This is a genomic window from Glutamicibacter sp. 2E12 (assembly GCF_050030965.1).
Taxonomy (GTDB): Bacteria; Actinomycetota; Actinomycetes; order Actinomycetales; family Micrococcaceae; genus Glutamicibacter.
This window is the reverse complement of sequence record NZ_CP188297.1, coordinates 1,311,620-1,421,378: the sequence shown is the minus strand read 5'-3', so window position 1 is coordinate 1,421,378 and position 109,759 is coordinate 1,311,620. Positions and strand designations below refer to the sequence as shown.

General features: G+C 61.8%; 114 protein-coding genes, 5 tRNA genes and 3 rRNA genes (2 of these 122 cut by a window edge). 66 read left to right on the top strand and 56 right to left on the bottom strand.

Going from position 1 to position 109,759, the window contains the following annotated elements:
- Positions 1-11: the end of a hypothetical protein gene (locus tag ACP3TE_RS06645; RefSeq protein ID WP_426735819.1), read on the top strand. The gene continues 607 nt to the left of window position 1, outside the view; only the last 11 of its 618 coding nucleotides appear in the window; its start codon lies beyond the left edge, outside the window; it ends in the stop codon at positions 9-11.
- Positions 12-17: 6 nt separating this feature from the next.
- Here the strand turns inward: ACP3TE_RS06645 and disA are convergent, their stop codons facing one another.
- From disA to ACP3TE_RS06630, 3 genes are read right to left on the bottom strand one after another with little or no spacing between them, the layout of a single operon-like run.
- On the bottom strand, positions 18-1,091 hold the full coding sequence (gene disA / locus ACP3TE_RS06640; RefSeq protein WP_426735818.1) for a DNA integrity scanning diadenylate cyclase DisA: 1,074 nt from the start codon (positions 1,089-1,091) through the stop codon (positions 18-20).
- Positions 1,092-1,125: 34 nt separating this feature from the next.
- Positions 1,126-2,520: a DNA repair protein RadA gene (radA, locus tag ACP3TE_RS06635; protein ID WP_105659005.1), complete on the bottom strand. Its 1,395-nt coding sequence runs from the start codon at positions 2,518-2,520 to the stop codon at positions 1,126-1,128.
- Between the two features lie 35 nt (positions 2,521-2,555).
- Positions 2,556-3,584 carry an FUSC family protein gene (locus ACP3TE_RS06630; protein WP_286134711.1) on the bottom strand — a complete coding sequence of 343 codons (1,029 nt, stop codon included), beginning with the start codon at positions 3,582-3,584 and terminating at the stop codon, positions 2,556-2,558.
- 326 nt (positions 3,585-3,910) lie between these two features.
- Between ACP3TE_RS06630 and pstS the strand changes: the two genes are divergently transcribed.
- The 6 genes from pstS to ACP3TE_RS06600 all read left to right on the top strand — a co-directional run bounded on the left by pstS (position 3,911) and on the right by ACP3TE_RS06600 (position 8,912).
- Positions 3,911-5,026, top strand: coding sequence for a phosphate ABC transporter substrate-binding protein PstS (gene pstS, locus ACP3TE_RS06625; protein WP_105659003.1), 1,116 nt, complete (start codon positions 3,911-3,913; stop codon positions 5,024-5,026).
- A 119-nt stretch (positions 5,027-5,145) separates the two neighbouring features.
- Entirely contained in the window at positions 5,146-6,081 is a 936-nt protein-coding gene (gene pstC, locus ACP3TE_RS06620; RefSeq protein ID WP_105659002.1) for a phosphate ABC transporter permease subunit PstC, read from the top strand.
- Positions 6,081-7,220 carry a phosphate ABC transporter permease PstA gene (gene pstA / locus ACP3TE_RS06615; RefSeq protein WP_105659001.1) on the top strand — a complete coding sequence of 380 codons (1,140 nt, stop codon included), beginning with the start codon at positions 6,081-6,083 and terminating at the stop codon, positions 7,218-7,220. Before pstC ends, pstA begins: the two co-directional genes overlap by 1 nt.
- A gap of 47 nt (positions 7,221-7,267) precedes the next feature.
- Positions 7,268-8,047: a phosphate ABC transporter ATP-binding protein PstB gene (pstB, locus tag ACP3TE_RS06610; protein WP_105659000.1), complete on the top strand. Its 780-nt coding sequence runs from the start codon at positions 7,268-7,270 to the stop codon at positions 8,045-8,047.
- Between the two features lie 203 nt (positions 8,048-8,250).
- Entirely contained in the window at positions 8,251-8,715 is a 465-nt protein-coding gene (locus ACP3TE_RS06605; protein ID WP_105658999.1) for a hypothetical protein, read from the top strand.
- Positions 8,715-8,912 carry a helix-turn-helix transcriptional regulator gene (locus ACP3TE_RS06600; RefSeq protein WP_105658998.1) on the top strand — a complete coding sequence of 66 codons (198 nt, stop codon included), beginning with the start codon at positions 8,715-8,717 and terminating at the stop codon, positions 8,910-8,912. Before ACP3TE_RS06605 ends, ACP3TE_RS06600 begins: the two co-directional genes overlap by 1 nt.
- Here ACP3TE_RS06600 and ACP3TE_RS06595 read toward each other — a convergent pair.
- Positions 8,909-9,937: an inorganic phosphate transporter gene (locus ACP3TE_RS06595; protein WP_105658997.1), complete on the bottom strand. Its 1,029-nt coding sequence runs from the start codon at positions 9,935-9,937 to the stop codon at positions 8,909-8,911. The genes ACP3TE_RS06600 and ACP3TE_RS06595 overlap by 4 nt on opposite strands.
- A gap of 5 nt (positions 9,938-9,942) precedes the next feature.
- Positions 9,943-10,503 (bottom strand): hypothetical protein, encoded by a 561-nt coding sequence (locus ACP3TE_RS06590; protein ID WP_286134712.1) that lies wholly within the window; start codon positions 10,501-10,503, stop codon positions 9,943-9,945.
- Between ACP3TE_RS06590 and ACP3TE_RS06585 the strand changes: the two genes are divergently transcribed.
- Positions 10,490-10,735: a hypothetical protein gene (locus tag ACP3TE_RS06585; RefSeq protein WP_181148953.1), complete on the top strand. Its 246-nt coding sequence runs from the start codon at positions 10,490-10,492 to the stop codon at positions 10,733-10,735. The genes ACP3TE_RS06590 and ACP3TE_RS06585 overlap by 14 nt on opposite strands.
- A 59-nt stretch (positions 10,736-10,794) precedes the next feature.
- On the opposite strand, the gene ACP3TE_RS06580 is transcribed toward ACP3TE_RS06585, so the two are convergent.
- Complete coding sequence (locus ACP3TE_RS06580) at positions 10,795-12,006, bottom strand: MFS transporter (protein ID WP_400344123.1); 1,212 nt, start codon at positions 12,004-12,006, stop codon at positions 10,795-10,797.
- Between the two features lie 63 nt (positions 12,007-12,069).
- Positions 12,070-12,735 (bottom strand): hypothetical protein, encoded by a 666-nt coding sequence (locus tag ACP3TE_RS06575; RefSeq protein WP_105658994.1) that lies wholly within the window; start codon positions 12,733-12,735, stop codon positions 12,070-12,072.
- Positions 12,736-12,895: 160 nt separating this feature from the next.
- Between ACP3TE_RS06575 and ACP3TE_RS06570 the strand changes: the two genes are divergently transcribed.
- Positions 12,896-12,968, top strand: a tRNA-Lys gene (locus tag ACP3TE_RS06570).
- Between the two features lie 90 nt (positions 12,969-13,058).
- Here ACP3TE_RS06570 and ACP3TE_RS06565 read toward each other — a convergent pair.
- The 7 genes from ACP3TE_RS06565 to ACP3TE_RS06535 form a co-directional block, all read right to left on the bottom strand.
- Complete coding sequence (locus ACP3TE_RS06565; RefSeq protein ID WP_426735812.1) at positions 13,059-13,649, bottom strand: dienelactone hydrolase family protein; 591 nt, start codon at positions 13,647-13,649, stop codon at positions 13,059-13,061.
- A gap of 18 nt (positions 13,650-13,667) precedes the next feature.
- Positions 13,668-13,919, bottom strand: coding sequence for a hypothetical protein (locus ACP3TE_RS06560; protein ID WP_105658992.1), 252 nt, complete (start codon positions 13,917-13,919; stop codon positions 13,668-13,670).
- 72 nt (positions 13,920-13,991) lie between these two features.
- Entirely contained in the window at positions 13,992-15,599 is a 1,608-nt protein-coding gene (locus ACP3TE_RS06555; protein WP_426735810.1) for an ABC-F family ATP-binding cassette domain-containing protein, read from the bottom strand.
- A gap of 212 nt (positions 15,600-15,811) precedes the next feature.
- On the bottom strand, positions 15,812-16,594 hold the full coding sequence (locus ACP3TE_RS06550) for a CPBP family intramembrane glutamic endopeptidase (RefSeq protein ID WP_426736204.1): 783 nt from the start codon (positions 16,592-16,594) through the stop codon (positions 15,812-15,814).
- A 162-nt stretch (positions 16,595-16,756) separates the two neighbouring features.
- The gene (locus tag ACP3TE_RS06545; RefSeq protein ID WP_105658990.1) at positions 16,757-17,458 is read right to left on the bottom strand and encodes a demethylmenaquinone methyltransferase; all 702 of its coding nucleotides are present in this window, start codon (positions 17,456-17,458) and stop codon (positions 16,757-16,759) included.
- A gap of 59 nt (positions 17,459-17,517) precedes the next feature.
- On the bottom strand, positions 17,518-18,489 hold the full coding sequence (locus ACP3TE_RS06540; RefSeq protein ID WP_105662710.1) for an SRPBCC family protein: 972 nt from the start codon (positions 18,487-18,489) through the stop codon (positions 17,518-17,520).
- Positions 18,490-18,500: 11 nt separating this feature from the next.
- Positions 18,501-18,839 (bottom strand): ArsR/SmtB family transcription factor, encoded by a 339-nt coding sequence (locus ACP3TE_RS06535; RefSeq protein ID WP_105658988.1) that lies wholly within the window; start codon positions 18,837-18,839, stop codon positions 18,501-18,503.
- Positions 18,840-19,342: 503 nt separating this feature from the next.
- On the opposite strand from ACP3TE_RS06535, the gene ACP3TE_RS06530 reads away from it, so the two are divergent.
- The 7 genes from ACP3TE_RS06530 (at position 19,343) to ACP3TE_RS06500 (ending at position 26,958) form a co-directional block, all read left to right on the top strand.
- Positions 19,343-19,942: a TetR/AcrR family transcriptional regulator gene (locus ACP3TE_RS06530; protein ID WP_105658987.1), complete on the top strand. Its 600-nt coding sequence runs from the start codon at positions 19,343-19,345 to the stop codon at positions 19,940-19,942.
- Positions 19,942-21,720 (top strand): alpha/beta fold hydrolase, encoded by a 1,779-nt coding sequence (locus tag ACP3TE_RS06525; protein WP_402697713.1) that lies wholly within the window; start codon positions 19,942-19,944, stop codon positions 21,718-21,720. Before ACP3TE_RS06530 ends, ACP3TE_RS06525 begins: the two co-directional genes overlap by 1 nt.
- A gap of 93 nt (positions 21,721-21,813) precedes the next feature.
- On the top strand, positions 21,814-23,034 hold the full coding sequence (locus tag ACP3TE_RS06520) for a GAF domain-containing protein (RefSeq protein ID WP_332488511.1): 1,221 nt from the start codon (positions 21,814-21,816) through the stop codon (positions 23,032-23,034).
- 163 nt (positions 23,035-23,197) lie between these two features.
- Positions 23,198-24,721, top strand: a complete 1,524-nt coding sequence (gene adh, locus ACP3TE_RS06515; protein ID WP_426735806.1) for an aldehyde dehydrogenase — start codon at positions 23,198-23,200, stop codon at positions 24,719-24,721.
- A gap of 149 nt (positions 24,722-24,870) precedes the next feature.
- The gene (adhP, locus tag ACP3TE_RS06510) at positions 24,871-25,902 is read left to right on the top strand and encodes an alcohol dehydrogenase AdhP (protein ID WP_332488507.1); all 1,032 of its coding nucleotides are present in this window, start codon (positions 24,871-24,873) and stop codon (positions 25,900-25,902) included.
- A gap of 168 nt (positions 25,903-26,070) precedes the next feature.
- Positions 26,071-26,496 carry a DUF779 domain-containing protein gene (locus tag ACP3TE_RS06505; protein ID WP_013347532.1) on the top strand — a complete coding sequence of 142 codons (426 nt, stop codon included), beginning with the start codon at positions 26,071-26,073 and terminating at the stop codon, positions 26,494-26,496.
- Positions 26,497-26,505: 9 nt separating this feature from the next.
- Complete coding sequence (locus ACP3TE_RS06500; protein WP_105658982.1) at positions 26,506-26,958, top strand: pyrimidine dimer DNA glycosylase/endonuclease V; 453 nt, start codon at positions 26,506-26,508, stop codon at positions 26,956-26,958.
- 20 nt (positions 26,959-26,978) lie between these two features.
- On the opposite strand, the gene ACP3TE_RS06495 is transcribed toward ACP3TE_RS06500, so the two are convergent.
- From ACP3TE_RS06495 to ACP3TE_RS06455, 9 genes are all read right to left on the bottom strand, one after another.
- Entirely contained in the window at positions 26,979-27,962 is a 984-nt protein-coding gene (locus tag ACP3TE_RS06495; protein ID WP_332728308.1) for a diaminopimelate dehydrogenase, read from the bottom strand.
- Between the two features lie 114 nt (positions 27,963-28,076).
- Positions 28,077-28,235, bottom strand: coding sequence for a hypothetical protein (locus ACP3TE_RS06490; RefSeq protein ID WP_166650877.1), 159 nt, complete (start codon positions 28,233-28,235; stop codon positions 28,077-28,079).
- A 23-nt stretch (positions 28,236-28,258) separates the two neighbouring features.
- Positions 28,259-28,537: a metal-sensitive transcriptional regulator gene (locus ACP3TE_RS06485; protein WP_105658980.1), complete on the bottom strand. Its 279-nt coding sequence runs from the start codon at positions 28,535-28,537 to the stop codon at positions 28,259-28,261.
- 27 nt (positions 28,538-28,564) lie between these two features.
- Entirely contained in the window at positions 28,565-28,909 is a 345-nt protein-coding gene (gene trxA / locus ACP3TE_RS06480; protein ID WP_105658979.1) for a thioredoxin, read from the bottom strand.
- Positions 28,906-29,775, bottom strand: coding sequence for a sulfite exporter TauE/SafE family protein (locus ACP3TE_RS06475; RefSeq protein ID WP_332488496.1), 870 nt, complete (start codon positions 29,773-29,775; stop codon positions 28,906-28,908). Before ACP3TE_RS06475 ends, trxA begins: the two co-directional genes overlap by 4 nt.
- Before the next feature lie 3 nt (positions 29,776-29,778).
- Entirely contained in the window at positions 29,779-30,318 is a 540-nt protein-coding gene (locus ACP3TE_RS06470) for a rhodanese-like domain-containing protein (RefSeq protein ID WP_105658977.1), read from the bottom strand.
- A gap of 32 nt (positions 30,319-30,350) precedes the next feature.
- Complete coding sequence (locus tag ACP3TE_RS06465) at positions 30,351-31,736, bottom strand: MBL fold metallo-hydrolase (RefSeq protein ID WP_402697709.1); 1,386 nt, start codon at positions 31,734-31,736, stop codon at positions 30,351-30,353.
- Positions 31,737-31,855: 119 nt separating this feature from the next.
- Positions 31,856-32,308: a hypothetical protein gene (locus ACP3TE_RS06460; RefSeq protein ID WP_332728309.1), complete on the bottom strand. Its 453-nt coding sequence runs from the start codon at positions 32,306-32,308 to the stop codon at positions 31,856-31,858.
- A 4-nt stretch (positions 32,309-32,312) separates the two neighbouring features.
- On the bottom strand, positions 32,313-32,981 hold the full coding sequence (locus ACP3TE_RS06455) for a GntR family transcriptional regulator (protein WP_105662720.1): 669 nt from the start codon (positions 32,979-32,981) through the stop codon (positions 32,313-32,315).
- Positions 32,982-33,111: 130 nt separating this feature from the next.
- On the opposite strand from ACP3TE_RS06455, the gene ACP3TE_RS06450 reads away from it, so the two are divergent.
- Positions 33,112-35,943, top strand: coding sequence for an FAD-binding and (Fe-S)-binding domain-containing protein (locus ACP3TE_RS06450; RefSeq protein ID WP_402697707.1), 2,832 nt, complete (start codon positions 33,112-33,114; stop codon positions 35,941-35,943).
- 122 nt (positions 35,944-36,065) lie between these two features.
- Here ACP3TE_RS06450 and ACP3TE_RS06445 read toward each other — a convergent pair whose 3' ends face one another.
- Positions 36,066-37,526, bottom strand: coding sequence for an HNH endonuclease (locus ACP3TE_RS06445; RefSeq protein ID WP_388063525.1), 1,461 nt, complete (start codon positions 37,524-37,526; stop codon positions 36,066-36,068).
- A gap of 334 nt (positions 37,527-37,860) precedes the next feature.
- Between ACP3TE_RS06445 and ACP3TE_RS06440 the strand changes: the two genes are divergently transcribed.
- Complete coding sequence (locus ACP3TE_RS06440; RefSeq protein WP_105662734.1) at positions 37,861-39,342, top strand: amino acid permease; 1,482 nt, start codon at positions 37,861-37,863, stop codon at positions 39,340-39,342.
- A 68-nt stretch (positions 39,343-39,410) separates the two neighbouring features.
- Here the strand turns inward: ACP3TE_RS06440 and ACP3TE_RS06435 are convergent, their stop codons facing one another.
- The 3 genes from ACP3TE_RS06435 to ACP3TE_RS06425 all read right to left on the bottom strand — a co-directional run bounded on the left by ACP3TE_RS06435 (position 39,411) and on the right by ACP3TE_RS06425 (position 40,993).
- Positions 39,411-39,596, bottom strand: coding sequence for a hypothetical protein (locus ACP3TE_RS06435; protein WP_388026044.1), 186 nt, complete (start codon positions 39,594-39,596; stop codon positions 39,411-39,413).
- 265 nt (positions 39,597-39,861) lie between these two features.
- Complete coding sequence (locus ACP3TE_RS06430; protein WP_332489301.1) at positions 39,862-40,170, bottom strand: hypothetical protein; 309 nt, start codon at positions 40,168-40,170, stop codon at positions 39,862-39,864.
- Between the two features lie 541 nt (positions 40,171-40,711).
- Positions 40,712-40,993: a hypothetical protein gene (locus tag ACP3TE_RS06425; RefSeq protein WP_388026047.1), complete on the bottom strand. Its 282-nt coding sequence runs from the start codon at positions 40,991-40,993 to the stop codon at positions 40,712-40,714.
- Between the two features lie 461 nt (positions 40,994-41,454).
- Here ACP3TE_RS06425 and ACP3TE_RS06420 point away from each other — a divergent pair, with 461 nt between their 5' ends.
- The 3 genes from ACP3TE_RS06420 to ACP3TE_RS06410 all read left to right on the top strand — a co-directional run bounded on the left by ACP3TE_RS06420 (position 41,455) and on the right by ACP3TE_RS06410 (position 44,235).
- Positions 41,455-42,630 carry a thiamine pyrophosphate-binding protein gene (locus ACP3TE_RS06420; protein ID WP_426735800.1) on the top strand — a complete coding sequence of 392 codons (1,176 nt, stop codon included), beginning with the start codon at positions 41,455-41,457 and terminating at the stop codon, positions 42,628-42,630.
- Positions 42,597-43,124 carry a thiamine pyrophosphate-dependent enzyme gene (locus ACP3TE_RS06415; protein WP_426735798.1) on the top strand — a complete coding sequence of 176 codons (528 nt, stop codon included), beginning with the start codon at positions 42,597-42,599 and terminating at the stop codon, positions 43,122-43,124. Before ACP3TE_RS06420 ends, ACP3TE_RS06415 begins: the two co-directional genes overlap by 34 nt.
- A gap of 73 nt (positions 43,125-43,197) precedes the next feature.
- A complete protein-coding gene (locus ACP3TE_RS06410) occupies positions 43,198-44,235 on the top strand; it encodes an endonuclease/exonuclease/phosphatase family protein (RefSeq protein ID WP_105658970.1) in 1,038 nt (345 codons plus the stop codon).
- On the opposite strand, the gene ACP3TE_RS06405 is transcribed toward ACP3TE_RS06410, so the two are convergent.
- Both ACP3TE_RS06405 and ACP3TE_RS06400 read right to left on the bottom strand, forming a co-directional pair.
- Positions 44,232-45,533 (bottom strand): D-arabinono-1,4-lactone oxidase, encoded by a 1,302-nt coding sequence (locus ACP3TE_RS06405; protein WP_402697704.1) that lies wholly within the window; start codon positions 45,531-45,533, stop codon positions 44,232-44,234. The genes ACP3TE_RS06410 and ACP3TE_RS06405 overlap by 4 nt on opposite strands.
- Positions 45,530-46,720 carry an alanine racemase gene (locus tag ACP3TE_RS06400; protein WP_402697702.1) on the bottom strand — a complete coding sequence of 397 codons (1,191 nt, stop codon included), beginning with the start codon at positions 46,718-46,720 and terminating at the stop codon, positions 45,530-45,532. The genes ACP3TE_RS06405 and ACP3TE_RS06400 overlap by 4 nt, the downstream gene beginning before the upstream one ends.
- A 113-nt stretch (positions 46,721-46,833) precedes the next feature.
- On the opposite strand from ACP3TE_RS06400, the gene ACP3TE_RS06395 reads away from it, so the two are divergent.
- From ACP3TE_RS06395 to rrf, 4 genes are all read left to right on the top strand, one after another.
- Positions 46,834-47,598 (top strand): hypothetical protein, encoded by a 765-nt coding sequence (locus ACP3TE_RS06395; RefSeq protein ID WP_105658967.1) that lies wholly within the window; start codon positions 46,834-46,836, stop codon positions 47,596-47,598.
- 619 nt (positions 47,599-48,217) lie between these two features.
- Positions 48,218-49,743: ribosomal RNA gene (locus ACP3TE_RS06390) — 16S ribosomal RNA — on the top strand.
- 597 nt (positions 49,744-50,340) lie between these two features.
- A 23S ribosomal RNA gene (locus tag ACP3TE_RS06385) occupies positions 50,341-53,473 on the top strand.
- Positions 53,474-53,636: 163 nt separating this feature from the next.
- Positions 53,637-53,753, top strand: a 5S ribosomal RNA gene (gene rrf, locus ACP3TE_RS06380).
- The 16S, 23S and 5S rRNA genes sit together here, the layout of an rRNA operon.
- Before the next feature lie 211 nt (positions 53,754-53,964).
- On the opposite strand, the gene ACP3TE_RS06375 is transcribed toward rrf, so the two are convergent.
- Positions 53,965-54,435, bottom strand: a complete 471-nt coding sequence (locus ACP3TE_RS06375) for a hypothetical protein (protein ID WP_402697441.1) — start codon at positions 54,433-54,435, stop codon at positions 53,965-53,967.
- Between the two features lie 291 nt (positions 54,436-54,726).
- Here ACP3TE_RS06375 and ACP3TE_RS06370 point away from each other — a divergent pair, with 291 nt between their 5' ends.
- The 7 genes from ACP3TE_RS06370 to ACP3TE_RS06340 all read left to right on the top strand — a co-directional run bounded on the left by ACP3TE_RS06370 (position 54,727) and on the right by ACP3TE_RS06340 (position 59,142).
- Entirely contained in the window at positions 54,727-55,284 is a 558-nt protein-coding gene (locus tag ACP3TE_RS06370; protein WP_402697443.1) for a dihydrofolate reductase family protein, read from the top strand.
- 210 nt (positions 55,285-55,494) lie between these two features.
- A complete protein-coding gene (locus ACP3TE_RS06365; RefSeq protein WP_400343223.1) occupies positions 55,495-56,364 on the top strand; it encodes a glycerophosphodiester phosphodiesterase in 870 nt (289 codons plus the stop codon).
- Positions 56,365-56,369: 5 nt separating this feature from the next.
- Positions 56,370-57,056, top strand: coding sequence for a hypothetical protein (locus tag ACP3TE_RS06360; RefSeq protein WP_402697445.1), 687 nt, complete (start codon positions 56,370-56,372; stop codon positions 57,054-57,056).
- Positions 57,037-57,768, top strand: coding sequence for an AzlC family ABC transporter permease (locus ACP3TE_RS06355; protein WP_286134236.1), 732 nt, complete (start codon positions 57,037-57,039; stop codon positions 57,766-57,768). Before ACP3TE_RS06360 ends, ACP3TE_RS06355 begins: the two co-directional genes overlap by 20 nt.
- Positions 57,765-58,082 (top strand): AzlD domain-containing protein, encoded by a 318-nt coding sequence (locus tag ACP3TE_RS06350; protein ID WP_105657874.1) that lies wholly within the window; start codon positions 57,765-57,767, stop codon positions 58,080-58,082. The genes ACP3TE_RS06355 and ACP3TE_RS06350 overlap by 4 nt, the downstream gene beginning before the upstream one ends.
- A gap of 53 nt (positions 58,083-58,135) precedes the next feature.
- On the top strand, positions 58,136-58,456 hold the full coding sequence (locus ACP3TE_RS06345) for a thiamine-binding protein (protein ID WP_400291005.1): 321 nt from the start codon (positions 58,136-58,138) through the stop codon (positions 58,454-58,456).
- Entirely contained in the window at positions 58,453-59,142 is a 690-nt protein-coding gene (locus ACP3TE_RS06340) for an O-methyltransferase (RefSeq protein ID WP_133834982.1), read from the top strand. Before ACP3TE_RS06345 ends, ACP3TE_RS06340 begins: the two co-directional genes overlap by 4 nt.
- Here ACP3TE_RS06340 and ACP3TE_RS06335 read toward each other — a convergent pair.
- The gene (locus ACP3TE_RS06335; RefSeq protein WP_402697447.1) at positions 59,139-59,519 is read right to left on the bottom strand and encodes a hypothetical protein; all 381 of its coding nucleotides are present in this window, start codon (positions 59,517-59,519) and stop codon (positions 59,139-59,141) included. The two genes, ACP3TE_RS06340 and ACP3TE_RS06335, sit on opposite strands and share 4 nt — an antisense overlap.
- 152 nt (positions 59,520-59,671) lie before the next feature.
- Between ACP3TE_RS06335 and ACP3TE_RS06330 the strand changes: the two genes are divergently transcribed.
- A complete protein-coding gene (locus ACP3TE_RS06330) occupies positions 59,672-60,178 on the top strand; it encodes a GNAT family N-acetyltransferase (protein ID WP_286134237.1) in 507 nt (168 codons plus the stop codon).
- Entirely contained in the window at positions 60,171-60,998 is an 828-nt protein-coding gene (locus tag ACP3TE_RS06325; RefSeq protein ID WP_402697449.1) for a spermidine synthase, read from the top strand. Before ACP3TE_RS06330 ends, ACP3TE_RS06325 begins: the two co-directional genes overlap by 8 nt.
- Here the strand turns inward: ACP3TE_RS06325 and ACP3TE_RS06320 are convergent.
- Positions 60,995-61,504 (bottom strand): DUF2087 domain-containing protein, encoded by a 510-nt coding sequence (locus tag ACP3TE_RS06320; RefSeq protein ID WP_181148870.1) that lies wholly within the window; start codon positions 61,502-61,504, stop codon positions 60,995-60,997. The genes ACP3TE_RS06325 and ACP3TE_RS06320 overlap by 4 nt on opposite strands.
- 92 nt (positions 61,505-61,596) lie before the next feature.
- Positions 61,597-63,048 (bottom strand): NCS2 family permease, encoded by a 1,452-nt coding sequence (locus tag ACP3TE_RS06315; RefSeq protein WP_181148871.1) that lies wholly within the window; start codon positions 63,046-63,048, stop codon positions 61,597-61,599.
- A gap of 169 nt (positions 63,049-63,217) precedes the next feature.
- Here ACP3TE_RS06315 and ACP3TE_RS06310 point away from each other — a divergent pair, with 169 nt between their 5' ends.
- Positions 63,218-64,195, top strand: coding sequence for a universal stress protein (locus ACP3TE_RS06310; protein WP_105657882.1), 978 nt, complete (start codon positions 63,218-63,220; stop codon positions 64,193-64,195).
- 78 nt (positions 64,196-64,273) lie between these two features.
- On the opposite strand, the gene ACP3TE_RS06305 is transcribed toward ACP3TE_RS06310, so the two are convergent.
- Together ACP3TE_RS06305 and ACP3TE_RS06300 are read right to left on the bottom strand one after the other, a co-directional pair.
- Entirely contained in the window at positions 64,274-66,004 is a 1,731-nt protein-coding gene (locus ACP3TE_RS06305) for an NlpC/P60 family protein (RefSeq protein WP_426735792.1), read from the bottom strand.
- 778 nt (positions 66,005-66,782) lie between these two features.
- Entirely contained in the window at positions 66,783-67,142 is a 360-nt protein-coding gene (locus tag ACP3TE_RS06300) for a metallopeptidase family protein (protein WP_388024640.1), read from the bottom strand.
- A 150-nt stretch (positions 67,143-67,292) separates the two neighbouring features.
- Here ACP3TE_RS06300 and ACP3TE_RS06295 point away from each other — a divergent pair.
- The 4 genes from ACP3TE_RS06295 to ACP3TE_RS06280 all read left to right on the top strand — a co-directional run bounded on the left by ACP3TE_RS06295 (position 67,293) and on the right by ACP3TE_RS06280 (position 67,751).
- Positions 67,293-67,365: transfer RNA gene (locus ACP3TE_RS06295), tRNA-Glu, on the top strand.
- A gap of 55 nt (positions 67,366-67,420) precedes the next feature.
- A tRNA-Asp gene (locus ACP3TE_RS06290) sits at positions 67,421-67,494 on the top strand.
- A gap of 49 nt (positions 67,495-67,543) precedes the next feature.
- Positions 67,544-67,616, top strand: a tRNA-Phe gene (locus tag ACP3TE_RS06285).
- 61 nt (positions 67,617-67,677) lie between these two features.
- Positions 67,678-67,751 (top strand) — tRNA-Asp (locus ACP3TE_RS06280).
- A 52-nt stretch (positions 67,752-67,803) separates the two neighbouring features.
- Here the strand turns inward: ACP3TE_RS06280 and ACP3TE_RS06275 are convergent.
- Positions 67,804-68,646 carry a hypothetical protein gene (locus ACP3TE_RS06275; RefSeq protein WP_105662680.1) on the bottom strand — a complete coding sequence of 281 codons (843 nt, stop codon included), beginning with the start codon at positions 68,644-68,646 and terminating at the stop codon, positions 67,804-67,806.
- 14 nt (positions 68,647-68,660) lie between these two features.
- Positions 68,661-69,461 (bottom strand): exodeoxyribonuclease III, encoded by an 801-nt coding sequence (locus tag ACP3TE_RS06270; RefSeq protein WP_105657885.1) that lies wholly within the window; start codon positions 69,459-69,461, stop codon positions 68,661-68,663.
- A gap of 105 nt (positions 69,462-69,566) precedes the next feature.
- Here ACP3TE_RS06270 and ACP3TE_RS06265 point away from each other — a divergent pair, with 105 nt between their 5' ends.
- The gene (locus ACP3TE_RS06265) at positions 69,567-70,619 is read left to right on the top strand and encodes a 3-hydroxyisobutyryl-CoA hydrolase (protein ID WP_105657886.1); all 1,053 of its coding nucleotides are present in this window, start codon (positions 69,567-69,569) and stop codon (positions 70,617-70,619) included.
- Positions 70,616-71,512 (top strand): 3-hydroxyisobutyrate dehydrogenase, encoded by an 897-nt coding sequence (mmsB, locus tag ACP3TE_RS06260; protein WP_105662664.1) that lies wholly within the window; start codon positions 70,616-70,618, stop codon positions 71,510-71,512. Before ACP3TE_RS06265 ends, mmsB begins: the two co-directional genes overlap by 4 nt.
- On the opposite strand, the gene ACP3TE_RS06255 is transcribed toward mmsB, so the two are convergent.
- Positions 71,507-72,010, bottom strand: coding sequence for a MarR family winged helix-turn-helix transcriptional regulator (locus ACP3TE_RS06255; protein ID WP_105658003.1), 504 nt, complete (start codon positions 72,008-72,010; stop codon positions 71,507-71,509). The genes mmsB and ACP3TE_RS06255 overlap by 6 nt on opposite strands.
- A 72-nt stretch (positions 72,011-72,082) precedes the next feature.
- On the opposite strand from ACP3TE_RS06255, the gene ACP3TE_RS06250 reads away from it, so the two are divergent.
- The 4 genes from ACP3TE_RS06250 to ACP3TE_RS06235 all read left to right on the top strand — a co-directional run bounded on the left by ACP3TE_RS06250 (position 72,083) and on the right by ACP3TE_RS06235 (position 74,278).
- A complete protein-coding gene (locus ACP3TE_RS06250) occupies positions 72,083-73,225 on the top strand; it encodes an acyl-CoA dehydrogenase family protein (protein ID WP_133834976.1) in 1,143 nt (380 codons plus the stop codon).
- 116 nt (positions 73,226-73,341) lie between these two features.
- Positions 73,342-73,545 (top strand): hypothetical protein, encoded by a 204-nt coding sequence (locus ACP3TE_RS06245; RefSeq protein ID WP_105657889.1) that lies wholly within the window; start codon positions 73,342-73,344, stop codon positions 73,543-73,545.
- Complete coding sequence (locus ACP3TE_RS06240) at positions 73,542-73,982, top strand: hypothetical protein (protein WP_105662662.1); 441 nt, start codon at positions 73,542-73,544, stop codon at positions 73,980-73,982. The genes ACP3TE_RS06245 and ACP3TE_RS06240 overlap by 4 nt, the downstream gene beginning before the upstream one ends.
- Positions 73,979-74,278, top strand: a complete 300-nt coding sequence (locus ACP3TE_RS06235; protein WP_105657891.1) for a winged helix-turn-helix domain-containing protein — start codon at positions 73,979-73,981, stop codon at positions 74,276-74,278. Before ACP3TE_RS06240 ends, ACP3TE_RS06235 begins: the two co-directional genes overlap by 4 nt.
- Before the next feature lie 3 nt (positions 74,279-74,281).
- Here ACP3TE_RS06235 and nadE read toward each other — a convergent pair whose 3' ends face one another.
- Together nadE and ACP3TE_RS06225 are read right to left on the bottom strand one after the other, a co-directional pair.
- Positions 74,282-75,106, bottom strand: a complete 825-nt coding sequence (nadE, locus tag ACP3TE_RS06230; RefSeq protein WP_133834975.1) for an ammonia-dependent NAD(+) synthetase — start codon at positions 75,104-75,106, stop codon at positions 74,282-74,284.
- A gap of 93 nt (positions 75,107-75,199) precedes the next feature.
- Positions 75,200-75,637: a MarR family winged helix-turn-helix transcriptional regulator gene (locus ACP3TE_RS06225; RefSeq protein ID WP_105657893.1), complete on the bottom strand. Its 438-nt coding sequence runs from the start codon at positions 75,635-75,637 to the stop codon at positions 75,200-75,202.
- 39 nt (positions 75,638-75,676) lie between these two features.
- Here ACP3TE_RS06225 and pyrE point away from each other — a divergent pair, with 39 nt between their 5' ends.
- On the top strand, positions 75,677-76,234 hold the full coding sequence (gene pyrE / locus ACP3TE_RS06220; RefSeq protein ID WP_181148872.1) for an orotate phosphoribosyltransferase: 558 nt from the start codon (positions 75,677-75,679) through the stop codon (positions 76,232-76,234).
- 81 nt (positions 76,235-76,315) lie between these two features.
- Here pyrE and ACP3TE_RS06215 read toward each other — a convergent pair whose 3' ends face one another.
- Positions 76,316-77,386 carry a LacI family DNA-binding transcriptional regulator gene (locus ACP3TE_RS06215; protein ID WP_105657895.1) on the bottom strand — a complete coding sequence of 357 codons (1,071 nt, stop codon included), beginning with the start codon at positions 77,384-77,386 and terminating at the stop codon, positions 76,316-76,318.
- Positions 77,387-77,602: 216 nt separating this feature from the next.
- On the opposite strand from ACP3TE_RS06215, the gene ACP3TE_RS06210 reads away from it, so the two are divergent.
- From ACP3TE_RS06210 to ACP3TE_RS06195, 4 genes are read left to right on the top strand one after another with little or no spacing between them, the layout of a single operon-like run.
- A complete protein-coding gene (locus ACP3TE_RS06210) occupies positions 77,603-78,901 on the top strand; it encodes an ABC transporter substrate-binding protein (RefSeq protein ID WP_105657896.1) in 1,299 nt (432 codons plus the stop codon).
- Between the two features lie 8 nt (positions 78,902-78,909).
- A complete protein-coding gene (locus tag ACP3TE_RS06205) occupies positions 78,910-79,947 on the top strand; it encodes a carbohydrate ABC transporter permease (protein WP_402697458.1) in 1,038 nt (345 codons plus the stop codon).
- The gene (locus ACP3TE_RS06200; RefSeq protein ID WP_105657897.1) at positions 79,944-80,831 is read left to right on the top strand and encodes a carbohydrate ABC transporter permease; all 888 of its coding nucleotides are present in this window, start codon (positions 79,944-79,946) and stop codon (positions 80,829-80,831) included. Before ACP3TE_RS06205 ends, ACP3TE_RS06200 begins: the two co-directional genes overlap by 4 nt.
- Before the next feature lie 45 nt (positions 80,832-80,876).
- On the top strand, positions 80,877-83,207 hold the full coding sequence (locus ACP3TE_RS06195; RefSeq protein WP_426735783.1) for a glycoside hydrolase family 3 N-terminal domain-containing protein: 2,331 nt from the start codon (positions 80,877-80,879) through the stop codon (positions 83,205-83,207).
- Positions 83,208-83,210: 3 nt separating this feature from the next.
- Here the strand turns inward: ACP3TE_RS06195 and ACP3TE_RS06190 are convergent, their stop codons facing one another.
- The 4 genes from ACP3TE_RS06190 to ACP3TE_RS06175 form a co-directional block, all read right to left on the bottom strand.
- Positions 83,211-83,936, bottom strand: a complete 726-nt coding sequence (locus ACP3TE_RS06190) for an ABC transporter permease (RefSeq protein ID WP_426735781.1) — start codon at positions 83,934-83,936, stop codon at positions 83,211-83,213.
- Positions 83,933-84,658: an ABC transporter ATP-binding protein gene (locus ACP3TE_RS06185; protein WP_426735780.1), complete on the bottom strand. Its 726-nt coding sequence runs from the start codon at positions 84,656-84,658 to the stop codon at positions 83,933-83,935. The genes ACP3TE_RS06190 and ACP3TE_RS06185 overlap by 4 nt, the downstream gene beginning before the upstream one ends.
- Before the next feature lie 35 nt (positions 84,659-84,693).
- Positions 84,694-85,332 carry a TetR family transcriptional regulator gene (locus ACP3TE_RS06180; RefSeq protein ID WP_402697460.1) on the bottom strand — a complete coding sequence of 213 codons (639 nt, stop codon included), beginning with the start codon at positions 85,330-85,332 and terminating at the stop codon, positions 84,694-84,696.
- 79 nt (positions 85,333-85,411) lie between these two features.
- Positions 85,412-86,254 (bottom strand): HAD-IIA family hydrolase, encoded by an 843-nt coding sequence (locus ACP3TE_RS06175; protein ID WP_105657902.1) that lies wholly within the window; start codon positions 86,252-86,254, stop codon positions 85,412-85,414.
- A 139-nt stretch (positions 86,255-86,393) separates the two neighbouring features.
- Between ACP3TE_RS06175 and ACP3TE_RS06170 the strand changes: the two genes are divergently transcribed.
- The 6 genes from ACP3TE_RS06170 to ACP3TE_RS06145 all read left to right on the top strand — a co-directional run bounded on the left by ACP3TE_RS06170 (position 86,394) and on the right by ACP3TE_RS06145 (position 91,952).
- Positions 86,394-87,050: a TrmH family RNA methyltransferase gene (locus ACP3TE_RS06170; protein WP_105657903.1), complete on the top strand. Its 657-nt coding sequence runs from the start codon at positions 86,394-86,396 to the stop codon at positions 87,048-87,050.
- Between the two features lie 222 nt (positions 87,051-87,272).
- Entirely contained in the window at positions 87,273-88,541 is a 1,269-nt protein-coding gene (locus ACP3TE_RS06165) for a M23 family metallopeptidase (RefSeq protein WP_133834968.1), read from the top strand.
- A gap of 196 nt (positions 88,542-88,737) precedes the next feature.
- Positions 88,738-89,760 carry a class II fructose-bisphosphate aldolase gene (gene fbaA, locus ACP3TE_RS06160; protein ID WP_133834967.1) on the top strand — a complete coding sequence of 341 codons (1,023 nt, stop codon included), beginning with the start codon at positions 88,738-88,740 and terminating at the stop codon, positions 89,758-89,760.
- A gap of 2 nt (positions 89,761-89,762) precedes the next feature.
- On the top strand, positions 89,763-90,179 hold the full coding sequence (locus tag ACP3TE_RS06155; RefSeq protein WP_133834966.1) for a DUF3151 domain-containing protein: 417 nt from the start codon (positions 89,763-89,765) through the stop codon (positions 90,177-90,179).
- A gap of 286 nt (positions 90,180-90,465) precedes the next feature.
- Entirely contained in the window at positions 90,466-91,134 is a 669-nt protein-coding gene (locus ACP3TE_RS06150) for a DUF4956 domain-containing protein (protein ID WP_133834965.1), read from the top strand.
- Positions 91,134-91,952, top strand: a complete 819-nt coding sequence (locus tag ACP3TE_RS06145) for a polyphosphate polymerase domain-containing protein (RefSeq protein WP_402697462.1) — start codon at positions 91,134-91,136, stop codon at positions 91,950-91,952. Before ACP3TE_RS06150 ends, ACP3TE_RS06145 begins: the two co-directional genes overlap by 1 nt.
- Before the next feature lie 18 nt (positions 91,953-91,970).
- Here ACP3TE_RS06145 and ACP3TE_RS06140 read toward each other — a convergent pair whose 3' ends face one another.
- From ACP3TE_RS06140 to ACP3TE_RS06125, 4 genes are all read right to left on the bottom strand, one after another.
- The gene (locus tag ACP3TE_RS06140; protein ID WP_133834963.1) at positions 91,971-92,639 is read right to left on the bottom strand and encodes a response regulator transcription factor; all 669 of its coding nucleotides are present in this window, start codon (positions 92,637-92,639) and stop codon (positions 91,971-91,973) included.
- On the bottom strand, positions 92,636-94,087 hold the full coding sequence (locus ACP3TE_RS06135; RefSeq protein ID WP_286172332.1) for a sensor histidine kinase: 1,452 nt from the start codon (positions 94,085-94,087) through the stop codon (positions 92,636-92,638). Before ACP3TE_RS06135 ends, ACP3TE_RS06140 begins: the two co-directional genes overlap by 4 nt.
- Positions 94,077-94,514, bottom strand: a complete 438-nt coding sequence (locus ACP3TE_RS06130) for a hypothetical protein (protein ID WP_133834962.1) — start codon at positions 94,512-94,514, stop codon at positions 94,077-94,079. The genes ACP3TE_RS06135 and ACP3TE_RS06130 overlap by 11 nt, the downstream gene beginning before the upstream one ends.
- A 72-nt stretch (positions 94,515-94,586) precedes the next feature.
- Positions 94,587-95,036 carry an Lrp/AsnC family transcriptional regulator gene (locus ACP3TE_RS06125; RefSeq protein WP_133834961.1) on the bottom strand — a complete coding sequence of 150 codons (450 nt, stop codon included), beginning with the start codon at positions 95,034-95,036 and terminating at the stop codon, positions 94,587-94,589.
- Positions 95,037-95,199: 163 nt separating this feature from the next.
- Between ACP3TE_RS06125 and kynU the strand changes: the two genes are divergently transcribed.
- The 3 genes from kynU (at position 95,200) to ACP3TE_RS06110 (ending at position 98,716) form a co-directional block, all read left to right on the top strand.
- Complete coding sequence (gene kynU, locus ACP3TE_RS06120) at positions 95,200-96,480, top strand: kynureninase (RefSeq protein ID WP_426735775.1); 1,281 nt, start codon at positions 95,200-95,202, stop codon at positions 96,478-96,480.
- A 123-nt stretch (positions 96,481-96,603) separates the two neighbouring features.
- Positions 96,604-97,986 carry an amino acid permease gene (locus tag ACP3TE_RS06115; protein ID WP_402697466.1) on the top strand — a complete coding sequence of 461 codons (1,383 nt, stop codon included), beginning with the start codon at positions 96,604-96,606 and terminating at the stop codon, positions 97,984-97,986.
- Between the two features lie 106 nt (positions 97,987-98,092).
- Complete coding sequence (locus ACP3TE_RS06110) at positions 98,093-98,716, top strand: thymidine kinase (RefSeq protein WP_133834958.1); 624 nt, start codon at positions 98,093-98,095, stop codon at positions 98,714-98,716.
- Positions 98,717-98,837: 121 nt separating this feature from the next.
- On the opposite strand, the gene ACP3TE_RS06105 is transcribed toward ACP3TE_RS06110, so the two are convergent.
- Positions 98,838-99,242, bottom strand: a complete 405-nt coding sequence (locus ACP3TE_RS06105; RefSeq protein WP_133834957.1) for a RidA family protein — start codon at positions 99,240-99,242, stop codon at positions 98,838-98,840.
- 87 nt (positions 99,243-99,329) lie between these two features.
- Between ACP3TE_RS06105 and ACP3TE_RS06100 the strand changes: the two genes are divergently transcribed.
- Both ACP3TE_RS06100 and ACP3TE_RS06095 read left to right on the top strand, forming a co-directional pair.
- A complete protein-coding gene (locus ACP3TE_RS06100) occupies positions 99,330-99,737 on the top strand; it encodes a winged helix-turn-helix transcriptional regulator (RefSeq protein WP_128470770.1) in 408 nt (135 codons plus the stop codon).
- 185 nt (positions 99,738-99,922) lie between these two features.
- Complete coding sequence (locus ACP3TE_RS06095) at positions 99,923-100,162, top strand: hypothetical protein (RefSeq protein WP_133834956.1); 240 nt, start codon at positions 99,923-99,925, stop codon at positions 100,160-100,162.
- 118 nt (positions 100,163-100,280) lie between these two features.
- On the opposite strand, the gene ACP3TE_RS06090 is transcribed toward ACP3TE_RS06095, so the two are convergent.
- From ACP3TE_RS06090 to xylA, 4 genes are read right to left on the bottom strand one after another with little or no spacing between them, the layout of a single operon-like run.
- Positions 100,281-100,814: a TetR/AcrR family transcriptional regulator gene (locus tag ACP3TE_RS06090; protein ID WP_426735772.1), complete on the bottom strand. Its 534-nt coding sequence runs from the start codon at positions 100,812-100,814 to the stop codon at positions 100,281-100,283.
- A gap of 33 nt (positions 100,815-100,847) precedes the next feature.
- Positions 100,848-102,116, bottom strand: a complete 1,269-nt coding sequence (locus ACP3TE_RS06085; RefSeq protein ID WP_133834954.1) for an FAD-binding protein — start codon at positions 102,114-102,116, stop codon at positions 100,848-100,850.
- Positions 102,117-102,125: 9 nt separating this feature from the next.
- Positions 102,126-103,553 (bottom strand): xylulokinase, encoded by a 1,428-nt coding sequence (xylB, locus tag ACP3TE_RS06080; RefSeq protein WP_133834953.1) that lies wholly within the window; start codon positions 103,551-103,553, stop codon positions 102,126-102,128.
- 41 nt (positions 103,554-103,594) lie between these two features.
- The gene (gene xylA / locus ACP3TE_RS06075; RefSeq protein WP_105662643.1) at positions 103,595-104,782 is read right to left on the bottom strand and encodes a xylose isomerase; all 1,188 of its coding nucleotides are present in this window, start codon (positions 104,780-104,782) and stop codon (positions 103,595-103,597) included.
- Positions 104,783-104,912: 130 nt separating this feature from the next.
- On the opposite strand from xylA, the gene ACP3TE_RS06070 reads away from it, so the two are divergent.
- Positions 104,913-106,148 carry an ROK family transcriptional regulator gene (locus ACP3TE_RS06070; protein ID WP_332488375.1) on the top strand — a complete coding sequence of 412 codons (1,236 nt, stop codon included), beginning with the start codon at positions 104,913-104,915 and terminating at the stop codon, positions 106,146-106,148.
- Here ACP3TE_RS06070 and ACP3TE_RS06065 read toward each other — a convergent pair.
- Positions 106,133-106,942: a MerR family transcriptional regulator gene (locus ACP3TE_RS06065; protein ID WP_332503703.1), complete on the bottom strand. Its 810-nt coding sequence runs from the start codon at positions 106,940-106,942 to the stop codon at positions 106,133-106,135. The genes ACP3TE_RS06070 and ACP3TE_RS06065 overlap by 16 nt on opposite strands.
- 176 nt (positions 106,943-107,118) lie before the next feature.
- Here ACP3TE_RS06065 and ACP3TE_RS06060 point away from each other — a divergent pair, with 176 nt between their 5' ends.
- From ACP3TE_RS06060 to ACP3TE_RS06045, 4 genes are all read left to right on the top strand, one after another.
- Positions 107,119-107,772, top strand: a complete 654-nt coding sequence (locus ACP3TE_RS06060; RefSeq protein ID WP_105657920.1) for a Pr6Pr family membrane protein — start codon at positions 107,119-107,121, stop codon at positions 107,770-107,772.
- Positions 107,773-107,927: 155 nt separating this feature from the next.
- Positions 107,928-109,217, top strand: a complete 1,290-nt coding sequence (locus tag ACP3TE_RS06055) for an adenylosuccinate synthase (RefSeq protein WP_133834950.1) — start codon at positions 107,928-107,930, stop codon at positions 109,215-109,217.
- Positions 109,218-109,326: 109 nt separating this feature from the next.
- Positions 109,327-109,485, top strand: coding sequence for a hypothetical protein (locus ACP3TE_RS06050; RefSeq protein ID WP_402697469.1), 159 nt, complete (start codon positions 109,327-109,329; stop codon positions 109,483-109,485).
- A 15-nt stretch (positions 109,486-109,500) separates the two neighbouring features.
- A complete protein-coding gene (locus ACP3TE_RS06045; protein ID WP_286172329.1) occupies positions 109,501-109,614 on the top strand; it encodes an NUDIX domain-containing protein in 114 nt (37 codons plus the stop codon).
- Here ACP3TE_RS06045 and ACP3TE_RS06040 read toward each other — a convergent pair.
- Positions 109,595-109,759: the final stretch of a HipA domain-containing protein gene (locus ACP3TE_RS06040; protein WP_133834949.1), read on the bottom strand. The gene runs 1,122 nt beyond the window's last position; 165 of the gene's 1,287 nt are visible here — the last part of the coding sequence; its start codon lies beyond the right edge, outside the window; it ends in the stop codon at positions 109,595-109,597. The two genes, ACP3TE_RS06045 and ACP3TE_RS06040, sit on opposite strands and share 20 nt — an antisense overlap.

The window sequence follows — 109,759 nt, the reverse complement described above, 5'->3', positions numbered from 1 at the left end:
CCTTGGAGTGAAAACGCCTAGATGTAGCGATCCAGCAACGAGGATTCGGCCATGCGGGCCAGCCCTTCCCGGATGGAGCGTGCACGCTGCTCGCCGACGCCCTCGATTTCCATGAGCTGGCTGGTGGACGCTGCCATGAGCAGCTGCAAGTGATCGAAGGACGCCACCAGGCGGTCCCCGACCAGCTTGGGCACCGTGCGGATCTGCGAAAGCAGGCGGTAGCCCTTCGGGGTCAGCTGGTCGTCTTGGCCAATGGTGGAGTGCGGGAACAGGATCTTGGTCAGGCCATCAAGCTCAATGAGCTGGGCATCGGAAACTTCATGCAGCGTCTCCAGGGCACGCTCGATATCCAGCTCCTGGCCTTCAGCGTCGGAATAGTCCCGCAGGAGCAACTGGTTATCCGCCTGGATGCCGGAGAGCAATTCCGCATGCTGGGCCGCCAGCAGGCGCCCATCGATGCCCAGCTCCAGCACGTAGCGGGAGATTTCTTCGCTGGTACGGCGCAGCATCTCGGTGCGCTGCAAGACAGCGAGCACTTCCCGCGCGGTGGCGACATCTTCAATTTCCGCAGCTGACAGGGCGCTGGTGACCTGGTCCAGGCGGTGGCGGTACCGTTCCAAGGTAGCAATAGCCTGGTTGCCGCGGGCCAGCAGGCGCTCGGCTGGCTCGAGCACATGGCGCTCGCCGTCGGCATAGAGGGTGATGGTCTGCATGGACTGCGAAACCGAAATCGTCGGGAACCCGGTTTGCGCGGCTACGCGTTCTGCCGTGCGGTGGCGGGTGCCGGACTCCTGGGTTTCAATCTGCGCATCCGGCATCAGCTGCACGCCGGCCTGCTGGATCTGGCGTCCTGTGCCGTCCAGAATGATCGCGCCGTCCATCTTGGCCAGTTCGCGGATGCGTGTAGGCGTGTATTCGGTGTTGATCCTGAAGCCGCCGGAGCTGATCGACTCCACGAGCCTGTCATGGCCCAGCACTATGAGAGCGCCAGTACGGCCGCGCTGGATCCGTTCAAGACCCTGGGCGAGCTCGGTACCCGGGGCAATCTGGGCCAGAACGGCAAGGAATCCGGGGGTTGGGTGCGCTTTCAACTTGCGTCCTTTCGGCGGGCAGCAACAATCAAGTTTATCCTGCGGGCTTCTGTCGCTGGTTAAACGCAATATCCAGCGCCTGCGCGATGTTCTCCACCTGGAATACGCGGATGCCCTCGGGGATATTCTTCAACGGTTCCGGGGTGGCCGGAGCCATCGCGAAAGAGAAGCCCAGACGCTGCGCCTCGGTGATGCGCCGTGAGATTTCCGGTACTTGCCGAACTTCGCCGGCCAAGCCGACTTCGCCGAAGGCCACGAAGTCCTGCGGCAGCGGGAATTCATTCATCGAAGAAGCCAATGCCAGCGCGCAGGCCAGATCCGAGGCGGGTTCGGCAATTTTCACGCCACCCACGGTGGCGATATACGAGTCCATGGACGACAGATCCATATGCGCGCGGGCCTGCAGCACCGCCACAACCATTTGCGCCCGCGCGGCATCCAAGCCACTGGTGGCCCGGCGGGCAGCAGGGGCATTGCTGCGCGAGAGCAAGGTCTGCACCTCGGCAACCAGCGGCCGGCGGCCCTCCATCGTGACGGTGATGCAGGTGCCCGGCACCGGGGTGCGGGTTCGGGTGACGAAAAGCTTGGAAGGATCGGTCAGCGATTCAATGCCGTCTTCATTCAAATCGAAGCAGCCCACCTCGTCGGTGGCTCCGTAGCGGTTCTTCAGCGCGCGCAGGATGCGCAACCGCGAATGCTTCTCGCCATCGAACTGGCAGACCACGTCCACCAGGTGCTCGAGCAGCCGTGGGCCGGCGACCGAACCTTCCTTGGTCACGTGGCCGACCATGATGGTGGACATGGCTCGGGTCTTGGCCGCGTTGATGATCGAGGCAGCGACTTCGCGCACCTGGGAAACGCCGCCGGCAGCGCCGTCCACCTCTGCCGAGGAGAAGGTCTGCACCGAGTCCAGGATCAGCAGCTGCGGATCGATCTCCTGGATCTGGCCCAAGGCCAGAGCCAGGTCGGTTTCGGCGGCCAGGAACAGCGTATCGGCGATGGCGTTGATGCGTTCGGCGCGGGACTTTACCTGCGCGGCGGACTCTTCACCGGTTAGATAGAGCACGCGCAAGCCGGTTTGCGCGGCTTTCGCGGCAACGTCCAAGAGCAGCGTGGACTTGCCCACGCCAGGTTCGCCGGCCAGCAGGATCGCGGCTGCCGGAACCAGGCCGCCACCGAGCACGCGGTCAAGTTCGGAGACGCCACTGGGGCGGAAGGCCGCTTCGGAGCCGTCAATCTGCGCGATCGGCTTGGCTGGGTGGGCCACCTTGGCCGCGGCTACGGTACGGGCGGAGACGACACCCACTTCTTCGACAGTGCCCCAGGCCTGGCATTCGCCGCAGCGGCCCACCCACTTAATCGTGGTCCACCCGCATTCAGAGCATTTGAACGATGCGGAAGACTTGCTGCGAGTGGAGGTTTTGGCCATGGCTCAATGCTATCGAGCTATGCGGACATTTTCGTTCAGGACAGCTTGGGCAGCACTTCGATGGCTTCTTCGTGTTCGCGGCCTGCCGCTTCGAGCAGATCCACCACCATCGGGCGCAGCAGCAAGACCAGGCCTTCGCCCTGGAGCCCCTCAACTCCCAGGGCGCGCGGATCCAGTTGGGCGGCGACGCCTTCGAGCTGCAGCTGGGCGGCCTTCTCGTATTTGCGTTGGCCAGCCACCGTGGTTTCGCGCACCGAGTGCGCCAAGGTGTTGACCGCCTCGGATAGCTCGCGCATCAGGGGAGCCAAGGTTTGCGCGCCTTCCGGGGTCAGTGCGCTGTTGCTGAGCACGGAAGCAAGGCGCCGGGCGAAGACCCGCGAGTTGCGGGCGGCCCAGTCGTAGTGGTTGAAACGCTTGGATAGCCGGTTCAGTTCATGGCGGTGGCGACGCCCGGTGGGGGAAATCGTTGCGATTTCCTTCGAAGCGCGGAAGGCGGCTGGCAGCATATCCAGGTACTTCTGGGTTCCGCGAGCCTTGATCAGTGCGTGGAAGGCTGCGCGCCGGTCATCGTCGCGGATGGCCCAGGCGCATTCCAAAAGCGCTTCGGAGAGCTCCTTGAACAGATCCGATAACGCGGACACCGGGCTGCGCCGCGGGTCGGTAGGCCAGAAAATAATCACCAGCAGGGCAAGCAGGGACCCGGTCAGGGCATCGATGGAACGGGCAAATGGCCCATCCGCGCTGATGGGCAGCAGCACTACCAGTGCCGATTGCATGCCCAGCTGGGTGGAGAAGATGGCACCGGAATCCAAATAGCGGGCAATGACCAGACTCAGCGACATCACCAGTGCGGCCTGCCAGATCCCCTGCCCGAACCAGTGCATGAGGGTATCGCCCAGCGCCACCCCCAGGGTGCACCCCAGGGCGACTTCGGCGGTTTTGCGCACGGTGGTGGAGGCGCCGAAGCCCAGGGAAACCAGCGCGCTGGTGGCTGCGAAAATCGGTTGGGAATGTCCCCAGATGCTTTCGGCGATCCAAAAGGCTCCGATTGCGCCAAGCGTCATGCGCAGGATTCTAGGCAGGGAGTTGCGCGAGCGTATCAGCCCAGCGCGATTGCGCTGCGCTATGAATCCGAATAGATGCGCTGGCATGCGCTTCACTTTCCGCCCAGTTGCCATGGCTTCAGTCTTCCACGTGTTCGGCGGCAGGTGGCAGAAGCTGCCGGGATATTGCGCTGGTGAGCAGGATCACTTGGCTTCAGGTATGTTGTTAACCTTATGTTCACCTTTGCCGGGGGAGCTGGTTACTTTCGATCTTTAACGTCGTAGATGAAGCGGGAAGACGCCGCTGAAGGTTTTACATCGATCTACCAACATGGGGAGTAAATCTCGTGAAGCTCAATCGCTTTGGCAGCGCAGCTGCTGTTCTTTCCGTAGCGGCACTCGCGCTGACCGCTTGCGGCTCGGATAACCCAACCGCCGCAGCAGGTTCTGAAGGTGCCGAGGCGTCGGCAGCATCCGGTGTCACCGGAACCCTGACCGGCATCGGCGCATCCAGCCAGAACTCGGCCATGGAAGCATGGACCACCGGCTTCAAGACCGCCAACCCGGAAGCCAACGTGCAGTACTCGCCAGATGGCTCCGGCGCAGGCCGCGAAGCATTCCTGGCAGGTGGCGCGCAGTTCGCCGGCTCGGATGCATACCTGAAGGAAGACGAAGCCGAAAAGGCCAAGGAAGTTTGCGGCCCAGAAGGCGCATTCAACATCCCGGCCTACGTTTCGCCGATCGCGATCGCTTTCAACCTCGAAGGCGTTGAAGAGATCAACATGGACGCAGCCACCATCGCCAAGGTGTTCAAGAAGGAAATCACCAAGTGGAACGATGAGGCTATCGCCAAGCAGAACGAAGGCGTTGAACTCCCGGACACCGCAATCACCGTGGTGCACCGCAATGATGAGTCCGGTACCACCGAGAACTTCGTCGAGTACCTGAAGGCCGCAGCGGCTGACGTTTGGAGCTACGATGTTTCCGGCGACTGGCCAAGCGACATCCAGTCGGAGAATGCCAAGGGCACCTCTGGCGTGGTTTCGACCACCACCTCCACCAACGGCGCAATCACCTACGCCGACTTCTCCGCAGTGGGCGGCCTGTCCACCGTGAACGTGAAGGTCGGCGAGGAATACACCAAGATTTCTGCTGAAGCAGCTGCCAAGGCCCTGGAGACCGCAACCCCAGTTGAAGGCGCAGCCGAGAACGACCTGGCTCTGGACCTGGAGCGCGACACCACCGAAGCGGGCACCTACCCAATCGTCCTGGTTTCGTACCACATCTTCTGCAGCAGCTACAAGGACCAGGCAACAGCCGATCTGGTCAAGGCCTTCGGCAACTACGTCATCTCCGAAGATGGCCAGAAGACCGCGCAGGCTTCGGCAGGCAACGCCCCGATCTCGGCAGCCATTGCCGAGAAGGCAAAGAAGTCGATCGACGGCATCACCGTCGCCGAGTAGTACCCCGCCGGGCAACCGGCACCAGGTGCGGGTGGACGAACTCACCCACCCGCACCAGCAGTACCCCTCCACCCCCGCAGTGAAAACTGCACCACCCCCGTTTCGTAAAGGCTCTAGCCATGACTACCAATGCTTTGACAAGCAAGTCATCGACTTCCGGCCGCGCTGGTGACAAGATCTTCTCCGGTGCCGCCCTGGGCGCCGGTGTCCTGATCCTGATCACGCTCTTCGCGGTCGCGGTCTTCTTGCTGATCCAAGCCCTGCCGACGTTCTTCGCCGATCCGGCGGAGATTTCCGGCGGCGCAGGATTCTTCGCTTACATCTGGCCGATTGTTATCGGCACCGTGATCGCAGCGGCTATCGCGCTGCTGATCGCCACCCCGATCGGCATCGGCGTGGCGCTGTTCATCTCGCACTTCGCTCCACGCAAGGTCGCAGGCCCGCTGGGCTACCTGATCGATCTGCTCGCCGCGATCCCCTCGGTGATCTACGGCGCGTGGGGCTACATGGTGCTCGCTCCGGCTCTGGTTCCAGGCTACGAATGGCTGGCCAAGAATCTGGGCTTCATCCCCATCTTCGAAGGCCCCGCCAGCCAGACCGGCAAGACCATGCTCACCGCCGGCATCGTGCTGGCCGTGATGGTGCTGCCGATCATCACCTCGCTGAGCCGCGAGATCTTCTTGCAGACTCCCAAGCTGCACGAGGAAGCCGCGCTGGCACTGGGCGCAACCCGCTGGGAAATGATCACCACCGCGGTGATCCCGTTCGCCCGTCCGGGCATCATTTCCGCCGTCATGCTGGGTCTGGGCCGCGCCTTGGGCGAGACCATGGCCGTTGCGCTGGTGCTCTCCACCGGCAACCTGATCCCATCGCTGATCAAGACCGGCAACCAGACTATCGCCGCGGAAATCGCCTTGAACTTCCCTGAGGCCTTCGGCCTGCGCCTGGCAGAGCTGATCGCCGCCGGCCTGGTCCTGTTCCTGATCACCCTGGTCGTGAACATGATCGCTCGTGGAATCATCGCCCGCCACAAGGAATTCTCGGGAGCTAACTGATGAGCACCATGACTACTAACCAGAGCAACAGGCCCGGGGCCCCGACTCCACCGGTGCGCAAGCGCAACTCCTTGGCCAAGGGCAAGCTGCCGAAGTGGGCCATCTGGGCGATCGCCGCAGGCGCCATCATTGTCGGCGCGGCAGCGTCCACGCTGACCGGCTTCAACGTTGCCTCCTTCGCCATCTACTCGGCGCTCATCTTCCTGGTGGCCGCCTCCGTGATCACCACCGCAGCTGAAGGCAAGCGCCGCGGCAAGAACGCGATGTGGACCTACCTGATCTACGCGGCGTTCATCGTCGCCGTAATCCCGCTGGTATCCGTGCTCTATACGGTGCTGGAAAAGGGCATGCCGGGCCTGAATAGCCACTTCCTGTTCAGCTCCATGAACGGCGTGACCGGCGCGGTGGACAATGAATCCGTCGCCAATGGCACCCCGGTAGTCGGCGGCGCGTACCACGCGGTGATGGGCACCTTGCTGATCACCCTGTGGGCCACCTTGATCTCCGTTCCGGTGGGCATGCTGACCGCTGTCTACCTGGTGGAATACGGGCAGGGCAAGGCGCTGTCCAAGGCGATCACCTTCTTCGTCGACGTGATGACCGGCATCCCTTCGATCGTTGCCGGCCTGTTCGCAGCGGCCTTCTTCGGCATGATCCTGGGTCCGAACGCCCGCATGGGCATCGTCGCGGCGGTCGCGTTGAGCGTGCTGATGATCCCAACGGTGGTCCGCTCCACCGAGGAAATGCTCAAGATCGTTCCCAACGAACTGCGTGAAGCTTCCTTCGCGCTGGGCGTGCGCCGCTGGCGCACCATCTTGAAGGTCGTCATCCCGACCGCGATCTCCGGCATCGCCTCGGGCGTCACCCTGGCCATCGCCCGCGTGATCGGCGAGACCGCGCCAATCCTGGTCACCGCAGGCATCGCAAGCCAGATCAACATGAACGTCTTCGCAAACTGGATGTCCACGCTGCCGACGTTCATCTACTACCAGATCCTGACTCCGACCAGCCCGACGAACATCGACCCGTCGGTGCAGCGCGCCTGGGCTGCTGCCCTGCTGCTGATCTTCATGGTCATGGCTTTGAACCTCATCGCCCGCCTGGTCGCTTCGATCTTCGCCCCAAAGAAGGGCCGTTGAGCTAAGGCTCCGGTCCGGACAAACCCGAACTTTTCAAGGATTACATCATGGCAAAACGCATTGACGTCAACGACCTGAACGTCTACTACTCCAAGTTCCTCGCCGTTGAAGGCGTCTCGATCAACATCGAGCCGAAGTCCGTCACCGCTTTCATCGGCCCCTCGGGCTGCGGCAAGTCCACCTTCCTGCGCACCCTGAACCGCATGCACGAGGTCATCCCGGGCGGCCGCGTCGAGGGCCAGGTCCTGCTGGACGGCGATGACCTGTACGGCGCCGGCGTCGACCCGGTCACCGTGCGCAGCCAGATCGGCATGGTCTTCCAGCGTCCGAATCCGTTCCCGACCATGTCCATCAAGGACAACGTGCTCGCCGGAGTGAAGCTGAACGGCCAGCGGATTTCCAAGTCCGATGCCGATGCCCTGGTCGAGAAGTCGCTACGCGGCGCCAACTTGTGGAACGAAGTCAAGGATCGCCTGGACAAGCCGGGCTCGGGACTCTCCGGCGGCCAGCAGCAGCGCCTGTGCATCGCCCGCACCATTGCGGTCAAGCCGGACGTGATCCTGATGGATGAGCCTTGCTCGGCATTGGACCCGATCTCCACCCTGGCTATCGAGGACCTGATCAACGAGCTGAAGAACGACTACACCGTAGTGATCGTGACCCACAATATGCAGCAGGCTGCACGCGTGAGCGACAAGACCGCGTTCTTCAACATTGCGGGCACCGGCAAGCCGGGCAAGCTCATCGAGTACAACGACACTGCAGCCATCTTCTCCAACCCGGAGCAGAAGGCCACCGAGGATTACGTCTCCGGACGCTTCGGATAAAGATTTCGGATACCGCCGCTCCTTGAGCCGGCGGTAGACGGACCGGAAGGGGGGTCTTCCGGGGATCCTGGAGGGGATCACCGCCAGCGGCGCACCGATTACGGTGCGCCGCTGCACTTTAACTATTCATGTAAAGCACCCTTGACTGTAAAGCACGCTTGTCAGTAAAGTGTGGTTTACATCAATAGGGATAGGGGACAACGATGGATTCAAAAGCAGTTGGCCAGAGCAAATGGGGCCGTTCGCGCTTCGGTGGCGGGTCGGGCGCCCTGATTGCCGTCAGCCTCAGCGCAGGGGCAGTGCTTTCAGCCGGTGCAGGTGTGCTCTTCGCCCGGCTGAACGCCCCGGAGCATTTCGTCTTGGCAGCGTTGCTCATGGCCGCTGGCTTGCTGCCGGTGCTTTCTACAGCTTGCTGGGCGTTGCTGCTGGATCGCGACACCCTGCGCGGTGCCACAAGGAACCCCGAGATATCGGTGGAGAGCCAGTGGTATGACCGAGCTGCCATCGGAGTGTTCCAGGATTTGCTGTTAGTTTGCGGCCTCGGTGGTGCAGTGTTTTCGTTCATTCAGATCCAAGCATCACTTGGCCTCGTTCTGGCTGGTGTCGTGCTGCTGGCGTTGCTTGACTTCGGAATCCGCTATTTCATCATTAAGCGGGCAGAAAGCTAGTGGAGAACAATCTCAGTGCATACCGCAGGGAACGCGGGTTCTCCCAGCAAGCATTGGCCGACCTGCTGGGCGTCTCCCGGCAGACCGTCATCTCGCTTGAAAAAGGCCGCTACGACCCGTCCCTGCCGCTGGCATTCAAGCTCTCGGCGGTCTTCGGCTGCAAGATCGAAGACCTCTTCATTCCGGGCGAAGACTAGGCGTTGCCCAGCAGCGGGTGCACCGCCAGGGTGAGAATCGCGCCGCAGGCAACGCAGGCAATCGGGGTCAGCACCCAGTGCAGCAGCACCTTGGTGACATTGCGCCACACCACCGATTCGAAAGACTGGTTATTGCCGGCACCGACGATGCCGCTGGTTACCGCCTGCGTGGTGGACAGCGGCAGGTGCAAGACGAGCGAGCCGAGGAACAGCATTGCCGCGGCTACGCCCTGGGCGATCATGCCGCGCAGCGGATCGAAGTTCACCAGCCGGCGGCCGAGCGTATAGGTGATGCGCCATCCGCCCAGGAGCACGCCAAGCCCCAGTGCCGAGGCCGCGGCCAGCTGGATAGCCCATGTCACGGGCCCCGGGTCCATTGCATGACCGGTGATCAGCACCAGTGCGATCATCGCGCCGGTGCGCTGGCCATCTTGCAGCCCCAGTCCCAGAGCCACGGCGCAGGCGGTGATGGCCTGGCCTGCGCGCGAGCCGTTGTTGACCGAACGCGAGGAGTTGTGGCGCATCAGCCAGGTCGCCGGAATCACCAGCGCATAGGACAACAGGTAGGCGATGACCGGGGTGATCAGCATGGGCAGCAGCACCGAGCCGAGCAGCAGACCCCAGGCCCCGGACATCGACAGGTCGCCCATGAAAGCCGAGGCGCCGCTGGCGCCCACCAAGCCGGAGAACAGCGCATGGGTGGAACTGACCGGCAGGCCGCGCCACCAGCAATACAGGCCCCACGCGCCGGCGGTCAGCAGGCCGCAGATCAGCAGCTTCAATCCGACGACGCCATCGGGGAGATTGAAGTTCAGCTTGTCCACCAGCGCCACGCTCAGCCCCGAGGTCGCCAAGGTGCCGAGGAAGGCGAATACCGCCGCCACAGAGACCGCAATGGCCGGGCGCAGCGCCCTGGTGCGGACGGAGGCCGCAACGGCCGTAGAGGAATCCCTGAAGCCGTTGAGCACGCCATAGCCCAGGGTCAGGACGATCGCGAATCCGGTGAGGACCGAAAGGATGGTCATTTCCCCTAGGACTCCTTCACCAGCACGCGACCCAGGTGGTCGGCGAACTGGCGCAGGGTGTTGGCGGTAAGCATCAGGTGGTCGGCCACGCGCTGGTGGCGGTGGATGGTCCCTGGCTTGGCGAACTTCGCGATCTCATTGACCCACACCAGGTGGGTTCGGGCCGCGCGCTTGGAGAACTGCAGCATCTGCAGCCAGTTGTCTTCCAGGTCATCGAGGTTATGCAGGCGCTGGACCGAATCGGAGGCCAGCTCGGCCAGCTGCGAAATGAGTTCAAGCTGCTCCGAGGAACGCTCGGAAAGCGGGGTGGAGCCAACGGTCATGATCAGTTCGCCGGTGCCGCGCAGCTGTTCCATGGTTTCGTGCAGCAAGCGCGAAAGCGTGTACATGTCTTCGCGGGGAAGCGGGCTGATATAGCTGGTTCGCAGGTGGGTGAGCACCGCGTGCACCAGATCGGAGGCCTCGGCTTCCGCGGAGGCCAGATCCCGCAGCTGGTCCGCACGGGTATCGGGTGAGCCGATCATCTCGGCGACATTGGCAACGGAGGTGCGAATGGTCGTCGTCAACCCGCACAGCAACTCGATGCCGCGCGAGGCGGAGGGAAAGATCTGGAACTTCACTTTACGGCGCACCATTCGATTCGACGGCTATTGGTACCAACGCAGAACAGTTTACGACGTGGAAGTTAACACCGGGTATTTGAAGGTGCCGGACCGGGAACGCCTCTCGGCGGAAGGCCGCTCGAAGCGGCAGAATTTTGGAGCCCGGGGTTACCAGCGGCCCGGCACCGTTACCTAGTGTTCTCGCCCTACCGGTGTGCTGTCAACCGCAGGGCGGCGCTCGTGCGTTTTCTCACGCTAGCGGCGCACGCTCTTCTCCGCTCCGCTCAGGCAGAGCAGCGCGCAGCAGAACCAGATCGCTCCCGCCGGCCCCAAACCCGCGGCGACCGTACTCGAGATGATCGGCAAAGCTACTTGTCCGACCCGGTTTCCCATGAGCCGCACGGCCAATGCGGCACCGCGGTCCACCGCCGGTACCGAGGTGGAAATCATAGTCATGGTCATCGGCTGGCCCAGGCCCAGGAAGAAGCCGCCGACCAGCAACGCGGCCCCGGAGGCCCACAGCGAATCGATGAAGATCGGGGCCAGCGCGATGGCTATGCCCGAAATGTACAAACTGGTGACCAGCAAGTGGTTGCGTTCGAAGTGGGCCGAGAGCTTGGGGATGAACAGCCGGGAAACTACCGAAGCGAAACCTCGAATGGCCAAAAGCACACCAACATCTTCGGGTGTGACGCCATGTTTCTCCGCCACCAGCGGCAAGAAGGCCGTGAGGATGTCCAGCATGGCCAGCAAGGTCATCGAGGCGAACATGTGCGAAGCCATGCCCTTGATGCGCAAGACCGAGGGAATGGAGGCTTCGGACTTCGCCGGGCGGGTTTGCGGCGCCGTCTTGGAAATCCTCGGCTGCCAGCTCGGAAGCAAGAAGGGGACAGCTAGCAGTGAGCACCCGGCCGCAATCCACAGCGACAGGCTGATGCCGGCGATGCGCTCAGGGGAGGCGGCATCGGTACCGGAGCCGAGCACCACTCCGCCAATCAGCGGCCCGATGAATTGCCCAGCCGCGTAGGCGGCCGTGAACCAGCCAAAGCCCTTGTCCAGATCGCTGTCGGGGAAGAACCGGGCGATGGAAGATTGCCCGCCAATGGTAAACATCAGATGCCCGAGCCCGAGCACGGCACTGGCCAGCGCCACGGTCAAGGCATTCGGGGAGAAATTGATGCCGATGCCGCCCGCGGCCAGCAAGGCCACGCCGGCAACCATCAGGAACCGGATCCTGCGGATCCGCGAACTGGCCCGGCCCAGCATCATTGCGGTGAACAGCGGGAGGATGGCATAGGCGGCGGTCACCACGCCGACGGTGAACTCGCCGGAGCCAAAAGAGATGAGCTTATAGGTGGTCACCGGACGAATGAGGTTCAGCGCCGTTTGGGAAAGCAACGCCGTTGCGATCAGGATCAGCAACCAGCGTACGAGCCCTGAAGAGTTGGTCCTCGATGCGGCGCCCACACCCACCTGCCTAAAATTGAGGGGCAACTTCCTCAACCCATCCTAAGGGCGCGGGATCATGTTTCAGTCCAATGCGTCCTGGCGCCAAAGCCGGGCGCAGGCTTCCAGATCCACGGCGGTGCCCATCAGGGCCTTGGCCTGCTGGGTCAGCTTGGTTCCCCGATCGCTGCTGGAAAAATCCGCGGCATCGGCATGCTCGGTCATGCCCAGCGCCAGTACCCGGCAATAGGCGGCGGTGCGTTCCAAGGCGTGGGCGAAGTCGCCGTCGAAGGCGCCGGAGAGAATCGACCCGGTCATCTTCTTCATCTCCTCGGCGGTCGGCGGCTCGGCCACTCCGGCGACGATGCGTTCGACCTGGGCACGATGGGCTCCAGCCTGGAAGCGTGCAGAATGCACCTCGGGCTTGCTCATTGTTGCCGCGCGAACCGCATACAAGCGCCACAGGGCACCTGGCAGGGAGCGGGCCGGAGCCTCGCTCCACAGCTGCGCGAGCACCTCCAGCCCTTCTTCTTCGGCCACCGCAATCAGCCGGCGTGAAACTTCGGGGTCGTTGTTGGCAATGCCGCGCTGCACGAAAGCCTGGGCGGACAGATGGGCTGCCTCGGATACGCGCGCCGGATCAGCGCCTCCCTCGTAGGGCTCGAAATCTGCCGGGGCGAAGGGGCGTGGTTTGTGATGGCGGAATCCCGCATCCTGGGCAACTTTTGATCCTGCACGTGCACCTCTCATGCGCTCCAGAATACTCGCTGATCCTGAGTTCTGCGCCAACAAGTGATTTAGCTTGCAAACCCCAAGATCCAGCGGAAATTACGGGCTGCCGAATTGCGGAATACGCCGATTAATACTCATGCCGGTCCATCAGGTAGTATGGATTTTGGCCTTGTGCCGTGCGCCTTTAGCTCAGCTGGTAGAGCACTGGACTTTTAATCCATTGGTCGCGGGTTCGATCCCCGCAGGGCGCACAAAATGAAACCGGACCCGGCTTGCTAACGCAAGCCGGGTCCGGTTTTTCGATTTATTGTCCGGCATGGAACCAGCGGACTGCCCTCGTGCTAGACGTAGGGCTGAAGGAACTTGACCATGCGTTCCATCACCAACGCGCGAGCTTCTGGATCATGCGAGCAAAGCGAGCTGTCGGTGAACAGGTGCTGCTTGCCAGGGTAGGTGAAGAGCTGGGCGATATCGCCGCCCTCTGCTTCAACGAAGCGCTGAGCTGCCTCCAGGTCGCCTTCCTTCGCGAAGAACGGGTCCTGGTCCATGCCATGGATCTGCACCGGGACATTTTCCGGCCACGGCCCGAAGCTCCAGTCGGCGTCCAGATCCACGAAGGATTCGAGCAGGATCGCGGCGATGGCGCCGGGACGTTGCTGCGCGCACTGCTGGGCCAGGGCCGCGCCCCAGGAAGTGCCGATGTAGACCAGCTCTTCGGGCAGTTTGCCAAATAGCTTGTCGACGCGTTCCTGGATCTTGTCCGCGGTCAGCTTGCCTGCCATGCGCATCCCGGCATCGAAATCCTTGGGCAGCTTGCCGGCGTACAGATCCAGTGCGTGCACGGTGTGGCCAGCGGCGCGCAATTCTGCGGCCATCTCCTGCACCCCGGGGGTCAGGCCTTGGACGTGATGGAAAAGAACAATCGTAGCCATGGGTGCTCCTAGCGCTTTCTAGCGTTCGTCGACCAGGTTCTCGATGCGCTGCGGCAAGTGCTCAATGGCCATGTCCCAGCCGGGCATCTGGCTATTGATCTCCACGCTGTACCCTTCGACCAGCATGAATTCTGCGCAGGTAAGGATTTCCTGGCCGGAACCCGTTTCATAGATGAAGGCACGTTTGATGTCCTGCCAGAGCAGGGTTGCGGACTGGTCGATCACGAGGCCGCTTTTGACGACTTCGACGGTGCGCTGGGGGTAGGACATACTCAACTTGCTTTCGGGGTCCTTGGCGGTGTGCTTTGAACAAGTCTAAACCGGCAGCGCACCGCCATGGGGTTAGCAAACTGGATTCGGGTAGGACTTCGCCAAGGTTCCCTGCGCATCCAGCTCCAGCAAATAGTCCAGCTCCAGCTGCGACAGGAAATGCTGATCGTGGCTGACTACCAGCAACGCGCCCTTATAGGCGCCCAGTGCTTCGCTGAGCTGGCGCACGCTGTCCATATCCAGATTATTGGTGGGCTCATCGAGGATGAGCAACTGCGCGGCTGGTTCTGCCAGCAGCAACGTCGCCAGATGGACCCTGAAACGCTCGCCGCCGGAAAGCGCCGCCACTGGCCGGTCTGCGCTGGCCCCGCGCAGCAGCAACCGGGCAAGCATATTGCGCACGTCGTTCGCGGTTGCTGCTGGCGCCACCAGCGCCACGTTCTGGATCGCGCTTAGTTGGCCATCCAGGCCGTCCAGGCGCTGGGGCAGGTACCCGACCCGGTCCACGAAGACCGTTCCTCCAACTCCGGGGCCGGGAGCTTCGCCGGCGAGCATCTGCTGGATCAGCCGGGTCTTCCCGGAACCGTTGGGGCCGACAAGGCCCACGCGTTCGGCTCCCTGGATGATGAACTGGTGATCTTCTGCACCTAGCGCCGCGACCTGCTTGCCCGAGGGCAACTGGGGATCGGGCAGCTCGATGCTGATGTGCTCGGCCTGCCGAACCCGCCGATCGGCATCGTCGAGCCTGGCCTGGGCCGAATCGACCTTGCCATCCAGGTTTGAACGCATCTTCCCGGCGTTCGCCTCGGATTTCTGGCGAAGGTGGTTGGCAAGGATCTTCGGCATGCCTCCGGAAAGCTGGGTGGCCCGCCCCTTGCGCTTGGCCCGCGCCAACTTCGTTTCGGCTTCTGCCCGTTGGCGCTTTTCCACTTTCAGGGAGGCCTGGGCAGTTCTGGCTGCCTGCTCGGCCGCCTGCTGCTCGGTTTCAAGCTGCTCGCGGTATGAGCTGTAGGGCCCTCCGAAAACGCTGAGCTTCCCGTCGTAGAGCTCCACCGTATGCTCCATGAGCTCGAGCAGCTCGATATCGTGGCTCACCACAACCAGCGTGCCCTTCCAGGCACGTACAAGGTCGTAGAGCAATTCACGGGCAGGGCGATCGAGGTTATTCGTCGGCTCGTCGAGCAGCGTGATCGGCGAATCGGCCAGTCGCAGGCCCAGTACCGCCAGCAGCATGACCTCCCCACCCGATAAGGTGGTGATTTGGCGGCCCAGATCCAGCCCGTCGAAGCCCAGCGGCGCCAGTTCAGCTCGAACCCGGGCTTCGGCATCCCAGTTCGCGCCCACCGCATCGAAATCCGCTGGGTCGACACTGCCGGACTCGATAGCTTCCAAAGCCGCCAGGACCTGATGCACCCCCAGCAGCTGGGCGACGGTCGTGTCCTGTTCCAGAGCCAGCGTTTGCGGCAGGTAGCTCAGCGGTGCGTTCGTTTCTGCCGTTCCGCTCGTTGGGCGCAGCTGCCCGGCGATCAGCTTCAGCAACGTCGATTTGCCGCTGCCGTTGGCGCCGATCAACCCGGTCCGCCCGGATGGAAACGTGCCGTCCAGATTGGCCAGGGCGCTTTCTCCCGTGGGCCAGGAAAAGCTGAGGTTGTTCAGGGTAATTGGTGGTGTCAAAGACATGCAGGTCCTCCCGCGAATGCGAAGGGGCTGCCGGCTTGGGGGATCGCAGAATTAGCTCAACCCCGCAGGGGAGCCGGAAAGGAAAAGGATACCGAAGCCGGTAGCCGAAATGAACAAGATGCACCGTTGGGAATCGATGCGGGGTCATCGGCTGGCTCAGTAGGTATCCATGCCAACGAGTGTAGCAGGGGGGAATTGGGGTGTTAACCCCCTCAGTACAAGAAGATCGGGAGCCATTCCCGGTTGTGCGCGTGGACCAGCGCGAGGAACAGGACGAAGTCGAAGATCAGATGCACGCTAACTACATAGGACAAGGACTTGGTCAGCTTGAAGGTATACCCCTGCAGCAGGGCGAAGGGAAAGGTCAGCAACGGCCCCCAGGATTGGTAGCCGATCTCCCACAGGAAGGAGGAGAAGATCACCGCTTGCAGGAGGTTGGCCTGCCAGTCCGGGAAATGCTGGCGCAGCAATGCGAATGCCGTGCAGATGAAGAACAGCTCGTCCCAGATGCCCACCGAATTAACTCCGAGGAAGAGCCGCCAGAAGATGACTGGGTCCGAGGCATCCGGCCAGTTCTGGTAGACGCCGGTGCTGATCAGGTACACCGGGAGGATGAAGAAGCCCAGCGCCACCACCCCCAGCAAGTACAGCTTCGCTGCCAGCGGCCACTTGCGGCCGGTGTTCACCGGGAACTTGATGATCTGCTCGCGCAAGGCGAAGCGCGAGATCAGCCAGGGCAGCAGGACTGCCGCGGCCAGCGCGCCACCCATTAATGCCATATGCCCCAGGCTCAGGTCGGCATTCAATGGAACCAGGCTGATGACCACCAAACCGGTTGCGATGAGTCCCAGATGCCGTGCAAGCCTGCGGTCGATGAACCCCGCGCACAGCAGGCTCAGCGCCAGCAGGCCGTAGCCCAACAGGTCGATTTCGGCGCCGAAGAGGAACACTGCGGAACCCGAGAGCAGGGAGGCTGGCAGCAGCTTCCAGCTCATCGCGGGGCGGTGCGATTCGGTTGGTATCTGGCTCACGGACACAAGCATGCCAGCTGGGCCGGCAGAAAGACACAGCCCGCCGCCGCGGAACCAGTGCTTTAAAGCTTCTGGCCCGCATCCGTCATTTCGGCTGCGGGCCAGAAGGAAAATTCTGGGGAAGCGCTACTTCCAGGCGCGGTGGACGGCGACGATGCCACCGGTCAGGTTGCGGTATTCCACGTTCTTCCAGCCAACGTTGACGAACTTGGCACCCAGTTCGTCCTGGTCTGGCCAAGCTGCAATGGATTCAGCCAAGTAGGCGTAAGCGGTCGGGTTAGGGGAAACCAGATAGCCCAGCGCAGGAATGGCGCGCGGCAGGAACTGCTTGTAGGCCGTCTTGATCGGGGCGACGGTCGGAGTGGAGAACTCGGCGACGACGATCCGTCCGCCGGGCTTGGCCACGCGGCGCATTTCGGACAGGGCCTTCTCGGTATCCGCGATATTGCGCAGACCGTAGGAGATGGTCACTGCATCGAAGGTGTTGTCTTCGAACGGCAGGTCGGTTCCGTCTCCGTAGACGAAGTTCAGCTGCGGGTAGCGCTTGCGGCCCTCATCGAGCATGCCGTGGGACATGTCGCAAGCGGTGACGTCAGCGCCGGCTTCCGCGAGCGGGACCGAGGAGGTGCCGGTGCCTGCGGCGAGGTCGAGAATGCGCTCGCCGGGCTTTGGCGCGATCGCTTCGGTGGTGATCTTGCGCCAGTAGTTCACGATGCCGCCGGTCATCAAGGTATTGAGCAAGTCGTAGCGAGGAGCCAGCTTGTCAAACATTTCCTGAACCTGTTCGGCCTTCTTGTCCAGGCCTGCGCGCGCATTCTGAGAACTCATGGGTCTAAGTCTTCCATATTTGCGCGCGCCAAGGCGCCGGATGTGGGGCGAATCGCCCTTTAGAGAATCGATTCGAGCCGGGCGTAGCTGGCCTCCATCCCGTCGGTCATTCCGGTGGCGAGCACCATGTCGCGGGTTTGCGCATCTGGGTAGGTGATCAGGATCGTCAGCAGGGTGCCGCCCTGGTTGGATGTCAGCGTTAATTCATTCACCGTGGCCGGGTAATCGGTGCCGATCATTTGCTCCGTGGTCCGCTCGTAGGACTGGGGCAGCGTTTCAAGCACGGTTCCAGTGAAACCGAAACCGGAGCCGTCATCGGCAGATAGCGGTTCCCACCAGTACCGGTAGGTCTCGCCGGCCTCTTGCGCCGTCACGCATTCAGCCAACTGCCATCCGTCGGGGCCGAGCATCCAACGCTTCATGAGCCGCTGGTCATGGTGGGCCTGCCAGACTTGCTCCACTGACCCGCGAACCAAGCGGGTAATGCGCACCTGGGTGTCCGACAGGATCTGTGCGTCGGTGATGAAATTTTCGGCATAATTGCGCAGGTCGATGAGGACTTGCTCGATCTGGCTCATGGCCGAACGGGTGCCGTCGATCATGCCCATTGAGACGACTTGTTCCAGCTCCTCAACGGAATCGAAAACTGCTGTAATCGTCAGTTTTGATCCTTCAGGCGTCGGGTCGAAGGAGAAAACCATGCGGTTGAGGGGCAGGTCGGGGTTCGGAGTGCCGTCGGCGTGCGCAAAGCCGTCGCTGACCTCAAAGAATTTGTGCTCGACGACTTCATTCCAGATCCAGTAACCGTGGAATTCTTCGCCTTCGGGAGAAGTCATGTGGTAGTTCGAGCGGCCACCAGGGGTGGCATCGTGCCGGGTGAAAGTTGCCGGGTATTCCACCGGCCCCCAGAATTTTTCAAGTTGCCGGGCGTCCAGGTAAGCATCCCACAGGCGGGAAACCTTGACCGGAAATTCTGCGTGGACAGTCAGTGAGAGTGCTTCGGAATCTTTGACAACGGATGTGACAGGCATGGGAATGCTCCTTATTTGTCCCCATCGGCGAGGAAATCATCGAGCCGGCTGATGCGTTGGCGCCAGATGTCTTCGAGGGAAGAGAGTAGCTCTTGCGCGTGCCGGATGGTATCCGGCTGCCCGCGAACTATGCGTTCGCGACCACGTGCGATTTTTGTGACCAGACCAGCGGATTCCAATGCCGCGACGTGCTTCTGAACTGCCGCAAAAGACATGTCATAGCTTGCAGCAATTTCCGAAACGCTCACCTCGGCGTTTAGCGTCCGCCGCACGATGTCTCGTCGTGTGGCATCTGCCAAGGCGCGGAAGACCTTGTTTGCCTGTTCTTCGCTCAACTCATATACAACCATTTGGTTGTATGTTACGCCCGGAATGGGCTGGAAGTAAAGAGGTGGATCAAATCTTTTGGAGGGTAGTGTACTTATCCCCTATACAATCGACATTGTATAGGTGATATGTCACCTGCGAATTTTAGCCTTGGGATTGCGCGCCGCGGGGCCGCCCCCATGCCACTCGCGAGCAGCCGTTCCCATGTCGGGAACAGGGTGCTGATGCGCATCGTGCGCGGATTTCCGATTTGCCGAACCCGAGGCGGTGGCCGATGCGATCGCATCCCTTGCCTCGGCGAGGCGTCGGGCATGAGCGGAGCGAATTCCCCAGTGCGCCCTGAGGCGACTGCTTGCGCAAAGCCTGGACGGGGCAAGCATCATCCATGGCTCCGGTGATCATGATTCAGCGCTTCTGCAGCGTCGCGCCCAGGATTGCTTGGGCGCGCGTGGCAAGTGGATGCGCTGCCCGGGGCGTTCGCGAGGCCGGATTGTAAAAATATATAGACTGGTCTATTTTTAATTGTATGACTTCCAAAGGAGACCTCACCAAGGCACGGCTCGCAGAGTCCATGCTTGAACTCATCCAGACCAGCGGATACAGCGGCACCGGCCTCAATGCAGTGATCGAGCACGCTGCAGCACCAAAGGGGTCGGTCTATTTCCACTTCCCCGATGGGAAAGAGGGGCTGGGCGTGGCCGCAGTAGAACTGGCCGCCAAGCAATTCGAGACCATGATTATCCAGGTCGCCCAGAGCGCAGGAGGTGCTGCCGAAGCCGCCAAGCTTGCTATCCAAGCGTTGGCCGCCATCATCAGCGATAGCGGCTTCCGCTTAGGCTGCCCCGTGTCAGTGGTGACCTTGGAAATGGGAGACTCAAGTGAACGCCTGCGGCAAGCCTGCGCCACCGCATTCGAGTCATGGATCACTCCGACCACTGCCCTGCTCGAAGCCGATGGCGTGGGCAATGCCCAAGCGAAGTCCCTGGCAACTGTTATCGTCTCGACCATCGAAGGGGCCGCCATCGTTTCCCGGGCGATGAAAAGCACCCGGCCGCTTCTCGCCGCCGCCGACGCGGTAGCCGACCTCATTGGCCTGCGCCAACAGGGCGAAGGGGACCAGAATTGATGCACGGAGCCAACCTTCGCCATGCGCTGGTTTTCGGGGCATCGGGACTAATCGGCAGGCATCTGATCCTTGCTCTCCTCGACGCCCGAACGCAGGTAACCGCAGCTGTCCGGAATGCTGAATCCGCAGCGAAGGTCAAGAATTGGCTGAGCCAGCACGGACTGGAACAAGAGATCAATACCGCGATCGTCGACTTCGACGCCCCCGAAATCCTGGCTGGCGGACCTGCGGCCTTCACCAGCGTCACCGAAATTCACAATTGCGCCGGCACCTACCGATTCGGCATGAGCCCGCAGGAAGCCCGCAGCGCTAATGTTGGCATCGTCGAGAAGCTGGTGGATTTTGCTGCAGCGCTGCCAGAGCTGCAGCGCATTGTGCATATTTCCGGCTACCGAGTCGGCGGGCAGGATCCCTCGAAGGTTCCGTGGCCGCAGGACTACCGCGATCATCTCTACCGGAAACTAGGCGCATACGAAGCCTCGAAAGTGGAGTCCGACGCGGTCTTCCAAGCCCTCGGCAAAGAACACGGAATCCCTTGGACCATCGTCAATCCGGCCAGCGTCATCGGCCACAGCATTACCGGGGAATCCGACCAGCACATCGGGCTGGCCGGCACCATTGAGCAGCTCTGGGAAGGGAAAACCGCAGCTCTTCCCGCAGGTGACTCGACTTTCTTACCGGTGCTCACGGTCGACTATATGGCTGCGTTCATGGCGGCCGTGGCCATTGCGCCGGAGGCGATAGGCAAATCCTACTGGCTGCTGGATGACGCCACTGCGCCACTGGGGCGCTTGCTGGCCGAAACTGGCCGGCATCTTGGCGCGAAAGTCCCCAAGCTGCGCTTGCCCGTGGGACTAATCAAGGCTCTTCCTTCGTGGATCACCAAAGCCGATCCGGAAACGCTCCACTTCATGTCCGCGGACCGCTATCCGACCGGGCCCGCGATCGAATTCGCCAACCGGCACGGAATCCAGATGCCTGACGTTGGTTCCTCTCTGGAGCGCTGGGCCGACTATCTGGCCGCCCACCGATTCGGGGCCGCGGCATCTGGGGCACGCCGCTATGTAGATGTCGGGGGAGTGAGAACTTTTGAGCTGGGCGACCGCGAGGAACGCCGGTTGATCTTCCCTGGCCTTCCGGTAAATGCCGATACCTGGGCCACAGTAGCTCAGGGCATTGGCGGACGGGCCGTTGACCTGCCAGGGCTTGGGCTCAGCGGCGGACGGGGCGTCCCGGATTGGGACCGGTGGCTTCCCGCTCTCCTGGCAGGCGGCCCGGTGGATCTGATCGGGCACTCCATCGGGGCAGCCGCCGCCACGCTCGCCGCGGGTCGACTGCCGGGCAAGGTCCGCTCGCTGACCTTGGTTGCGCCGTTTTTCTTGCAAGGGCCCGCAGGGAAGGCGCCAAGGTTCCAGCCGCTGGTCCGCGGCTATTTGCGCCATGCGACCGCGGAGCAACTCTCACGTCAATTGACCGGCAACGAGGCGAGCTCAACTGCCTTGGTCTCCAGCGTCAGCGATCTGAAGCGAAGTACCGCCGCCGCGGTAGCTGGCCATCTCGCCCTGGCGAGTTCCAAGCAGTGGCGCCGGCAGTTGCGGGAGATGCTCGATCGCTATGACGGTCCGCTCCGAATTATCTGGGGAGCCGAAGACCCATTGGACCCCGCCGCAATCCGGCAGCTGGAGTCCCGGCCCGAGGCTGGACTGCACTCCATTCCCTCCGCGGGGCACCACCCGCAGCTGACCCACGAGGATGCCCTGATTGAACTGTTGAAGTAGGGGTTGGAGCACGCCTCTTCTCAAGCATCCCCTCTTCGCCTAGTCTGGTTGGAACTGCACAGAACCATCTTTCCGACGGGGTGAAGGGGGAGCGTGAGCACATCTGCCATCGACTGGTCCAACGCAACTCGCCGCGCACAAAAAGCCCGCGAGCTGCTCTCCTCGCAGGAAACCGGACTGGGCGACCTCCCATTGCGCAATGACGTGCGCGAATCCTGGAAACGGTCGCTGGCCCAAACAGGCTCGGTTCAAGAACCGCCGGTTCTGAGCAACGACCGGTTGCGCCTTGCCCGCGAGCGCAGCGAGCTCCAGCGGATTTGGCCTGTTTTCGAAAAGCTCCTTGTTCCCGCCGCAACCGACGCCAATCTCTTGGTCGCCCTTGCGGATGCCGGCGGAACCTTGTTGTGGGTTGCGGGAAGCACCAGTTCGATGAGCCAAGCCGAGCACGTGGGCTTCATGGCAGGTGCCGACTGGGCAGAAAAGAGTGTTGGCACATCCGCGCCGGGAATGGCGCTGGCAACCGGGGCCGGTTCGCAGGTCTCGGGGGCTGAGCATCTCTATGAGCAAGCCCAGCAGTACAGCTGCTCGGCGGTACCGATCCGCGATCCGCGCACTGGTCAGGTAATTGGCGCAATCGACCTGACCGGTGGCCCGGAAGCCGTTGCCACGCACTCCTTGCCGCTGCTGCAAGCGGCGGTCATGGCTGCGGAAACGCAGCTGCTCTTGCCGGGTGTCGGAGTCGTGGCCGATCCCGACTACCTGGACTTGGGGCGCTCTGATGGGGCCCATCTGGGATCAGTGCCGATTTCCCTTCGCCATGCAGAAATATTGACCCTTCTGGCGCACTACCGGGAAGGCCTGAGCACTGCCCAGCTGGTGGAAGAGCTGTTCGAGCGTCCCGATTCCGCGGCCGAGGGCACGGTCCGCGCCGAAATCGTCAGGCTGCGCAAGGTACTCGCGGGCCCAGGCGGGCGTGCCTTGACTTCACGCCCGTACCGCCTTCAGTGGGACCTGCATACGACCCTTGGCCGCCTATGGCGTGCACTGGAGCAGGGCGATCTCGATTCCGCCCTGCCGCTGTACTCCCCGGGCCTGCTGGCCCGCTCCCAGGCGCCAGGCATCGTCTCGCTGCTGTACCGGACCGAGGCCGCGCTGCGTGAAATGGTGCTGGATCGAGGAACTGCGCATCAGCTGCTGAACCTGGGCCGCCAGTTGGCTGACCCTGGCCTCTTGCGAGCTGCCTTGCGCGAATTGCCTGCGCAATCGCCAGCGCGCTCACTTGTCGTCGCCGAGGTCCAGGCCCTCGAGAACTAGGTTCCTTGCCATTGCCGTTCCTCCCGCCAGGCACGAACATGCCATTGCGGTCATCTGGGACCCGTTGCAACCTGCCTGCAACCTTTATGTGACTAGAGTCACAAGCATGGTTCCGCGATGATGCCGTCGCGGCCAGGACATCCGATTAAGGAGACGTGGAGCAATGGCGGTTTACGCAAACCCTAATACCGATGGAGCACTGGTCAATTTCAAGCCGCGCTACGAGAACTACATCGGCGGTGAATGGGTAGCCCCGGTCAAGGGCATGTACTTCGAGAACATCACCCCGGTCACCGGCAAGGTCTTCTGCGAGGTGGCCCGTTCCACCGCAGAGGACGTCGAAGTAGCACTGGACGCGGCGCATGCGGCGGCTGGCGCCTGGGGCAAGACCAGCCCGGCCGAACGCGCAGTCATCCTGAACAAGATCGCGGACCGCATCGAGGAAAACCTTGAAATGCTCTCCGTGGCCGAGACCTGGGATAACGGCAAGGCGATCCGCGAGTGCCTGAATGCCGACCTGCCGCTGGCAGTTGACCACTTCCGCTACTTCGCCGGCGCCATCCGCGCCCAGGAAGGCAGCCTCTCCCAGCTCGACGAGGACACCACCGCGTACCACTATCACGAGCCGCTGGGCGTGGTCGGGCAGATCATCCCGTGGAACTTCCCGCTGCTCATGGCCGTGTGGAAGCTCGCCCCGGCCCTGGCTGCCGGCAATGCGATCGTGCTCAAGCCCGCCGAGCAGACCCCGGTCTCCATCCTGGTTCTCATGGAACTGATCGGCGACCTGTTGCCGGCAGGCGTGCTGAACGTGGTCAACGGCTTCGGCGTGGAAGCGGGCAAGCCGCTGGCCTCCAACAAGCGCATCCGCAAGATCGCCTTCACCGGCGAAACCACTACCGGCCGGCTGATCATGCAGTACGCGTCGGAAAACCTGATCCCGGTCACCCTGGAACTGGGCGGCAAGTCCCCGAACATCTTCTTCGAGGACATCGCTGCCAAGGATGACGCCTTCTACGACAAGGCGCAGGAAGGATTCACGCTGTTCGCGCTGAACCAGGGTGAAGTCTGCACCTGCCCATCGCGTGCGCTGATCCAGGAAAGCATCTATGACCGCTTCATGGGCCATGTGGTGGCCCGCACCAAGGCCATCAAGCAGGGACACCCGCTGGATACCGACACCATGATGGGTGCCCAGGCATCCAACGACCAGCTGGAGAAGATCCTCTCCTACATGGACATCGGCAAGTCCGAGGGCGCCAAGGTGCTGCTCGGCGGGGGACGGGCGGATCTGGGCGGAGAGCTCTCCGGCGGCTACTACGTGCAGCCGACCATCTTCGAGGGCACCAACGACATGCGCATCTTCCAGGAGGAGATCTTCGGGCCGGTGGTAGCGGTGACCAAGTTCAAGGACTACGACGACGCGATCTCCATCGCCAACGACACCCTGTACGGGTTGGGTTCGGGGGTGTGGAGCCGCAATGGCAACGTGGCCTATCGTGCCGGCCGCGCCATCCAGGCCGGACGCGTGTGGGTCAACCAGTACCACGCCTACCCGGCGCACTCGGCCTTCGGCGGATACAAGTCCTCGGGTATCGGCCGCGAGAACCACCTGATGATGCTGGACCACTACCAGCAGACCAAGAACCTGCTGGTTTCCTACTCGGAAGACAAGCTGGGCTTCTTCTAGGAGCAGTAGCTGCCACGAGCAGCATGAGATGACAACAGACCTCGAAGGTACGGGGCCAGCCGGGACAGCGTCCGGGGATCGATTGGCCTCATCCCCCGAACACCAGCCGGCACCCCGCACCTTCGAATGCCATGCAAAGGACAAAGTACATGAGCAAGATGAAAGCTGCAATAGTCGAGGGCTTCGGCGAAGAGTTCCAGGTGAAGGACGCCGCGATCCCCGAGCCCGGCCCCGGCCAGGTGCTGGTGAAGCTGATCGCCTCGGGCGTCTGCCACACCGACCTGCACGCCGCCGAGGGCGATTGGCCGGTCAAGCCGAAGCTTCCGCTGATTCCCGGGCATGAAGGCGTGGGCATCGTGGAAAAGCTCGGCGAAGGAGTCACCGAGGTCGCGCTCGGGGACATGATCGGCAACGCGTGGCTGGCTAGCGCCTGCGGGCACTGCCAGTACTGCCGCACCGGCTGGGAGACGCTGTGCGAAGCCCAGTCCAATGGCGGGTACTCCGTGGACGGTTCCTTCGGCCAGTACATGCTGGTGGATTCCCGCTATGCCGCGCACATCCCGGAGGGCTCGGATCCCCATGAAATCGCGCCGGTGCTGTGCGCGGGAGTGACTGTCTACAAGGGCCTGAAGATGACTGAGGTCAAGCCCGGCCAGTGGGTGGCTATTTCGGGTATCGGCGGACTGGGCCATATCGCGGTGCAGTACGCGGTGGCCATGGGCATGCGGGTGATCGCCATTGACGTGGCCGATGACAAGCTGGCGCTGGCCTCGAAGCATGGAGCGGAAATCACCGTCAATGCCTTCGCCCAGGACCCGGCCGAGATCATCCAGCAGAAGGTTGGCGGAACGCACGGCGTGCTGGTTACGGCGGTGCATCCAAAGGCGTTCGGGCAAGCGATCGGCATGACCCGGCGCGGCGGAACGATCGTGTTCAACGGGCTGCCCGCCGGTGATTTCCCCGCACCCATTTTCGACATCGTGCTCAAGGGCCTGACCATCCGCGGATCGATCGTGGGAACACGGCAGGACATGATCGAGGCGCTGGAATTCTATGCGGCAGGGAAGATCAAGCCGACCTTCCATACCCGCCCGCTGGAAGACATCAACGCCGTATTCGACGAAATGCGCCATGGCAAGATCGATGGGCGCGTTGTCATCGACTACGCCGGCAGGGCGTAGCCGGATCCGCAACGGTTGATGGCACGGTACCGGATGCGGCTTTTCGAAGCGGCATCCGGTACCGGTGCCCTGGCCGCCCTGGCCGAGCGATGGACGGTGCGGCCCAAAAAGAGGACACTGGCCACAACGAGATAAATCCGGACGTGGACAACGAGGCAGGAGCAGGACATGAGCACCGTAACCGAAACACGCGCCGCAATCGAGGGCGAAGAGTTCTCGCGGGTGGCCTTCACCTCCGAAGCCCTGGACCTGCTGCGCAAGCTGTGGGGGATCCATGGCCCGCTGATGTTCCACCAGTCCGGAGGATGCTGCGACGGGTCCTCGCCGATGTGCTATCCGGCCGGCGAGTTCCGCACCGGGGGATCGGACATCCGGCTCGGCGTGCTTTCCCTGGACGGCGCTGATGGCACCGCCCTGGGCGACATTGATTTCTGGATGTCCAAGGAGCAATTCGAATACTGGAAGCACACCAAGCTCACCGTTGACGTGGTCAACGGGCGGGGATCCGGTTTCTCCGTCGAAGCCCCGGAGGGCAAGCGCTTCTTGATTCGCAGCGAGATCATCGAGTTCCCGGCTGGCCCGAACCCCGACTAGGCTTGGCCCATGCGACTGTGGTCCCTGCACCCCTCATTGCTCGACGCCAAAGGGCTGGTTGCCTGTTGGCGTGAAACACTGCTGGCCCAGAAGGTGCTCGCCGGCCAGACCAAGGGCTATACAGGGCACCCGCAGCTTCTCCGGTTCAAGGCGCAGCCCGCCCCGCTGGTGCATATGGGCGGCTATCTGCAGGGCTTGTGGGACGAAGCGGCTGTCCGGGGCTATCGCTTCGACGCCGCGAAGATCCTGCATCCGGCAGCCGCCGCGCAGCTGGAAAAGATCCCGGTCACCCAGGGGCAGGTGCACTTCGAGCGCGAGCACCTGCTGCGCAAGCTCTCCGTCCGGGATCCCGCGCGCATCGCCCGCTTGGAACCGGCAGGGCAGGTGGCCCTGCATCCGCTGTTCGTGCAGGTCCCGGGGCCAGTGGAGGCCTGGGAGAAGGATGCGCTCGCCAGCGGGTGAGCTGCTGGCCCGGCAAAATCCTAGAGCAGCTCCGCGCGCAACTGTGCGGGGGATTTGGGCGAGAGCAGCCCCGGGGCCACATCGTAAACGGTCTGCGCACCGGTGATGCCGCGCTGGTTCATCCGGAAGGCGGCCCGGGCGTAAGCCACCAGCACGCTGGAAGTGAATTCCGGGTTGGAGCCAAGGGCCAGCGAATACTCGATGACCTGCTTCTGCTCGTCGCTGGTATTGCCCGAACGGATCACGAACCCGCCATGCGGCATACTCGAATGCTCGGCGGCCAAGGTCTGCTCGTCGATGAACTGCACCGTGGTGTCGTACTGGTCGAAGTAGTACTCCATGGTCACGATGGCTTCGCGCACCGACTCCGGATCGGCACCGTCTTCGAGCACGACAAAGCATTCGCGCTGGTGCTTCTCGCGGGTGCTCAAGGAAGGGCGCTCGCCGGCCCGGACCCGGTCGATAGCCTCCTGGCTCGGGATGGTGTACTGCACGCCGGCGGCGACGCCCGGGACGCGGCGGATCGCATCCGAATGCCCCTGGCTCAGCCCGCGGCCCCAGAAGGTGTAGGTTTCGCCGTCAGGCAGCAAGGCCTCCCCGAAGACCCGGTTGATCGAGAACATGCCCGGATCCCAGCCCACGGAGAGCAGCGCGGTCTTGCCAGCTGCCTTCGCCGGGCCGTCGATGGACGCGTAGTACTCGGGGATGCGGGCGTGGGTATCGAAGCTGTCCACGGTGTTGAACAGCGCCGCGAACTTCGGGCCCTGCTGCGGCAAGTCCGATTTCGAGCCGCCGCAAAGGATCAATACGTCGATCTGCGCGGCGTGCTTTTCCAGCTCATCGATGCCGAACCGCGGTGCCGGCTGAGCCAGCTGGAGGGCCTGCGGATCACGGCGGGTGTAGACGCCCACCAGCTCCATATCCGGATTCTTGGCGATCGCGGCTTGGACGCCGCGTCCCAGATTCCCATAGCCAGCAATACCGATGCGGATCTTTGAAGTCATGCCTGCCGTTTCCTTGGGGGAGTGAAGTTTGCTCAGCCGCGGATGGGCTAAATACTTCGGATTATGCCAACGAATCCCGGGGCAGTGAAACCCTTGACCCTCTATGACCCCGGCTTAGCCGAACAGGCGCTTGAAGAAGCCCTTCTTCGGTTCGGCTTCGTGGCCCTGGCAGCGGTCCTTATTGGGGACATTGCGCATAGTTGCTTCAACGTGCTGGCCGCAGCCAGCCCACGTGGTCTTCTGGCAGATCTTGCATTGAACCTGGCGGCACATAATTTTTTCCTTTTCGTCAGTAATCAGGACAGGGAGAGGAAGAGCTTTTCGAGTTCTTCGACGCTCAGGCCGTCTTCTTCCTCGGAAGCCTTCTCGGGATCGGCGATGCAGTACTGCATCGCGGTGGAGACAATGGCGAATCCGGCGCGGTCCAACGCGGTGGAGACGGCGGCCAGCTGAGTGACTACCTCTTTGCACGAACCATCGGTTTCCACGGCGTTGATCACCGCATCAAGCTGGCCTCGGGCACGCTTAAGGCGGTTGAGGATCCGCTTGCGGGTCGCTTCGTCAGCAGTACGCATCAATTTCTCCTTGGTACGGGTAGCGGGTTAGTCGTCTTCTGCAATTTCGGCATCCAGGTGTTTGAGTTGGACGAGCAACTGCTCCATAGCGCCAGAGCTCAACGCTCCGGGTTTTGAATGTACAAGTATCCCATCCTTGAACGCCATGAGCGTCGGTATGGATGCAATCCGGGCTGCCTGCGCCAAATCCGGCTGGGTTTCGGTATTCACCTTGGCGAAGGCGATTTCAGGATGCGCCGCGGATGCTTCGTCGAAAATCGGGGCAAAGCCGCGGCAAGGACCGCACCAAGGCGCCCAGAAATCCACGAGCACCAGCCGGTTCCTTGCGATGAACCCAGCGAAGTTCGAAGCTGACAATTCAAGCGGCTTCATCGGGTTTCTCCTTTCAGAACGAGCGGGCAGCGCGCCCCCATCGCCGGAATTTTGTTGCACAGCAGCACCAATGCGCCCGCGAGGGCTGCAACCGCAACTACGACCAGCCCGCCGGGAGCCGGCAGTTCCTGGCTGAGCACGAACACGCCCATGGCCAAGACGAAGTAGCCAAAACCCTTGCGCAAAGCGCGTTCGTCGATCCTGCGCGAAAGCCGTGCGCCGATCAACGAACCGAGGATCGCGGTGGTCGCCAGCCCTGCGGCCAGCGGCCAATCCAGTGCAACTGAATTCAACTGCCCGGCCAGGCCAGTGATCGAATTCAGGGTGATCACCAGCAGGGAGGTGCCCACCGCCTGTTGCATGGACAGCCCGGCCAGCAAAGCCAGTGCAGGGACGAGCAGGAAACCGCCTCCGGCACCGACCAGGCCGGTGACCATGCCAATGCCCAAGCCGACCGGGGCGGACAGCCACAACGACTGTGTTGCGCTGCCAGTGTTTTTCCGTCCGCGGATCATCCCGCGGGCACTGGCCAGCATGATGATCGCGAAACCGAGCATCAGCAGCTGGGCAGGGATCCCGCTGGCCAGCAGCCCGCCGCCAAAGGCGCCAAGCATGCTGGTGGCCGCGAAGACCATCCCCTGTTTCCAACGCACATTGGCCTTGCGGGCATGCGGGATCAGGCTCGTTGCCGAGGTCGCACCGACCACCAGCAGGGAGGTGGCGATCGCTTCCTTGGCGGGCAACCCGGCTACATAGCTGAGCAGGGGAACCATCAGGATTGAACCGCCGCCGCCGAACAGTCCCAGGGACAGCCCGACGATGCTCGCTAGTGCAAGGGCCAGAACCAGCAGCGGTCCGAACTCCATGGCCTACTTCTTTACTTTGTTCCAGGGCATCTTGCCCAAGAAGCTGATCATCGGGCAAGAATCCCGCAGGGCTGAGAACACCAGTCCGCCACCGATGGCCGCCGAAAGATAGGCGAACTTCGGGGAGATGAACTTCGCTCCGAGCAACCCGGCGAGCACCACGGAACCTGCGGTCATGCGCATCTGGCGGTCCAGCGCCCAACGCTGCACGCCGCGCACCATGGTGCCGCCGGCATTTTCGTAGGCGGTGACGCCGCCAAGCAGTACCGTGCTGTGCTCGATCTGTTGCTCCTGCAGGGCACGCTGCGCCTTGGAAGCACGGTTGCCGCTGTGGCAGATCAGCACCGGCTTGCCTGGAATCTTGGCGAGCACCTCGGTGGCGTTGGCGGTGAATTCTTCGAGCGGCACGTTGTACGAGCCGGGAATGTGGAGGGTTTCGAATTCGCCCGCGGTGCGCACGTCAATCAAGGCGAGGTCCGTGTCGGGGGCTTCCACCAGGCATTTAAGTGCTTCGGCGTCCATGGTGGTCAAAGGGGTAGTCATTGAATGCAGTTCAGCTTTCGTGGCGGGGGTGGCTAGTTGGCGAAGGAGGACCAGCCGAGGTAGCTGCCCTCAAGCTCGACGACGTTGTAGCCGGCATCGCGCAGTGTGCTGGCGGCCACGGCATTGCGCATGCCGCTTTGGCAGTAGGTGACGATGGTGCCGCCGGCGGGCAGCTGATCGAGATTCCACAACACCCGTCCGCCGGACAGCTGCTTGGCGCCCGGGATATGCCCGGCGGCGAACTCGGTCTTGTTGCGGACATCCAGCAGCATCTCGTACTCGAAATCGTCCAGCTGTGCCGGGGTGATCGACTTCGGCTTCACCGTTGGCAGGCCTTCCAAGCTGGTGGTGAAACCCTTGACCGCGTCGATGCCCACGCGCATTAGGTGGGCGCGGATCGTCGCGGCGTGTTCGCCGGTCTCGGCCAGCACGATCAGGGCGCGTTGGTCCTTTTCCGGATCGTAGGCCCAGGCGCCGAAGCTGGCGGTCTTCGCCGTACCCGGGATGGACAGCGCGCCGGGAACGGTGCCTGCGGCGATCTGGGTGTGCCCACGGGTATCGACGAACACCGAGACCCCCGCCTCCAGCTGCTGGAGGAGCTGCTGGACGGGTATTTCAGCTAGGGGGTCGAGCTGGCCCAGGATGGCTGGGCCCAGGCGGTTCTGCCGCTTCATGCGGCCGAAGTAGGCGTGGGCGTCAGGCTGGCCGTTGAGCAGTTCGGCGATGAAGCCGTCCTGGTCGTCGTTGGCCAGGTAGGTGCTCCACCAGGCGAACTCGCGTTCGTAGCCCAACGTGGTGGAAGGGACCGCGCCCAGCGCTTTGCCGCAGGCGCTGCCCGAGCCGTGGCCTGGATGCACCTGGATGTAATCGGGCAATTCTGCCAGGGTTTTCTTCAGCGAAGCAAAGAGATCGCGGGCGCCTTCGAAGCGGGTATCGACACCGCCGGCGGCCTCGTCCAGCAAATCCGGACGGCCTAGGTCGCCGGCGAAGATGAAGTCGCCTGAGAGCAGGTAGCCAGGGTCTTGGCTGAAGGCTCCGTCGGTGATGGCGTAAGCCAGGTGCTCCGGGGTGTGGCCCGGGGTGTGGCGGGCGGCGATGCGCAGGTTGCCCAGCGTGATGATATCGCCATCCATCAAACGTTCTGCCTCGAATCCGTACTGCCAATCTTTGCCGCCCTCGCCCGAAACGTAGCTGGTGGCGCCGGTGGCGGCGGCTAGTTCGCGGGTTCCGGAAAGGTAGTCGGCGTGGATGTGGGTTTCAGCGACGGCCGTGATGCGCATGCCGTGCTTGGCAGCCAGGGCAAGGTAGTCGGCGATGTCGCGGCGCGCGTCGACCACGAGAGCTTCGCCTTTGGCCTGGCAGCCGATGAAGTAGCTGGCCTGCGCGAGATCTTCGTCGTAGAGGCGTTCAAGCAGCATGGTTGGTTCCTTTCAAGGTGGATTGGAACCAGACTAGTCTATACCCCCGGGGGTATGTCAAAAATACGGGTGGGGGTATGTGCGGAGGCCCGCAATGCCGCTAGGCGGGAAAGGTGTTTTTATGCCCGGGTGAAAGTGCGCAGCCAGCCGGTTAGCCGCAGCTGCTCCGCGGGGTCCAAGGTTGCCAATAGCTGCAGGGTGCCGTCGTCTGCGGGGCGCAGAATACCCAGGTGATCGGCTGGAACATCGGACATCGCCTCACCAGCCGGGGAATCGGGCGATGCGCTCGCCGCCCTGGAGATGAAGACCTCGTCGGGTGAACCGTTCCAACCCTCGAGGATCGAGATGGTGCCTTCCAGCAGGCGCAGGGCCTCGTGCGCGTGGATCCATGCGCTGGCATCCTTGGCAGCCAGCTCGAACCCGGCTTCGGGAACAATCTTTCGCAGGCCCGTGGCCAGGACGCGCGCTTTCGCGCTGAGCCCCTCGGCCTGGAAGGCGGCTACCGCATCCAGGCGCTGTGTCATGCGCGCGAAGTCCTGCTCAATGCTTTTCCTGCTTGCGAAAATGCCCATGCTCCTATCTTCGCCTACCTTGCGAAAGGCTGTCGAGGTGCTCGGCCAATCGGGTGCTGGCGCGGGAGAGGTGCTGGGCCAAAACCTCTGCCGCGCCCTGGGCATCGCCGGCGGCGATGCATTCGAGCAGGCGTTCATGTTCGCTGGCGATGTCCGCGGTGTTCAGCAGCGTTGCATCCTGGACGTGGGTCATGCACAGGCGGATCTCATCGCTGAGCTGGCCGTAGATTGCGCTGGTACGGGTCGAATCCAGGGCCTGGACCAGTGCGGAGTGGAAGCGGACATCCGGATTGACGATCTGGATCGGGGAAGCATCGCGCAGTGCGGTGATTTCGGCATTGGCCTCGCGTGCAGCTTCCGGGACCTGTCCGGTGCTGGCCAGCAGCCGCACGGCCTCTGCTTCGATGATGGCGCGGGTGCGGTAGATGTCGCGGGCGTCGGCGGATGAGAGCAGCGTGACTTTCGCGCTCTGATGCGCGTTGCGCGTCAGCAGGCCGCTGGCAACGAGGTTCTCCAGCGCGGCCTTGGCGGTTGGCCGGGCCACTTCATAGTGCGCGGCGACGTCCACTTCGCCCAGCGGGGTGCCGGGAGACAGTTCCCCGCTGAAAATCCGGGCACGCAGGGACTTGACGACGGCCTGAACCACGGAAACCACACCTAAACGGGCCGCCATCAGGGTCCTTTCGAGCCGCGGAAAATTTACCTAACAAGTATCCCATGAATAGTACTACTATGGCTTGTGTACTTGTAAGACAATTTCCGTATTCGGCAAGCGCCGCTTGCCAACTGCACAGGAGCGCACCATGGCATTGAGCACGCCAGCACTCGGAGAAACGACGGTTTCATCCGGCATCCTCGATCTGGTCGGCGACCAGGATCGCGTCAAGACCCGATCCATCGACCGCGTTGCCTACGCCTCGGATGCCTCGCACTACCTGTACACGCCGCAAGCTGTCGTGCTGGCCAAGGACGCCGCGGAAGTCTCCGCGCTGCTGGCTGCGGCCGCGCGCGGCAACCAGCCGGTCACCCTGCGCTCGGGCGGCACCTCGCTGGCCGGGCAAGCCAGCGGCGACGGACTGATGATTGATGTGCGCCGCAACTTCCGCGGCATCACCGTGCTCGATAACGGAGCGCGCGTGCGCGTACAGCCCGGTGCCACCGTCCGCCAGGTCAACGCACGCCTGGCCGTCTACGGCAGCAAGCTGGGGCCGGATCCGGCCAGCGAGGCGGCCTGCACCATCGGAGGCGTGATCGCGAACAACTCCTCGGGCATGGCCTGCGGCACCGAGTTCAACACCTACCGCACCCTGGAATCCATGACTTTCGTGCTCCCCTCGGGCACCATGATCGACACCGCGGATCCGCAGGCCGACCGCAAGCTGGCCGCCGCAGAACCGCAACTGGTCGCCACGCTGGACAAGCTGGGCCAGCGCGTGCGCAGCAACCCGGCCTCGGTCGCCAAGATCGAGAAGCACTTCGCGCTGAAGAACACCATGGGCTACGGCATTAATGCCTTCCTGGACTACGACACCCCGGCAGAGCTGATGGCCCACCTGATCATCGGCTCCGAGGGCACCCTGGCGTTCGTCGCCGAGGCCGTCTTCCGCACCGTGCCGATCCGCAAGCTGGCCATCGCCACCTTGGCCGTCTTCGATAACCTGGATCTGGCCACCCGGGCGCTGCCTGAACTCGTGGATTCCGGCGCCGCCACCCTGGAACTGATGGATTCCACCTCGCTGCGCGTGGGCCAGTCGCTGCCCGGCGTGCCGGATGCCATCATGGGCTTCGACGTCGACCAGCAGGCCGCCTTGCTGGTCGAATACCATGCGGACACCGAAGAGGAACTGGCCGGGCTGCGCTCCGCTGGCCAGTCGCTGCTCGACGCATCGGCATTGCGCGCCCCAGCGGTGCTGTCCCCAGATGCGAAGAACCGCCAGGCCGCGTGGAAGTTCCGTAAGGGCCTGTATGCTTCGGTAGCCGGTGCCCGCGCCACAGGCACCACCGCGCTGCTCGAAGACGTCGTGGTCCCGGTAGAGTCCCTGGCCGAAACCTGCGACAGCCTGCAGGAGCTGTTCACCGAGTACGGCTACGCGGATTCGGTGATCTTCGGCCACGCCAAGGACGGCAACATCCACTTCATGCTCACCGACCGTTTCGAAGGCGATGCGGCGTTGAACCGGTACAACTCCTTCAACGACAAGATGGTCCAGCTGATTCTGGACAAGGACGGCAACCTCAAGGCGGAGCACGGCACCGGCCGCGCCATGGCGCCGTTCGTGCGCGCGCAGTACGGCGATGAGCTCTACGAGGTGCACCTGGAGCTGAAAGCCGCCTGCGACCCGCGCCTGATGATGAACCCCGGGGTGATCATCGACGAAGACCACGCCGCGCACATCCGCAACATCAAGCTCAACGAGACCATCGAGATCGAGGCCGACCACTGCGTGGAATGCGGCTATTGCGAGCCGGTCTGCCCGTCCAAGGACCTGACCCTGACCCCGCGCCAGCGCATCGTCGTGCGCCGGGCCATCGCCAAGGCCGAGGCCGAGGGCAACGCCGAGCTGGCGGCCGAACTGGAGCGTGACTACGAATACAACGGCGTGCAGACCTGTGCCGTGGACGGCATGTGCGTCACCGCCTGCCCGGTGGGCATCAACACCGGCCTGCTGGTCAAGCGCCTGCGCCGCGGAGACGCGCACCCGGTCCTGGAAGCCGGCTTCAAGGCCGCAGCCAAGGGATGGGGACCTGCCACGCGCGCTGGTTCGCTGGCCCTGAGCATCGCCGATAAATTCCCTGCTTCGCTGGTCCGCGGTGCCACCGATGCTGCGCGCAAGGTGGTCAGCACCGACACCATGCCACGTTACGATGCCGACCTGCCTGGTGGCGGCAAGGCGCGCAAGCCCATGGCCGGCAACTTGGGTGCAGCTGGCACCGAGCCGCTGGCCATCTACCTGCCAGCCTGCGTGAATTCGATGTTCGGCCCTGCAGGAGACGGGGAAGGAGTCGCCCCGGCGTTCACCAAGCTGCTGCACGCTGCTGGCGTCTCGGTTTACGTTCCCGAGGGCATTGAATCCACCTGCTGCGGTACCCCGTGGACTTCCAAGGGCTACGAACAGGGCCATGAGGTCATGGGCCAGCGCGTGCTGGAAGAAGTCCGTGCGGCCATGCCGGGCAAGGTCCTGCCGATCATCTCCGATGCCTCCAGCTGCACCGAAGGCTTTGCGCATACCCTGGCCGAGCATGGCTACGAAGTGGTTGACCTGCTGGCGTTCACTTCGCAGCACTTGCTGGAGAAGCTGCCAGCGCTCGAGAAGATCTCCTCGGTCACCTTGCACCCAACCTGCTCGTCCACGCAGATGGGCCTGAACCCGGACATGCAGAAGATCGCAGAGGCTGTGGCAGATACCGTGAACACCCCGGTGAACTGGGGCTGCTGTGGTTTTGCCGGTGACCGCGGCATGCTGCATCCGGAGCTGACCGAGTCGGCTACCGCTCGCGAAGCTGCCGAGGTTCGTGAACTGGATGCGCAGGAACACGCTTCGTGCAACCGCACCTGTGAACTGGGCATGACCCGTGCGACGGGCAAGGAATACCGCCACATCGTTGAACTGCTGGCAGACGCCGCCAGCAAGTAGAGGTCGGAGCAAAGCCGCTTGGAAAGTAGTTTCCAGGCGGCTTTGTCGCAGGATGCTGCGCAAAGCCGGTGGCGTCGAGCGGCATTAAGCCATGAGTACGCGCAATGGTTGCTTGCCGGGAGTCAGGCTGCGAGGTCTTCAGGGCCATCCTTGGGCTTCAGCCGTTCCTTGAGTTGCTGTATCCATTTCGAGTCGCGTCTCAATTGCGGGAACGGCTTGTGCGCGTACCCCGTGGCTGGTGGGGCGGTGGACTTGTAGGACATCGCCGAGCCGGGGCAGATCATGATGGTGTGGCCGTTGCCGTAGGTCGTGTATTCGTACCAGCCGGCGGCTTCCTTGGCTTTGTTGCAACTAGCGCAGCGGCCATCGCCGTTGAAGACGGTGCTCTTGCCTCCGCGGGCGTATTGCTTGACGTGGTCTATTTCCTCCACGATGCCGTCGCAGAACGGGGTGCGGCAGTGCCGGTCGCGGATCGCGATGAACTTCTTGAGCTTTTCCGGGAAGATCCGGGCTTTGGAGTCCATGGCGATCAGGTCCTGGTCGCCGGGTGCTGTGTAGAGGCGGGCCAGTTCGGTGCGCACGTCGAGCTGTTCGATCAGCTCCGTGGTGGGTTTGGCGTCCATTTGGTCGAAGGTCAGGCTGTTGGGGATCTGGTGCCCGCTGATCCATTCGCGCACGCTCTGGGCGGGGATGAAGCCGTAGCCTTCCAGATAGGCTGGTTCGCGTTCGCCGGCGAACAGGGCCCGGTCGGTCATGACTACCGCGACTTGCAGGGCGATGGGCATCTTGGAGGGTTCGCCGACCATCATGTAGCTGAAGAGCAGGTCGGCGCGGATCTGGGTGCGGGTGCGCGGGTCGCCTTTTTTGCGCAGGGTTTTGGATTCTTCGTCGAGGTAGCGTTTGAGGCACATGCCCTGCAGCAGGGGGTATTCGCCGTGGATGATGATGCGGCCGTGCTGGTCGTCGATTTTCAGGGTGAGGTTGCGTTGCTCTTCGACGGTTTTCTGCTTGATGGAGTCGGGGTCGGAGATGTAGGCCAGGGCGAATTTTCGGACTGTTTCCTTGATTTGGGTGGTGCCCATGGATTCGAACATGTGCGGGTTCTGGGCGTAGAGCTGGTCGAATTCGGTGCGGCGCTGGGGTTTGAGGTTTTGGAGCGGGGTGAGGATGGCTTGGGTTTGGGCTTCGGTGAATTCGCCGCGGGCGCAGGCGGCGGCGAGGTTCGGGGTGTCTTCGAAGAGGATGCGGCAATTGACCAGGTAGTTGCGCATGCCGTGGGGTGATTGCTTGCGGGCCAGGGCGACGCAGGCGGCTGCGCCGCGGGTTTGGTCATCGAGGTGGATGCCGCGTTCTTCGTGGTCGCGGACGTATTCTTTTTCGATTTGGTGGGCGAGGCCGGCTTGTTTGCAGCGTGCTGCGGAGATGAGGGCTTCCAGCAGTTCGATGCCGTGGGCGCAGTCGGCTTTGCTGCCGTGTTCTTCGAGGGCGGAGAGGTCGTTTTGCACGGTTTGGACGTGGAGGTCGAATTCCTCGGGGGGTGCTGGTGGGGTGAGGCTGTTTCCGTGCGCCTTTGCTTCGGACATGTTCTAATTATACTTCGCTTGTTCGAACATGTCTTCTAATAGTGTGGAAAACTTCAGGGGTTTTCGATAGGCGAGAGTGCGCGAAGCGGAATAAAATGCATAAATATGCATTCCTGATCATGAAATCCATCTCAAAAGCTGACTGCCGAGCGATGCGCAAATACGGCTAATGCCCAAGAAGAAGCGGGAATTAGTGCGAACCCGCCGGATTCCTGAAAAGTCGGGACCAGCTGGATTATGACATGATATTCCAGTTCAGAACTTCCACGCGCAGCGCCCGGCCGCATCCTAGGCAGGGGCGAGGCAGCACCACCATTTCCCTTGAGGATCCGCGATGAACCGCAAACCGTCCGTGAGCTCCAGTCCGGCCACCCTGCTGGGCGCGCAGCTGCGCCGCCGCAAGTCGATCACGAATATGATCGCCGAAGCGGAAACCAATGCAGGGGCAGGCCAGCTGCGCCGCACCTTGGGCATGTGGCAGCTGACCATGATCAGCGTCGGCGCCACCATGGGCACCGGCATCCTGGTGATCCTCGGCGATACCGTGCCGATCGCCGGTCCGGCCATCTGGATCTCGTTCGTGATCGCGGGCATTACCGCGCTGCTTTCGGCGGTGTCCTATGCCGAAATGGCCGGCATGGTTCCGGTTTCCGGCTCCAGCTATTCCTATTCCTATGCCACCATGGGCGAAGGCATCGCCTGGATCTGCGGCTGGTGCCTGGTGCTCGAATACGCGGTGTCGGTGGCTGCGGTGGCCGTGGGTTCGGGCCAGTACGTGAACGAAACGTTGCGCACCTTCGGCATGGAGCTGCCCGAGCTGCTGGCTGGCGGCCCGGCCGACGGCGGAGTGGTTAACCTGCCGGCGCTGATCGTCGTCGCACTGGCCACCTTGCTGCTGGTGCGCGGGGCGCGCGAGTCGGCCATCGTGAACTCGATCGTCGTGGCCATCAAGGCCGGCATCCTGCTCTTCTTCTCGGCCGTCGCCTTCAGCGCCTTCAATGCGGGCAACTTCGAGCCGCTGCTGCCAATGGGCGCCGCCGGCGTGACCGCGGCGGCATCGAGCGTGTTCTTCTCCTATATCGGCTTCGACGCCGCCTCGACGGCCGGCGAGGAAGCCAAGAACCCGAAGCGCGACCTGCCCCGGGCGATCATGCTCTCCATGCTGATCGTGACCATCAGCTACGTGCTGGTGGCCGTTTCGGCGATCGGCGCGCGCGAATGGAACTGGTTCGAAGGCGCACAGGCGCCGCTGGTGCAGATCATCGGCGAACTGACCGGGCAGCCGATCTTCGTGCTGGTCTTCGCGGTCGCCGCCGTGCTGGCCATCGCCTCGGTAGTGCTCACCGTGCTCTACGGCCAGACCCGCATCCTGCTGGCCATGTCGCGCGACGGGCTGGTGCCCGCGGTGTTCGGCAAGGTCTCGGCCCGCACCGGCACCCCGGTCGCCGGCACCTGGATCACCGGCATCCTGGTGGCGGTCACGGCCGGGTTCATCCCGCTGGGCGCACTGGCCGACGCCACCAGCATCGGCACGCTGTTCGCCTTCGCGCTGGTGGGCGCCTCGGTGATCTACCTGCGCAGAACCCAGCCCAAGGCCGAGCGCACCTTCCGCGTGCCGCTGTACCCGCTCACCCCGATCCTGGGCATCTTCGCTTGCCTGTTCCTGATGAGCCAGCTCGGTTGGCATACCTGGCTGGTATTCATCATCTGGATGATCGTCGGCGCAGCGCTCTACCTTGGCTACGGCCGGCGCCGTTCGCGCCTGGGCCAGATGAGCGCGCAGGACTACGCGGCCAGCCACGGAAACGAAAAGTAGCTGCGCGCAGCACGCAGCAAGCGGGCGGGACCCGGCAGCCACAGGCATGCCGGGTCCCGCCCCTTTAACTACTTGCCCTGGTAGCTGAGCCCGAAGCCGTAGTCGAAGAGCGCTCCATCGGCAGTTTCGCCGTAGCCGGGCAGGTCGCTGAACTGCTCGGTGATCGCTTCGCGGGTGCCGGCCAGCGCGAACGGCATGCGCCCCTGCGGGGCGAACTTGCCCGAGAGGATGTCCATCAGCGCGGTGTCGGACATGCCGAAGCCGGCGACGATCGAAAAGCCCGCACTCTCGGATACCCCTTTCGGGGATATGTTGGGTTTTGAGGGATGACTTTGAAATCGTCGAATCTGTCTCAATTCCACGTCGCCAATTTGAGCTCACTAGCAAAAGTTCTGCAGCGCTTCCTCATCGCCGACGGCTTGGCCGCGAAAGATTGGCAGCCGCGAGTACATCGGCACTGTCATCAACAAGAGGGGGCGCAATGCTTGAAGTGGTCTGGGGTTCTTCTCTGCCTATGAATCAGGAAGCCCAGAACTGGAAGACCTTCTGCACCTCCGTATGCCAAGGCCGGATGCCATCAGTCCACCCACTGCCTGGCGCGCCCGTGTCTTTATTGACGATGAGCGCTGCCAGCGAAGGCTCTCCACGGTTGATGCAGTCATCGGAAAGGTCGTCCAGGACGTGCCTCAATTCGTAGAAGACGCCTACTCCTTCGATACCGATTGCCTTGCCCAGTTCGCCGTAGGTAACGATCGTGCGCCGCATAGCAGCCATAATCAATGCCGCTCGGGCCTGAGCGACGTCTACAGTCCTGTCTTTTCTAGCCATGAGCTAATCATCCCCCCAGCGCGACGGTAAAGCTATCGACGGCGCCGTCAAAGAATGTCCACGCTCCATCTTCTAGAGTTGGGCAGCTGACGGTTGGTGACGGGGTAACGCGCATGACCATCCAGATTCCTCCGGGCGTGGAGGCAAGCCTCGAAGCCGTGCTCGACACAGCCATGGCAGTCGGGAACTGTTGAACATGGTCCGTATTGTCGAGGCCTTCGGAATCGCCCTGAGGCTGCGGGAGGCGCCACGAAGCGTTCAGCCGGTCCTCCAGGCGGGTGATGGACGAGTCGGCCTGTGTTTAACTACTTGCCCTGGTAGCTGAGCCCGAAGTCGTAGTCGAAGAGCGCTCCATCGGCAGTTTCGCTGTAGCCGGGCAGGTCGCTGGCCTCGTCCATGACGAATGGCTGGCGGATCGCACCGGGCGCTTAATGCCCGTCGGGCTGTTGAATTCGCCGTTCGCCGCATTTGAGGAGCTGCAGGCGAGTTCTGCGAAGTTGGGGGAGGGTGCGGCTTTCCGTACCGCCCCCAGCTCTGGCCCCTAGATTTCGCAGGTTTCGGAGGGCGCGTTGCGGATCAATCCGCGCTCGGCCACCAGCGTGCTGATGAGCAGAATGGCGGCGGCCGCGTTCCAGGGAACGAGCGGCAAATAGCCTTCTGGCGGCAGGTCGGAGAGCAGCCAGCGGGTTACCAGGAACGTGGCCAATCCCAGCGCAAGCGAAATGGCGAATGCGATGCCCCGGTGCTTCTTGGAGACGCCCTGCCACGCGGGGATTGATCCGTCGGCAGGTGCTTCAGAGGTGATTCCCAAGAACTTCAGCATGCTTTCCTTCTCTATAATGTCCGATAGTTGTCATATAAAGATCAAGTCAACTAAGTGTTATTTCGATAGTATCGAATCTGAAAATTGCTGTACATGGTACTTTCGGATGACACTTCGACTTCGAACACCGAGCCCGGGTGAAACTTTTGGCCCCGTGCACGGCGCGCAGGCCACGGTGGCGCCATTCGGCGTCCGGTGCAGCCAAGCGCGGGGGCAGGACCGAGGTGCGTGGGCGCATCGCTCGGAACGCTGCGAGATCGCCCCCGGGGAAGTGTTAATGGGAAGGCGCACTAGCGGCCTAGCGCCAGGCGCGGTTCCTGCCTTATCATCAGTGAGTCAGGAACATGGCCCCGCCAGGTTCCGGCGCTCTCAAAAGGGGCGATACCCGTTGCGGTCCAGCAACCGGTAACGGCAGACATATATGGAATTTCTTCAGCACGATTTCTTGAAAAGAGTCCATAATGTCTAGCGTTTCAGCTGCCATTGCCCACGCCCTCAAGCCGCTGGCCCCGCGGATCTTCGGATTGATGGGCAACGGCAATGCCCACTTCCTCGACGCCGCAGTGCGTGCAGGCTTCGACTACACCGCCGTGCGCCACGAATCGGCCGCCGTTTCGGCCGCCGACGCCTACTTCCGCATCTCCAATAAGCTGGCCATCGCCTCCACCACTTACGGTGCCGGCTACACCAACACCATCACCGCACTGGCTGAAGCCGCCGCGGCCCGGACCCCGCTGCTGTTCGTCACCGGCGACGCGCCAACTTCCGGCCTGCGTGGATGGGACGTCGACCAGGCCGCGATCGACACAGCAGTGCGAGCGCCGCGCTACGTCGTTGACCGCAACAACCCGGGTGCCATCGCTCTGGAGGCGGCCGCCCTGGCGTTGCGCGAACGGATGCCGGTTGTTTTGGCGATCCCTTATGATTTGGCCGCGGTGGATTCGCTCGAAGAGCAGCTGCCTGATTTCGCCTCCCTGCGCAGCACCCCTCCGGCACCGCAGCTGAACTCCACCCAGCTGGAGCAGATCGCTGGAAAGCTCAACGCCTCGCAGCGCACCCACATCCTCTATGGCCGCGGCGCGATCGATGCCGCGGCGCAGGTCCAGTCGCTGGCGCAGAAGCTGGACGCCACCACCTCGGGTACCCTGCTGGCCCGCGACCTGCTGGACTACGAGTTCGATTTGGGCATCACCGGAGGCTTCTCCACCGAGGCCAACGCCCGGATCATCGCGCAGGCCGATACGGTATTGGTGCTCGGCGCCTCGTTGAACCAGTTCACCATGCGTTTTGGCGATCTGGTCGCGCAGGATGCCAGCTTGATCCAGATCGACCTGGGGTGCGCCGCCACCAACCCGCGCGTGGACTATTTCGCCACCGCCGATGCGACCCTGGCCGCCGCGGACCTGCTCGGTGCGGTGGAGCAGGCGCAGGGCGGATGGCGTTCAAGCCTGGACCTGTCCAATCTGCGCACCCGTCCGGCCGGTGACGACCTGGCCGCCGACGGGCAGCTTGATCCGCGCCGCGTGGCCAGCGAACTGGAGAAGATCCTGCCGGCCAATCGCGTGCTGGTGCAAGACGGCGGCCACTTCATCGGCTGGGGCCCATGTACTGGTCGACCACCGGTGCACGCTCCTTGAGCTGCGTGGGCACCGCGTACCAGTCCATCGGCCTGGGCATCGCTTCCATGGTGGGCGCAGGCCCGGCGGCGCAGGGGCGCACGGTCGTGCTGGCCGCCGGCGATGGCGGCTTCCTGATGGGCCTGGCGGACCTCGAATCGATCGTTCGCACCGTGGAAAGTGGCGTAATCGTCATCTACAACGACTCCGCGTACGGAGCGGAAATCCACCAGTACGGATCCGTCGGCCTGCACGAAGACCCGATGCTGATCCCGACCGTGGATTTCGCCGGTATCGCCAAGGCCATGGGAGCCACCGGAATCCGCGTTGACACGCTCGAAGACCTCGCCGGGGTCCAGCAGTGGGTGGATGCCGGAGCCCGGGGCGTGTGCCTGGTGGATGCCCGTGTCTCGATGCATGTGCGTGCTCCTTATATGGACGAGGTCCTTTCCGCGAACAAGAAGGCCGCCGCGGCTGCGGCATTACAATCCGGTAAAGGTGGTGGCAAGCGGTAGCCGAACGTCGTAGGGTGGTTGAGTGCGCAAGTTATTAGTCGGAACAGCAAGTCTGGGTCTAGGGGCACTTTTGATGTTCCCCGCAACCGGCGCTTTTGCTGCACCCACTGGCCCTGGCGACTCGGCGGGTGCCAGCGCAGCGCAGCTTTCCGAGACCTCGCTTCGCGTGGCAACCATCCAGGCAAATCTCAGCGGCGAAACCCCCCAGGAGCTGCCCGCGAACCTGATGCGCGGATCCGACCGCCAGGCGGCGCAGGTTGCAGACAAGATCAGCAGCGCCAATGCGGACGTGGTGGTTCTGACAGATATGGACGCCACCCAGGACGCGGTTGATGCACTGAACGACCAGTATCTGAACAATCCCGACGATGCCCGCGCCGATGTGGAATACGGGTATTCCTACCTGGCCGTGGGCTCCAAGGGCCTGCAAAGCGGTGCCGATCTGAACGCTGATGGCGTCATCGGCGGCGCCGAGGATGCGTGGGGCCAGGCCGCATTCGCCGAGCAGGGTTCGATTGTCGTGCTATCGAAGTACCCGATTGCACAAGACCAGGTCACCAGCGTTTCCCAGCTCAAGTGGCAGGACGTTGCCAACGACATGATGCACCACACCGACTTCTCTGGTGTGCTGGCCGCCTCCATTCCGGTGATGAGCACCGGGCTGTGGGACATTCCCATCCAATACCGTGGCGAGCCGGTGCATATTCTTGCGACCCAAACCCAGCCAGATGCACAGGACCAGGAATTCGCCAAGGCACGCCAGGCTGATGAGTTGAAGGTTCTCACCGGCTACCTGGCCGGAGAGGACTACGTTCGCACCGATGAGGGCGAGCAAGCAGAAGGAGTCGGCGAAGACCGCTATGTCATCGCCGGCGCACTTGGCTTGCAGGAGAACGCGGCAGATCGCGTTGAACCATTCCTCCAGGGGCTCAAGCGCGCGAACGCTTTGAATGATTCCGGAAGCTACCTGGTCCCCAGCGCAACTTGGCAGGTATTGGGCCAGGGCCGCATCCAGGAGCATCCGCCAAGCAGTTCCCAGCCCCTGCCCGGAACGGTGCCGGACTTGGTGAAAGCATCAAGCCCGCTGATCTGGACCGATGTCCAGTTCTAGATGCCGAGCAAACCCCGCAGATAAGGATTGAGGAATCGTCCCTCCGGATCGGCAGTTTGGCGCACCCTCGTGAAATCGCTGAATTTCGGGTAGAGCTGCGCCAAATCCGCTGCTTGCAGGCTATGTTCCTTGCCCCAATGCGGCCGGCCGCCCAAAGAACGGAAGATCTCTTCCATGGCCGGGAAGTATCCCGGAGCCTTATCCCGAATGTAGCGGTGCACGGCAATGTACGCTGTCTGCCTGCCGCTGGCGGTACCCAACCAGGTGGAGTCCTCGGCCGCGGTACGCACCTCGACAGGGAAGGAAACTCCAACTCCCGAACGCCTGAAGTACGCTCGCACCTTCGCGAAAGCTTCATCGAAGCCAGCTAGCGGCAGCGCATACTCCATCTCGGTGAAACGCACCCGTCGCGCACTGGTGAAAGCTTCATTCCATGGCGCGATGCTGCTGCGCTCCGGCAGGGCGGCGCAAGCCACCTCATTCAATTTGGCAGTGGTCCGGGGGACCGCTGCGCTCAGCGAGCTGAGCAGCTGCAACGCGCCATTGGAGAGCAGCTCATCGTTCAGCCAGCGGGCCACCGCAGGCGGTTGATCGGCAGGGACCTGGCCGTCGAGCCGGGTATTGATCTTCACCTGGGCTTTGCTGGTGCCCGGGAACCAGAAGAATTCCAGATGGTCTTCTTGCCGGGCACGATCAACAAAGCTTTCGGCGATCTGCCCGATGGGTTCGATGGATTCGGCCGCACGCATCATGTAGTAGGGAACGCACCGCAGCCGGACGTGGGTGAGTACCCCCAGTACTCCCAGGCCAAGCCGGGACGCCTCGAATAATTCGCTATTCTCCTGCGCGCTGGCGCGCAGATGGGTCCCATCGGCCAGCATGAGCTGCACTCCGGTGACCGTTGCGCTGAATCCGCTGAATTCCAGGCCCGTGCCGTGGGTGCCGGTGCTGATTGCTCCAGCGACCGACTGCTTGTCGATATCTCCCATATTCTCCAACGCGAGGTTGAAGGGCCTGAGCAGGGCGGGGATCTGCCAGAGCCGGGTTCCGGCGCGGAACGTCACCTCGTGGGTGCGAGCGTCGACTTCCTCGATGCCGCGAAAGCCATCCAGATTCAGCAAGATCCCGTCGGTATCTGCCAGCGGAGTGAAGGAATGGCCTGCGCCGACGGTGCGCACCGGCTGGTGCTGGTCGGCGGCCTGCTCCAGGCTCTGTGCTAATTCTGCGATGCTGCGCGGAGAATGGACAGCTGCTGGGTGGGAGACCACGGTGCGTGCGAAATTCCTGAAAGTACTCACAGGAATGCTTTCCCTTCTCCACGGTAAGTAGACCATTGTTCGACGATCCTGCCCTTGGAGTACACCGCCGCCTTATTAACGCGTTCGGCCGGTTCGCCGGACTTGGCATGGCGCAGCCACACGGTATCGCCAATGGCAATGCGATGCGCCGAGGGGCCAGTGAGCGGAGTCTGCACTTCGCCGGCGCCTTCCATGGCCAGGTAGCGAAGCTTCTTGGGATGCTCGATGGTGGGCAAGCGGTCCTTGCCGGCTGGACCCGATGCGGCCCATCCGCCACCAAGGATGGTGACCGTTCGCTCATCGGGACGGCGTACTACCGGGAACCCCAGGTACAGGGCAGGGGTGGGGCGGAATGCGCGGTAGGAATCGAAGAGCGCGGGCGCGAATAATCCTGAGCCCGCGGCGATTTCGGTTACCGCTGGTTCTTGGATGGTGCTTTCTACCGAACCGGTACCTCCGGCATTTACAAACCGCAGGTCGCCGAGCTCCCGTACCAATTCCACGGTTTCGGCCCGGCGGTCCGCCAGTTCGGCGGCGCTGGCTTGGCGCAGCTTGCGGGCGATCAGTGCCCTGGGGCTGAAACCCCCATCGGGGACCGAAGCGATTTGGGATTCGTAGCCCATCAGCCCGTCCAAGATGAAGTTGCGCCGGCGGTGCACCTGGGCGGCCAGTTCGGCGACCTGTTCCGGCCGGGTCAGCGGGGAACGCGCGGCGCCGATACGGAGGTTGCTGCTGGGGTAATAGGCAGCATCCAGTTCCAGGGCGACCTTCAGCGGCCCGTGCCCCGGTGCGATCCTGTCGATCAAATCCAACTGCTCTTGGGTATCCACCATGAGCGTTACCTCTTCGCGAGCCTGTTCGCTGGCGGCCCACCGGCTGATCGCTTCGGCATCGGTTTGCGGGTAGGCAACCACCAAGTCCTTCAAGCCATGGCTGGCCAGCCATAATGCTTCGGCCAAGGTGAAGCAGAGAACGCCGCGGAAACCGGGCTCATCCAGGACCCGTTCCAATGCCTTGCGTACACGCAGGGATTTGGACGCGATGCGAATCGGCACACCTCCGGCCCGTTCGCGCAGGGCGATCACGTTGGAATCGAAGGCATCCAGATCGAGCAGCGCGACCGGATGCTCCGAGATCCCGGCGCTTTTCAAGGCGTGGTTATACCGTTTGGCCTGAGCGTTCTTCATAGGCCAACTCTTGCACCAGCGTCGGGGAGTTTCAAGGAATTTTTCAAGACGCTTGCTTGAAAGCGCAAAGCCCAAGGTAACTCTCAGGGTCTTGCGGTTAAGCTGGAGCCATCATGAAAAACGATCCGATTTCAATGACTTTGATTGGCAAAGATGGAAAGCCGCGCTCCGGCGTGCAGGACGCCATCATGAAGGGCATCGGCGTGCAGCGCCCGCTGGTGCTTGCCTACATCAAGCGGCTGCGCAAAAAGCACCCTGACGCTACTACTGCCCAGCTGGCAGCTATTGTCGAGCGCGATTACCTGCGCGTAGTTACCGGTTCCGGTGCAGCCGTGGGTGGAACCGCAGCCGTTCCCGCTGTTGGTACCGGTATCGCCCTGGGCCTATCCATAGCTGCGACCCTGGGCTTCCTGGAAGCCTCGGCGCTGTATGCGCAAAGCCTGGCAGAGCTGCACGGCATAGCCATCGACGATCCGGATCGTTCACGAGTCCTGGTTATGGGCATCATGATGGGCGATGAGGGCAGCTCGATGATTGCCGGATTGACTTCCCAGGCCGCAGGTCGCGGTGGGGGTCCAATCCAGGGATGGGCCAAGTCCTTCGGTGCCAGCAAGTCCACGAGCATCTACTCTGCAATGCAGCGCACCATGCAGAAGAAGTTCCTGCGCAAGATCATTGGCACCCAAGCGGCTAGCACCATCGGCCGTTTGGTTCCGTTTGGGGTCGGCGCGGCCATCGGTGGCGTAGGCAATCGATATATGGCCAAGCGCGTGATCGAGAATGCGGCAGTGGCCTTCGCCGGCATTCCCACGGTGGCGCCAAGCTCTCTGCCCCTGGATGATCCTAGAGTCATTGACGCAGAGATCGTCGAGGACTAGCTGAATCGCGGTAGCCGGCCACTGAGGTGGTCGGCTACCGGCTTTTAAGACGAATTTTTATGCGTTTTACAGATTTTTGCGAGCACCGAACCGCATGAACCCGGGCTTTAATCGGCGCTCAGGAATTAAGTGTGCACGGTCACCGTCAAAAACCACCCACCCGATTTGCAGGACCCCCAAAACCTGTGTATAGTTTTTCCTTGTCGCCGAGAACAAAACGGAAGAAATAACCGGATGTGAAACGGCGGCAGAACCCCAGAAAATCAAGGTTTTTCCACAGTCTTGTGGACAACAATTGAAAAGAATGGGAACTGAGAATACTGGTTCAAATCACAAACAATGGATTTGACTTTCAGGAATTCGAAGTTATAGAATATGAATATAACGCTGGACGAAATTACCGCCTGGAATGGTGGGTAAAGAACCGGTAAGTGTTTGTTGTTTGAGAACTCAATAGTGTGCCAAGTTTGTTGATACCGAATATTTTTATTTGGTGAATACATAACATTTGCTTGAGGCATTGCACCCCCGTGCAGTGTTCTTGAGTGTTTTATTATTCGCCAGGACTTCATTGGCTTCGCCCTTATTTTCCAAGGGGTTGCCGGTGGCTTTTTATTTTTTTATGGAGAGTTTGATCCTGGCTCAGGATGAACGCTGGCGGCGTGCTTAACACATGCAAGTCGAACGATGAAGCCCAGCTTGCTGGGTGGATTAGTGGCGAACGGGTGAGTAACACGTGAGTAACCTGCCCCCGACTCTGGGATAAGCCCGGGAAACTGGGTCTAATACCGGATATTACCTTTGACCGCATGGTTGTTGGTGGAAAGATTTATCGGTGGGGGATGGACTCGCGGCCTATCAGCTTGTTGGTGAGGTAATGGCTCACCAAGGCGACGACGGGTAGCCGGCCTGAGAGGGTGACCGGCCACACTGGGACTGAGACACGGCCCAGACTCCTACGGGAGGCAGCAGTGGGGAATATTGCACAATGGGCGAAAGCCTGATGCAGCGACGCCGCGTGAGGGATGACGGCCTTCGGGTTGTAAACCTCTTTCAGTAGGGAAGAAGCGAAAGTGACGGTACCTGCAGAAGAAGCGCCGGCTAACTACGTGCCAGCAGCCGCGGTAATACGTAGGGCGCAAGCGTTATCCGGATTTATTGGGCGTAAAGAGCTCGTAGGCGGTTTGTCGCGTCTGCCGTGAAAGTCCGAGGCTCAACCTCGGATCTGCGGTGGGTACGGGCAGACTAGAGTGATGTAGGGGAGACTGGAATTCCTGGTGTAGCGGTGAAATGCGCAGATATCAGGAGGAACACCGATGGCGAAGGCAGGTCTCTGGGCATTTACTGACGCTGAGGAGCGAAAGCATGGGGAGCGAACAGGATTAGATACCCTGGTAGTCCATGCCGTAAACGTTGGGCACTAGGTGTGGGGGACATTCCACGTTTTCCGCGCCGTAGCTAACGCATTAAGTGCCCCGCCTGGGGAGTACGGCCGCAAGGCTAAAACTCAAAGGAATTGACGGGGGCCCGCACAAGCGGCGGAGCATGCGGATTAATTCGATGCAACGCGAAGAACCTTACCAAGGCTTGACATGTGCCAGACCGCCTCAGAGATGGGGTTTCCCTTCGGGGCTGGTTCACAGGTGGTGCATGGTTGTCGTCAGCTCGTGTCGTGAGATGTTGGGTTAAGTCCCGCAACGAGCGCAACCCTCGTTCCATGTTGCCAGCACGTAAAGGTGGGGACTCATGGGAGACTGCCGGGGTCAACTCGGAGGAAGGTGGGGATGACGTCAAATCATCATGCCCCTTATGTCTTGGGCTTCACGCATGCTACAATGGCCGGTACAATGGGTTGCGATACTGTGAGGTGGAGCTAATCCCTAAAAGCCGGTCTCAGTTCGGATTGGGGTCTGCAACTCGACCCCATGAAGTCGGAGTCGCTAGTAATCGCAGATCAGCAACGCTGCGGTGAATACGTTCCCGGGCCTTGTACACACCGCCCGTCAAGTCACGAAAGTTGGTAACACCCGAAGCCGATGGCCTAACCACCTTGTGTGGGGGGAGTCGTCGAAGGTGGGACTGGCGATTGGGACTAAGTCGTAACAAGGTAGCCGTACCGGAAGGTGCGGCTGGATCACCTCCTTTCTAAGGAGCTAACCATTATTGGTTGCCCATGCTGGACACGAGTGTTGTCCGGGTGGGTTGCTCATGGGTGGAATATCAATGGACTCAATACCGGAAAACGTGCTGGCTGATGCTGGTGCGGGGTATTGGCTGTGGCCGCGTGGTGCTTGGGCATCTGCTAGTACGCATTGCAGGGGTTTTCTTCTTGCGGTGCTGGAATGCGGTGTGTGGGTGTTGCGTGGTTTGTATGGTTTGGCATGCTGTTGGGTTTTGAGGCAACAAGCCTCCTTTCCTGGTGAATGGTTGCCGGGGTTCTTCCTGTGGGGAGGGTCCTGGTGGTGTTCGCTTGGGTGAGGGGTTCTTGGTGTTTCGGTGTTTGTCCTGTGTTTGCTGCAAGGATGTCCTGTTGGATTGATGCTGGCCTTTGGTTGGTGTTGGTTTTGGGGTGTTGTTGCGGGGGTGCGGGGTTGTTGTTTGGGAACTGTATAGTGAACGCGAGCATCTTGCAGATGAGATGAGCTGGGTAGTCCTTTTCCTTGGATTGCCTGGTGTTGGAGTCTTGTCTGCGTGATTTTGTTAGATTGTTTTATTGCTCATATCTTTTGACTTTGATGTTGTGTTGAAGTTTTTAAGGGCGCACGGTGGATGCCTTGGCATCAAGAGCCGATGAAGGACGTGGGAATCTGCGATAAGCCTGGTGGAGTCGATAACCGGACGTTGAGACCAGGATTTCCGAATGGGGGAACCCCGCACCATGTTATGTGGTGTGACCTGCAGCTGAATGTATAGGCTGTGTGGAGGGAACGCGGGGAAGTGAAACATCTCAGTACCCGCAGGAAGAGAAAACAACAGTGATTCCGTTAGTAGTGGCGAGCGAACGCGGATGGGGCTAAACCGGTTGGTGTGTGATAGCGGATAGGCGTTGCATCACCGGGGTTGTGGGGTCGGCATGTACCAGCGCTATCTTGCTGGTGGGATGAGGTGCAGGCGTATAGGTGAATCGGTTGGAATGCCGGACCATAGAGGGTGATAGTCCCGTAGGTGTAATGCGTGTCTGCCGTTCTAGTGTTGATACCCGAGTAGCACGGGGCCCGTGAAACCTTGTGTGAATCTGCCAGGACCACCTGGTAAGCCTGAATACTACTTGATGACCGATAGTGAATCAGTACCGTGAGGGAATGGTGAAAAGTACCCCGGGAGGGGAGTGAAATAGTACCTGAAACCGTGCGCTTACAATCCGTTAGAGCTGGGGACTTGTTCCCTGGTGATGGCGTGCCTTTTGAAGAATGAGCCTGCGAGTTAGTGTTACGTCGCGAGGTTAACCCGTGTGGGGAAGCCGTAGCGAAAGCGAGTCTGAATAGGGCGTTTGAGTGGCGTGATCTAGACCCGAAGCGAAGTGATCTACCCATGGCCAGGTTGAAGCGCGTGTAAGAGCGTGTGGAGGACCGAACCCACTTCAGTTGAAAATGGAGGGGATGAGCTGTGGGTAGGGGTGAAAGGCCAATCAAACTTCGTGATAGCTGGTTCTCCCCGAAATGCATTTAGGTGCAGCGTTGCGTGTTTCTTGCTGGAGGTAGAGCTACTGGATAGGCGATGGGCCCTACAAGGTTACTGACCTTAGCCAAACTCCGAATGCCGGCAAGTGAGAGCGCAGCAGTGAGACTGTGGGGGATAAGCTTCATAGTCGAGAGGGAAACAGCCCAGAACGCCAACTAAGGCCCCTAAGCGTGTGCTAAGTGGAAAAGGATGTGGAGTTGCTGTGACAACCAGGAGGTTGGCTTAGAAGCAGCCACCCTTGAAAGAGTGCGTAATAGCTCACTGGTCAAGTGATTCCGCGCCGATAATGTAGCGGGGCTCAAGCACACCGCCGAAGTTGCGTCATTCAAATATTAACCTGGTTTCGATTGGGTGTTTGGATGGGTAGGGGAGCGTCGTGTGGACGGTGAAGTCGCGGTGTAAACCAGCGGTGGAGGCCACACGAGTGAGAATGCAGGCATGAGTAGCGAATGACGGGTGAGAAACCCGTCCGCCGAATGATCAAGGGTTCCAGGGTTAAGCTAATCTGCCCTGGGTTAGTCGGGACCTAAGGCGAGGCCGACAGGCGTAGTCGATGGACAACGGGTTGATATTCCCGTACCGGCGAAGGACCGCCCATACTGAGCTGTGGATGCTAACCATGATTGACGCTAGCTGTTGGTGCCTTCGGGTATCTTGCTGGTTGATGTGGTGGGAACCGATGCAGTGAGGTCAGCGTATTAACAGGTGTGACGCAGGAAGGTAGCCGAGCCAGGCAATGGAATTGACCTGGTCCAAGGGTGTAGGAAGAGTGGTTGGCAAATCCGCCGCTCATATATTCTGAGACCTGATAGGCGCCCCGTTTTCGGGGTGATTCGGTGATCCTATGCTGCCTAGAAAAGCATCGGCGCGAGGTCCAAGTCCGCCCGTACCCCAAACCGACACAGGTGATCAGGTAGAGAATACTAAGGCGATCGAGAGAATCATGGTTAAGGAACTCGGCAAAATGCCCCCGTAACTTCGGAAGAAGGGGGGCCTGCCCCGTGATGAGAACTTGCTTCTCTGATGCGGGTGTGGGCCGCAGAGACCAGGGGGAAGCGACTGTTTACTAAAAACACAGGTCCGTGCGAAGTCGCAAGACGATGTATACGGACTGACTCCTGCCCGGTGCTGGAAGGTTAAGAGGACTGGTTAGCAGTAATGCGAAGCTGAGAATTTAAGCCCCAGTAAACGGCGGTGGTAACTATAACCATCCTAAGGTAGCGAAATTCCTTGTCGGGTAAGTTCCGACCTGCACGAATGGAGTAACGACTTCCCCGCTGTCTCAACCATGAACTCGGCGAAATTGCAGTACGAGTAAAGATGCTCGTTACGCGCAGCAGGACGGAAAGACCCCGAGACCTTTACTATAGTTTGGTATTGGTGTTCGGTGCAGCTTGTGTAGGATAGGTGGGAGACTGTGAAGCTTGGACGCTAGTTCAGGTGGAGTCATCGTTGAAATACCACTCTGGCTGTACCGGTCACCTAACTTCGGACCATGATCTGGTTCAGGGACAGTGCCTGATGGGTAGTTTAACTGGGGCGGTTGCCTCCTAAAATGTAACGGAGGCGCCCAAAGGTTCCCTCAGCCTGGTTGGCAATCAGGTGTCGAGTGTAAGTGCACAAGGGAGCTTGACTGTGAGAGTGACAGCTCGAGCAGGGACGAAAGTCGGGACTAGTGATCCGGCGGCACCTCGTGGAAGGGCCGTCGCTCAACGGATAAAAGGTACCTCGGGGATAACAGGCTGATCTTGCCCAAGAGTCCATATCGACGGCATGGTTTGGCACCTCGATGTCGGCTCGTCGCATCCTGGGGCTGGAGTAGGTCCCAAGGGTTGGGCTGTTCGCCCATTAAAGCGGTACGCGAGCTGGGTTTAGAACGTCGTGAGACAGTTCGGTCCCTATCCGCTGCGCGCGTTGGAAATTTGAGAAGGGCTGTCCTTAGTACGAGAGGACCGGGACGGACGAACCTCTGGTGTGTCAGTTGTACTGCCAAGTGCATCGCTGATTAGCTACGTTTGGAAGGGATAACCGCTGAAAGCATCTAAGCGGGAAGCCTGCTTCGAGATGAGATTTCCATGCACCTTGAGTGTGAGAGGCCCCCAGCTAGACCACTGGGTTGATAGGCAGGATGTGGAAGCAAGGACTAAAGACTTGTGTAGCTGACCTGTACTAATAGGCCGATGACTTTCAACACACAATAAAACAATATTTGAACTGATGATTTCAATGCTGTTCGCGTTCACTATGCGGTTACGAGACAACAACCTCTAGCCAGCAAATACGGATGAGTTACAAGACTTTGTAGCACCGGAAAACATTGACCAGGAAACGTTTTGGTTTGTGTGCTTCGTGATTGTTACGGCGGTCATAGCGTGGGGGAAACGCCCGGTCCCATACCGAACCCGGAAGCTAAGGCCCACTGCGCCGATGGTACTGCACTCGTGAGGGTGTGGGAGAGTAGGTCACCGCCGGACTTAACTTGAGTAGATGGTTTGAGGCCCTGGTACCGTTTGGTGCCGGGGCCTCACCTGTTTAACCCGTACAGGGGCCAGGCCTGAAAGCCCGGCCCCTGTACCTGTTTAAGTACTGTACCTGTTGGCTTACGGCCTGCCTATTATCGAAGCATCGCCGAGAAAGCATCGCAATCACTTTGAGCCGCTACAAGCAGTTTACGGAGTGAGAAGACTAGTGGGCTGCTTCTTCGGCTTCAATTATTGACGCGAGTGCCAGGTCTTCGATGGTGAGCATCACGGTGCTATCCGACCGGTCAAATAGCTGCAGGGTGATGCTCCGGCCATTACAGCGCCACATGCCCACCGACTGATCTTCGTCGTCCCAAGGGCGCTCAGGAGTGCCATACAGTTGGGAAAGCTGTGCCTGCAGGACTTCGTAGCCATACTGGGCCACGGGGTCCTGGGCGTTCAGCGATCCGTAGAGGTGGGTGCAGACGCTGAGGAATTGCTGACGGTAAGTATCCCAGAAACTCACCATTTTTCCTGGCAGGCCGAGGTCTAGGCTCATCATTTGATGTGGTGAATCGTGGTCTTCGGCATCAACGTTGTTTCCGGAAACGAATCCAAGGGCACCGAACAAGACTTCACGCTCGACTTTGTTCTTCGGCCAGGGACCTTGGACCAGGCCCTGGACAACAGGCATGAGATCACGGGGACCAGGGGACAAACTTGGGGATGAGTCTGGTGGCGGCGTACTGCGAGCCTACCTTTGACGCTTAGTCTCCCGGAAGAGGACCATGAAATTGTGTTTCGCTTACAGGTCCTGCATCCAACGCAGATGCTGGGCGGACATCGCCGATGCGAAACGAGCCTGTCTCTGCTTTCGCACCGGTTGCCTGATGCTGCATCGTCGCTGCTTGACGTGACTGGCCGGCAACCCTACAGTCAAGGCACCGGGGACCTGGTGGTAAGGCCATAGCTACAGGAGCTTGCGATGGGACTATTGACATTCAGCATCAACGTCACGCTGGATGGCTGTGTAGATCATCGCGAAGGCATCGCCGACGACGAATTGCACGACTACTTCACACGACTGATGAATGCGCACGGAGCGATGCTCTGGGGGCGTGCCACCTACGAGCTGATGGAAGATTACTGGCCGGCCGTCGCTCATGGAGATATCGCAGCGCCGCCAGCTTTGCTTCGCTGGGCGCAGCAGCTGGAGGAGAAGCCCAAGTACGTTGTCTCGAGCACCCGCACCGCGTACTCGTGGAAGAATTCGCACTTGCTAAGCGGCGACCTACGCGCCTCGGTGCTGAAGCTGAAGGACCAGTACCCCAATGGAGTGCTGCTCGGTAGCGGCAAATTGGCAACGGTTCTGGACCGGATGGAACTTATCGACGAATACCACTTCCTAGTCCATCCAGTCATCGCCGGGCATGGACCAACCCTGCATGAGGCAGGATTGCAGGATTCCCGTCACCTCCAGTTGATATCAGCGCAGCCGCTGGCCAGCGGGGCAATCGCAGCCAGCTATCGGCGTGCAGGCTGATTCTCATGACGATGGCGATTTTGCCTTGGAATTCCGGGGCAGAATCAGGAAAGTGGACACCTTTTCTTGCCGGGTAACTTCGTGTTTTGCACGATGGCAGCAAGCGCTTGCATCCGCAGGCCGAAGCCACGAAAGCAGTCGAAGAAATAAGCGTCTTGGCAGAGGGCAATCTGCGTTGCCAAGGAGCGATGATCGCGTAGCGTAGGAATTATGGATACGCTTTTTTTCGCCCATCGCGGCAGCTCCCATAAATATTCGGAGAACACTCGTGCTGCCTATCTGCAGGCCATCGACGAAGGCGCCGATGGAATCGAATGCGACGTCCATCTGAGCAAAGACGGAATCGTCGTCTGCCACCACGATCCAACAGTCGACCGCACCTCTGATTCAGCCGGTCTGGTTGCCGGATTTACCTTGGCCCAGATGAAAGCCATGGACTTCACTGGAGTCGTTCCGAGCATGGTCCCGGCCGAGTACGGGGCGGAGAATGAACAGCTCCTGAGCCTCGGCGAACTTTTCGAGCTCATTGAAGCACGCGGCAAGCCAATTGGCCTGGCTATCGAAATCAAGCATCCAAGCCCCTATGGCCACCTGCTCGAAAAGGGTGTGCTGCAGGTTCTCGCAGCCCATGGCTTCGACCCGCAGACGGGCACGGCCGGCTCGCAAGGGCAGATCGCGGTGACCCTGATGAGCTTTGAGCCGAATTCCCTGCGCTATCTGGCACGCACCGTCAGCACTTCACTATTGTGCCAGCTGATGACCGAGGTCAACCCGGACTATGTCCGGCAGCTCATTGATTCCGGCGACCTGGGGCGAGCAGGTGTCTACGATGTTCTTTACCGCTCCGTGACTGAAGGAATCGAACTGATCAACGCAGGGGGAGCTGGCATCATTGGATCCGGGGTCGCCTGGACCCGAGCCAATGAGCATCTTGTGCGCCGATGGCTGGAACAAGGGCTGAAGGCGCGCATCTGGACGGTTGACCGTCCCGCGGATGCGCAATTCCTGGTGGACCTGGGTGTCGGGGAATTGACGAGCAACCGCCCGGCAGAACTGCGCAAAGAATTGGAGCTGAGCTAGGCCACATGAACACCGGAGAAATCGCACAGGTCAACCTGTACCTGCAGGACACGTACATTTTTGCTGCGGAGGCCCGAGTCATTGCAACGGGAAGCGGCGAAGACGGGCAGTGGATTGCCCTGAGCCCCAATATCTTCCATCCCCGTGGTGGAGGCCAGCCCGAAGACTCAGGCACCGTGGACGGGCTGCCTGTCTCAGTCCAGCGCGACGCGAATGCACTGGTGGTCTTGTACGGCGCCGGCGCCCGGCAGGTGGGTGATCAGGTCCTAGCTGAGATCGATGGCGAGCTGCGCCTTTCCCATGCCGCATTGCACACCGCAGGGCACGTCCTGGGCTTCGCTGGCGAAGACCGCGGCTGGCAGCACCAGGGCCACTCGCACTTCCCTGGGCAGTCGCGCCTCGACTTCGATCCGGCCAGCGTCGACCTGCCATTGGGCGATGAGAACGAACGGGCCGCCGCCAAGGCCTGGCTCCAAGGACGCGTCGATGAACTCATCGCTGGCGGCGGAGAAATCACAACGGCCACCGATGCTCAGGGCATCCGTACCGTGAGCATCGCCGGGGTGAATGCCGAACCTTGCGGTGGCACCCACGTGAAGCACCTGAACCAGCTGCAGCACGTCGAGATCGGCGACGCAAAGGTCAAGCGCGGTGTCTACAAGGTCAGGTACGATGCACGCCACGTCCGCTAGCTGGTTCACTCCGGCGACCAGGATGGGCCTTTCCATCGCGATCGCCACCGGGCTCTACGGCATTTCCTTCGGGGCCCTGTCCATTGCTGCAGGACTGGATCTGTGGCAAACCGTTGCCTTGAGCGCCTTGATGTTCACCGGCGGATCGCAGTTCGCCTTTATCGGCGTGATCTCAGGCGGAGGTGCTGCCTCGGCAGCGTTCTCCGCCGCTTCGCTGCTGGGAATCCGCAATGCCGTGTACGGGATGCAGATCAAGCAGGCATTGCGGCCTTTGGGACGGCATGTGCCCTGGATGGCCCAGGTGACCATCGATGAATCCACCGCAGTCAGCTTGGGGCAATCGGACCTGGCCGAGAAGCGCCGTGGTTTCTTCACCGCCGGGGTGGGCGTCTACGTCCTGTGGAATCTGTTCACCCTCGTCGGAGCCTTGCTCGGAGAACGCATGGGGGACCCCGCGGCTTGGGGGCTCGATGGCGCCGCGGTCGCCGCCTTCATCGGTTTGCTCTGGCCGCGCTTGAAGTCAGTTGAACCGGTCATGATCGCGATTGCGGCCGCAATCCTCACCGCGCTGGCTGTGCCGGTCACCGCGCCGGGCTTGCCGATTCTGGTAACCGCGGCCTGCGCTGCGATCTACGCGGTGGCCACCGGCCGCCGGACCCCGGCTGCGACCGAGCACGGCGATCTGGAAAGCATTGAGGAGGACCAGCCTTGAGCGAATTGAGCTGGTGGATTCTGGGAGCCTGCCTGACGGCCTACGCAATCAAGCTCTGCGGCTACTTTGTGCCACGCAAGGTTCTGGACTCGCCGACCATGTCCCATGTCGCGGCCACGCTGACCATTGCGTTGCTCGCCTCGTTGGTGACGGTCAATGCCTTCACCTCCGGGCAGGAACTGGTGATTGACGCCCGTATCGGTGCGCTCGCGGCGGCGATTATCGCACTGGCTTTCAAGGCACCCTATCTTGTCGTCGTTGTCGTCGGTGCTCTGGCGGCCATCGTCTTGAGGGCGAGCGGACTAGCTGCCTAGATATTGCCTGCAAGGCGGGTGACAAGCACAAGGCGTAGTGGGACAGTGGAAGCATGATTGTAGCTTTCTCCGTAGCCCCAAGTAACGACAACCCCAACGGTTCGGTCCACGATGCAGTGGCCGAAGCGGTGAAAATCGTCCGCGATTCTGGCCTCCCCAATCGCACCAGCTCCATGTTCACCGAGATCGAAGGTGAATGGGACGAAGTCATGGAGGTAGTCAAGCAAGCCACCATGGCCGTTGGCCGATTCGGTTCGCGCGTATCGCTGGTGTTGAAAGCCGATATTCGGCCCGGTTACGAAGGTGAGCTCGATGGCAAAATCCAACGCCTGGAGAAGGCTATTGAGGATAGTGAGGAGAACATGTCGTCATGATCCACCATTCTGCAGAGCACCATGCCGCAGCCGTCGATGAATATTTGGAACAGGCGCTGGGGTTGCGCGTTGATGCCTTGGAGGCAGGCCGGGAGCATTCCCATAGTGCCGGGCTTCCACGGATTGAAGTCAGTCCTGCCCAGGGAAAGTTCCTCCAGCTGCTCACCGAGATCACAGGTGCCCGGAGGGTCCTCGAGATCGGAACCCTCGGAGGCTACTCCACCAGCTGGCTCGCCCGGGGCGTCGGTGCAGCTGGTACCGTCATCAGCTGCGAATTTGAACCCCTGCATGCCTCGATTGCGCGTGAGAACTTGCAGCGGGCAGGGCTTTCAGAACGTGTTGAAATCCGGTTGGGGGCCGCTCAGGGTTCCATGGATTCGCTGATTTCCAAACGCGTTGCACCATTTGACCTGATCTTCATAGATGCCGATAAGCGCAACAACGTGCCCTACCTGGAACGCGCACTGGAGCTGGCGCATTCAGGCACCGTGCTGGTGCTCGACAACGTGGTGCGCAGCGGCGCGGTCTTGGATGACCCATCCCGGCATGGGACGCAAGAAGCCGATGTTCGCGGAATCCAGGACTCTTTGCGGTGGTTGCGCGATGACCCGCGCGTATCAGCCACGGCGCTGCAGACTATAGGCGTCAAGGGGTGGGACGGGTTCGCGCTAGCGCGAGTCCTCTAGGGCGTTGGATAGCGCTCGGGGCGCTCGAATTCGAGTTCCCCGGCTTCATCGTGCTTGAACGGCGGCGACTTCAGGATCAAGAAGTACACGCCCAATCCGCAGAGAAGACCCATCGGCGGGCCGACCCACAGGGCATAACCGGTATTGCGCACCAGCCCCGCAACTACCGGGCCAACCAGCATGGGAACGATGTAGTAGTAGTGGTCCGGTTCGGCCGGGCCCCAGAAGCGTTCGAACCTGGCCAGAATGCTGAAGCCGGCGGCTAGGAGAACGCATCCGAGCAAAATCACCCAGAAGGTCGAGGAAAGGCTGATGGTCAGGGTCAGGGAACCGACAAGGCCACCAGTCAAGGCAGCGTATTTTGTATTCCGGTTCAAGTCCGACCCCCCTTTGAGCCAAAAAGTTTACGACTACATGAATAGTTTTTCAAGCATTTGGACAGTCCGCAATACTACTTTAGTAGGAGGGGGCCTTGGTGCGTTGGAAGAAAATAGCGAAGTCACTGCCGTAGGCTAGAGAAGTGCCGCAAATGAACGACTACCGAATCCGACTGGCTACTGAACAAGACGTCCGCCCAGCGCTGCAAATGAAATTGCAAGCCTGGCGAGAAGCGTACGCCACACTTCGCGATGAGTCCTTTTTCGCCCACCATGAAGGCCAACTTGATGGCCAGACAGCCTGGTGGGAACGCGGGCTGGCATCCGGAGCGCAATTCTTCATCGCGGAAGACCGTGATGGCCGCATCATCGGGCTAGCCGGTGGAACTCCGGCCATCGAAGAAGACCAGGATGCCGGAGTGGACGTCGAATTGGGCATGCTCTATGTCCTGGAAGAGTACTACGGTACCGGACTGGGCCAGCACCTCTTCGATGTTGTCCTTGGACAGCACGACGCCCTGGTCTGGGTCCTGCAAGGCAACGAGAGGGCCCTGGCCTTCTTCGCGAAGCAGGGATTCACGCCTGATGGAACCAGTGAAGCCCTGACTGGCAGCTGGGATGGCTTAATCGAACAACGAATGGTGCGCGCGCGTGGCTAGGGATGCCAAGGAATCAATGCTCGGAGAGTATCCGATCGACACCGGAACGGCGATCATTGAAGCTGATCCCTACGGCGCCAGCCGCTATATCCTGAAGGTCAACGGCGTGCCCTCCTCCCATGTGGACCTGGAGGACCCGGCCTACCTCGATTTCGAGTACATGCGCTGGATGGAACCGGTCTTCGCCATCGGTTTCCCGGCCGGGCAATACGACGGGCGCGCCCGCAAGCTGCGCGTGCTCCACCTTGGCGGAGGTGGCTGCTCCATGGCCCGCTGGGTCGCGGCCAGCTATGAAAACGCCCGGCAGGTCGTGGTGGAGCTGGATGCCAAGCTGGCCGAGCTGGTGCGCGTCCACTTCGAGGTTCCGCGCGCTCCGCTGGTACGCCTGCGCGTGGGAGACGCAGCCCAGGTGCTGCCCACCTTGAGCGATGCGAGCCGCGATGTGATCATCCGCGATGTCTTCGCCGGGAGCACCACCCCGCGCGTGCTGACCACGGCGGACTACGCCCGCGAAGCCCAGCGCGTGCTGGATGCCGGGGGCGTCTACATCATGAATTGCGGCGATACCGCGGACCTGTCCGGCGCCAAGGCGGAAGCCGCGACGCTGCTGGAGGTCTTCGAGCATGTGGCCATGATCGCCGACCCGCCGATGCTCAAGGGCCGGCGCTACGGGAACATCGTGTTCCTGGCCAGCGACGAACCGCTCAAGCTCGGCCCTGCATTCGAACGCAGCCTGCGCACTGCGCCGTTGCCGGCGCAGCTGGTTTCAGGGGCGGCAGTGCAGCGCTTCGCCACCGGGGCCGTGCCGGTTACCGGCTAGCTCCCGGGGCCCATCCGGTATCCGCTCCCGTCTGCTGCGCGCTGCAGCAGGCCGTGGTCAACCATGTAGCGGCGCAGCAGCGCGACGTCCGGGTGGAATACCCGCAGCCGTTCATTGAGCTGCTCTTCGCGCAGTTCGTCCCCGGCTCCTATCACCGCATTGCGCAGGTAGACCAGCACTTCATGGCGGTCCGCTGGTTTCGCCGGGAGGCTATGCAGCCGGTGCCCGTCGAAGAAGCGGCGGATCCCGACGCGGTCGGCCTTCGCGGCCGAGGCCGAAGCCAAGGTCTTCTCCAGCAGTTCGTCGTTCAGCGCCCAGCCGGACCCCTCTTGGCGCAGAAGCCCGATGCTGGCCCAGCGCTCCAAGTCCTTGCGTTCGGACTTATTGGCCTGCTCGGGTACCCCGTGCCCGCTCAATACGGCCCCGAGAAGCCGGCGCATCGAGGGGTTCTTCAAGCCTGCGGCCACCTGGATCCACTGCCCAGCGGTGTTCTGCTGATCGCTCATAGAGCCCATCCTAGCCAGTGCCCGCCGGGACGGAGGCAAAAAACGCCCCGCCATCGCCGGAGCAATGACGGGGCGCCTGGAGGGCTTCGGGGCTATTTGACCCCGGCCCACATCTCAATCAGTCCGATGCCGAAGAACAGCACGAAAGCCGCGGAAACAACCCACATCAGCGGGTGGATTTCCTTGGCGCGGCCCTGCGTGGCGCGGATGAAGACGTAGGAGATGAAGCCGGCACCGATGCCATTGGCGATCGAGTAGGTGAACGGCATCAGGGTGAAGGTCAGGAAGGCCGGCAGCGCGATGCCCCAGTCGTTCCAATCGATCTTGGAGACTTGGGTGATCATCATGAAACCGACCACGACCAGTGCCGGCGCCACGGCTTCGAAAGGCACCAAGTAGATCAGCGGGCTCAGGAACATCGCGACGATCATCAGCAGGCCGGTGACTACCGAGGCCAGACCGGTACGGGCGCCCTCGCCGATGCCGGCACCGGACTCCACGAAGATCTGCGCCGAGGAGCTGGAGGTGCCGCCGCCGACGATCGCGCCGGCCGCATCCACCAGCAGGACCTTGTCCACGTTGGGGATCTGCCCGTTCTCGTCCATGGAACCCGCTTCGGAAGCCAGGCCCACCATGGTGCCCATGGCATCGAAGAAGATCGAGAGCAGGATGACGAAGGCCAGCAGCGAAGCGGCAGTGGCGCCGATCTTGCTGAAGGCGCCGAACACGCTGACCTGGCCGATCAGCGACAGGTCCGGAAGGGTCCACTCGGGCAGCGACGGAACCACCAGCGACCAGGTATTGGTCTCCATCGCGCCGATGTGGAAGACGGCTTCGAGGATGTTGGCAAGGATCGCAGAAACGACGATGCCGATCAGGATCGCGCCCTTGACCTTGCGCACCACCAGGGCCATGGTCAGCAGCAGGCCGACCACGAAGACCAGGATCGGCCAGCCCATCAGCTCTCCGTCGAAGCCCAGGCCCACCGGAACGGTGGTGTTCGCGGCATCCGGGAGGCGCTGGACGAAGCCGGCGTTGACCAGGCCGATCAGTGCGATGAACATGCCGATGCCCACCACGATGGCGGTCTTCAATCCGGCTGGAACCGCATTGAACACCGCGGTCCGGAACCCTGTGAGCACCAGGCCGAACATGACCACACCCGCAATGAGCACCAGGCCCATGACATCAGCCCAGGTCAGTTCCGGGTTGGTTGCCACGGTGATAGCGACGAAGGCGTTGACGCCCAAGCCGGTAGCCATGGCGAATGGGTGGCGGGCCCAGATGCCCATCAGGATGGTCAGGATGCCGGCGACAAATGCGGTCACCGCGGCAACGCGCTGGATGCCCAACTCGCCGCCCGAGGAATCGGCACCGGAAAGAACCAGCGGGTTGAGGACGACGATGTAGCTCATCGCGAAGAAGGTGGCGATGCCGCCGCGAACTTCGGTGGAGAACGTTGAACGCCGTTCCGAAATCTTGAAGTATCGGTCGATGCGCGCGGCCATAGCATTCCCGGACGCGGTTTGTGTGGAGGAGGACATGGAAAAATTCTATGACGTTTCGGGCGCTGATTCATATCGATCCGAGTGTCCAGTAGGCTGTACGCGAAAACTTTAGACCCAACTCACACCTAGAACTGCGGAAGCAAGTACATTGGTGGTAAGGGAAATCACATCCCGTTATATCTGAGGTAGTTGAGGAGCGAGTCTGATGAGTGACGAAGCACCAGTCGCAGCAGAGAAGATTGAAGGAATTGTCGTTGGCGTGGACGGATCCCAGCAGAGCAGATGCGCTTTGCGCTGGGCCGAACGCGAAGCGGTACGCCGCGGCAGCGTGTTGAATATCGTGTCCGCCTACACCATCCCGGTGTTCGCCGCGTCCTCCATGGACGCAGGCTACTCGACCTTGGATGACGACCTGATCCGCGGGGGAGCCGAGGACATTGTGCGCCAGGCCCGCGCAGAGCTTGAAGGCAGCACGGCGGCCATCCGCACCTATATCGAATCCGGCGACCCGTCCGGCGTGCTGCTGGACCTGAGCCAGGACGCCGAATTGGTAGTGGTCGGAACCCGTGGCCGCGGTGGCTTCGTTGGCCGCCTGCTCGGCTCGGTTTCCTCGGCACTGCCCGCGCACTCCAAGTGCCCGACCGTCGTGGTTCCGCTGGCCATGGCCAAGGAGCAGGAAGAGGCCGGTGCCGCCGCGGCGTCGAACCGCAACTGCATCGTGGTCGGCGTTGACGGTTCAGACCGCGCGCGTTCAGCGGTGCTGGCGGCCGCGGACGCGGCCATCGCCAGCGACCTGACGCTGCGCCTGATCTGCGCGGTGCCGCCGGTGGGGGCGGCGCTGGCATGGATGCCGGCGACCGTTGACCAGGAAGCCGTGCTGGAAGATGTGCGCTACCAGATGAGTGTGGGCTCCAAATGGCTGAAGTCGCACTATCCGTCGCTGAAGATGGAAACCGACGTGGTCTCCGGGCCTCCCGTCGAGGTGCTGATCCGCGAATCCGAGCATGCGGTACTGACCGTCACCGGCTCGCGTGGCCGCGGCGGCTTTACCGGGATGCTGCTTGGCTCAACCTCGCAGGGCGTCTTGCACCACTCCAAGGGCCCGGTGATGGTCGTGCCGGACTCGGATGACCCTCGCCTGGAGAACCGCAAGGACTTCGATACGCGGGCGCAGGAGCAGTGACCGCACGCCTGTAGCCAGAATGCACGAAGGCCGCACACCCACCAGGGTGTGCGGCCTTCGTGCTCGAGGGGGTGGCGCTTAGTAGCGGGCTGCCTTCGGGTAGAGGTTGTTGACGTAGCTCAGTGGAGTCACCGAGATGCCGGCGTTCGGGTTGCGAGCGTGGACGACCTGGCCGTTGCCGATGTAGATGGCTACGTGGTAGAACGAGGAACCGCCGTTGGAAGACGAGAACACCAAGTCGCCTGGGCGCAGGTTGCTCAGCGACACGTACTGCGGGGCGCTAGCGAACTGCTGGGACGAAGTACGTGGCAGGCTGATGCCGGATTTGCCGAAAGCTCGCTGCGAGAAGCTCGAGCAGTCGAAAGCATCGGGACCGTTGGCACCGTAGACGTAGTACTTGCTGGGATCATCCGCGGTCTTCAAGGCCCAGGAAAACGCTGCTGAGTAGTTGCTGCCGGACTGCGGCGCGACTTCAGGCTTCGGCTCCGGCTTAGGTTCCGGCTTTGGCTCAGGCTTAGGCGCTGGCTTCGGGGTGACCTTCGGCTTGGGCTCCGGCTTTGGCTCAGGCTTGGGTGCCGGCTTCGGGGTAGCCTTCGGCTTCGGCTCGGCCTTTTTGGTGGGTTCCGGCTTCGGCTCGGCCTTCTTGGTTGGCTTTGGCTCCGGCTTTGGCTCGGCCTTCTCGGTTGGCTCCGGCTTCGGCTCGGCCTTTTTGGTCGGCTCCGGCTTTGGCTCGGCCTTCTCGGTTGGCTCCGGCTTCGGCTCGGCCTTTTTGGTCGGTTCCGGCTTTGGCTCGGCCTTTTTAGTTGGTTCCGGCTTCGGCGCTACGGGAGGCTCAACAGCTTCCGGCTCCTCTTCAACCTTCTCAGGCTCCGGCTTGACCGTTTCCTCTTCAGGTTCGGCCTGCTCCAGCTCACGTGGCTTTTCAACCGAGAGCGGCTGAACGGAGTCTTGCTTCGTTTCGGGAACCTTGGCGGTTTCCTCTTCGGCGATGGCGTCCGCGAGAGCTTTTTCCTGCTCCTGCGTTTCGCGCTCTTCAACCGCCTGGCGAACCTCGGCCTCTTCCTTCTGCTTCAAGGTAGCGAGGTGGCCGATCAAGTCATCGCGCAGCTGCTTCTCAGGTGCGATAGCTGCTTCGTAGGTGGACAGGGTGCTGTTCGCGGTCGCTGCGGCTGCGTCATAGTTGGCTGCAGCTTCTTCGGCGGCGTTCTGTGCCGCATCAGCATATTCCTGCCAAGCCGAAACGAGGCCTTCGGCCTCGGTGGCGGTGTTGACGGACTGGACCTTCTGTTCGCTCAACGCGTCGATGGTAGCGGCCTTGTAGAACAGGTCGCCTTCCTGGTTGTCATCAAGGAGCAGGCTCAGGGTCGAGGTGCCTGCACCATTGCGGTAGATATCCGAAGCGATAGCACCCAGATCGTTGCGGCTCTGCTCCAGGTAAGTCTTTGCGTACTCGAGCTGTTCTACAGCCTTCTCGGCCGCAGCGGTGCGCAGATCGCGCTCTTCGCCGGCGGTGAGCAGGGATTCCTGAGCCTGAGCGGCCTCAGTTTCAACGCGCTTCAGTTCGGCGCGGCTGGAAGCCAGGGAAGCTTCGATGCGCGCGATCATCGCGTTCGTCGAAGCCTTATCCTTCTTTGCGTCCTGGACCTCTGCGTCCGAAGGTAGCGCGGAAGCGCTAGGTGCGGCAGCGATGGCCACAGACTGAGGAAGCAGAGCTGAAGTAGATGCGGAAGCGGGCAAAGCGCCTGCAATGCAGGACACCGCTAGGGCTAGGGTGCTTGCAGCAACACCGAGCGTGTGGCGAGTAGCCATATCGTTCCTCACTAAGTACTTGGATGACGCGGAGTGCGTGAGTCGTGACCTTCACCGATGAGTAGGTCACGATTCGGATAAGACTCCAAATAGCACATTAGGCCAATTAAGACACGCTTGGCAACACTGTTCACATCAGTCACATGAATCCCATTCGTGTAATTCGCCTGGGTATTCGGCGGTGATCTGCGAAGATAGTGGCATTTGGGATCTGTGTGGCTGATCAAGAGTGGCTGGGAAATTACTCAGACATATATCTCGCCTCGTTACCAAGGTATCGATTGTCGTGAAGCTTGGGTAACGTGCCGGAGGGGAATGTGCGGCTGCAAAAAAGGTTTGCCTTTAAAAGTGAAGGTACTCCGGGAGGGCGCAAAGCTCTGCTTCGCTGGGTCTGCCTCGGAGGCGCCGGCTCCAATGGCGAAATCCTCTTGAAGGGGTGCGGTGCCGTGCTCCCAATCGGGATCACCTCGCTGCCCTTGGTGGCGGAGGGGCCCAGAGCTGCTGGGTGGACAAGGGCAAGGGACATGCCAGGTTCCTCCGGCTGGCTGCACCTGATCACGCCCGGATAAAGCAGCCGCTAGCGGGGCAACGGGAAACCGACCGGCGCGCCAGTCGTTGCGAAACGGCTTTTGGGCGGCTTGCCCGCCGGTCGACTGGACCCGGATGGCGATTCCAAGCGCCACGCCTGTGCTTTGGGTCTCTTTCGACCTCGACGCGACCACTGTATTCGAGTATTTTTGTGAGGCAGATCTCAAAAGAAGATTCTGCGGATTTGGGGCTATGACCACCCTAAATCGTGCAATTTTGCGTCGTCGATTCCGAAGTGATGGGCCACTTCGTGCATCACTGTAATCCCAATTTCCCGCACTACATCTTCACGTGTTTCGCAGGCTCGAAGCGTCGGATTCTTGAAGATCGTTATGCGGTCGGGAAGTGCGCCCGTGCCCCAGTCCAGGTCCCGTTCCGTGAGTGCAATACCCTCGTATAACCCCAGAATTTCAGGGTTTTTGGGTTCTCCTGGAAGCGGCTCATACTCGTCTTCGATGAAGAAGATGACGTTGTCCATCATGGCGAATGCAGCCTCCGGAATGGCGTCGATGGCCTGCTCGACCAGGGTCTGGAATTCGTCGTCATCCATCTCAAAAAGCATGCTTCCAGACTAGGCCCGCGCACCCGATTTGGCATGGGTGAAACTCGTCCAGGTGCCGATTTTGCAAAAGCAAAAAACACTGCGTATAGTTATTGGAGTCCGCTACGGAGAAGCAAGAAACCGAAGCGAACAACTTAGGCCCCCATCGTCTAGCGGCCTAGGACACTGCCCTTTCACGGCAGCGGCACGGGTTCGAATCCCGTTGGGGGTACAAACAACCATTATGTGGTTGTCAGATGGAGAAATCCATTGGCTTGCGAAAGCAAGGCCCTGTAGCGCAGTTGGTTAGCGCGCCGCCCTGTCACGGCGGAGGTCGCGGGTTCAAGTCCCGTCAGGGTCGCTCAATTTACTATTTCAATAGTAGATTTGGTGTCCACTTAGTGGTACCAGGCTCTGTAGCTCAGTTGGTAGAGCGTTCGACTGAAAATCGAAAGGTCACCGGATCGACGCCGGTCGGAGCCACGCAGGCCCTCGGTTTATCCCGGGGGTTTTACTGTGTGACTTGAATTTATTCAAAGCACTAGGCCCTGTAGCGCAGTTGGTTAGCGCGCCGCCCTGTCACGGCGGAGGTCGCGGGTTCAAGTCCCGTCAGGGTCGCACACTAAACAGAAGCTCCGGATTCCGGGGCTTTTGCTGTATCCAGGGGCAGTTAGTTCGCGCGGCCAAGATGCCGCGGTCCAATCCAGCGATTGCTCAGCCGGCGATATGCGGCGGCGGCGCTAGTCATGTCCTCGTCTTCCAACGCCTGAATGCCGTGCATCAAGTCGTTCGCGGAATCATCGGGCCACACAATTTCTGCCAACAGGCCATAATCCAGTTCAATGACCGATCTGTTGTCGAAGGATTCCAGCCATCCGCCAAGGCTGCCCAGCTCCTCGAAGAGCTGCGACTGCGGCGCATGGGATGCCAGCGCTTGGACTGCCCAAGCCAGGCGGTCAATGGCTTGTTCGAAGGTGGCGTACATGCGAACCGTCTTCAGCTGCTCACCGCTGTGAACCAGCTCGTGCTCGTCGTCCTCGCGGAAGAGGGCAAACCAGCCCAGCGGGATGCCCCATGAAGAGGTCCTCGTGTGAAGATGGGTCAGGTCATTGGCCAGGCGGTCGGCATCAACGCGTTGTGCGTTAGCCTGCCGCGCTGCCGGCGGTACCAGCAGGTCGAAAACCTCGGCCCGCATGGCTTCTTCGGCTTGTTCGGCAGCGAGCAGGCTGCGTGCCTGCAATTGCCCCGGGCAATAGCGCGTGTGCTCGGCCCCTTGGTAGTCCAAGGACTTCACGCTGCGGAAGAATTCCGGCTCATTGTGCGGGAACGGGTCGGAGACATGGCGCAGGGTGCGGCTCCACAGCCGCTCGTTCTCGAAGTCATCCCACTGCTCCGCGGTGCGCCGCGGGGTACGCAGGATGATGGACTGGGCCCAATCCTCGAAAGCATCCAGCGGCTCGTAGACGCGCAGGTGCGCTGTAGCTGCGGTCAGCTCTGCGGCGGGCCCAATCATCTTTGCCGCCATGACTAGTCGGCCAGCTCCACGATGACCGGGGCGTGGTCGCTGGCGCCCTTGCCCTTGCGTTCTTCGCGGTCAATGCTTGCGCCGGTTACGCGTGCGGTGAGCGCAGGCGAGGTGAGCGAGAAATCGATGCGCATGCCTTCGCCCTTCGGGAAACGCAACTGCGTGTAATCCCAGTAGGTGTATTCGCCTTCGGTGTGCGGGCGCACGACATCGGTGAAGCCCAGCTCCTCGAAGGCAGCGAAGGAGGCGCGCTCTGGCGCCGAGACGTGGGTCAACTTGTTCTCGAGGAAGAAGTCGATATCCCACACGTCTTCGTCCTTTGGCGCGATGTTCCAATCGCCCATCAAGGCAATCTGCGCCTCGGGGTTTTCCGCCAGCCATCGGGCGGATTCCTGCTTGAGCACATCCAGCCAGTTCAGCTTGTAGCCCATGTGCTCATCATCCAACGCGCGTCCGTTGGGTACATACAGGCTCCAGACACGCACTCCGCCACAGGTTGCCGCGATGGCGCGAGGCTCCTGGATCGGATTCTTGCCGGCCTTGCCGAATTCCGGCTGCCCGGGGAAGGTGCGCTCAACATCCTCGAGGCCAACGCGAGAAGCGATGGCAACGCCATTCCACTGGTTGACTCCGAAGTGCGCTACCTCGTAATCGTTGTTCTCGAACAGTTCCCAGGGGAAATTGTCGTCTTTGCACTTAGTTTCCTGGATAGCCAGGACATCTACATCGGTACGTCGCAGCCAGTCCTCAACACGGTCGGCGCGGGCTCGCAGCGAGTTCACATTCCAGGTTGCAATCTTCACTAGTTCAACCTATCAAGTTTGCTGTCTTGTGCCACTTCAATTTAGTTGGAAGTCCGAGTATATTCGACACTAGTAGGTGACCTCAATCACTCAAAGGAGAGTCTGTTGCCTGAGATTCTGACCGAACGCCGGGGGCACCTGGGGCTCATTACGCTGAACCGGCCGAAGGCCCTGAACGCCCTCAACGCGGACATGTGCCGCGACTTCCTCGACGTGCTGCTGGAATGGCGCGATGACCCGGATATCGCTCAGGTAGCGGTTATGGGCGCAGGGGAGCGCGGCCTGTGCGCCGGCGGGGATATCGTGGCGATCTACCGGGATATCTTGGACCGCAGCGGTGCTTCGGCTGACTTCTGGCGCATTGAATACCAGCTCAACGTCCTGATCGACGAGTACCCCAAGCCGTACATTGCGCTCATGGACGGAATCGTCCTTGGCGGCGGCATCGGCATCTCGGCGCATGGCAGCCATCGCATAGTTACCGAAACCAGCCGTTGCGGCATGCCGGAAGTCGGTATCGGATTCTTCCCGGACGTAGGCGGAACGCATTTGCTGGCGCGTGCCCCGCATGCGGCCGGACGATTGGCGGCATTGACTGGAATGAAATTCGGCGCGGCCGACACCATCGCTTTGGGCCTGGCCGACTCGTATGTGCCCGAGGCCCGGATCCCCGACGTGCTCGCAGACCTCGAGGTCCAGCCGGCCGCGTCGGTGCTGGCCAGCTATGCCGAGACTCCGGAGCCTGGCTTCCTGCACGAAGAATGGGTGCAGGCCTTTGGCGAGGCAAGCACCCCAGCGGTCATGCGTGCACTGGAGCTGCACGAGTACCCGCAAGCCCAAGAGGCGTTGAAGGCATTGGGCGCCGCCTGCCCGAGCTCGGTGCGCTTGGCCGAAGAACTGATCCACCTGGCTGGAGCGGATTTGAGAAAAGACCTGCAGCGAGAGTATCGGGCTGCCGTTCACCGGCTTGATGACCCCGATTTCGCCGAGGGGATTCGCGCCGCAGTCATCGACAAGGACCGCACCCCGCAATGGACGGAAGCAGTCCCGGGGCTAAGCCCGGGCCAGCGCACGCAACGGCATTTGGAGCCCCTGTTCGGGGCAGAACTAACTTTCGCACTGCTCGGTGAAGATCTAGCGGAAAAGAGCCACTCATGAACGCAAAACCAGTTATCGGATTCCTGGGCATGGGCCATATGGGATTGCCCATGGCCATCAACCTGCACAAGGCAGGCTACCGGATCAAGGGCTTCGACGTGGTTCCTGATGCGGTGCAGGCCGCCCGAGAAGCAGGCATCGGCACCGTGGCTACCGGAGCCGAGGCGGCCGCCGGCGTGGACATCGTCATCACGATGTTCCCTTCGGGCAAGCACGTGCTCGATGCCTACCGCGAATACCTGCTCGATAGCGCCAAGCCCAATACGCTGTTCCTGGAGTGCTCCACCATCGACGTAGCGCAGGCCCGTGAAGCGGCGCAGCTTGCGGTCTCCGCGGGGCATCGAAGCGCCGACGCTCCGGTGTCCGGGGGCGTGGTCGGGGCAGAAGCGGGGACTTTGACGTTCATGCTCGGTGCGCAGGCCGAAGATCTCGGAGAGATCACCCCGCTGCTGGAGCACATGGGCAAGCGGATCGTGCACTGCGGCGGGTACGGCGCAGGCCAGGCCGCCAAGGTCTGCAACAACATGCTGCTGGGCATCTCGATGATTGGCGCTGCCGAGGCCTTCGTGCTCGGAGAACGGCTGGGCTTGGAGCACCAGGCGCTCTTCGATGTCATTTCCTCCGCGTCGGGGCAATGCTGGTCGGTCACCACCAATTGCCCGGTGCCCGGACCTGTGCCTGCTTCCCCTGCCAATCGCGATTACCAGCCAGGATTTGCCGCAGCGCTGATGGCCAAGGACCTCGGCCTGGCAGCTAGCGCGCTGGAGCATACGAGTACCGATGCCCAGCTCGGCTCCCTGGCCGCAGCGCTGTACCGCAAGTTCAGCGATGAGGGCGATGCGGGAACCGATTTTTCCGGGATCATCAACGCGATCCGCGACGGATCGCTATAGGAAGTCCCCGGAGGCCTTGCGGAATCGGGCCAGGATCTCGAAAATCTCGGTGGCGTCGGTGCCGGAGAGATCGCTCTGGGCAAAGAGCTTTTCGTTCAGATCGCCGCGGGCCGCTGGCAGCACTTGCTGGCCTGCGGCCGTGAGTTCCAAAAGGCGGGTGCGGCCGTCGGTCGGGTGCGGGATGCGCCGCACCAAACCGGTAGCTTCCAGGCGGTCTACCGAATTGGTCAGGCTGGTGGCGTGGACCTGCAGGAGCTGGCTGGCTTGGCTCATGGGCAGGGAGCCGCGCTTGGAGAAACCGAGCAAGGCGAGTACTTCGAATCGCGCAAAGGTCAGCCCGTGCGGCTTGAGGATGGCATCGGCTCGCTGCAGGTAAATCGATGCCGTGCGCATCACCGCGGTAATTGCGGCCATGGAGTCGGCCTCGGCTGACCATCCATGGGAAATCCATTGTTCCCTGGCTTGCGCGATTGGATCGCGTGAGAGCGGAGAAGTCATGTGCATACCCCCAAAAGAAGACTTAGTCCAACAATATACTTGGACATCCTATGGTTTGGAAGGAATCCCCGGATGGACCTCTTGAATGTGGCCGGAGAACTAAGTGGAACCGAACGGCAGCGACTGCTTGGAATCAGGCAGGTAGCGCAGCATCAGGTGCGCAAGCAGTCCGTTGGCTATTGGGACCGCGAAGAATTTCCGACCGAGCTGATTGGAAAACTGGCCGAACTCGGACTGGGCGGATTGCAGCTGGGGGACAGCTCGCATTTGCTGCGGGGGCTGATCCATGCAGAACTCGCCCGCGCCGATATTTCAATCTCATCCGTGGTCGGCATCCACAACGAACTGGTGCTCGGGATGATCCGCGATTTGGGGTCGGAGGAGCAGCGCGAGCAGTGGCTGGGCAAGCTCGCCGGCTTTGAAGCCTACGGCGCATTTGCGCTGACCGAACCGGAACATGGATCGGATATCGCCGGCGGCATACGGAGCACCGCGCAGCGCGACGGGGACCAGTACGTTCTGAACGGGGCCAAGCGGTGGATCGGCATGGGCACCTTCAGCGATTTCGCGCTGGTCTGGGCCAAGGACGAGGAAACTTCGCAGGTCGGGGCCTACCTCGTTGAAGCGGACCGCCCTGGATATAGCGCTTCCAAGATCGAACACAAGATCGGGCTGCGCAGCATGCAGAATGCGGATATTCGGCTGGAGAATGTGCGGATTCCCGTCGCGAATAAGCTTCCAGGGGTGACCAGCTTCGCTGCGGCAAACCAGCTATTGATGCAATCTCGCGCGTGGGTGGGGTGGCAGGCTGTCGGCGCGATGATGGCAACGCTCGACATCTGCAGCGAGTACGTCGCGCAGCGCCAGCAGTTCGGGCAGCCGCTGGCCGCTTTCCAGTTGATTCAGCAGCCCCTGGCCGAAATTGCAGGCAACCTGAGCGCCTGCCTTTCCATGATGGGCGATATTGCCCGCAAGCAAGAGCGCGCGGAATTGCACATGGTGGATGCGGCAATGGCGAAGTCCACTGCCACCCGCCTGGCGCGGGATTCGGCCGCCTTGGGCCGAGCGATGCTTGGCGGCAATGGCATTGTGAGCGATTTCGAAATGGCCAAGGTCTTCTGCGATGTCGAGATTCTCCATACCTATGAAGGCACCTATGAAATCAATTCGCTGATTGTGGGACGTGCCCTGACCGGAGTCAGTGCCTTCGTGTAGCCGGGGCATCCGTCCGTTGGAATCTTTCCAGCTAATTCATAACAAGTACTTTCCAAAGCGGAAAGCACTTGTTATGGTTGGGGAACTCGGAAGATCAAAGCCAAAGGAGCAGGACAATGAAGATTCCATTCAGCACCTGGTACACCATCATCACCGTTGCGGCAGGTCTGGCCTTCGCGGCAATGGCCATGACCGCCTATGCCACGGGCAACAACTCCCTGATCTTCATTGGCATGGGCTTCTTCATGGCAATTTGCATGACCATGACGTCCGTCTACGCACAGCGCCAGCAGAAGGCTCGCAAGGCGGCCAGCAAATGAGTTCCGGCAAGAAAATGAGCCCTGAAGAGCAACTGGCCGCCCTGGGGTTGGCGCAGCAGGGAATGCAGCGTGCCGCCGGGTACGGAGCCAAATTGCTGGGCACCTATTGCATCATCTTGGGAGTGCTCATGGGCGGCCTGGCTGCTCTGCTGCAGGTCTTTCGTCCCGATGCGGATTTTATCGGCTTCATCGTCATCATGGCGTTGTTCTGCGTATCCGTTGCAGCGATGTCCTTGGCTTACGGGAAGCTCTACCGCTCGCTGCCGCGCGGGCATTCCAAGATGTATCTTCGGGGGTTCATTGCGAGCATGGTGCTTTACGCGGTGGCAGTGGCCTTGCTCGGGGCGGGACCCATGGGCTGGGGCGCCATCGCGTTGATCTGGATTATCGTTGCCGCGCCGTTGTTCCTGACCGGAATTGCGATGGTGCGCAAGTGAATGCCCATGCTCGCGAACGGCTCAACGACGACTTCTCCAACCCGGTACGGCTTTCACTGATGGGCTCCTTGCAAGCCGTGGACGAAGCCGATTTCAAATCCTTGAAAGAAGCCATCGGCATTTCGGATTCGGTGCTTTCCCGGCATCTGAGCGCACTGGAAGCCGGCGGTTACGTGCAGATCAAGAAAGGGTATGTGGGCAAAAGGCCTCGTACCTGGGCGAAGCTGACTTCAGCTGGGCAGGAGGCCTTTGCGCAACATGTCCAGGCGCTGAAGGAAATCACCGGCTTGGGGTAATCCTCAAGCGCGCCACCATTTGTCCCAGTAGGTGGCCGGTACGGTGCGCTTGTGCCGGGATCCCACGAAGCGCCTTTCGATGACCTCGGCCGCCGCAGGGTCAATCTCGCGGCCTTCGAGGTAGTCATCAATCTGCGGATAGGTCAGGCCAAGTTCCTCTTCATCTGCGCGCAGCGGCTGGCCGTCCAGCAGGTCCGCGGTAGGCTCCTTGGCCCACAGCAGCTCAGGAGCCTGCAGCTCGCGCAGCAGTGCCTGGTTCTGGCGCTTATTCAGCCCGGCCAGGGGCAGGAGGTCCGCTCCGCCATCGCCGAACTTGGTGAAGAAGCCGGTAATCGATTCGGCCGCGTGATCGGTGCCCAGGACCAGCATCCCGCGGTCCCCGGCCATGGCGTACTGCATGATCATCCGGGTGCGGGCCTTGAGGTTTCCGCGGTTGAAATCGCTCAGCGCCAGGTGGCCCGCATCGGCCAGGGCTTCATCGAAAGCGGCGACAGGCTTTTGGATGTTCACCTCGAACTGTTCGTCGGCAGCCACGAAATCCATGGCCGCTTCCGCATCGGCCGCATCCTTCTGCACGCCATGCGGCAGGCGCACCGACACGAAGTGCGCCTCGCCGCCGGATTCGCGCACCTCTTCGACGGCCAACTGGGCTAAGCGCCCAGCCAGCGTTGAATCGATGCCGCCGGAGATGCCCAGCACGAAACCCCGGGCGCCGGTAGCGGCCAGATAGTCCTTGAGGAAGTCGATACGACGGCGAATTTCGTCGGCCGCGTCGATTTCCGGGCGCACGCCCAGCTCTTCAATGATCTTTGCTTGCAGTTCACGCATGCTTCTAATCCTAGGCATGAGCCCTCGCCGTGCGGTACCGCTGCACAGGCTGGGAACGAAAGTTTAATCTGTTCTCAACAAATCCCGGAGGGGCTATTCGGAATCCTGGTCCGGGTTCCAGCCGAGATTGCGCGCAATCTTTTCCAAGGCTTCGACCACCGCGTCATATTCGGAACCGTCCAGATCCTGGCCGAACTGGGTGCGGATCTTTTCCACGAGCTCACTGAGCTTGAGCAACGAGGTGTGGCCCCGATCGGTGATGGAATACTCGCCGTTGATTGCCGTAACCCAGCCGGATTCGATCAACTCGGCAAGGTGCTCTCTCAATGATTGCGGTTCATCCGGCGAGGCGAAGAACGGGGAAAGCCCGGCGTCCAGTTGCGCCTCGGTGGCAGGTTGCTGCTCCAGCAGGTTGAGCACCTGCCATTGCCTGCGTGTCACACCGTGCTCTTCCAAAGTCGCTGCAAACTGCTCGTCAATCAGCGAATCCACCAATTTCAGCCAGTAACCCAAGGGGCGTTTTGCGTTCATGGAATCAGCCTAGCCATGATGCCGACTAGAATCGAGGGTATGAGCGAAACCAGCGCCCGTGAGCGACTAAAAGAACTGATCCAAGAACTAGCCATTGTGCGCGGCAAGGTCACCTTGTCCTCGGGCAAGGAAGCTGATTACTACATCGATCTGCGCCGTGTAACCCTGCACCAGGAAGCATCGGGCTTGGTTGGCGAAGTCATGCTTGGCTTGCTGGACGAGGCCAAGCTGGAATTCAGCAATGTGGGCGGCTTGACCATGGGCGCTGACCCGGTAGGCACCGCCATCATGCACACCGCCCGGGCCAAGGACCGCGCCATCGACGCTTTCGTGGTCCGCAAGGCGCAGAAGTCCTACGGCATGGGCCGCCAGGTCGAGGGCCCGAGCGTCGAAGGCCGCGATGTCATCGTGCTCGAGGATACTTCCACCACCGGCGGTTCGGCGCTGACCGCTGTCGAGGGCGTGCGCAAGGCCGGCGGCAACGTGATTGCCGTGGCCGTGATCGTTGACCGCGACACCGGAGCCAAGGAACGCATCGAAGAAGAAGCCGGCGTTCCGTACCTGTTCGCCTACGGCAAGAACGAGCTGGGCCTGTAGCCGGCAAGCGATTCCCTGCACAGCACCTCGTTGCCCACCGGAGAATTCCCGGTGCGCGGCGGGGTGCTCTGCTTTTCCCGGCTAGCTGCTGCGCGCGGGGCCCGTGGTCTCGCGCGGGACGAGCACGGCAGGCAGGTGGCCGGGGGAGCGGACGTCCTCGCCCGCAAGCAGGCCCAGCAGCATGCTCACCGCCTGGGCGCCCATCTCATGCAGCGGCTGGCGCACGGTGCTCAGCGGGGGAGAGGACTGTGCCGCGGCCGGGATGTCATCGAAGCCGATGATCGAAAGATCGCCGGGAACCTGCAGCCCGCGCTCGCCGGCCACCTGCAAGGCGGCCAGGGCCGAGAGGTCATTGGCCGCGAAGATCGCCGTGGGCGGCTGGGGCAGGTCCAGCAGGTCATGGGCGGCCTGCACCGCGGCATCATGCTGGTAATCGCCATCGTGCGACAGCTGCCCATCGAATTCCACGCCGGCCTCTTCCAGCGCTTGGCGGTAGCCCTGCTCGCGCAGGTGCGCGGAAGCCAGGTCCCCGCGCCCTCGGATGTGCCCGATGCGGCGATGGCCCAGATCCAGCAGGTGCCGGGTGGCCGTATAGGCCCCGGAACGGTTGTCCACGTCGATGGCGATCGGCATTTCCGGACCGGCATGCGGGTCAATGGCGACGACCGGCACCGAGCTGTGCGGGACTTCCACGGTGGGGGTGACGATGATGGCGCCGTCGATCAGCGTTCCGCCCAAGCGGGACAGGGAGCGGCGTTCCCAGCCGGCATGCCCTTCGGGGGAAAGGTTGCCCGCGTAGGCCATCAAATCGTATTGGGTTCCGCGCAGGGTCGCGGAGATGCCGTTGAGCAGGCCCAGCGAGAAGGGCTCGAACTCCGCCACCAGGATGCCGATGATGTTGGTGCGGGTGCTGCGCAGCGAGGAGGCGACCAGCGAGGTCTCGTAGCCCAGTTCGCTGATGACCTGGTGGACCTTGGCGATGGTGGCCGGGGCGACCCCGTAGCGGCCGTTGACGACCTTCGAGACGGTGGAGACGGAGACCTGCGCGGCGCGCGCGACGTCGTTGATGGTCACGCGTGCGCTGGAAGGCTCGCCGGGGATCTGCGGCTGCTGGGCATTGGCGATCCCGGGGATTCCGGTCTGAGGGGTCATCACGTCACTAACAGTAGCGCAAAATACTCCGGAATTCCGTGACTTCACGGGGGCATGACGACCGATTGCGGATCTTTCGACAACGTTTTCGCAATGGATTTCGAAAACGTTATCGAAAACGATTGACATGACCTGCGTCACGGTGCAATTCTTGGTGGAGCCAATCGCCTGCCGTCCGATGCCGGCAGGTCTTCATCACAGCTGAGGAGCACGAGCATGTTATCCAAGATCCGAGGTGCGCAGATTCTGGCGCTGGCCGCCACGACTGCCCTGCTGGCCACCGGCTGCGCCGCCGATGCAGGCCAGGAAGGGACGTCGGCAGACGGAACCACCACCATCACCTGGTGGCACAACTCCAATAACGGCGACGGCAAGGCCTACTACGAACAGGTTGCAGCCGACTTCGAAGCCGCCCATGAAGGGGTGGAGGTCGAAGTCAGCGCAATGCAGCACGAGGACATGCTCACCAAGCTCGATGCGGCCTTCCAGAGCGGCGACGCCCCGGATGTCTACATGGAACGTGGTGGCGGGGAGCTTGCAGCCCACGTGGCCGCCGGGCTGACCAAGGACCTGACCGAGGCGGCCTCCGAGGAAATCGCCTTCCTCGGCGAGAACGCCGGCGGCTGGCAGCTCGATGGCAAGACCTACGCCTTGCCGTTCTCGCTGGGCGGCGCGGGGTTCTGGTACAACAAGGCGCTGTTCAAGGAAGCGGGCATCGACTCGGCCCCGCAGACCTTCGATGAACTGATTGCGGCCACCGGGAAGCTGAAGCAGGCAGGCATCGACCCGATTTCCATCGGCGCCGGCGACAAATGGCCGGCAGCCCACTACTGGTACTACGCGGCAGTGCGCGAATGCTCCCAGCAGACCCTGGCCGATTCGGTCGCCAATCTCGATTTCAGCGACCAGTGCTTCACCAAGGCCGGGGAAGACGTGGACCAGCTGATCAAGTCCGAGCCATTCAACCCGGGCTTCCTCTCTACCCCGGCGCAGTCCGGCCCCACCTCCGCTTCGGGCCTGCTGGCCACCGGAAAGGTAGCCATGGAATTGGCTGGCCACTGGGAGCCAGGGGTCATGCAGGGCCTGACCGAAGACGGCACTGGCATGGGGGAAGACACCGGATGGTTCCCCTTCCCTGCCATTGAGGGCGGCCAGGGCGACCCGGCCGCGCAGCTTGGCGGAGGCGACGCCTGGGCAGTTTCCGAAGGCGCCCCCGACGCGGCGGTGGACTTCGTGAAGCACATGCTCTCCGACGAGGTCCAGCGCGGTTTCGCCGAGCTGGACATGGGCCTGCCGACCAACCCGGCGGCCAAGGACGCGATCTCGGATCCGGCATTGGCTTCGCTGATGGACGTGCGCGACAAGGCGCCATATTTCCAGCTGTACTTCGACACCTCGTTCGGCGCCTCCATTGGCGGGGCCATGAACGACGAGATCGCCCTGCTCTTCGCCGGCAAATCCGACGCGCAGAAGATCGTCGACGCCAGCCAAGATGCCGCTGACCTGGAGAAGTGATCCACGCCGTGGCCCCAGAAGTAACCTACGCAGCCAGTCCGCCAGCCAGCGGTGGCCCAGGGCTTTCCGAAAGGCGGCGTTCTGCGCCAAGCGGACTGCCGCCTGCCGGTGCCAAGCGCACGCGCAAGCCCGCGCAGCGGCGCAAGAACCTGGAGATCCTGTTCTTCGTCAGCCCGGCATTGCTGCTGATCGCGGTCTTCATGCTGGTCCCCATCATCCAGGCCGTGCGCTTCTCGATGTACAACTGGAAGGGCTTCGGCCCGCTGGTGGACTTCGTGGGCTTCAAGAATTACGTCCGGGTGCTGGGCAACGAGGTGTTCACCGATGCCCTGGTCCATAACCTGGTCATCATCGGCGGCTCCATCGCCCTGCAGCTGCCGATCGGCCTGGGCATCGCCCTGCTGCTGAACCGGAAGATGAAGATCCAGTCCCTGCTGCGCACCATCATCTTCGTGCCCTACGTGCTGTCCGAAGTCATCGCCGGGGTGGTCTGGTTCCAGCTGCTGCAGCCGCAGTACGGGGTGTTCGACACCATCTTGTCCAAGCTGGGAATCCAGGGGCCGGCCCAGGGCTGGCTGGGCACGCCGGAACTCGCTTTGTGGACCGTGCTGGCAGTGCTGACCTGGAAGTACCTTGGCCTGGCGGTGATCCTGTTCCTTGCCGGGCTGCAGGGGGTGCCGTCCGAGCTCTACGAAGCGGCGGAAATCGACGGCGCCTCCTGGTGGCAGATCCAGCGCAAGATCACCATCCCGCTGCTGGGCCCCACCCTGCGCACCTGGGGCTTCTTGTCCATGATCGGCTCGCTGCAGCTCTTCGACATGGTCTGGATCCTCACCGGCGGCGGACCGGCCAACGCCACCACCACGATGGCCAGCTTCCTGGTTTCGGAAGGAACCAAGCGCCAGAACTTCGGGATCGCCGCGGCCGCCTCGGTCATCTTGTTCATCGTCGCCCTGGTTCTGGCCATCTCCTACCAGCAGTTCATCCTCAAGCGGGATTCGCAGCCCGATGATGAGCGCACGAAGCGGAAGAAGGCCAAAGCATGAGCGCCACCCTGGCTACCAGGCCCCAGCACACCCCCGCCCAGGCAAAACGCGCCAAGAAGCGCAACGGCCGGCAAGGCGGAAACGTCCTGGTCTACGCCATCGCCTTGGCGGTTGTCGCGATCACCCTGGGCCCGGTCCTCTACGGGGTGCTCGGCGGGTTCCGCACCAACGCGCAGCTGGCCGAGAACCCGGCAGGCCTTCCCGAGCCGTGGGTGCTGGAGAACTACGCCGGCGTGCTGAAGAACCCGGATTTCTGGCAGTACGCGCTGAACTCCACGATGATCGCGGTGATCACCACCATCGTCGTGGTGGTCTTCGGCATCATGGCTGCCTACCCGCTGGCCCGCTACACGTTCCGCCTGCGCGAGCCGATCTTCATGGTCTTCGTGCTTGGCTTGCTGTTCCCGGCCACCGTGGCGATTGTTCCGCTGTTCATCCTGATTACCCGGGACCTGGACATGGGCAACACCTGGTGGGGCGTCGCCCTGCCGCAGGCGGCCTTCGCGCTGCCCATGACCGTGGTCATCCTGCGCCCCTTCCTGATGGCGCTGCCCCAGGAGCTGGAAGAAGCCGCCCAGCTCGATGGCGCCAGCCGCATCGGCTTCTTCTGGAGGATCCTGCTGCCATTGTCCGGGCCGGGCATGGTCACCGTCGGCGTACTGGCCTTCGTCGGCTCGTGGAACGCCTACCTGCTGCCGTTGCTGCTGCTGCAAGGGGATATGCGCACCTTGCCGCTGGGCGTCGCCGACTACTCCAGCGAGCACTCGGCCGACACCGCCGGCGTCTTCGCGTTCACCGCGCTGGCGATGATCCCGGCACTGATCTTCTTCCTGGCCATGCAGAAGCGCATCGTCAATGGACTGCAGGGCGCAGTCAAGGGCTGATCCGCCCCCGCAAGCAATCGAAATCTTTGAAGACAAGGAACTGCCATGAAAACCGTCGAGCAAACCTGGCACGACATCTCACTTCCTGCCGAACAGCGCGTCGCCGCGCTCATGGATGAAATGACCCTGGAAGAGAAAGCCGGGCAGCTGGGCTCGTTCTGGATCCGCCCGGAGGAAGAAAACCAGGACGGGGAAGGCAACGTCGCGCCGATGGCCGAAACCTTCACCGCAGGCCCCAGCTTCGAAACCGCCATCAAGGACGGCTTGGGGCATATCACCCGCGCCTTCGGCACCATCCCGCTGGCCCCCGCCGAAGGCCGCGAACGCCTGGTCGAGCTGCAAGAACAGGTCATTGCCGCGAACCGCTTGGGCATCCCGGCCATCGCCCACGAGGAATGCCTGACTGGCTTCACCACCCTTGGCGCGACCTGCTACCCGGCGTCCATTGCCTGGGGCGCCACCTTCAACCCGGAACTCATTGGCGGCATGGCCCGGCGCATCGGCGCCGACATGCTGAAGATGGGAGTGCACCAGGGCCTGTCCCCGGTCTTGGACGTCACCCGCGACTACCGCTGGGGCCGGGTGGAAGAGACCATGGGCGAAGACCCCCACCTGGTTGGGGAGCTGGGCGTAGCCTACGTGCGCGGCCTGCAGGACTCGGGGGTGCACGCCACCTTGAAGCACTTCGCCGGCTACGCGGCCTCGCAAGCCGGGCGCAACCACGCGCCGGTCTCCATGGGCCCCCGGGCGCTGGAAGACACGGTGTTCCCGCCGTTCGAACGCGCGGTTCGCGAGGGTGGAGTGAAGTCCGTGATGAACTCCTATGCGGACGTGGATGGCGAAGCGCCCGCTGGCAGCCACCGGCTGCTCACCGAAGTGCTGCGGGGCCGCTGGGGCTTCGCGGGAACCGTCGTGGCGGACTACTGGTCCGTCAGCTTCCTGCACAGCATGCACGAAGTCGCAGAAGACGAGGACGCCGCGGGCCGGCTGTCCCTGGAAGCCGGCATGGACGTTGAGCTCCCGGAGACCACCGCCTTCGCCAACCTGGCCCAGGCGGTCCGCGCCGGAGCGCTGGAGCAGGAAGTCCTGGACACCGCGGTGCGCCGCGTGCTGGCCCAGAAACTGCAGATGGGCCTGCTGGATCCGGGCTGGAACCCGCGCCAGGCCTGGCTGGGCGATGACGTGGAACTGGATTCGGCCGATAACCGTGCCCATGCCCGGAAAATGGCCGAGGAATCGATCATCCTGCTGCGCAACGAGCAGATCCTGCCCTTGGCCAGCCCGGCACGCTTGGCGGTCATCGGGCCCAGCGCCTCCCAGCCTCGCACCCACCTGGGCTGCTACTCCTTCACCAACCATGTCTACTCGCGCTTCGCCGAGCAGCAGGACTACGGCGTGCCGATGGCCTCGATCCTCGAAGCCTTGCAGCTGGCTCCCGCGCTCGCCGGATCGCAGATCGAGTATGCCCGTGGCGTGGACTTCACCGATCTGGATGATTCGGGCATCGCCCAGGCGGTCCAGGCCGCCCGCAACGCCGAAGTCGCGGTGGTTGCCGTTGGCGACCTCGCCGGGCTCTTCGGCCGTGGCACCTCGGGGGAGGGCTGCGACGTCGTCGACCTGCGCCTGCCCGGGCGGCAGGGGGATCTGGTGGAAGCCGTGCTGGCCACGGGGACCCCGACGGTGCTGGTGCTGGTCACTGGGCGCCCGTATTCGCTGGGGCAATTCGCTGATCGCACCGCGGCCATCATCCAGTGCTTCATGCCCGGGGTGGAAGGCGGGCCGGCACTGGCTGGCGTGCTGACCGGCGAGGTCAACCCCTCGGGCAAGCTGCCGGTGCAGATCCCCGACCATATCGGCGGGCAGCCGGGCACCTACCTGGCTTCCAAGCTGGCGTGGCATTCAGAAGGCGTAACCAACCTCGATCCGCGTCCGCTCTACCCCTTCGGCTACGGCAGCTCCTACACCAGCTTCGAGATCTCCGGGCTGGAACTGCCGGAAACTGAAATCGCTGCCGACGGCACCATTCGGGTCAGTGCCACCGTGGCCAATACCGGAGCGCGCTCCGGTGCCGAAGTGGTGCAGCTGTACCTGGCTGACGCGGTGTCGCAGGTGGTGCGCCCGCGCCGCTGGCTGGCCGGCTTCGCCAAGGTGCAGCTTGAGGCAGGGGAGTCGAAGCGCGTGGCTTTCACCGTGCATGCTGACCGAACCTCGTTCACCGGGCTGTCCGGGAAGCGCATTGTGGAACCGGGCAAGTTCACCGCGCTGGTGGGAACCAGCAGCGAGGACCTGCCACTGCAGGCCGAGTTCCGGATCACCGGGAAGGTGCGCGAAGTGGCCGAGGGCCGCGTGCTGGACACCCCGGTGGACATCGCGTAGCCGCTAGGCGGTGCGCCGCCGCAGGGTCAGGGAACCGACGATCAGCGCGGCGGCGATCCAGGCGGCGATGACCAGCATGCTTCTTGCCGTCGCCGAATCCACTGTTCCCGCCGCGGCATCCGAGAGGGCGTCGATGGCGTGGGACAGCGGAAGCCAGGCGCCGATGGCCTCCAGCGCGCCGGGCAGCTGCTCGCGGGGCAGGATGATTCCGGACAGCAGGAACTGCGGGATGACCAGCGCCGGCATGAACTGAACCACCTGGAATTCGGTGCGTGCGAAGGCGCTGGCCATCAGGCCGAGGCTGATGCCCAGCAGCGCGTCGAGGGCGGCCACCGCGAACAGCAGCCAGAAACTGCCTTCGATCTCCAAGCCGCAAACCCAGATGGCGAAACTGACCGCGATCATGGTCTGGAGGATCGCAACCAGGGTGAACGCCAGCGCGTAGCCGAAGATGAATTCGCCCTTGGCCAGCGGCATGCTCAGCAGGCGCTCAAGGGTTCCGCTGCGCCGCTCGCGCAGTGTTGCGATGCTGGTGACCAGGAACATGACCACGAATGGGAACAAGGCGATCATTGCCGGGCCAATGCGGCTGAAGGCCGGGGTGTCGGTGAAGATCCATGCGATCAGGCCGATCAGCAGGCTGGGCACGATGAGCATCAAGGCAATGGTCCGCGGGTCATGGCGCACCTGGGCCAGGACCCGCCCGGCGGTGGCGAGTGTCCGTTTCATGGCTGGTTCCCTTTTGCCGCGATCAGGGCGACGAAGGCATTTTCGGGATTGTCTGCACCGGTTGACTCCATCAAGGCAGCCGGGGTCATCTGGCCGAGCAGCTTCCCGTCGCGCAGCAGCAGGATTTCATCGCAACGCATGGCTTCGTCCATGACATGGCTGGAGACGACAAGGCACAGGCCGGTGGCCGCCAACTGCGAGAACATCGCCCACAGATCCGCACGCAGCACCGGGTCCAAACCCACCGTGGGTTCATCCAGGATGACGATTTCTGGCGAGCCGAGCAGCGCGATGGCCAAGGACACCCGATTGCGCTGTCCGCCGGACAGGCCCATGGCCAGCCGGCCAGCCTGGTCCGCCAGGTCCGTGGCTTCGAGGACTCGATCCACTTCTGCTGGGGGCTGGCCGAGGATCTTGGCGAAGTAGGCGATGTTCTGCCGGACGCTCAAATCGTCATAGACGCTGGCTGCCTGGGTCATGTAGCCGACCCGGTTGCGCAGGGACTTGTGCCCGGCGGGCTTTCCGAGAACGGAGACTGTTCCGCTGCTGATGACCTGGTTGCCCACGATGCTTCGCAGCAAGGTGCTCTTGCCGCTGCCGCTGGGGCCGAGCAAGCCGATGATCCGTCCCGGCGCGAGCTGGAATTCCACGTGGTCCAGGACCAATGCCCTTCCGCGTCTGACGTCGAGCCGCTGCACATCGACACAAGCCGTTTTATTCATCACATAATGAATTAGGGACCTCTGCCAGCGGCATGTCAATGGTTCAACGCAGGCAATTGGCCGGTGAGGTAGCGCTGGATGGTGAGGGCCACCAGCTCGATAACCTGCTCATCATCCATGGAGGCCAAAGGCTCCAAGCCAATGATGTAGCGCGCGACAATCAGGCCGACAACCTGGCTGGCCACCAGGGCTACCCTCGGCTCGGCGCTTTCTTCCGGCAAACGCGCACCCAAGCGCGAGAAGATCTGCTCTTGCAGGAATGGACGGAGGACTTTCGCCGCGCTGCTGCTGGAGACCAAGCCCCGGATCATTGCCGTTGCTGCCGTGCAGAAAGCCGGCTTGCGCCAGGTAGCGAGCAATGCGCGAGTCAGCGCCTCGCCCATCTCCTCCAACGGCGCTGTTGCCGCCTCGGCGATGATTTCCCCTGGGTTGACGGGGATGCGCATGGTCTGGACAAACAAGTCGCTCTTGTCCTTGAAATAGTGGTGAACCAGTGCTGGATCCACCCCGGCTCGGCGCGCTACCGACCGGAGGCTGGCTGCCTCGTATCCGGCACGGGAGAACTCCTTGGACGCGGCTTTGAGGATCGCCGCTCTAGTTGTCCCCGTGGTGCTGCCTTTGGGCCGTCCACGCTTCCGCGCGCTCGGGACCTCGTTCGGTACTTGCTCGGTCACGGTTTCAGCATACTTCCGGAATCTTGCGTCAACGCAGCAAGGCCGGGCAAAAGCCCGGCCTTGCTGAATCCGCTAGCTGCTACTTCTTGGCTGCAGGCGCTTCCGCTGCAGCGGCACCCTTGGCGAGTTCCGCGTGCAGATTCGCCACGGATGGGAACTGCAGGTCCGGGCGGAACGGGAAGGTGTCCATGTCTTCGCGGGCGGTGATGCCGGTGTAGACCAATGCGGTCAGCAGTCCGGCTTCCATGCCCGCAACGATATCGGTGTCCATGCGGTCGCCGATCATTGCGGTGGTTTCCGAGTGCGCATCGATTCGGTTCAGGGCAGAACGGAACATCATTGGGTTCGGCTTGCCCACCACGTATGGCTCGCGGTTGGTTGCACGCGAGATCAAGGCCGCGATCGCACCGGTGGCTGGCATAATGCCTTCGGTGGACGGTCCGGTAGCGTCCGGGTTGGTGGCGATGAACTTCGCCCCGCCTTCGATCAGGCGGATGGCCTTGGTGATGGCTTCGAAAGAGTAGGTGCGGGTTTCGCCCAGCACGACGTAGTCAGGGTTCTGGTCGGTCATGATGAACCCCGCATCATGCAGGGCAGTGGTCAAACCGGCTTCGCCAATGACGAAGGTGCGGCCGCCGGGGCGCTGGCGAGCCAGGAACTCTGCAGTGGCCATCGCGGAGGTCCAGATGTTTTCCTCCGGGACGTCCAGGCCCGAGGCCAATAGGCGAGCACGCAGATCGCGCGGGGTGTAGATGGAGTTATTGGTCAGGACCAGGAAGCGCAGGTTGTTGTCGCGCCAGTAGCTCAGCATCTCGGCGGCGCCCTTGATGGCCTGGTTCTCGTGAACCAATACGCCGTCCATGTCCGTGAGCCAGCATTTGATGTCGTGGACAGTTCGCGTACCGCGGATTGAAGTTGTCACGAGGCGTGGATCCTCCCTAGGGAAATATGTGGTGGGAGCTATCGGCACTGAAAGTATCCCGTTCTATTAAGAGATTACACAGGCGCACGCAAATGCACCGTGAACAAGGGCACGAACATAACGAACTAGGCTTAATACTGTGAACGAAGAAACGCATGAACCAGTTAATGACCCGAGCGCGCAGCATGTGATCGGAGTAGGCCCCTGGGAGGGGGAACTGCCAACCGACGGAAAGTACGATCCCCAGCTGCTTGCCGAGGGCGACCGGCGCAACGTCGCGGACAAGTACCGCTACTGGACGATGGACGCCATCATTGCTGATCTTGACGAACGCCGCCACGATTTCCATATCGCCATTGAAAACTGGCAGCACGATATGAACATCGGCACCGTGGTACGCAGCGCAAACGCCTTCCTGGCCAAAGAAGTCCATATCATCGGCCGTCGCCGCTGGAATCGACGAGGCGCCATGGTTACTGATCGTTACCAGCACGTACGCCACCATGCAACAGTGGAGGAGTTCGTTGCCTGGGCTGAAGGCGAGGGGTTGACGATTCTGGGAATCGATATCTTCCCGGACTCCGTTCCACTGGAAACCTACGACCTGCCGAAGGACTGCGTGCTGGTCTTCGGGCAGGAAGGTCCGGGACTCAGCCCGGAAGTCCACGCTGCGGCCAAGGACACCTTGTCCATCGAGCAGTTCGGCTCGACTCGTTCAATCAACGCGGCATCCGCAGCCGGGATTGCCATGCATGCGTGGGTACGCAGGCACGTGTTTGGGCAAAAAGTAGGTTAACAAGAAATTTAATACTGACGAGTTTAGTCGAGCATCTGGATTAGTTATCATTTTCCGCCTACTCTGGGTTTTAGTTATGAAAACGTGATCTGGGAGAGGGCGGTCGTGAAACGACGTCATCAAGTGAACCGTGACTTGCTGTTGCCCGGGCTGCCTCGGCGCAGAAGGCCATTGGTTATATGGTCGACTTCTATCGTCGCCGCGCTAGGACTGACGGGAGCCTTGGCGATCCCGATCATGGCGCAGGCCGGTGACTCCAGGCAGGGCGATATCCCTGTAGGTATCGATGCTGTGGCAGATCCATCAATGTTCAACGGACCGGTCTATGTCAGTGCAGATGCGCCACTGAACTCATTTGGCGGTTCCGGCAAGGAGCTGGCTATTGACGGCCGTCCCGTTGGAATGCTTGATGGCGCTGACGCCGGCTCAGAAGCGTCCGGCAATGACAACGAATCCTCAGCTCTGCTCGCGGGCATGGTCGGCGAGCTCGGTAAATTGCCTGGCGACCTGCAACTGATGCACCCGGTCAAGACCCGCAGTATTTCCAGCCCTTACGGCTGGCGTGCCAACCCTACCGGTCCTGGCAACCAGATCCACATTGGCCAGGACTACCCTATTTCCTGCGGCTCGCCGGTCTACGCTTCTGAAGCTGGAACGGTGACCGTATCGGCATGGGCCGGGCACTCCGGCATGCGCGTGACTATTGATCACGGCAGCAATGTCCAGACTGGCTACAGCCACAATTCGAAGTTGATTGCCAAAGTGGGGCAACGCGTTGAGCAGGGTGAGCTGATCGCCTTGGCTGGCACTACCGGCAACTCGACCGGTTGCCATGTGCACTTCGAGGTCATCATCGACGGACGTTGGCACGATCCGCGTAACTACCTGCCAACCATTCCGGGGCAGCGCCAGGCAATGATTAATTCGCAGCGGCTGACGGTCAATGCGGGCAGTGCTCCGAAGGGCAACGGCTCGCGGGTTCCTGATCGGGCTCCAAGCGGTCCGGATCCAGACGTCATTGTCCCTGAGGATGACACTCCAATCATTCCACGGCCGAAGCCGACGCCATCGGAGTCGCAGCGCCCGTCGCCGAGCGAGAGTGAGACTCCAAGCGGTTCGCATTCTCCGGATGGTTCACAGAGCCCGGACGGTTCGAAGAGCCCTGATAGCTCGAAGAGCCCGGATAGTTCGAAGAGCCCAGACGATTCGAAGAGTCCAGGCGAGAGCGAATCCACGGCACCTGAACCCACGGAAGAACCTGAGGAGGAGGTACCTTCAGTTCCGGAAACGCCAACGGAGCCTGAAAAAGAAGTCGTTCCGGATCCTCCAACCGGCTCAGCTTCTGCGCCAAAGACGGATTCGTCGAAGTCGACCTCGACCGGAACTGAAACTCCGAAGGCTTCCACGAGCTCTGCATCAGTGCCCAGCACCACGACCAAGACACAGCTAGCTCCGTCGGGAAGCACCTCTGTAAGCGCAACAACCAAATAGAGAAGGTAAAAAGCCAGCGGCCAACCGTAATGAGACGAGCTCTCATCTGGGTTGGCCGTTTGCTTTGCGGTCAACCGCGGAATTCCCCGTGTCACGATACGAGATTTAGGGCTTAGTTAGTGACATAGCCGATAGGATGGATGGCGAACCGCCGTCAATGGAGACGCGTAACCTCGCTAATCACCAGGAGTGAAGCATGCCTATCGCAACCCCCGATAAGTACAATGCAATGATCGATGCTGCCAAGGCAGGCGGCTACGCCTTCCCAGCAGTGAACGTGACCAGCTCGCAGACTCTGAACGCCGCAATTCGCGGCTTCGCAGAGGCTGAATCCGACGGCATCATCCAGGTCTCCACCGGCGGCGCCGCATACTGGTCTGGTGCATCCATCAAGGATATGGTTACCGGCTCGCTGGGCTTCGCGGCCTTCGCCCGCCAGGTTGCCAAGAACTACGGCGTGAACATCGCCTTGCACACCGACCACTGCCCAGCGGACAAGCTGGACGGTTTCGTGTTGCCACTGCTTGCCGCTTCGGAAGCTGAAGTCGCTGCAGGCCGCGATCCATTCTTCAACTCCCACATGTGGGATGGTTCTGCTGAAACCCTTGAAGAGAACCTGCGTATCGCCGCAGAATTGCTGCCGCGCACCGCAGCCGCCAAGCAGATCCTCGAAGTTGAAATCGGTGCCGTTGGCGGCGAGGAAGACGGCGTGGAAAACGCAATCAACGACAAGCTGTACAGCACCGTCGAAGATGCCCTGGCTACCATCGAGGCTTTGGGCGCTGGCGAAAAGGGCCGCTACATCACCGCGCTGACCTTCGGCAACGTCCACGGCGTTTACAAGCCAGGCAACGTAAAGCTGCGCCCAGAGATCCTGAAGGATATCCAGGCCCAGGTTGGCGCCAAGATTGGCAAGGCGAACCCATTCGACCTGGTATTCCACGGCGGATCGGGCTCTTCTGAGCAGGAAATTGCTGACGCAGTTGCCTATGGCGTGATCAAGATGAACATCGACACCGACACCCAGTACGCCTTCACCCGCCCGGTAGCTGGCCACATGCTTGCCAACTATGACGGTGTGCTGAAGGTTGACGGCGAAGTTGGCAACAAGAAGACCTACGACCCACGCGTGTGGGGCGCCAAGGCCGAAGAGTCCATGGCTGCCCGCATCGTTGAAGCTGCCCAGCAGCTCGGCTCGGCCGGAAAGTCGCTGAAGTAACCATGGTCGGAGAAAACCTGCTGGGCATCCCGGAAACCCTGCTTCCGGAAGAAACCGAAGTGCTCGCACGCTATGAAGCCGGTGATGAAGCCACGGACTTGGCGGCAAGATTCCCTGCCTCGTCACTGGTTTGGGCGCTGCTTGCCAACGAAGCGCACAGTGAGGGCCGCATCGTGGAGTCCTACGCGTTCGCACGCGTTGGCTACCACCGCGGCTTGGACTCGCTGCGCAAAGCCGGCTGGCGCGGACAGGGTCCAGTGCCTTGGCGCCACGAACCGAACCGCGGTTTCCTGCGTTCGCTTTACGCGCTGGGCCGTGCAGCTGCTGCCATCGGCGAGACTGAAGAAGTCGACCGCATTGGCAAGTTCCTGAACGACTCGGATGCTACGGCCAAGGCTGAAATCGAAGCTGGCAAGTAAGCAATTCTTAAACAGCTATCGGCGGCTCCTCTCGCAAAGAGAGGAGCCGCCGATAGCTGTTTAACGCATCGAGGATGCGCTCATGAACTAGGAAAAATCGGGTGCGCAGAAGCTGAGAAAAACCTGCCAGACGGCGACCTCTCCGTCATGAGAAGGTAAACATGCAGGTCATGACTCATTCAGTAATATGAGGGCGTTCTCATGTTGTTCTACTTTTGGAATCATTTAGTTCACCTAAAGTTCATTTAGAAGGGATCATCACTTCACACCTTTGAAAGGTAGAGCAATGTTGTCATTCTGGATGGGACTAGCGTCCAACGTCATCGGTATTACGGTTCTCGTGTACTTCGTATACTTCCGCCGCCACTTCCGCCGCGACCTCGTATTGGCCTATATTGCTTTGAGCATGGGCATCTTCGCTGTCACCTTATTGCTCTCGGGTAGCGGCGCGGGCATGGGGCTTGGCCTCGGCCTATTCGGTATTCTCTCGATTATTCGCCTTCGTTCGGACACCCTGACCCAGGAAGAAGTGGCCTACTACTTCATTTCACTGGCCATCGGATTGGTCAATGGCTTGCACCCGGATCCGGCATGGTTGGCTCCAGCAGCCACCGCGGCATTGGTCCTGGTGATGTTCTTGGCCGACCACCCGAGCTTCGCCCCACGCACCGATCGCCAGACCGTGACCCTGGAACGTGCCTACCCGAAGAAGGCGGACCTGCAGGCTGCATTGGAAGAACTGCTGGATGCCAAGGTACTGCGAACCGTAGTTGTCGAGCTGGACATGGTTCGCGACCTGACCATCGTTGATGTCCGCTTCCGTACCAACGCTGCCGGCAGCAAGTCCAATGCCAAGTCCAGCGCATCCGAGAGCTTCTCCGGCACTTATGAATTGGCGAACAGCCAGTCCGCACCGGCAGCGCAGAACGGAGCCAAGCAGGAGACGTGGTCCTGATGACGGCGCTTGCTACCAAGCGCGCGGACCTCGCTGCCTCCCAGGCGCGAGCGGCTTTGGAAGAAGCCGTCATCGGCCGGGAACCGATCAGTCTCGAAGAGGTCATCTCCGAAGCCGCGCTGCAGACCCGCGTCGACAAGAAGTTCTTGCTGACCCCAGAGGAATTCACGGAATTATCCGAGCGCTTGGGCGATAAATTCAAGATCATGCAGATCGACGGCTTGCGCACCTTCCGCTACGAATCGGTGTATTTCGATACCGAGGACTACGACCAGTACCGCGCCCACCGCCAGGGACGGCGCCGGAGATACAAGGTGCGTTCGCGCACTTATGCGGACACAGGGCTGTCGATGTTCGAGATCAAGACCAAGGGGCTTCGAGGGTCGACGGTGAAGCACCGCGTAGAGCAGGATCTGGACAGCGCGGGCGAGCTGACCGAAGAGAACCTGGGGTTCCTGGAATCGGTTCTGCGCCGCGAGTACGGGCAGGACGTCCCCCAGCTGCAGCCAGTGCTGGACAGCGCCTACCGGCGTGCGACTTTCGTGAATCCCATCGACGGCGAACGGCTGACCTGTGACGTCGAACTGGAATACGCCAACGGCGAATCGAGGGTTGACGGACCAGACTTGATTGTCGTGGAGACCAAGTCCGCTGATGGCCGGGGCGCTTCGGACCAGGCCTTGGCCGAGCTGGGCATCCGAGAGGTATCGATGTCCAAGTATTGCATCGGCATTGCACTGCTGAATCCGCAGCTGCCAGCCAATCGCTGGAGCCGTTTGCTCCAGCAGAGCTTCGTTCCGGATCCGACGTTGCGCTAGACCCCGTGCAGGATTCGGCTACCGCTCCGAGGCGAGTCGGTAGCCGAATCCGCGTACCGTCTCAAAGCGTTCCGAGCCGAGCTTGTTGCGCAGGTAGCGGACATACACATCCACCACGTTGGATCCGGGGTCGAAATCATAACCCCAGACCCTGGAAAGCAATTGCTCGCGGCTCAGCACTTGGCCGGGGTTGCGCAAGAAGGCTTCGGCCAGCGCGAATTCACGCGCGGAAAGATCGACTTCGCGCTCATTGACCGTCACCCGGCGGCGCAGCAGGTCCATGTTCAGGTCTTCGTGGGTCAGCGAGGAAACTTCAGGTGCATTGTCCTCGGCGCGCAGGCGCAAGCGCACCCGTGCCAGCAACTCATCGAAGTGGAATGGCTTGGCCATGTAGTCATCGGCGCCGTTCTGCAGGCCGGCTACCGTGTCTTCCACGCTGCCGCGTGCGGTCAGGATGATCACCGGAGTATCGATCTGCGCGGCGCGCAGACGCCGCAATACCGAGAAGCCGTCTTCATCCGGCAGGCCGAGGTCGAGGATGATCAGCTCATGATCACCCTCGATGGCCTGGGTGAAGCCATCATGCCCGGTTTCTGCGATGGATGAGGTCAGTCCCGCAGCACGCAGCCCCTTGGCTACGAACGAACTGATTCGCGGTTCATCTTCAATGATCAGTATCTGGCTCATGCTTCCTTGCTTCCAGTCGTCAACGGCATATCAATGTAGAACGTGGAACCCTTGCCATGTTCCGAATTCACCCACACGCGTCCGCCGTGGGTCTCCGCTATGGCCTGCACGATGTTCAGCCCCAGACCGGACCCCGAAGAACGAACCGAGTTCTGGCCACGTCCGAAGCGCTCGAATATACGTTCAAGATCTTCAGCCTGTATGCCCACGCCGGCATCGGATACCCACCAGCGCAAGGTGGTGTTGCCTTGGCCATCGCGGACGATCTCGTTGCCCAAGCCGATGCGGGTATCCTCAGCAGAGAACTTCACCGCGTTGGCGCAGAGCTGCAGCATGGCTTGGGTAGTCCGGATCGGGTCGAGAGTCACGGTGGCCTCGGTGCGGTAGTCAACGCGCCACTGACGCGGCCCCAGACCGCGGGCCTTGTCGAGGATGTCGTCAAGCAGCTTGCCGACTTCTGCAGGCTCCACCTGGAGGAAATCGGTGCGGTTGGACTTTGCCAGGGTGACCAGGTCATTGATCAGCAAGGACATGCGCCCGAGCTCATCCATCGCGATATCCCGGCTCTGGATAACATCATCGGGATCGTTGGGATCCATCAGTTCCAGATGCCCGTTGATGATAGTCACCGGAGTGCGCAATTCGTGCCCGACATCATCGAGCAGCTGGCGTTGGGAACCGAGTGCTCCTTCGAGGCGATCCAGCATTTCGTTGACCGTGACCGTCAGTTCGGCGAACTCGTCATTTCCCGAAACTTCAATGCGCTGGGATACATCGGTCTCGGAAATCTGTTGCGCGGTAGTTTGCAGGCGGCGGATCGGGTCGAGCATCCGTCCTACCACAAGCCAGGCGGCCAGTGCGGCGACGAGCATGACCGAGGCGCCGACGGCGCCGAAGATCATGAAATTGCGGTCATTAGCGATGGCCTCTGCCGAGTAGTCATAGGCCAGCACGAAGGCGCCGTGCTCGTGGTCTGCAGGAAGGCTGACCGGAACAACAACGGCGCGGTAGGTCGTGATTTCCGTATCGACAGTTCCCAAGCGGATATGGTTGGCGTCCTGGACGCTTCTGGCCCATTCCAGGAATTCCGGATCATCTTCCAGGCGGGTGTTGACGATATCCGGTGCGGTCCAACGCACCTCGTCACTTACCAGGGAGAGCATGCCCTGCTTCGGAGAAGGCAGGGTGCGTTGCATTGCAATGTACAGCAGGTCTTCGGCGTGCTTGAAGCGTTCCATGGTGCGCGGATCAACACCGGTTTCGGTGAGGACTTCGAATTCCTTGACGGTGCGAGTCAATGACTCATCCAAGCGCTCATTGAGTTCGTGGCGTTGTACGCCGAAGCTTGCCGTACCCGCTGCCAGCAAGGCCAAGCCAACCAGGAGCATCATCCCGGTCAGAACTCGGGCCCGGATGGACCACCGGCGTTCCGGCGCTCTAGTCGTCATCGTCATCGTCGTCGTCATAGTCTTCGTAGTCGTCATCGTCATCGTCGTCATCGTCGTCATACTGGGTGCCCGAAGGAGGCAGCGGGACAACGGTCTTCTTTGGCGGTGCTGGTGCTGGAGGTTTCGGCTTGGGCTTCGGTGTCGGGGTAGCGCTGGGCTTGGGCTTTTCCGAGGTTGTCGGCTTGGCAGAGGTGCTCGGGCTGGAGGACGGCTTTTGGGATTCAGCCGCCGAGGAAGAAGGTGAAGAGGAAGGAGTGCCAGGTGTGCCGATTGTCGGGGAAGGAGTCACTTCTTCGAAGATGAACCCTTCACCGAGGTCCCGGTCCGCCGGGCCTTCCAAGGCTTGGCTGATTCCGAACGCGCCAAGAAAAACGACTGCGATGACAGCGATCGTCGCAAAGACGCGGCGCAAAGCTTCCTTTCCCATGTTTTTCATTGTGGCTGAAATAAATGAGATATAGATGAGAGACGCCGTTAGATGACAAAAAGCCTGTCTCGGCTAAGCCAGGTGCTCGAAGATAATTACCGTCTGGGTGGATGAGAACGCGCGGTTGGAGCCCAAGTGCGCGGCCACGAATGCCCGTAGGTCTTCGATGCTTTGGGTAGCCACCCGAACCAGCAAATCCGGCGAGCCGCCAAGAACGAAGACTTCCCTGACCTCGGCAAGCTCTTTGAGCTGATGCGCCGAGGAGAGCAAGCGGTCTCGGGCTGTGGACGAGACCACAATAGAGATCATGGCGTTGACGGCAACACCAAGAAGACGCTCATTGATCGCGGCATGGTAACCGGTGATCACCCCCGCCTTGGAGAGTGCTTTCACCCGGCCCAAGCAGGTCGATGGCGCCAAGCCGACTGTGGCAGCCAAGACGTTGTTGGCAATTCGAGCATCCTTGCTCAGCTCGGTGAGAATGGACAGATCCGTTTCGTCGACGCGAACAGGATTCGGCATGGCATCGCCTTGAACCGTCCATAATGAACCTGCCACGGCTAATCAACTCAATTCTTTGGAAAAGTTTGGATCTGGTCGCACTATATCGAACTAGATTCTACGATGGATGCACCAGGGAGAACGGAAGTCCTCCCGCTTTGATCTTGGCCGAACAGGAGATCCAATGACCACGGAACTGACCCGAGAGTCCCTTGCCCAATTGGACGCGGCAGACCCGCTGGTGGCCTTTGGCAACCGCTTCAACCTCCCGGAAGGCGTCATCTACCTCGATGGCAACTCATTGGGCGCGTTGCCGAAGGGTGCAGCCGAACGCGCCGCCCAGGTGGTGACCGAAGAATGGGGCCAGGGCCTGATCCGTTCCTGGAACACCGCCGGCTGGTTCGAGATGCCGCTGAAGCTCGGCGACAAGCTGGGGCGGTTGCTGGGCGCGAACCCCAGCGAGACTGCGATCACCGATACCACCACGCTGAATCTGTTCAAGGCCTTGGCCTCGGCACTGCGCACGCAGAAGGCCGATGCCCCGCAGCGCCGGGTGATTCTCACCGAACGAGACAATTTCCCCACGGACATCTATATCGCCGAGGGGTTGGCCGACCTGGTCAACTCGCTCTCGCAGGAAACCGGTGTGGCCTATGAGGTGAAGCTCATCGATGGAGAGTCCTCGCTGCGCGCTGGACTGGACGAAACTGTCGCCGTGGTGGCTCTGTCGCATGTGAACTACCGCACCGGTTCCATGTGGGACATGGGCGAGACCACTGCAGCCATCCACGGCTCCGGAGCCCTGGTGGTCTGGGATCTGGCCCATGCCGCAGGTGCAGTACCGATTGACCTGAATACCGCAGATGCCGACTACGCTGTGGGCTGCACCTACAAGTACCTCAACGGCGGCCCGGGCTCTCCGGCTTTCATCTGGGTCAATGCCCGCCACCATGAACGTTTCTGGCAGCCGCTGTCCGGCTGGTGGTCGCACAAGTCGCCCTTCGAGATGGCTGACAGCTACACGCCAGCAAATGACATTCGCCGCTTCATGTGCGGTACCCAGCCGGTTACTTCACTGGCCATGATCGAGGTCGGCCTGGATATCGCGCTGGAAGCGGACATGGACAAGGTGCGCGCCAACTCGCTGGAGCTAGTGGACCTGTTCATCGAGCTGGTTGAAACCCGCTGCGCCGGCTACGGCCTGGAACTGGTGACTCCACGCGAACATGCTGCTCGCGGCAGCCACGTCAGCTTCCGCCATGAGCATGGGTACGAAATCATCGCTGCGCTCATTGACCAGGGCGTCATCGGGGACTACCGCGAACCGGAAGTCCTGCGCTTTGGCATCACCCCGCTGTACCTGACGCGTACCGATATCTGGGATGCCGTGGAGAAACTGCGTGAAATTCTGCACACCAATGCCTGGCAGCGCGAAGAGTACGCCGTGCGTAATGCCGTGACATAACGCAAATTCCGCCGCTTTCGGGTCTTGGTGCGCCGAAGCCGGCGAATCTGCGCGAGAGTAGCCTTAACAGCAGCACGGCATTTTCGATGCCGTGCTGTTCGCATAGGTCTAAAGGGAGCATCGTTGGGCAAGCAGCCGGTACGCGCCATTGAAGTCGGTTCGGGTTTGAAGAAGTCGCTGACTCCTGGGCAGATGTCCATGATCGCGCTGGGCAGTGCCATCGGCACCGGTCTTTTCGCGGGCAGCAAGCTCGCCATCGCCATGGCCGGTCCCTCGGTGATCATCAGCTACCTCATTGGCGGGGTCGTCGCCTTGCTGGTCATGGGCGCATTGGCGGAAATGACCGTCAAGCAGCCGGTAGCCGGTTCCTTCGGGGTCTACGCCGAACGCTATCTTGGACGTTTCGCCGGGTACCTGACCAAGTACCTGTACTGGTCGGCGCTGATCTTCGCCGTGGGCACCGAAGTCAGCGCGGTAGGCGAGTACATGCAGTACTGGTTCCCCGAGATTCCAGGGCTGGTTTGGGTCCTTGTCTTCTCGGCCGCGCTTTTGGGCGTGAACTTCTCCAGCGTGAAGATCTTCGGAACCACCGAATACTGGTTCTCCGCGATCAAGGTCTTCGCGGTGGTCGCGTTCATCATCATTGCCCTCTGGCTGGTGTTCCACGACCCCAGCGACCAATACGGGTTCCATAACTACTCGGCCGAAGGCGGCTTCTTCTCCAATGGCCTGTTCGGCATGTGGACCGCTGTCATCGTGGCGATCTTCTCCTACATGGGCATCGAGGCGATCTCCATTGCCGCCGCAGAAGCAAAGAACCCCAAGATTGCCGTACGCAAGGCCTTCAAGGTCTCCTTCCTGCGCTTGCTGCTCTTCTACGTGTTCACCATGGCCCTGATCCTCGCGGTGGCGCCCACCAGCGAACTGCTGGCCGGCGGATCGCCATTTGTCACTGTGATGTCCCAGATGGGTATCCCGTTCGCCGATTCGGTACTGAACTTCGTGCTCATCATTGCCGCGCTCTCGGCCATGAATGCCCAGCTCTATGCGGCAACCCGCATGCTGCATTCGCTGGCTGATTCCGGGCACGCGCCGCGCCTGGCACACCGGACCAACAGCGCGGGCGCTCCTATCCACGCGGTGTGGATGTCTGCCGGAGGCATCGCCGTGGCAGCACTGGTCTACGCGCTGGTTCCGGAGGGAGGCTTCGGCATCATGATGTCGCTGGCTACCTTCGGTGCCCTGGCGACGTGGTTCATGATCCTGGTGACCCACGTGTCCTTCCGCCGCCAGGTGCGCCTGGACCGGGCCGTCCTGGAGTACAAGCTGCCAGGCTACCCGGCCGCGTCGATTCTCGGCTCGGTACTGCTCGGCGGCCTGCTGGTGACCTCGTTCTTCGTGCCGGAATTCAAGTACACCCTGATCTTCGGTGTTCCCTTCGTCATCGTAATGTCGGTGCTCTACAGGCTGGTTTTCGCCGGCAAGAAACAGCCTGCGGCGAAGTAGCAGGGCAGTCGTCCGCGGTGCTGGTTCGCTTGAGATCTGCGGAGCGGGCACTAAGATCTTAAGGGGCCTGCCGGTTGGCAGGCGCCGCAACTTTCGAGGAGCAATGGTGGCCAAGCTGTATTTCCGCTACGGAGCGATGAACTCGGGCAAATCCACGAGCTTGCTGCAGGCTGCCTTCAACTACGAAGAACGCGGCCAGCGTATCCTGCTGGCCAAGCCGGGGGTTGACACCAAGGGCGAGAAATCAATCGTTTCCCGCCTGGGAATCGAACGCGAAGTCGACTTCAGCGTGGGGCCGGAAGAGAACCTCCGCGAGAAGTTCGCGGCCCATTGCCTCGGCGATGACCCTGATGCCTTGCTGCCGCATGTGGATGCGCCGCCGGTAGCCTGCCTGCTGGTCGACGAAGTTCAATTCCTCTCCCGCACCCAGGTCGATGATCTTCTGCGCATTGCCGTGCTCGATGATGTCCCAGTGCTTGCCTACGGTATCCGTACCGACTTCCGCACCCGTGCCTTCCCGGGCTCGGCACGCTTGATGGAACTGGCGCACTCGCTTGAAGAGCTGAAGACCATCTGCCGCTGCGGGCGCAAGGCCATGTTCAATACCCGCCGATCGGGTGACCACATTGTTTTTGATGGAGACCAGGTCGCTATCGACGGTGAAGAGGTCTGGTACGAGTCGCTGTGCGCTGCCTGCTATCTGGAAGCCTCCGGCGGCAAGCTGGGCTAGCTCGGTAGCCTTTCGGACCGGAAGCCTCGCGCCGGCCGATAGCCGCCGGCGGCCGGTCCACCCAGTGGCGGCCAGCCGGGTAAGGCGCTGGCCGCGGCCCATTCGGCGTTTTCGTTGCGGGTCAGAGTATCGCTGTAGCTTCGATCTCCACGAGAACTGCTGGCTCGTACAGTTGGGCCACGGCGATCAGCGATGCAGGCGGCATTGGAAGCTGCAACCCGATTTCCTCCGCGACGGATTCGACTCCTTGCATGAACTCCGATATTTTGCTGGTTTCCCAGTCGGTTACGTATACGGTCAGCCTGACGACGTCTTGGAACCCCGCCCCTGCCGAGTTCAAGCCTGCGGAAACGTTGCGTAGCGCCTGCGCCACCTGGCCAGCCAAATCGTCGGGGATCCTGGAGCCGTCGGGCATGTGGGCTACCTGTCCGGCGATGTGGATATGCCGCGTGCCGGATCCCACCGCTACGTGGTGGTAGGGAGTTCCGGGGAGCATCCCGGCGGGGCTTGAATAATTCACTGGCATGGAATTCTCCTTCAGTAGTTCGCTGCTGGATGCAGGTATAAAACTTATACTTGGTCTACAAAAGCAACTGCAACGAAACTAGGTGCAATGGAAGAAACCTCCGAATCGCCGCTGGGCATATCGGCTTCCCACCGCGAACTGCTCGACCAGGTCTTGGACAAGTGGTCTTTGCATGTCTTGAGCCAGCTTTGCGAATCACCCAAGCGATTCAACGAGCTGCGGCGAGCCGTTCCGGGAGTGAGCCAGAAGTCCTTGACCAATACGCTGCGCCGGCTGGAGCGAAATGGCGTCATCGACCGCAGGGTATTGCGCTCCCGTCCGGTAGCAGTCGAGTACCGTGTTGCGCCGATAGGCAAGACCATGCGCGCACCGATCGATGCGCTCCTCGACTGGACAGTGAGCCATATGCCCGATATCGAACAAGCGCGGGAACGATACGACCAGCTCGAAGAACAGAACGGCGATGGCTCATTCCAGGAAGAACCTCCAGAATGAAGGTTCATCCCGCTGGCCCTGCTTCCGGCGCATCGGGATCTCTCGAAGGTGCGGTACCGAAGGCCACGGAATCGAATATTCATCGGCACCGATTCATGCCGGACAGCTAGAGGGCCCAAACCCATTGCGGAAGCAACCGCCCGCTTGCGGCCGCAGGCAAATACCAGGGATTCCTGGAGGGAGTCGTGAACAAGGAATTGATGCATGATGCGATCGAGCAAGGGCGTACTGCCGAGGCTGTTGCCATGGCAGTGCTCCACGACCCTGGCATGCTGGTCGAAGAGCTCGACCACCACCGGATCACGCAGGACGCCCAACCGTACTGGGACTTCGCGCAGGAATGGATCGCTGCCGCTCGGGTGCTCGACAAGCCCAGCTGCTTGTCGACTCGGTGCGGGAAGCGAAGAACTACCTGGCAAGTTTGATTGAGGACGTCTCGGTCCTGAGCGATAACCCGGAAGCTGCCTTGGCCAAAAAGGAAGTTCGAGAAATGACCGCTAGCGCGCGGGAGCTGGCAGAGCTGGGAATTCCCGGCGCGAGGCGTTAGCCGATGAGGCCGGCAACGGCCCGCCGCAGCCCCCAGTCGAAGCCATCAGCCAGGGGCGCGTCGACATCGAGCTGCACGAGGTTCTGGCGGTAGGCGACCGAGCCGAGCACGTGGTTCAGCAAAAGCTGCTGTCCATGGCGGGCATTTTCGGCAGGCAGCCCTGCTGCTTCCAGCAGGGTGCGAAGCTGCAGCACCGGCTGGAGCTCGGTGGCCTGCATTGCGGTGGCGACTTCGATGACCTCGGGGCTGTCCTGGATCGGCAGCAACGCGAGGTAGAGCTTGCGCGCCAGCTGCAGGATTGCCTCGGATGGGGAATTGTAGTCCTCGGCATCCACCGACAGCGCAGGGGTACTCAGCAGCTGGGCGGCAACCTGCGCCAGCAGCTCCTGCTTGTTCTTCACATGCCAGTAGAGCGCACCGACCTGGACATCGAGTTCCTTGGCCAATCGGCGCATCGACAAATCAGCCAACCCGAACTGTTGCAGGATGCCGACCGCGGTGTCCACGACCGTTAACTGAGTCAATGCCATGGTGACAAGTCTAGTCGCAACGCCTGTGCGCGCTCAGGCTCCAAACACCGTGCGGTCCAGGAAGTCGTTGCGGAACTTGCCGGACGGATCCAGGCGCTGCGCCAATGCAATGAAGTCGTTGAACTTCGGATACAGCCCGGCCAGCTGCGTAGAGGTGGCTGCGAAGAGCTTGCCCCAGTGCGGGCGTGCCGCAAAAGGAGCCAGTGCTTCCTCGATCCGCGGTAGGAGCGCCTCGACAGCCTCCTGCTGGGGTTTCCAGGTGAAGTGCAGGGCGATGCCGTCACGGCCGTAGTTTCCACTGAGCCACAGTTCATCGGCGGCAATGGTGCGCACTTCCGAGACCAGCAGCAGGGGAGTGATGGCGGGGGAAAGCCCGCGGACGGCCTGGATCGCTTCTGCCGCGTGCTCGCGCGGGACCAGGTATTCGGTCTGCAGTTCATCGCCGGCGCTGGGGGTGAAGTCCATGCGGAAATGCGCCAAGCGATCCGACCATGGACCGGTTGCTCCGAGCTGTTGGCTGCAGATGGACCCATCGGCACCGGGCAGCGGGTGCATCGCAGCAGTTGCCGGGAACCCGCCGAACCGGCCCTGGTCAAAATGCTCTACCAGCGCATCGCCGACGCGGCGCTTGAGCCAGGTCTGGCCTACCTGCTCGCCGCTCCAGTCAGTGAACAGGCTGACGCTGTAGGCCGAAGCCTGGATGGTGTCGAAGCCGTCGAGCACCTTGTCCCAGGACAGATCCTGGTAGACGGTCTGCTGCATCTCGAAGCTCGGCAGGATATCCAAGGTGAGGTGGGTCAGCACGCCCAGCGCGCCCAGGCCGACCACGATGCCATTGAAATCCTCGTCGCCGCGCTGCACGCTCAGTTGCGAGCCGTCGGCCAGCACCAGTTCCACTGCGCGCACGGCGGTGGCGAGGTTGCCATGGGTTTCGCCCGAACCGTGGGTTCCGGTGGATACTGCGCCGGCTACCGAGATATGCGGCAGGGAGGCGAGATTGTGCAGGGCATAGCCGGCGCGTTGAAGTGCATCAGCCAGGGCGCCGTAGGTGGTGCCGGCGCTGACGCGCACGGCCATGGCCAGCGCATCAATCTCGATGGCTTCCGGCATCTTGGCCAGCGTGATCATGGTTTCGCGGGTATCGGCGATGTCATTGAAGGAATGGCGGGAGCCCAGGACCTTCACGGCCTTGGCTGCGCGAACAATATCCTGCAGCTGCTCGAGGCTGGCGGGAAACAGCAGTTGCGCGGCCCGGTATTCAAGATTTCCGGCCCAGTTCAGTTCCTTGTTGCGCAGTTCCACGGCTAATCCTTACTTGTCGAGCCACTGGCTGGAAACCAGTGCGCGATAGCGTTCCAGTATCTGCGGGGCCAGTTCCATCGCTGGGACTTGGGCAGTGCCCTGGGCCCAATTGGGGAATTCCCCGGCCAGTACGCCGGCCGCCTGGCGGGCTGCGCCATCGGCGACGTATTCGCCCGGGGCCGGGATCAAAATTGGCAATCCCAGGATCTGGGCGGCGATCTGCTGGACCGCGCGGGACTGCGCTCCACCGCCGACAAGGATGATGCGCTGCGCTTCAACCCCTTGGGCTTCCAGTGCGCGCAGGCCGTCGGCTAGCGAGCAAACCACCGCTTCCACGGCGCTGCGGGCCAGATTCGCGGCGGTGTAGTTGGCTCGGGTGATGCCATGCAGCGAGCCGGTGGCCTCTGGCAGGTTCGGGGTGCGCTCGCCGTCGAAGTAGGGCAGCAAGGCCAGCCCGTCGCTACCCGGGACGGCGGATAGTGCCAGGTCATTGAATTCTTCGAGGCTGACCTGCAGCAGGGTGGCGGTGGCATCGAAGATGCGGGTGGCATTCAGGGTGCATACCAATGGCAGGTAGTTGCCGGTGGCGTCGGCGAAGCCTGCCACCAGGCCGGAGGCATCTGCCGATGGGGAATCGGCAACCGCGAAGACGGTGCCGGAGGTGCCCAGGGACATGACGACGTCGCCCACCGTGGCGCCTACGCCCAAGCCGGCCGCGGCGTTATCGCCCGCGCCGGCACCGATCAGTGCTCCGGAAGTGGTGCGGCCAATGGATTCCAGCGGGCCAGCGACCGTAGGCAGAATCGGGGCGTGGCCCAGATGCTGCTCCAGCGCCTCGTAGTCATAGGCGTTTTCGGCGGCACGGTAGTAGCCGGTGCCCGAGGCATCCGAACGATCGGTGCGCAGGGCGGCCAGCCCTGCTGCCCCGGAGCCCGGGCCGTAGCCGGCCAGGCGCCAGGACAGCCAGTCGTGCGGCAGGCAGACGGCAGCGACCTTGGCCGCGTTCTGGGGCTCATTGTCCCTCAGCCAGCGCAGCTTGGTCAGCGTGATCGAGGAGACCGGGACGGTGCCGGTGCGCTGTGCCCAGTACTGGGCGCCCGCCGCGGCATCGCCCTGGCCTGCCTCGGTGATGATCTGGCTGGCCGCCTGCGCGCTGCGGGTGTCGTTCCACAGCAGTGCCGGGCGGATCACCGCACCGCTGGCGTCGAGCACCACCATGCCATGCTGCTGCCCGCCCACCGAGATGGCGTCCACGTCGTCCAGGCCCCCGGCCTGGGCGATCGCTTCCTGCAATGCGCTGAACCAGGATTCCGGATCCACTTCGGTGCCATCGGGGTGCGAGGCACGGCCGGAGCGGACCAGGGCGCCTGTTGCGGCGTCGCGGATGACCACCTTGCATGACTGGGTGGATGAATCTATGCCGGCAACGAGCGTCATTGTTCTTCGGCTGCTTTCTGCGGTGGGCGGGGGTGAGCGGTCTAGCGGGCGTTGAGCAGGTGCTCGATGGCCAGCTGGTTCAGGCGGATGAACGCGAAGTTGCGCTGCGCTGCGGCGTTGGCGTCGAAGTCGGCGAAGCTTGCCGCATCGTCCATCAGCTGCTGCGCGGTTTCGCCGGCGTCCAGGGTGCTCTCGCCCAGCTCGAACACGCCCGAGAGCTTCATCGCCTCCTGGACCTCGGGGTCTGCGCGGAATGCCTGTGCGCGTTCCTTGAGCATCAGGTACATGGACATGTTTGCCTTGGCCGAGTCCCACACGCCGTCGTAGCCGTCGGTGCGCGATGGCTTGTAGTCGAAGTGGCGGGGGCCATCGTACTTGGGTCCGCCGGTCGGGAAGCCGTTCTCCAGCAGGTCGACGGTGAAGAAGGCGCTGGTCAGATCGCCGTGGCCGAAGACCAGGTCCTGGTCGTACTTGATGCCGCGCTGGCCGTTGAGGTCGATGTGGAACAGCTTGCCTGCCCACAGCGCCTGGGCGATGCCGTGGGTGAAGTTCAGGCCAGCCATCTGCTCGTGGCCGGTCTCCGGGTTCAATCCGACAATGTCCCCGTGTTCCAGCTTCTCGATGAAGGCCAGGCCGTGGCCTACGGTTGGCAGGAAGATGTCGCCGCGTGGCTCATTCGGCTTCGGCTCCAGCGCGATGCGCAGGTTGTAGCCTTTTTCCTTGATGTAGCCGGCTGCGGTGTCCACGCCTTCGCCCATGCGGTCAAGTGCCGCGGCCAGGTCCTTCGAGCCGTCGTACTCGGCGCCTTCGCGGCCGCCCCACATGACGAAGGTTTCGGCGCCCATTTCGGCTGCCAGGTCGATGTTGTGCAGGACCTTGGCCAGCGCGAAGCGGCGGATCGAGCGGTCGTTGGAGGTGAAGCCGCCATCCTTGAATACCGGGTGGCTGAACAGGTTGGTGGTCACCATCGGGACCTTCAGGCCGGTTTCCTTGAGTGCTGCACGGAAGTCCGAAAGGATCTGCTCGCGCTGGGAAGCGGTGGCGTCAAAAGGAATCAGGTCGTTGTCGTGGAAGGTGATGCCGTAGGCGCCGAGCTCGGCCAGCTTGTGGACAGCTTCCACCGGATCCAGGTTCTTGCGGGTGGCGACACCGAAGGGATCGGCACCGGTCCATCCCACGGTCCACAGTCCAAAAGTGAAGCGGTCGGCGGCGGTTGGCTGAAGAGTCATGGGATGCATCCTTGGGTCGGGGGTTGGCTGATGCCATTTAGTTTATGTCCTGAACTATATGGGTGGTGATGCGCTAGAGTCAATAGCGAGCAGTGAACGATTCGTCCCAATAAATTCTCAAGGAGAAGGCATGCGCCAACCAGCGTCTAGCGCCCGTGCCGCAAGCTCTTCGGCCCCGGGTAACGTCGGAGACGTGCGCAAAGCCAACCTGGCCAGGGTCCTATCGGTGATCGCAGGCGCAGGGGAAGACCAGCGGTTATCACGCGCCGATATCGCCCAACTCAGCCAGCTCACCAAGGCCTCGGTCTCCAGCCTGGTCGCCGATTTGCTGGCGGCCGGACTAGTTATCGAAATTGGCGTGCACCGCGACGGGGAACGCGGGCGGCCCTCGGTGGGGCTCATCCTGAACCCCGCACGCTGTGTCATGGGCATGGAAATCAACGTTGACTACATAGCCGCCGGGCTGGTGGACCTCAGCGGCAAACTGCTGGCACACGAAATCCTGCCCAGTGCCAACCACAGCTCAACAGCCAGCGAAGTGCTCGCTGCGCTGGGAGAGCTGAGTCAAAGGCTCCAAGCTGCCGCCCGGGCCCAAGGGCTAATGATTCTCGGCGGCGGGTTGGCTGTTCCTGGTTTGGTCAACGAGGAGCGGTACACCGTCCTGCAGGCCCCTAACCTCGGCTGGGAGCGGCAAGACCTGGATGTCGCAGCATTGCTGCCCGACGCCAAAACCCGCTTCAGGCTCTTTAACGAAGCCAACGCCTCAGCGCTGGCCCAGCAGCAGTTGATGGACGTCCAAGAACGCGACTTCCTGTTTGTCTCCGGGGAAGTGGGCATCGGTGGCGGATTGATAATCGACGCTGAACTTTTTGCCGGTCCCCAGGGACACGCCGGTGAACTCGGGCATGTGGTGATTGCCCCCGAGGGCAGGGCCTGCAGCTGCGGCGGTCGTGGATGCTTGGAAACCATTGCCGGGCAGGAAGCGATCCTGGCTGCCGCTGATCTAGGGGCGATGGTCGATAGCGCCTCGCGCCAACGGCGGATCCACCAGCTATTCCAAGCGCTGGAAACCGGAACCGAACCCGCGCTGAGCGCGGTAGCCGAGGCCGGAAAATCCTTGGGAATTGCGGTGGCCTCGGCCATGCGCCTGTATGACGTTTCCACGGTAGTCTTTGGCGGGCACTTTGCCGCCCTGGAACAGTGGCTACGTCCTGCCATGGAAGCCAGCCTCCAGATGCACGCGCCGAGCATCGCCGGCCAGGCTCGACTGCTGTGCTCGCCGCTGGGTCAAACAGGTGCGCTGGTCGGTGCCGCGCGCAGCGTGGCGGGGGACCTGTTGGAGGCCCCGCATCAGCTGGTGGGTTGAGAAACGCCTACCGGCTGCTGCAGTTCGGCCACCCAATCACCTTGGTCTTCGGAGATGGCACGCACGTAGACTTCGCGGCACGGACCGGTCGGAACCAAACCGCGGGCTAGGACTTCTTCGTGCACGGCCTGCCAGCTTTCATGGATGGTGTCCATGGAGCCGAGGTGCACTCCGCAGATGGCTTCGGGCACCGCGGGGAGCTCGATGATTTCGACATCGGCGAGGTTGGGAGCGTTAGTGGCGTATCCGGCAATGACCTCTACTCCATCCTCAGTTCCGTTGTATTGCGCAATGGGCGTGGCAAGGCTTTGGCCCTGAATGGACTGCGCGATTCTGTCGAAGAGCGGGCCGATGCGACCAGCGATTTCAGGTTGCTCGGACACCGTGAAGCGGCCTGCGGCCAAGCGCACTGCGGGCAGTGGCTTGTGGATGATTTCAATGCGTGACATGAGATTCTCCTTTGAGATCAAGCGCAGGCGCCGTTGCACATCCTGCAGCCGCTGCGTGGCCAGCCGGTGTTCGGCCTCGACCTGCGCGGCACGATTCTGCAAGTGCTCAGCAATCTTTTCCGCGGTGGCTCCCTGATCCAGGATCAGGGAAACCTCTTCCAGGCCGAAACCCAGCTCGCGCAAGGCCACGATCTGATGCAAGCGCTGGAGCTGGGAAGGGTCGTAGGAACGGTAGCCGCTGCACGGGTCTACGTGGGCGGGCTTGAGCACCCCGGCGGTATCCCAGTGCCGCAGCATGCGGTGGGTAACCTGGCCGATCTGCGCAAACGCCCCGATGGATAGCATGCTTCAGTTCTCCGCCCTCACACTGTGTCAGGGGCAAGCCCTTGGCTGGTTTTGGAATAATTGTTGCATCGCGAGAGTTCTCCCGGGCGGTTTTGACGGCCGGCAAAGTTCCGGAATCTCCGAGCAGCTACGCATGAATCCTTGGATGAGGCAGCAGCTGGCTATAGTCTTCCAGGGTGAAGACCCGTCAAACCGCCTTGCGCTTCCTCAACCTGGCTCGGATACTGTGGGCGCTGGCCACCCTGGGCGCTATCGTGGCGACCTACGCCGACACTGCCTCACGGGGCCCGGTGCAGCCACTGAATTTCTTTGGCTACTTCACCATCCAGTCGAATCTGGTGGTGGTTCTGGTCGGGCTTATCGCAGGACTGATGGGCCTAGCCAAGGGTGCTTCGATGCCCCGCTGGGTTGTGGGCCTGCGTGCCATGGCGAGCGTGTGCATGGTCGTGGTCGGGCTGATCTACCTCACGCTGCTGGCACCCTTAGGGGCCGCAGGCGGGGTTCCGCTTCCTTGGGCGAATTGGGTAATGCATATTCTCGGTCCCCTGCTGGTTCTGGCCGATTGGCTCTTGGCCAGGGACCGTACTTCCCTGTCCTACCGGGCAGTGCCGCTATTGCTGATTTACCCGTTGCTCTGGACCGGGGTAGTGCTGATTCGCGGAGCGTCCGATGGATGGGTTCCTTACCCGTTCCTCGACCCGGATCAGGGATACCCCGTCATTGCCCTGTACGTTGTTTCCATTGCCGTGCTCTTCGCGGGAATAGCTTTTCTGGTTGTCGCTTATGGCCTGCGTGGGCGACATCGTGACGTGCAACTCGAGATTCGCTAATCGTTTCGGTAAACTTTGGTCGTAAGAGCCCCTAACTCTTGCAACGGACCTTCAGGTTTCAGTGAGCAGGACAGGGGCATATTTTTTGTCCGGCACCGTGCCGGGACGGCGCTAAGCACGCCGCAACCGCTGCTTTAAGCAAGGGGGAGGATCCCATGCCAGCAATCGTGATCGTCGGAGCCCAATGGGGCGATGAAGGCAAAGGAAAGGCTACCGACCTGCTCGGTGGCAAGGTCGACTATGTAGTGAAGCCAAACGGCGGCAACAACGCCGGGCACACCGTGGTCGTAGGCGGCGAGAAGTACGAGCTCAAGCTCCTTCCTGCCGGCATCCTTTCCCCGAACGCCACTCCGATTATCGGCAATGGCTGCGTGGTGAATCTTGAAGCCCTCTTCGAAGAAATCGACGGCCTGGAATCGCGCGGCGCCGACACCTCGAAGCTGCGCGTTTCGGCCAACGCCCACCTGGTGGCCCCGTACCACCAGACCATGGACAAGGTCACCGAACGCTTCCTGGGCAAGCGGGCCATCGGCACCACCGGCCGCGGCATCGGCCCCGCCTACATGGACAAGGTCGGACGCCTGGGCATCCGCGTGCAGGACGTCTTCGACGAGTCCATCCTGCGCCAGAAGGTCGAAGGCGCACTGCGCCAGAAGAACGAGCTGCTGGTCAAGATCTACAACCGCCGCAGCGTCGAGGTCGAGGAAATCGTCTCGTACTTCCTCTCCTACGCCGAGCGCCTGCGCCCGCTGGTCATCGACTCCACCTACGAGCTGAACAAGGCTCTGGACGAGGACAAGGTCGTGCTGATGGAAGGCGGCCAGGCCACCTTCCTGGACGTGGACCACGGTACCTACCCATTCGTGACGTCCTCCAACCCGACTGCTGGTGGCGCGTCCGTGGGTTCGGGCATCGGCCCGACCCGCATCACCCGCTCCATCGGCATCATCAAGGCCTACACCACCCGCGTGGGTGCTGGTCCGTTCCCTACCGAGCTGTTCGACGACATGGGCCTCTACCTGCAGAAGACCGGTGGCGAATTCGGCGTAAACACCGGACGCCCGCGTCGTTGCGGTTGGTACGACGCCGTGCTGGCTCGCCACGCCTCGCGCGTGAACGGCTTCACCGACTACTTCGTGACCAAGCTGGACGTGCTCACCAACATCGAGCAGATCCCGGTGTGCGTGGCCTATGACGTTGACGGCGTGCGCCACGACGAAATGCCGATGACGCAGACCGACTTCCACCACGCGAAGCCGATCTTCGAGTACTTCCCGGGCTGGACCGAGGACATCTCGGGCGCACAGACCATGGAAGATCTTCCGGAGAACGCCCGGAACTACATCCTGGCCCTGGAGAAGATCTCCGGAACCCGCATCTCCGCCATCGGCGTAGGCCCGGACCGCGATCAGACGATCGTGCGCCACGATTTGATCAAGGACTAGTTCCTGTAGCCAAGGAGCCGCCGCAGTTCATCAGCTGATGAACTGCGGCGGCTCCTTTTCGTGCACTAGAACCTAAGACATGCTGGTAGTGCGGTTCAGGCACCCCAAGATGAAATTCTCGGACTGGATGGCGGGCATGGCGGTTTCTTCGGACATGCACAACCAGCACGTGGATGGATCACGAAGAAACTCGAATGCCGGAACAGATTACTTGTCAGCGGGCATTGCCGTGCATGAGGCCGGGCAGGTTCTGACAGGCCGCAAATGAGGCACGGCATCTTTCATGTTTCCGGGTGGCAAGCCGGAGCCGGACGGACCTCCTATCGATGCGGCCGTGCGAGAAGTGAGTGAGGAGCTACGGACAACCCCGTGTCTTGTTATGTACCTGGCGGGGTGAGCCGGTCGATCCGTTTTCTGGTGTCAGCGGCAACGTCGAGGATCATGGGGGTGAACCAGCCTTCTGCGCGCGATTGCTCGATGAGCGCCGGGAGCGCATCCAGCATCGCTTCCAGAGTGGCGCGGATCTGCCTGGCGGCAATTTT

What these genes read in the sequence shown, in the direction of transcription:
- radA (WP_105659005.1), bottom strand. Translation starts at nt 2,520, where the DNA reads ATGGCCAAAACCTCCACTCGCAGCAAGTCTTCCGCATCGTTCAAATGC.
- ACP3TE_RS06630 (WP_286134711.1), bottom strand. Translation starts at nt 3,584, where the DNA reads ATGACGCTTGGCGCAATCGGAGCCTTTTGGATCGCCGAAAGCATCTGG.
- pstC (WP_105659002.1), top strand. Translation starts at nt 5,146, where the DNA reads ATGACTACCAATGCTTTGACAAGCAAGTCATCGACTTCCGGCCGCGCT.
- pstA (WP_105659001.1), top strand. Translation starts at nt 6,081, where the DNA reads ATGAGCACCATGACTACTAACCAGAGCAACAGGCCCGGGGCCCCGACT.
- pstB (WP_105659000.1), top strand. Translation starts at nt 7,268, where the DNA reads ATGGCAAAACGCATTGACGTCAACGACCTGAACGTCTACTACTCCAAG.
- ACP3TE_RS06605 (WP_105658999.1), top strand. Translation starts at nt 8,251, where the DNA reads ATGGATTCAAAAGCAGTTGGCCAGAGCAAATGGGGCCGTTCGCGCTTC.
- ACP3TE_RS06595 (WP_105658997.1), bottom strand. Translation starts at nt 9,937, where the DNA reads ATGACCATCCTTTCGGTCCTCACCGGATTCGCGATCGTCCTGACCCTG.
- ACP3TE_RS06585 (WP_181148953.1), top strand. Translation starts at nt 10,490, where the DNA reads ATGGTCGTCGTCAACCCGCACAGCAACTCGATGCCGCGCGAGGCGGAG.
- ACP3TE_RS06575 (WP_105658994.1), bottom strand. Translation starts at nt 12,735, where the DNA reads ATGAGAGGTGCACGTGCAGGATCAAAAGTTGCCCAGGATGCGGGATTC.
- ACP3TE_RS06565 (WP_426735812.1), bottom strand. Translation starts at nt 13,649, where the DNA reads ATGGCTACGATTGTTCTTTTCCATCACGTCCAAGGCCTGACCCCCGGG.
- ACP3TE_RS06560 (WP_105658992.1), bottom strand. Translation starts at nt 13,919, where the DNA reads ATGTCCTACCCCCAGCGCACCGTCGAAGTCGTCAAAAGCGGCCTCGTG.
- ACP3TE_RS06555 (WP_426735810.1), bottom strand. Translation starts at nt 15,599, where the DNA reads ATGTCTTTGACACCACCAATTACCCTGAACAACCTCAGCTTTTCCTGG.
- ACP3TE_RS06550 (WP_426736204.1), bottom strand. Translation starts at nt 16,594, where the DNA reads ATGAGCTGGAAGCTGCTGCCAGCCTCCCTGCTCTCGGGTTCCGCAGTG.
- ACP3TE_RS06545 (WP_105658990.1), bottom strand. Translation starts at nt 17,458, where the DNA reads ATGAGTTCTCAGAATGCGCGCGCAGGCCTGGACAAGAAGGCCGAACAG.
- ACP3TE_RS06540 (WP_105662710.1), bottom strand. Translation starts at nt 18,489, where the DNA reads ATGCCTGTCACATCCGTTGTCAAAGATTCCGAAGCACTCTCACTGACT.
- ACP3TE_RS06535 (WP_105658988.1), bottom strand. Translation starts at nt 18,839, where the DNA reads ATGGTTGTATATGAGTTGAGCGAAGAACAGGCAAACAAGGTCTTCCGC.
- ACP3TE_RS06530 (WP_105658987.1), top strand. Translation starts at nt 19,343, where the DNA reads ATGACTTCCAAAGGAGACCTCACCAAGGCACGGCTCGCAGAGTCCATG.
- ACP3TE_RS06525 (WP_402697713.1), top strand. Translation starts at nt 19,942, where the DNA reads ATGCACGGAGCCAACCTTCGCCATGCGCTGGTTTTCGGGGCATCGGGA.
- adh (WP_426735806.1), top strand. Translation starts at nt 23,198, where the DNA reads ATGGCGGTTTACGCAAACCCTAATACCGATGGAGCACTGGTCAATTTC.
- adhP (WP_332488507.1), top strand. Translation starts at nt 24,871, where the DNA reads ATGAGCAAGATGAAAGCTGCAATAGTCGAGGGCTTCGGCGAAGAGTTC.
- ACP3TE_RS06505 (WP_013347532.1), top strand. Translation starts at nt 26,071, where the DNA reads ATGAGCACCGTAACCGAAACACGCGCCGCAATCGAGGGCGAAGAGTTC.
- ACP3TE_RS06500 (WP_105658982.1), top strand. Translation starts at nt 26,506, where the DNA reads ATGCGACTGTGGTCCCTGCACCCCTCATTGCTCGACGCCAAAGGGCTG.
- ACP3TE_RS06495 (WP_332728308.1), bottom strand. Translation starts at nt 27,962, where the DNA reads ATGACTTCAAAGATCCGCATCGGTATTGCTGGCTATGGGAATCTGGGA.
- ACP3TE_RS06490 (WP_166650877.1), bottom strand. Translation starts at nt 28,235, where the DNA reads ATGTGCCGCCAGGTTCAATGCAAGATCTGCCAGAAGACCACGTGGGCT.
- ACP3TE_RS06485 (WP_105658980.1), bottom strand. Translation starts at nt 28,537, where the DNA reads ATGCGTACTGCTGACGAAGCGACCCGCAAGCGGATCCTCAACCGCCTT.
- trxA (WP_105658979.1), bottom strand. Translation starts at nt 28,909, where the DNA reads ATGAAGCCGCTTGAATTGTCAGCTTCGAACTTCGCTGGGTTCATCGCA.
- ACP3TE_RS06475 (WP_332488496.1), bottom strand. Translation starts at nt 29,775, where the DNA reads ATGGAGTTCGGACCGCTGCTGGTTCTGGCCCTTGCACTAGCGAGCATC.
- ACP3TE_RS06470 (WP_105658977.1), bottom strand. Translation starts at nt 30,318, where the DNA reads ATGACTACCCCTTTGACCACCATGGACGCCGAAGCACTTAAATGCCTG.
- ACP3TE_RS06465 (WP_402697709.1), bottom strand. Translation starts at nt 31,736, where the DNA reads ATGCTGCTTGAACGCCTCTACGACGAAGATCTCGCGCAGGCCAGCTAC.
- ACP3TE_RS06460 (WP_332728309.1), bottom strand. Translation starts at nt 32,308, where the DNA reads ATGGGCATTTTCGCAAGCAGGAAAAGCATTGAGCAGGACTTCGCGCGC.
- ACP3TE_RS06455 (WP_105662720.1), bottom strand. Translation starts at nt 32,981, where the DNA reads ATGGCGGCCCGTTTAGGTGTGGTTTCCGTGGTTCAGGCCGTCGTCAAG.
- ACP3TE_RS06450 (WP_402697707.1), top strand. Translation starts at nt 33,112, where the DNA reads ATGGCATTGAGCACGCCAGCACTCGGAGAAACGACGGTTTCATCCGGC.
- ACP3TE_RS06445 (WP_388063525.1), bottom strand. Translation starts at nt 37,526, where the DNA reads ATGTCCGAAGCAAAGGCGCACGGAAACAGCCTCACCCCACCAGCACCC.
- ACP3TE_RS06440 (WP_105662734.1), top strand. Translation starts at nt 37,861, where the DNA reads ATGAACCGCAAACCGTCCGTGAGCTCCAGTCCGGCCACCCTGCTGGGC.
- ACP3TE_RS06435 (WP_388026044.1), bottom strand. Translation starts at nt 39,596, where the DNA reads ATGTCCGACACCGCGCTGATGGACATCCTCTCGGGCAAGTTCGCCCCG.
- ACP3TE_RS06430 (WP_332489301.1), bottom strand. Translation starts at nt 40,170, where the DNA reads ATGGCTAGAAAAGACAGGACTGTAGACGTCGCTCAGGCCCGAGCGGCA.
- ACP3TE_RS06425 (WP_388026047.1), bottom strand. Translation starts at nt 40,993, where the DNA reads ATGCTGAAGTTCTTGGGAATCACCTCTGAAGCACCTGCCGACGGATCA.
- ACP3TE_RS06420 (WP_426735800.1), top strand. Translation starts at nt 41,455, where the DNA reads ATGTCTAGCGTTTCAGCTGCCATTGCCCACGCCCTCAAGCCGCTGGCC.
- ACP3TE_RS06415 (WP_426735798.1), top strand. Translation starts at nt 42,597, where the DNA reads ATGTACTGGTCGACCACCGGTGCACGCTCCTTGAGCTGCGTGGGCACC.
- ACP3TE_RS06410 (WP_105658970.1), top strand. Translation starts at nt 43,198, where the DNA reads ATGTTCCCCGCAACCGGCGCTTTTGCTGCACCCACTGGCCCTGGCGAC.
- ACP3TE_RS06400 (WP_402697702.1), bottom strand. Translation starts at nt 46,720, where the DNA reads ATGAAGAACGCTCAGGCCAAACGGTATAACCACGCCTTGAAAAGCGCC.
- ACP3TE_RS06395 (WP_105658967.1), top strand. Translation starts at nt 46,834, where the DNA reads ATGAAAAACGATCCGATTTCAATGACTTTGATTGGCAAAGATGGAAAG.
- ACP3TE_RS06375 (WP_402697441.1), bottom strand. Translation starts at nt 54,435, where the DNA reads ATGCCTGTTGTCCAGGGCCTGGTCCAAGGTCCCTGGCCGAAGAACAAA.
- ACP3TE_RS06370 (WP_402697443.1), top strand. Translation starts at nt 54,727, where the DNA reads ATGGGACTATTGACATTCAGCATCAACGTCACGCTGGATGGCTGTGTA.
- ACP3TE_RS06365 (WP_400343223.1), top strand. Translation starts at nt 55,495, where the DNA reads ATGGATACGCTTTTTTTCGCCCATCGCGGCAGCTCCCATAAATATTCG.
- ACP3TE_RS06360 (WP_402697445.1), top strand. Translation starts at nt 56,370, where the DNA reads ATGAACACCGGAGAAATCGCACAGGTCAACCTGTACCTGCAGGACACG.
- ACP3TE_RS06355 (WP_286134236.1), top strand. Translation starts at nt 57,037, where the DNA reads ATGCACGCCACGTCCGCTAGCTGGTTCACTCCGGCGACCAGGATGGGC.
- ACP3TE_RS06345 (WP_400291005.1), top strand. Translation starts at nt 58,136, where the DNA reads ATGATTGTAGCTTTCTCCGTAGCCCCAAGTAACGACAACCCCAACGGT.
- ACP3TE_RS06340 (WP_133834982.1), top strand. Translation starts at nt 58,453, where the DNA reads ATGATCCACCATTCTGCAGAGCACCATGCCGCAGCCGTCGATGAATAT.
- ACP3TE_RS06330 (WP_286134237.1), top strand. Translation starts at nt 59,672, where the DNA reads ATGAACGACTACCGAATCCGACTGGCTACTGAACAAGACGTCCGCCCA.
- ACP3TE_RS06320 (WP_181148870.1), bottom strand. Translation starts at nt 61,504, where the DNA reads ATGAGCGATCAGCAGAACACCGCTGGGCAGTGGATCCAGGTGGCCGCA.
- ACP3TE_RS06315 (WP_181148871.1), bottom strand. Translation starts at nt 63,048, where the DNA reads ATGTCCTCCTCCACACAAACCGCGTCCGGGAATGCTATGGCCGCGCGC.
- ACP3TE_RS06310 (WP_105657882.1), top strand. Translation starts at nt 63,218, where the DNA reads ATGAGTGACGAAGCACCAGTCGCAGCAGAGAAGATTGAAGGAATTGTC.
- ACP3TE_RS06305 (WP_426735792.1), bottom strand. Translation starts at nt 66,004, where the DNA reads ATGGCTACTCGCCACACGCTCGGTGTTGCTGCAAGCACCCTAGCCCTA.
- ACP3TE_RS06300 (WP_388024640.1), bottom strand. Translation starts at nt 67,142, where the DNA reads ATGGATGACGACGAATTCCAGACCCTGGTCGAGCAGGCCATCGACGCC.
- ACP3TE_RS06275 (WP_105662680.1), bottom strand. Translation starts at nt 68,646, where the DNA reads ATGATTGGGCCCGCCGCAGAGCTGACCGCAGCTACAGCGCACCTGCGC.
- mmsB (WP_105662664.1), top strand. Translation starts at nt 70,616, where the DNA reads ATGAACGCAAAACCAGTTATCGGATTCCTGGGCATGGGCCATATGGGA.
- ACP3TE_RS06255 (WP_105658003.1), bottom strand. Translation starts at nt 72,010, where the DNA reads ATGACTTCTCCGCTCTCACGCGATCCAATCGCGCAAGCCAGGGAACAA.
- ACP3TE_RS06250 (WP_133834976.1), top strand. Translation starts at nt 72,083, where the DNA reads ATGGACCTCTTGAATGTGGCCGGAGAACTAAGTGGAACCGAACGGCAG.
- ACP3TE_RS06245 (WP_105657889.1), top strand. Translation starts at nt 73,342, where the DNA reads ATGAAGATTCCATTCAGCACCTGGTACACCATCATCACCGTTGCGGCA.
- ACP3TE_RS06240 (WP_105662662.1), top strand. Translation starts at nt 73,542, where the DNA reads ATGAGTTCCGGCAAGAAAATGAGCCCTGAAGAGCAACTGGCCGCCCTG.
- nadE (WP_133834975.1), bottom strand. Translation starts at nt 75,106, where the DNA reads ATGCGTGAACTGCAAGCAAAGATCATTGAAGAGCTGGGCGTGCGCCCG.
- ACP3TE_RS06225 (WP_105657893.1), bottom strand. Translation starts at nt 75,637, where the DNA reads ATGAACGCAAAACGCCCCTTGGGTTACTGGCTGAAATTGGTGGATTCG.
- pyrE (WP_181148872.1), top strand. Translation starts at nt 75,677, where the DNA reads ATGAGCGAAACCAGCGCCCGTGAGCGACTAAAAGAACTGATCCAAGAA.
- ACP3TE_RS06215 (WP_105657895.1), bottom strand. Translation starts at nt 77,386, where the DNA reads ATGACCCCTCAGACCGGAATCCCCGGGATCGCCAATGCCCAGCAGCCG.
- ACP3TE_RS06210 (WP_105657896.1), top strand. Translation starts at nt 77,603, where the DNA reads ATGTTATCCAAGATCCGAGGTGCGCAGATTCTGGCGCTGGCCGCCACG.
- ACP3TE_RS06200 (WP_105657897.1), top strand. Translation starts at nt 79,944, where the DNA reads ATGAGCGCCACCCTGGCTACCAGGCCCCAGCACACCCCCGCCCAGGCA.
- ACP3TE_RS06195 (WP_426735783.1), top strand. Translation starts at nt 80,877, where the DNA reads ATGAAAACCGTCGAGCAAACCTGGCACGACATCTCACTTCCTGCCGAA.
- ACP3TE_RS06190 (WP_426735781.1), bottom strand. Translation starts at nt 83,936, where the DNA reads ATGAAACGGACACTCGCCACCGCCGGGCGGGTCCTGGCCCAGGTGCGC.
- ACP3TE_RS06185 (WP_426735780.1), bottom strand. Translation starts at nt 84,658, where the DNA reads ATGAATAAAACGGCTTGTGTCGATGTGCAGCGGCTCGACGTCAGACGC.
- fbaA (WP_133834967.1), top strand. Translation starts at nt 88,738, where the DNA reads ATGCCTATCGCAACCCCCGATAAGTACAATGCAATGATCGATGCTGCC.
- ACP3TE_RS06155 (WP_133834966.1), top strand. Translation starts at nt 89,763, where the DNA reads ATGGTCGGAGAAAACCTGCTGGGCATCCCGGAAACCCTGCTTCCGGAA.
- ACP3TE_RS06150 (WP_133834965.1), top strand. Translation starts at nt 90,466, where the DNA reads ATGTTGTCATTCTGGATGGGACTAGCGTCCAACGTCATCGGTATTACG.
- ACP3TE_RS06145 (WP_402697462.1), top strand. Translation starts at nt 91,134, where the DNA reads ATGACGGCGCTTGCTACCAAGCGCGCGGACCTCGCTGCCTCCCAGGCG.
- ACP3TE_RS06140 (WP_133834963.1), bottom strand. Translation starts at nt 92,639, where the DNA reads ATGAGCCAGATACTGATCATTGAAGATGAACCGCGAATCAGTTCGTTC.
- ACP3TE_RS06135 (WP_286172332.1), bottom strand. Translation starts at nt 94,087, where the DNA reads ATGACGACTAGAGCGCCGGAACGCCGGTGGTCCATCCGGGCCCGAGTT.
- ACP3TE_RS06130 (WP_133834962.1), bottom strand. Translation starts at nt 94,514, where the DNA reads ATGGGAAAGGAAGCTTTGCGCCGCGTCTTTGCGACGATCGCTGTCATC.
- ACP3TE_RS06125 (WP_133834961.1), bottom strand. Translation starts at nt 95,036, where the DNA reads ATGCCGAATCCTGTTCGCGTCGACGAAACGGATCTGTCCATTCTCACC.
- kynU (WP_426735775.1), top strand. Translation starts at nt 95,200, where the DNA reads ATGACCACGGAACTGACCCGAGAGTCCCTTGCCCAATTGGACGCGGCA.
- ACP3TE_RS06105 (WP_133834957.1), bottom strand. Translation starts at nt 99,242, where the DNA reads ATGCCAGTGAATTATTCAAGCCCCGCCGGGATGCTCCCCGGAACTCCC.
- ACP3TE_RS06100 (WP_128470770.1), top strand. Translation starts at nt 99,330, where the DNA reads ATGGAAGAAACCTCCGAATCGCCGCTGGGCATATCGGCTTCCCACCGC.
- ACP3TE_RS06090 (WP_426735772.1), bottom strand. Translation starts at nt 100,814, where the DNA reads ATGGCATTGACTCAGTTAACGGTCGTGGACACCGCGGTCGGCATCCTG.
- xylB (WP_133834953.1), bottom strand. Translation starts at nt 103,553, where the DNA reads ATGACGCTCGTTGCCGGCATAGATTCATCCACCCAGTCATGCAAGGTG.
- xylA (WP_105662643.1), bottom strand. Translation starts at nt 104,782, where the DNA reads ATGACTCTTCAGCCAACCGCCGCCGACCGCTTCACTTTTGGACTGTGG.
- ACP3TE_RS06070 (WP_332488375.1), top strand. Translation starts at nt 104,913, where the DNA reads ATGCGCCAACCAGCGTCTAGCGCCCGTGCCGCAAGCTCTTCGGCCCCG.
- ACP3TE_RS06065 (WP_332503703.1), bottom strand. Translation starts at nt 106,942, where the DNA reads ATGCTATCCATCGGGGCGTTTGCGCAGATCGGCCAGGTTACCCACCGC.
- ACP3TE_RS06055 (WP_133834950.1), top strand. Translation starts at nt 107,928, where the DNA reads ATGCCAGCAATCGTGATCGTCGGAGCCCAATGGGGCGATGAAGGCAAA.
- ACP3TE_RS06050 (WP_402697469.1), top strand. Translation starts at nt 109,327, where the DNA reads ATGAAATTCTCGGACTGGATGGCGGGCATGGCGGTTTCTTCGGACATG.
- ACP3TE_RS06045 (WP_286172329.1), top strand. Translation starts at nt 109,501, where the DNA reads ATGTTTCCGGGTGGCAAGCCGGAGCCGGACGGACCTCCTATCGATGCG.